Consider the following 115,343-nt stretch of genomic DNA (forward strand, 5'->3'; position numbering starts at 1 on the left):
CTCGCGGCACAATATGGACGTTCGGCCATAGCTCTCTCGTCTTCATGATGCGGTCCGTCGTCAGAATAAAAAAAGTGGAGCTGCCGTACATCATCATCAGATCGCCTTGATGAATCGCGCCGATGCTGATCGCCTCCGACATCGCATCCGCTGTGCCGGCAATGACCCGCGTCCCCTGCGCTAGTCCCGTTTCTTCCGCTGCACCTGCTGTAACGCAACCCACGATATCTGTGCTCCATTTCAACGCAGGCAGCTTCTCCGCCTCCGTCGTATAGGAAACCGCCTGTTCATTCCATTCCAGCGTTTGAATATCGAACAGCGGAGCAAAGTTCACCGCAGTATACCGGTCGATTACGCATTGACCTGTCAATCGGTAGACCAGATAACCGGAGCCGCACAGAAACTTATGCGTCCGGCTATACACCTCCGGCTCATGATCCCTGATCCATTTGATCTTCGGTCCCGCAGCCTGGGACGACAGCGACTGGCCGCCGATCTGGAACACGCGCTCCTCGCCGATCTCTTCATTCATCGCATCGATCTCTCGTTCTGCGCGGGTATCGACGCCGTACAATATGGCTTTGCGGAGCGCCTTCCCATCCCGGTCAATCGGCAGCACCGCAGGGGCAATGGAGCTGACGCCGACCGCCTCAATCTCATCAGGCGCGATGCCGTAATTCATGTGCGCCATATAGGTGAGCGTTTGCGACAATTGCTTGAAGTCATGCCACCAGGTCGCCTCCGCGTCATGCTCCGCCCAGCCCCGATGCGGGATTTCCAGCTTATGCGGGACGGAGCTTTGCGCAAGAATCTTGCCCTCCCGGTTAACGAGCACCCCTTTGGATTCGTATGTCCCAATGTCAATGCCGAGTACGTATGACATAAGATGTTCCCCCTCCGTCGGCTTCGCGAATCCTTCCTGATTTGGAGCTACACTAGTGTAATCTTCCCTTGGAAACCGAGGTCGAGTGCCGGATGCCCGCTCCCCTCGTCGCTTCGGTTCGTAATGATTTCGCTTAATTGATCAAATTCGCATACTTTGAGCAGCGAGGACTCGCCTACCTTCGTCCGGTCTACCAGCGCGATCACTTCCTTGGACTGCGCGATGAAAGCTTGCTTCACTGCCGCTTCCTCTACGCTGTAGTCCGTCAAGCCGCGCTCTTTGTTCACGGCTGCAAGGCCCAGGTAATACCGATCGAAGTTGAACTTTTTGATCGTGTCGATCGCGACGCTTCCTACCATAGACATTTCATTGAATCGTATAAGTCCGCCAATCATGTACACATGGAGATTGCTTTTCGACAAGATGGATGCCACCTGGAAGGAGGAAGTAAATACAGTGATGCCCCTCCTCTTGACGAGCGCTTTCGCAAGCTCGGCCGTCGTCGTGCCTACATCCAGAGCGATGACCTCTCCCTCGCGAATTTGGTCGGCTGCATATTGGCCAATCCTCCGCTTAAGGTCGTGGTTCTTCTTCTCCCGCTGGACGAACAACGGCTCTGCCCCCTGATCAGGTAGCGCAGCCCCGCCTCTCCGCCTTGAGATGACGCCTTTCTTCTCCATCGCGACCAGGTCGCGCCGTACCGTCACTTCCGATACGTCAAGAGACACGGCCAGCTCTTCAACGGTAAGCGGCGAATTCTCATGCAATAAGCTGATGATTTGCTTCTCTCTTTCAGTTGACATTGCAATCAATCTCCTCGTCTGTATAATATCACATCAATCAAAATAGAATCAATAATTATCATAAATTGATCATAATAAATCTTAAAACGATCATAAACAATTCTCAGACAAATGTAAACCCTTTCATCGCTAAATCGACACATCATTTCGCTAAAAAGGGCAGGAAAGAGACATTTCCTGTGTATTCCTTGTAAGACCCCCATTCTTTTGTTTACATTTAAAAGAAATTTCAGAGCTTTTGTCGCTTAATATGAGTTTGTATCCTTCCTGCGCAATAAAAAGAATGATCATATTGAAGTTCAATTTGATCATTCTTTGTTGAGTTTTGATCATTCAATTTGATCACAGCTTATTGGTTTAACCAGACACTTTTTCGAGCCATATATCCTTGAAATCGATCCAGCCTAGCGGATTGACGCCAATTCCTTTAATATGCGGATTGTAGAACATCTGATATTTCTTATGAAGCAGGAAAAGAACATGCGTCTCGTCCCGCAGCTTATGCTCGATATCCATCAGCTCGCTCCACCGCTCATCCGTTCCCCGGCAGGCTAGCGCATTATCGATCTTCGCCTCGACCCACTCCAGCAGCTCCGGGTCCAGATGCTCGCGCAGGAAATTGCCCGTCTGCTCGAACAGCTCGATCATGCACACTTCATCCTCAGCAAATACAACGCAATACAGCAGACAATCCGCGTCAGACAGCACCTTTCGCTCGCGAATGCTCATCCAGTTCTCCAAATAAACCTCTACGGCAATGCCGTGCGCGGTCAGCTCCCGCTGCAGCCAGCGCGCGTCCTTATCGTGGATGCCGTAAGTCGCAATCTTAATGATTTCTCCCTGATAGCCGGATTGCTTCAGCAGCTCCATTGCCCGCTCTACATTTTGGCAAGTAGCGCCTTTGTAAGACGCCTCGCCAGGATAGAAGCCGCTGGCCGGGTGCATCCGGTCTTCCCCGAGCTCGGCAACCATCCGATAGCGGTCTATTAAGAGATCGACCGCCTTGCGGAAGTGAGGGGATTGCTGAGGCCCGCTCTTGCAGCGGTTCCAGGTAAGCAGGCTGCAGCCGTTGGAGACGCTCTCGACCTTCTTCCAGCCCTGCGCCGGCTTGAAATCCTTGGAATCATGATCAATCAGCAGCTGATTCCAATTCTTCGCGAAGGCCGCCGTATCCTCCGGCATTGTGACAATAATGACCCCGTCAAGATGCGCCCTCCCCTGGAAGTAATGCGGATTGGCTTCCATGATAAAGCGGTCCGCTGTCCACTCGACGAAGCGGAACGGACCAGTGCCGACCGGACGCTGCCAGAACTGTTCATTCTGCTCCACAAGATCATGCGGAACAATCGACATGCCCGGCGAGCACAAGTAACGGAGCAGCAGCCAATTCGGCTTCTCCAGCTTGATCGTTACGGTGCGCGGCCCTCGCTTCCTGATTTCGGTAATCGAGCGTACGAACCAGCCAGACGCGGAGCTGCCTCTCAGCCGCTCCAGGGAATAGATCACATCCTCTGCCTCCAGGTCGCGCCCATGGTGGAATGCAATGCCTTTCCGCAGATGGAACGTCCACTCCTTGCCCTCCTCGTCATGCTCCCACGCATGCGCAAGCGAAGGAATAATCTTCTCCGTCTCGCGATCATACTTGACCAGACAATCGAACAGCTGCCTAACCATATGCGCACTAAATGCAAAATACAAATCCTTCGGATCAAGGGTCAAGATCGGGCGATAGACCGGAAGCCGGAGCAAATCCGCCTCCAGATCGTCGATCAGCTCCGTCCGGTATCCGAAGTGGCTGTTCATCCATTCCACGAATTGATGCCGCACCCCTGTACCGTCCCCGTAGCTGTCAATCAGCTCGAACGCATGCTTGTATTCGCCCTTCGACGCATAATGCTGGGCCAATTCCAGCAGCTTCTTCTCTTTCGGGTACAGGAAGGTCACCTTGGAGCGGTTGCCGCGGCCGCGGCCGGCTTGCCAATGGATGAACCCTTCCTCCTCCAGCTTGCGGACGATAAACTTCACATTCCGTTCCGTGCAGTACAGCGCTTCAGCGAGGCCCTCCAGCGATACTTCAATCGGCTTGCCTGAGCCGACCGACTCCGCAACCTTGCTGTACATCATCAAATACCGTTCTTCGCTAATCATGACGATGCCCTCCTCTAGAGGCAATGTATGTAAAAGGGGAAATAATCTTCTTCGATTATACACTTTTTCTACCCCTTTTGCGAGCGCATAATGGGATTCATATACAGGAGAACAGGAGTGGTGACGATGTTATGGCATGATTATGTACCCAGCCAATTGTGGAAGGATAGAATAGCGGAGCAGGAGAGGAAAGCGGAGCTGGAAGCGGTCCAAGCAGAACGAGGAGCGCCCGGGGAGCTGCCAAGCAAAAAAGAACGTTCCAAAACGGAGGGCTCTTTGCTGAAACGAATCGGCTTCATATAATAGAGTTAACCGAATACTAAAAATCCCATAGGCAAAGGAGCGCCATACATGCATACATCGCCATCTATTCAATTGCTGCCTCAGTTAACCTCAGATCAAATCGCCGAGCTGTCAGACATGCTTCAGGACGTCGTCGCGGACGGCGCCTCCATCGGCTTCCTCTCTCCCTTGTCGCGAGAAGAAGCGGAACATTATTGGAGAAATGCGGTCGACTCCGGTGTCTTCTTATGGGCTGCCTATGTGAACGGCAGAATAGCCGGCACGATTCAACTGCAGCTTGCCATGAAGAAAAACGCCACGCACCGTGCTGAGATCGCCAAGCTGATGGTTCATCCGTCCGCGCGCAGACTTGGCATCGCAAGGGCGCTCATGCATGCGGCTCACGAACAAGCCAAGCGGGAAAAGCGAAGCTTGCTTATTCTGGATACGCGGGCAGGCGATCCCTCTAACGATCTCTACAAGTCACTCGGCTATGCGGAAGCTGGACGCATCCCCGGATTCGCCCGTTCATCCGATGGCGGATTCGATGCAACGGTTATCTACTATTTGAATATTTAAGACACACTTGTCTTAGAAGGCTAACTTCTATACCGATTATGCATAACCAGCCTCTTCCCGTTCATCCTAATTGGATGGAGGTGAAGAGCATGTCCGGAAGAAACAATAAGCCTGACAATGATGGTCCTGCAGCAAGCCCGTCCAGACTGGATCAATTCGGCGACAAGCTGGCTGACGACACGAAGGCGTCGCCCAAGCAGGTTCGCAATAGCGAGAAGCCAGCCAATTAACCCGTAACGAAGAAAAGGAGCGCCGCATTGGGTATGAACCCCCGGCGCTCCTTTTCTGTTCCGGCGTCAGCCGAAGAAGTAGCTAATGTAGATCATAACGAGCAAGCCGCCAATGAAAGAGTAGGTAGCCGGTCTTTCATACCCATGGCTATGCGATTCCGGTATAAGCTCCTTGTAGACAATGAACAGCATCGCCCCGGAAGCGAAAGCGAGTCCGTAGCCGATCAGCGCTTCAACATAGCTGGCGGCAAAATAACCGACTATCGCAGAAACGACTTCCACAAGACCCGTCAGCGTCACGATCAGCATCAGCTTTAGCTTGCTGACTCTCGACTGTGTGAGGAAAATGGCAAGGACCAGTCCCTCAGGCATGTTCTGCGCGCCGATAGCGATCGCAACCATCGGTCCCAAGCCTTCATTGGAGCTGGCATAGCTGAAGCCGGTGCTAAGTCCTTCAGGAATGTTATGTATAAATAGCGCGATAATAACAAGCAGAGACTTGGAATCGAAGGCGCTGATTCCCCTCTTCTGCTCAATATCGATATGCGGAATGTTCTTTTCCAGCAGATCGAGTACGACCACTCCGATTATCAAGCCGACCGTTAGCGGAATTAAGCCCGATTCATTCAGCGCCTGCGGCAGCAGGCCGAAGGTGGAGGCAGATACCATAATTCCTGCTGTAAAGGCGATCAATATATCCTTCCACTTCTCCGACAACGAGCGGACGAACAAGAGCGGCACGGCGCCGAGCACCGTTGCCATCGCGGAGATAAAGCTTCCCAGAAGCGCAGCTGTCATGGTGTATGGCTCCTTATCGATGTAATTGCTTCAGAAAACACAGATCCCGTTCATGAATGAAATGTCCTTCGTAGGTGGAAGGCACATGCTTCTCCAGAAGCTGAATGGCTTCCTTCAAGGAGCGCCAGCTCAGCGCCTCACCTTCGGCAGGTTCAGCAGGGCAGCTTGCATCTTTAACGCTTGCCTGAACTTGACCAACATAGCCGTAAGAGAATTGAAGCAGCTCCCGCTCATCCCGGTACTCAATGACAAGGCCGATGTCATCCGTCAGCTCGACTTCCGCTCCCAATTCAGCCCGGGCTTCCCGCTGCATCGCCATCTTCATCGTCTCAGACGCTTCGATGCCGCCCCCTGGCAGCTTATAATAATTCCCTTCCTTCCGGTGCAGGAGCGCCACTTCATATCGGGCGTTGAAAATAATGCCTCTTACCGCCCGGCGCATCCAAAAGTTGCCGCCGTGGCGGCGCGAGGTAGCATCGCGTCCGCTTAGACCCAGATCACGCTCATAGATTTCCCTCAGCAGCTCCATCACATACAGATCCTTCCTGTCGATTCTTGATCCTATACGGAGATTAATGCTTCATGCCTTCTGCCAGCATGTTCAGAAAGTACGGCAAGCGGTCCGGATGACAAGCAATCAGGCATGGCTGGTCAGCCGCTCCCGAGAACGGATTGCCCTCGAAGTCCGTTACGGCCGCCCCCGCTTCCAACGCAAGCAGAATGCCGGAATACAAGTCTTCCCCCTCCGAATGATAGACGATAATGGCATCAAGATCGCCCCTGGCCAGCATGCTCCACTGCAGTGTTGGCGCCCATAGCCGCATCATTCTTTTCGTGCTCACATCAATATAATGCCGCAGCTGCACGGCTTCTTCGCGCTGCTGAACGGCATGACCCTGAATCCAGCCCACTTTGGCTTTGGTGAAAGCCCGCGACGGATTCATGGAGACGGGGAGTTGATTGCATCTTGCTCCTTCACCGGCGGCTGCCGTATACAACCGGTCAGTAATCGGCTCATAGATGACCGACAATACCGGTTCGTTTTGCCGCATAAGCGTTATGGAGACGCCGAACAAGGGCAGTCCCGCCGCAAAATTGTTCGTGCCGTCGAGCGGATCGACAAGCCATTGCCACTCGCTCTGCTTGCCGTCGTCTCCCGCTTCCTCCGACCGGATCGCATGATCTGGGAAGACGCTGCGCAGCTTCGATAGAATGATAGCCTCCGCTTCATGATCCACTTCAGTCACCACATCTCCGTGCTCATCCTTCTCCTCTATGCGAAGCAACGAGCCGAATCGTTCCTTAATATATCTGCCTGCCTCGTAAGCGGCTGCAATCGCCACTTCCTTGGCCATATGCATCATCATTCTTCTTGCTCCTTCTTGTCTGAATAAAAGTGCAGCCGGTTGCCGAATGGATCCGTCACCTGGACGGCTTTCCATTCTTCCGAAAACCCCGGTCGCGCATAACTGTATTGCTTGGCAAGCAGATACTCTTGCCAAGCCTTGGCATCCTCTACTTCTATGCGGATTGCTGCTCCCGGCGTACAATCGCCATGATGCTCAGACAGGTGCAGCACACAGCCGCCCTTCGACACTTGAGCGTACAACGGGAAATCAGGCTCATACCGGTGCTCCCAATCCAATTGAAATTCCAGAAAGGTAAGATAAAACTCCTTCGCCTTGCTCTCGTCGAAGATACGAAGAATCGGCACAGCTCCTTTGAATTCCATATCTCGGCTCCCTCCCCTTCTGGCCCCTCTATATGGGCATATCCCATACGCTTCCACGATTATACATCTTCTTGCTCAATCAAGAAAGAGCTTGTTCTATACGCAGCAGCCCCTCCGGTGCCTGGAGGCTCCGAAGGGGCTGCTTGTTATTGATGCAGTCAGTTAGATCGACACAATTGCTGCCGGCCGTATCGTTTCTTTTCAAATCGTCAAGCTTGAAGCGCTCTGCTGAATGCGACAACTTCCTCATAAGGAAGATTGCCCCCGAAGATATCAAGAGCGCTGCCGATCGTCAGATCCAGCTTCCCGCCGGACAGCTCCAGGAACCGCTCCATATCGGCAATCGATCGTGCTCCGCCCGCATAAGTCGTCGGAATTTGCACCCATTCCGCCAAATCGCGGACCAGCGACTCCTGAATGCCGCTCTGCTTGCCCTCGACATCCACCGCATGAATCAAATATTCGGCGCAATAGCCCTCAAGCTCACGAATATTGGCTTCATTCACTTCAAAATCACTGAATTGCTTCCATTGATTCGTCACAACGAACCACTTTCCGTCCTTCTCCTTGCAGCTTAAATCGATGACCAGACGCTCCTTGCCGACTTCAGATACGATACGGCGGAGATGATCTTCGTTCAGCTTCCCGTCGCGGAAAATATAGGACGTCACAATCACATGCGATCCGCCCTTCTCCAAATAAACAGACGCATTGTCGGCTGTAATGCCGCCGCCGATCTGCAAGCCCCCCGGATAGCGGGACAGCGCCTGCTCCGCGGCAGCTTCATTGCCTGGCCCCAGCATGATTACATGCCCACCCGTCAGTGAGTCCTTCTTGAATAAGTCGGCATAATAGCCGGAGTCGTGGGTGGATACGAAATTTTCAATGATGGCGTCGTTAAGCGTCTCGCCTACGATCTGCTTCACTTTCCCCGCGTGAAGGTCGATGCATGGTCTGAATTTCAACGTCGTTCCTCTATTCTTCAATATGATAGATACAGCTGCTAGTCGCAGCCTCTTCTATTCTGACATAGAGTACCGCATCATCGCAATAAATAGTTCCGTTAACCGTTATTCATATTGGATGAGTCCGTCATATATTCTTTGATTTGATGGGTAATATCAACCAGCATTTCACGCTGCCGCTTGAGCTGTATCCGATCCTGATGCGCGCCTAGAACAAAAACCAATTCCTGAACTAGCGGCTGCGGACAGAAAGCGAGCTCCGACAGCTGTCTCCCAATCTTCTTGTCGCCTTTGAAATATACCCCGTTGACCGCCAGCAGCACCTGCAGCAGCGAATGGAAGGACTGCTGGGCGATGCCCGAGGCATAGACATAATCCCCGCGCTCAATAGCGCTCAAATAATGGAAGTTGTCCAGCCAAAACGTCGACTTCCACCAAAACTGCCGGATAATAGCTTCCCTCAGCTTCTCTGGATATTCGCGCACTTGCTCCTTCCAAGCCGCCAATACTCCCTCATCGTCTGAGAGCGGCTGCACAAAGCTCACTTCCGACAGGCAAATATAGTTAAAATAGCCGCTGAGCGTCCAGAAGGTTGGCTCGACGAATATATGGCCGCTTAAGCAATCCTGAATCGCCTTTTGGTATCCTTCGATCGATTTTACGCTTGTCTCAATCTTCATGCCCCTATAGTAAAAATCCGCGCAACCGCCCCATAAAGTTCCGTCGATATTTTCATCGATATAACAGGGCTGATCCGCATCGGCAATAGCTGATAGGATTGACCGGCGTTCCTCAAGCGGCTTGACCCCATCCGTATAGACGTAGAAATCCAGATCGGAGAATTCATCCATATATCCTTTTGCATAGGACCCGCCAAGCGCGATCACATACCGTCCTGTGAGCATTTCCTTCAAGACAGGCACTATCGCTTCGATCCGATCAATTGCCTCTCCATGCATGTCGCTAACCCCCGCCAATCATAGATAAGATATAAGAGAATTTCTTTTGTATTTTATTGCCGTTCCCAAGCTCCTTCATCGTTCATACGGTAATCCCAATAGACCGAATCTTCTTTCGCGAGATCATAGACGCGTACAATATACGACCCGTCTTCCAGTTGATTCAGCTCCGCCAGATGGCCTTGGCCAAGAGACATCCCTTCCAAAAATGACTGGCTTATCTCCATTGTCCCTTCGTTCCATCGCAGGAGAAAAAGATCAGGAGCATTGTTGCCCAGTCCTTCAAAGATGAGCAGCATCTCGTCTATGCCGTCTCCATCCATATCAGCCATTTGCAGCCGTCCCCAAGCATCAAAGAAATACATCCCTGTAGCATCATCTCCATGAATAAACAGATACTTATATAGCCCTGACCCTGTCGCTAATAGCGGAATTCCGCCTATCAGCTTGACATCTTCTGAACCCGGAACAGCTTGATCTATCTTGCACAGCCCTATACACGAGTCTTGCGTCTCTTTCTCCAAGTGGGGAAGCAGCTCAAGCATAGGATATCGCTTGTCTCCCCACTGCAGCAGCCCATTTATAGCGTCCACAGCTTTATCTTCCGACGCTGGAGTGTGATAAAGATGAAAGACTGCTTCTTGCTCCGCTATCTGACCGAAATCCATGGATTGCATGCTCTGCCAGTCCGCTCCTGCCTCTCCTTCCGTCAACTCCGCAACATCGAGCTTTCGGTAAGACAGCTCAAGCTTCGCCCGAAATTTCCCGTCAGGCTGCTCTGGAGCTGTCTCAGGCGATGGAGGAACAGGCGGCGCGGATGGGGCTTGCCCGATCTTCTTCACCTTGCGTGCTCCCCCTTGACTAGGGAAAGAATGATTGACCCCGCCTTGAATCCAATATTGGACGCGGTCGCCGACCTTGTAGCGGGCGGAAGAAGCATTCAGCATAATCGCCGAACCTTCATACTGATCCATGATATCGTTCCAGGACATGCCGAGATACGGCTCTGCCGAATAATCCAGCACGAGAATCTTCTTGCCGTCAGTATGAAAGACTACGCCTTCCCCATCAGGAGACGAGGATGCGCATCCCGCGAGAACGGTCAACAAAACCAAACATAACCAAAACTTCATTTTCATCGGACATGATCCGCCTTTCGGTTTTAGGGTTTGGCAAGCAACTTTATACATGAGCAATCGGGTATAGAGAAAACAAAGGAGTACAGGTAAGTCATGAGGGAATAAAGTGCGGGAAGAGGCGGAAGCTGTCCGGTTTGATCCGAAGCAGCCACCGCATCGCATAAGGTGCAGCAGCGCGCCGCAGTTAAAGGGTGGGTGTGTGAGGCTGGAACAAATTGCGATTCAAATCAATCATCAGGCGCTGCAATAACAAGATGATGTCACTTCAATGCCATAGGGACAAGATGCTGGAAGATCAGCTCTCTCGCCCATTTGGCGTCGTTGCGTTTCGTTATTTTTTTCCGTATGACAATGGTAAGACCTAGTGAAGGGATGTTCATCAGATGCTGGCCGCCATGTCCGAAGGCAAAATAACAATCGGCGCATCCATTGAAGGGTTCAGGTGAAATCCACCAGTGGTAGCCGTATCCGCCATAGATCGGCGGTTCGTAATGAAGCAGTCCGCGATGATGAAGGGCGGTGGATTGCTCAATCCAGGAAGGCGATACAATCTCCGCCCCGTTCCATCTTCCGCCTTGCACATACATCATGCCGATCTTGGCGAGATCATGACCGTATAAGGACAGTCCCGTGCCTCCTTCGCTGATGCCGTTTTTTTCGGACCAGCGGGCAGCCTCGAAGCCAAGCGGCTGGAACAGCCGTTCCTTGGCATAATGAACGGCTGATTTCCCCGTTGCCGCAGTCAGAATGGCGGAGAGCAGATGCGAGCCTCCTGAGTTGTAGGTGTAAGCATGGCCTGGCTCATGGATAACCGGCTTAGCCAATGTATATGCCACAGGGTCGGCGGAAGCCCGCATCTCCTTATAGGGCTTGTCAAAGTCAGGCCATTCGAAGCCCGGAGTCATGGTGAGCAGGTGCTTAATCGTGATGGACCGGCGTAACTGCTCGTCCAGCTCTGACACATCCAAATAATCGCCGATCGGCTGATCGATGCTGCCGATCTCGCCCCGATCCAGCGCTATGCCGATTAAAGCGGACAGTACGCTTTTGGTAATGGAATACAACGGGCCAAGCGAATCGGACCCTCCATCATGCCAATCCTCCAGCAGCTCCCCGTCGCGGTAGACGATAGCGGACTTGATCCGCCATTCCTTTGCAAGCTGAATCGTTTCATCACTCATCAACATAGCCATGCCGTTACGCCTTTCTCTGTTACTCATCATGATGCGTGATTGCCAGCCTGGAGCGGTTCTTCCTGGGCCTGTCTCGGCGTCACGAAGGACAGCAGCAGGACAGCGACTGAAAGCCATGCAACCCAGACAAAGATATGATGAAGACTAGACTCCAGCATAGCGGGATCAATATCGTTCGCTGTACCCGTATGCAGCATCAGGCCAAATACAGTAATGCCGATGGTCTGGCCCAGCGTACGAATGAAGTTATTGCTCGCAACAGCTGCGCCGCGCAGCTCTCTTCCAACTGCCGATGTAACGGCAACCGTCAATGCTGTCAGCGTCAGGCCGAAGCTGATTCCTGACAGGAATGTATAGAACACCAGCAGCCAGATCGACGAGGAGCCGTCCACCAGAGCAAAGCCTGCATTGCTGACCAGCAGGAAGCATGCCGAGATGATGCAGATGGCTCGCAAGCCTGTCTTGGCAATCATATTGCCCGCCACGATGGAGCCAAGCGGCCAGGCAATCGATAACGGAATCATCAGGATGCCGGAAAAAGTAGCCGTCTTGCCGTATACCCCCTGGAACCAGAGCGGCAAATAAAAGATAACGGCGACATTAATGACGCATAGGATAAAGCTGATCAAATTCGCCATGGAGATCAGTCGGCTTCGGAATAGCTGAAGCGGAATGATCGGCTCCGGCGACCGCTTCTCAATCCACAGAAACCAAGACAGCAGCGCAGCGGACAGTATGAACAGCACTGTCGTCACCCAGCCCCCTTGAGCCTCTCCTCCCTCGCCGCGAACAAGCGACATGGCATAGAGGAAAAAGAACATGCCTACGCTAAACACAATAATCCCTGGAAAATCGATATGGCGTTTTTTCTTCTCCAGCTTTTCTTTCATAAAGCGAGACAACAGGATGAGCGCTGCTATGCCAAAAGGCAGATTCATGTAGAAGATCGCTCTCCAGGATACATAATCGACAAGCAGACCGCCAAGCAGCGGCCCGGAAATACCGGCAATCCCCCAGATGCTGGACATCCAGCCCTGGACCTTGGCGCGTTTCTCGAAAGGATACAGATCGCCTATAATCGTATATGGAATCGTAGTGAGCGCACCAGCTCCAAGCCCTTGCAGCGCCCGGAACCAGATCAGGCCGGTCATGGACTGAGCTATGCCAGAGAGCATCGAGCCTGCCAGGAAGATGAGCGCGCCGATGATGAACATTCTTTTGCGGCCGTACAAATCTGATAATTTGCCATAGATCGGGGTTGTAATTACGGTTGCGAGCAGATAGATGGAGATAATCCAGCTGTACTGCTGGACGCCTTGCAGCTCGCCAGTAATACTGGGCATAGCTGTGCCGACGATTGTGCCTTCAATAGCAGCAAGAAAAGTCGCTACGAACAGAGCGACTGTAATTTTCGTACGGGATGATTCAGTTGCTTCTTCCTTCATCGGGTATAAGTCCTTTCGTTACGACACGCAGCTCGATGCCGCTTCCTGGCGCATGCCTCCTTTCGGAATCATGCAGAAGCCGAAGCATTGGCGCATAATGTAGCTCTGGCGCTGCGGCTCCTCCCGCTTCCAAAATTCAGGATCCTGGAACAGCTCGGCAAGAACGCGCTTGGCAGCCTCGCATGCGGCAGCCTCATCGCCAAGCATCGACAAGCATATCGTATATGTAATGGATTCACAGCTGCGGAGAACAGCCACTTTCTGTCCAAATTTCAACATTTTCCCCTTCGCTCCTTCATCTTGCACTAAGCTAGACTAATTATAGCGAAGCTTCGACAGGAAAAAGTTACGAAATGGTTAAATTCGGAACGTCGAGCTGTCTCACGCGTAAGAGTTATATAAAATCAGTGTGATTTATGTTACGCTTATACACTAGATTCCCTTACTCACGAAACTACTGGAGAATAGGAAGAGTGCCTTTACAATGGCTTATGACTTATTGCTGTCCATCATTGAACAGGTTGGATATGTTGCTCTGTTTCTTGTGCTTTGCCTCGGGCTGATCGGCTTGCCGATCCCGAATGAGGCTGTCGTCATGACGGGCGGCGCATTGTCCGCTGCCGACGCGCTTGATCCTGTACCCGCTTACATCATGACCTTCCTCGGCATATGCTCCGCTATGACATTCGGATACAGCATCGGCCGATTCTCGGGCGCCAAGCTGTCCAATTGGTTTCGCCGGAAGAAGAACATCTCCAAGTTTCTAGACAAATCGGAGGAGCTTAGCGACAAATACGGCGGTTATGCGCTTAGCATCAGTCTATGCTTTCCGTTCCTGCGCCATGTAACACCGTATGTCATGGGACTGAACCGCATGAAATTTATGCGATTTATGCTGTTCGCGTATCCTTCGGCTTTGGTATGGACACTGTTCTATTTCATCCTCGGCTCCTTCGTCGGGGACAAGGTTCAAGATCTGTCCAACGAAATTTCCTCCTACGGCACATGGATTCTGATCGTATTGTGTGCCGCCGCCGCAGGGTTTGTCGTATACCGCTATAACAAGAACAAATCGGTCAAACATGATATCGATCATTCCGCTTAATTCCGGTCATGCGCCGGGACGAAGAAGCCCATGTCTCGAGGATGAACCTCTCGGACATGGGCTTTCTTTTTTATGGAGCCAGCTTATCCTTCGCTGCCTGCACCAGCTGATCGAATAGCTCGTCATTCTCCTCCAGCTCGTCCTCCACTTGCTCCAGCTGCTCTTCTTTCCCCGATTCGTTCAAGAAAAATAGCCCGTAGCCCCAATCCGTACCGCGCTTGCTATGTAAGGTTATCTCATACTCATGCGCATGCCCTTCGACGCTGAATTGCACTTTTCCGACATAGCCGTCTTCCTTCGTATAAGTCATCGCTGCATCCATGATGCTCACCGTGATCATCCTTAAGGTCATCCTTTCCGTGCTTGCTGTACAAGAAGCATCTCGTCCATATCGTTAGTAGGATAGCATAGCAGGCCCCAAGGCGCAACCGAATTCATGGCAAGCCGCACTCCGGCGAACGCCTATGTCCATCCCTGCATACATTACAGTACGATAGCCGGCGTTCCGGCTACGTTGCCTGCTGGGAGGATGATCGCGTATGGCTATCCAATTAGCTGCGGTTCACTGGGTTTATCTCGGATTTGTAGTGGCGATTATAGGATTCATGATCATGCGCCGCGATACCACGCTTGTCTGTATAGCAGGCATTCTGGGAATCGGCCTGTTAGCCACCGCTTCGATCGAAGGTTCCGTCAGCGGAATTTTCAACAGCTTTATCTATGCCATCAAGGAATTACTCGGTACGATTCTCATCATTTCCATTATTGTCGCCATGAGCCGAATTCTGATTCGAACAGGCATTAATGAAGTGATGATTGCGCCGTTCACCAAATTCATGAGAACGCCTTCACTCGCCTTCTGGGGTATCGGAATCATTATGATGGTGACTTCTCTGTTCTTCTGGCCCTCTCCTGCCGTTGCCTTGATCGGCGCCGTCCTGCTGCCCGTTGCCATTCGTGTAGGGCTGCCCGCTCTTGGAGCTGCCGTAGCCATGAACCTGTTCGGACACGGGATTGCATTATCCGGCGATTACATCATTCAAGGCGCGCCTAATCTGACCTCTGCTGCCGCAGGCATTCCTGTGAGCGAAGTGATGCGCGCCAGCATTCCGCTTGTGATCGTAATGGGGACAGTCACAACTATAGCGGCGTTCTGGCTGATGAAGCGCGATATACGCACAGGTCGATGGAATGACGGCTTGATTGTTCCGGTGAATGACACCGGCAGCGGAGCTGCCGAGAAGATTGATGAAGGGAAAGATGTGCTGTCGCTGACATCCAAGCGAATTCTGGCTGTCGCCATTCCGATTCTCTATGCGCTGAACGTCGCGGCGATGTTCGCTTTCAATCTGCAAGGCGGCGACGCTACTGCGCTAATCGGCGGCACTTCCATCCTTATTATGCTTGTCATCACGATGATGGCGCATCGGGGCAAAGGACTGGAGAAAGCGACGAGTTATCTCATTGACGGATTTCTCTTCGGCTTCCGGGTATTCGGCCCTGTCATTCCCATCGCCGCATTCTTCTACCTTGGCGATTCCGGCTTCTTCGCGATGTTCGGCGAGAAGCTGCCGGAGGCTTCGAACGGCATCGTGAACGATCTGGGTGTTGCGCTTGCCCATGAAGTGCCGGTCAACGGCATTGTCGGATCCGTCACATTAGCGATTGTAGGCGCCGTGACCGGACTCGACGGCTCAGGCTTCTCCGGCATCTCGCTTGCCGGCACCATCGCCCAGCTCTTCGGGCACGCAATCGGATCGGGCATCGCCACGCTTACCGCACTTGGGCAGGTCGCGGCGATCTGGGTTGGCGGCGGCACGCTTGTGCCTTGGGCGCTCATTCCCGCTGCTGCGATCTGCGGCGTAAGCCCGTTCGAGCTGGCCAGACGCAATCTGAAGCCGGTCGTCATCGGCTTGGTTGTAACCACGATTGTGGCCATGTTTCTTATTTAATCTCCAGCCCTATATGGCAAGGTTCGGACTATCCCTCACATGCTTGTTGGCCTTCTCTTCTTTCTCTGAACGGTGATGATGATGGCTGCTGCAGCCAGTATAGCGGCAAGCCCAACCCATACTACCCACCAGAGCGAAGCCGCAGCTGGATGGCCTGGCCCAGGCGCCGGCGGCACACTGCCAATGCCGAGCTCGGCCAAATCCTGTCCTGCCGCGCTATAAAGCGCTGTTCGGCTGCATAAGCTGACCTCCAGCGAATCGCCCGAATTTCGAGCGTAGACCATATATCTCATGCCCTCTTGAAATTCAAATCCGCAGCTTGCGCTCGACTGTGCCGAGGTGACTTCAATGCTCGGAGACACTTTTCCTTTCCAGATCTCATGCACCTCGAACGCCCAAGTGACCGGATCCGCCGATGATTTGGTGAATAAGCGAACCGGCGCCTTCTTCCCCTTAACCGTGCCATCGAACACAACATCATGGTTCTGCTTCGCCTCGTTCACGCTTCCCGGAAACGCGCAGCTGCATGCGCTCGCCTGCTGGGGGCCGATCGCAAAGCTGCCGAGCAGCACTGCAAAAATGATGCTCATCCATACCAGCTTTCCTGCTTTCATCCGTGTACCCTCCTCTTTCTCTATTCCTCACGGTTTATTAGAGAGACGTTAGATAAAGAAGAAAAGTTTCAAAAAAAAATGTACAGCAGCCTATTTGCACCAAGACAAAAAACGGCCCGATACGACAAAATTGCCGCGTCGAGCCGTTTTTTTAGCGCGAATATTCGCAACCTATTTAAACTGAACTTGCTTCGATTCTTCGACAGGCGCAGCTTTACTTGGCCAGAAAGCGCGTTTGCCCAAAATAGCCGTAATGGCCGGCACAAGAAACGGTCTGACGATAAACGTATCCATTAATACGCCGATCGCGGTGATCAAACCGAACTGGACCAGCACCTGAATCGGCAGGGTCGCCAGTACAGCGAAGGTTGCCGCCAATATCAAGCCGGCCGATGTAATGACTCCGCCCGTCTCGCTTACGCCCTCACGGATTGCTTGGAGCAGCGGCATCGTTTTTCGTTTCTGCCAGATGCTTGAGATCATAAAGATGTTGTAGTCCTCGCCAAGCGCAATGAGGAAGACGAAAGCGTACAGCGGTATGGCGCCCTGAATGGCATCGAAGCCCATCAAATGATGAAGAATGAGCCAGCCAAGTCCTAGCGCGGCTACATAAGACAGCAATACCGTTCCAATGAGATAGACCGTCGCCGTAATGGATCTGAGATAGAGCAGCAGCAATACGGCAATGAGGCCGATAACCACCGGCATAATGACACGGTTGTCACGGTCGGTCAGCACTTTGGTATCATATTGCTCGGCCGTTTGTCCGCCAATCCATACTTGCTCTTGCGCATTGGCAGAACCTGCCTCGCCAAGCGCCTGTTCCGCAGCGGATCTGATATGCGGAATCGCATCCATCGCAGCTTGCGAATACGGATTGATGCTGAGCACGACACTGAAGGAGGCATAAGCGGGATCCACCTCGCTCACTGTCGGCTCAGAGACATGATCGACCTCTTGCACAGCGGCCAGCTTGCCCGCAAGATCGGCTGCTTCGCCATTCTTCACCACGACAGTGACCGGTGCAAGCTCGCCTGGCGCATAGTTATTCTGAATGACTGTGAAACCTTCGCGGGACGGCATATCTTCCGGGAAGGAAGACAGCAAATCATACGTATATTTGATGCCGGTCGAGCTTGCAGCCAGTATGCCAAGCACCGCAATGCAGGCAATTGTGACGGTCCATGGCTTGCTTACGACTAGCTTGCCGACACGGTCGCCGAACGTTTTGCGCTTTTCTTTGGCCTCGTAAGCTTTGCCTTTCTTCGCCGCCCGCTCCTTCTCCATCTCCTCTGTACGCGGGATGAACGGATAGAACGACTTCCTGCCGATGACCGACATGAGCGCAGGGATCAGCGTCAGGCTGGCAATCATCATAATCAGAATGGCAAGGCTGAACGGCACCGCAAAGCGATCATATGCTCCGTATTTGGCAAGCATCAGCGCGAATAAGGAAAGCACAACGGTAAAGCCGCTCATCGCAATCGCCCCGGAGGCTCCCTTGAACGCGCGCACCAGCGCGGCCGATCGGCTGCTCTCCTTGGTCAGCTCCTGCCTAAAGCGTGTGATGAAGAACAGGCAATAATCCGTACCTGCTCCGAACAATAGCACGGTCATAATCGCAATCGCCTGCGAATCAACCGTGATCCACCCCTCTCCCGCCATCCAGCCAAGCAGCGGGCTTGTTACAGCATAGGCGAATCCGACACCGATTAGCGGAATAAAGGCCAGCACCGGCGAACGGTAGATCAGCAGCAAGAGCACCAGAACAAGCAGTACAGTTGCGGCCATCAAGACAAAGTCGGCATTTTGGAACAGGTCAGTCGCATCGATCGAGATGCCGACCGGACCGCTAATGCGGGCGCTTAGATCCGAGGCCCCTTCAATGGGAACGGAGAAAGGATCGGAGCCGACGATCGCCGCCGCCATTTCTTTAATCTTCTCCATGTTTTCCTTCAGCAGCTCCGTCTCGGTCGCTTCAGCGAAGGCAACAGGCTGAGTCAGCGTCGAACCATCCTCCGAAGCGAATTGCTGCACAGCCGGCAGCGGCATCAAGTGCAGAGGAATCAGATCTCCCTGTGCTTCAAGCGGGTTCTCTGCCAGCTCCTTGGTCAACGCCTGAATCGATGCGTAATCCCCTTCGGTAAGCCCGCCATCGCGGTGCCACACGATGAGCGCAGGCACGCCCGCGCCGCTAGGGAAATACTGCTTGATCATTTCATCTGCCAGAACGGACGGGCTATCCGGCTGCAGATTAGGCGCGTTGTTCTTCTCCTTATCTCCGACAGGCGGCAACGAGACCGTCAAGATAGCGGCTAAGGCCACCCAGATCAGAATGGTTACCCACCTTGCATACTTTCCCGCAAAAAAAGCGGCCAGCTTGTTGAACATTCTCTACTCCTCCGTTTCGTTCCATCCAACTTAACGTTATAATAAAATCATATGATGAATTAATTATATATACCCGAAGGTTAATTAATCAACCTATAGTTTTGAATTTTTTTTGAATGGAGGATACGCATTTGCAACCCACACCGCCAAAGCGCAGACCTGGCCGTCCGAAAGCGACCGGCACCCCGCCAACGATGGGACAAATATTGCGTACAGCTTCACAGCTGTTTATGGAGCAGGGATTTGAGAAAGTATCGCTCGAGAGCGTAGCGCAAGCTTGCGGCGTTACGAAGGCCAGCGTCTATTATTACTTCAGCAACAAGTCTGTGCTCTTCACGGAATGCCTGCTTTTTGTGCTAAAGATTGCCCATGACCAGACCGCCTTGATTGTGAATGGACCCGGCACTCTGAGGGAACGTTTGCTTGAGGTCGCAAGAAAGCACATGCGCAATGCGCATATCGACTTCGAATCCATGATGCGGGAAGCATCGCTTGGACTTGACGAAGAACAAATCGACCGTATTCGCGACGGAGAACAAGCGCTTCACCGGCTGCTGGCCAGCGTATTCCAACGCGCAATGGATGAGGGCGAGATCAGGCATAGGGATCCGATGCTGCTCTCACATGTCTTTACAGCTATGATGACGGTGCGCAACCGCAAAGAGATTGTGAACGATTTGCAAACTTTGGAACAAACCTCCTCCGAGATCGTACAATTGCTATGGGACGGGCTCACTCCGCACAAGTGAGCCGCGCCGATGAGATGATGAACCGGAGGTACAACATGTTAAAAACCGCAATCGGCAGACTACGGGTAATCGGTCTATTAGAGGGGTTATCCTTCCTGGTTTTGCTATTCATTGCCATGCCGCTCAAGTATTGGGCTGATTCTCCTGGAATGGTCGCAATTGTCGGAAGCTTGCACGGTCTTTTGTTTGTGCTTTATATTTTGGCTGTTATTCACGTTACGCTCAAGCATCGCTGGTCATTCTGGAAGTTTGCCGCTGCCTGTATCGCCGCTATCCTGCCGTTCGGCCCGTTTGTAGTTGACCGCAAGCTGCTTCGCGACTAAGCCGCAGCATCATTGAGGCATCCGCACTCCCCTCTGGAGCAGTGCGGATGCCTTTTTTCTGCCCTGTCACGGACCATAAGAGCAAGAATGCGGACGAACCTCTCCCTATCGGCCTGATAAGATGGTATCGTAATAAGACAAGACAGGAGATGCAGGAGGCTTAGGTATGAACCCGTTATCCTTTGACGAAATGTGGGCCCGCATTATGGCATGCGACAGCAGCTATGACGGCTTGTTCTATACGGCGGTGAAAACAACCGGCATCTATTGCCGTCCTTCGTGCCGGTCTCGCAAGCCGAAGAAAGTCAATGTCGAGTTCTATCTTCATATGGATGATGCGGAGACGGCCGGTTACCGCGCCTGCAAGAGATGCCGCCCGGAGAACGAGCATTCGCCGAATGTCGGCGTTGTTCGCGAGGTAAAGGAGTTTCTGATACGTCATCATAAGCAGAAGCTGGAACTAAAGGACATTGCTCAGCATGTCGGGCTCAGCGCCTACCACCTGGATCGGCTGTTCAAGCAGGAAACCTCCGTGACCCCTCGTGTATTTCTGGAGAAAATCCGGATGGACCGCGCAGCGCATCTGCTCATGCATACCGGACAGTCGAATCTGGAGATTTGCTATGAAGTCGGCTTCCTCAGCCCTTCCAGCTTCTACAAGGCGTTCCGCCAAGCGATGGGCTGCTCGCCTTCGGAATACCGCAAAACAATTCACATGGCACAGGAGGAGTCATCATCATGACCATATATAAGCTGGATATCAACACCCCGATCGGAGTGCTGGAGATCGTCGGCTCCAGCTCTGAAGTACTGTCGATTCTCTTTCCGGACCGGGAAGAGCCCCTCTATCGCTGCCAGTCCGATACGCCGGATGCGCTGCAGCTTTGCGCCAAGCAAATGGAAGAGTATTTCAACGGCAAACGGTCGGAGTTCGCTTTTCCCTACCGCTATGAAGGCACGGCTTTCCAGTCGCAAGTATGGAATGCGCTGAAGGAAGTTCCGTTCGCCAGGACCGGCACTTATCAGGGACTCGCTCAAGCAATCGGCAGGGAGAAAGCCGTAAGAGCCGTCGGCAGCGCGAATGGCAGGAACAAGCTGAGCATCGTCATACCGTGCCACCGCATTATCGGCTCGAACGGCGCCCTGACGGGTTATGCCGGCGGCTTGTGGCGCAAGGAATGGCTGCTTCGCCATGAGCAGGCCGTTGCGCAGCGCCAGGCAGAGCAGTAAACGGCTGCTCCAGACGGCATCGCCCCCTATGTATGGCAATAAGCCCGAATTCACGCGATAGCAGCGGAATCCGGGCTTATTGTTGTTCATGGACGATTATAGAATGATGAAGAAAAATAATGCCGCGAGTGCAAACCGGTAATATGCAAAGTAGCTGAGACGAAGCTTTTTCATCATATTGATGAAGGTGACTACAGCGATCATACCCACGACAAATGCAGAGATTAGTCCGATCAGGAACAGAGGCATGTCCCCCATTGTCAGAAACTCCCGGCTTCCAACCAGATCGACCGCGCTTGCGCCGGCCATAATCGGCACCGATACGATGAACGTAAATTCGGCCGCCGCTTTCTGGCTAGTACCTGCCAGCATGCCGCCGGAGATTGTCGATCCGGAACGGGAGAAGCCCGGCCATAGCGATAATATCTGGAAGCAGCCGATGATGAACGCCTGCTTGTACGTAATGTCGTCAAGCTCCTCCGCAACAATCTTCCGCTTCGACCTGTCGGCGACAATCATCAATATGCCGCCTAATACGAGGCCGACCAACACGGTGGTCGGGCCAAACAAATAATCTTTGATTACGCTATGAAGCAGAACTGCCAGTACGGATGCCGGCAGCATCGCCAGCGCGACGTGCATCGCGTTCAATCCGCTGCCCTTCTTCAAATTGAAATTAAGCAGCTTGACGAACCTCTGTCTGTACAGGACAAGTACGGCCAGCACAGCGCCGAGCTGAATGACCACCTCGAACGTCTTGGCACGGTCTCCAGTGAAATTCAGCAGCTCCCCGGTCAGAATCAAATGTCCCGTCGACGATACGGGCAGAAATTCCGTCAAGCCTTCTACAACGCCCATAATAATCGCCTTGATAATATCTTCCATCTTGCTCACTCTCCCCAATAATTAACCACGGCAGTCCGGCCTCTCTTACAGCTTATGCATGTCCATACTGGCTCATTTCACTTTCGGCCGAATCGGTATAAATTTCAATCTTCCGGATGCGATGCTCGTCCCTTTCCCTGATGACAAAGATCGCGTTGCCGTAGCTCCAGCTCTCGCCTTTTGGCAGATCGGGCCGCTGCATGAAAAGCCAGCCTCCGATCGTATCCGCCTCGTCGCTCTGAAGCTGCAGCCCCGCCGCTTCATTCACTTCGCTGAGGAGCGCTTTTCCGTTAACCAAATAATGCTCTTGCTCCAGCCTCTCGATCTCCAGTTCTTCGTCCTCGTCGAATTCGTCTCGGATATCTCCGACAATCTCTTCGATCATGTCTTCAATCGTAATCAGTCCGGACGTTCCGCCATATTCGTCGAGAAGGATAGCCAGGTGGACCCGCTCCAGCTGCATCATGCGCAGCAGCTGATTGACCGGCATCGCATCCGGCACGGTCAGCGGCGGCTGGATAATCTTCTTGAGCTCCGTGGCTCCGCCGTCACCGTCTTTAAAGTCATGCAGAAATAGATTTTTGGTGTTGAGAATGCCGATAATATTGTCCTTGTCCCCTTTGGCGACGGGGAATCTTGTATACTGCTCCTTCTTGATAATGTTGATGTTCTCTTCCTTGCTGTTCTCGATATACAGACATACCATGTCGGTCCTGGGCACCATAATTTCGCGCGCAAGCCTCTCGTCAAAGTCGAATATCCGGTTCACATAGCCGTATTCGTTTTTGTTGATCTTCCCGCTCTCATAGCTGTCCGACAGAATCATGCGTATCTCTTCCTCAGAATGGGCATCGTGCTCGCTTGCCGGCTGGAAGCCAAGCAGCCGCACCAGCTTGTTCGCAGAGCCGTTCAACAGCCAGATGAACGGGTACATCGCTTTATAGAACAGAATGATATAGGGAGTCGTGAATTGGCTCACCTTCTCTGATCTTATAATAGCGACAGTCTTCGGCGCAAGTTCACCCAGCACCACATGCAAGTAGGTCACCAACATAAAGGCGATGACAAAGGAGAGGGCGGTTGCCAACTGCCCTTGGATGCCCGCCCAATCGAACAAAGGATGAATCAACTTCTCGATCGTTGGCTCGCCCAGCCAGCCGAGACCAAGCGCTGTAATCGTAATGCCCAGCTGGCAGGCGGACAAATATCCGTCCAGGTGAGTGGTAACTTGCTGAATCGCCTTGGCGTTTTTGAGGCCCTCGTCTACCATTTGCTGCACGCGGCTCGCTCTCAATCGTATAATCGCAAATTCCGTCGCGACAAAAAAAGCAGTAAGCACAAGGAGCAGCGCAAAAAGAATAAGATTAACAGCCATGGAGTGGCTCCCTTCAGGTGGCGTAGATGCGCGAAGAAGCCTTCTCGGCTTCTCCACTTATACAGCCTTGCCCGTATTGGAAACCATCATACTCCATGGCTTTCAAGTCGTTCTATGATTCTGCATCGCCAATCATTACCAGGGCGGAGAATCGTCCTCCCCGCCGCTGCTCTGGTATCCGCCACCATGATGATCTTGAGCATCCTCATCAGATGGCTTGCCCGTTCCAATAATCGGCAGCACCTCCGTCAGCTCGCGCGGCTGCAGGAGCTCCACCGGAGACATGCCCTTCTCGAATTGGAATCCATCGCCTTCGACGACGACGACATACTTGCCGTTATGCTTGGCGAAGTGGATGCTGTCGCCGAAATCCGACAATAATCCCTTGACTGTAACGCCGCCAAGCTTGAAGACGAACGGCAGATCCGGCTTCTGCTCCACAAGCGCCGCTGAAGCATGCTCCACCTGCTCCTGCGACCACCATTCCTGCAGGTCGCGTTTCTCGCTGGCAGCCCATACCTCTACCGCATTTACTTCTTCGCTTCGCTCCGTGCTCGTCTCATCCTGCCATTTGTCGGCGATGAATTGATGCACCATCTCCACAACCTGCTCTCCGATCACCTCCGGAAGCGGCTTCTCATAGGAGACATACTTCAAGAAATCCTCGAAGTATCTGGCATGGGACGCCTGATGAATTTTCAGCTCCCAATGATCAAGCGCTCCCTCCTCATGCATATGAGGATATTGAATCGACTTGATGCTGCGCGCGCTGATGGCCATATCCACCTGTGTAATGAGGCTTCGCTCATCTGAGATGCGGGCGATTTTCGGCTCGAAATCGCACTTCAGCAGAAAGAGGAACGGCTCGTTGAAATACGTATTAAGCGTGGACAATGCGATAATGAATGCGCCGCCCCGCACAGCGCTTGTATCCATATAGATGCGGACCAGCTCGTCGGCGATGCCGAGGAAACGGTCCTTCGTATCTGCATCCCTAAGTCGCTGAAATAAATTATAGTTCTGGTTGCTGCCCAGCTCATAGCCCGGCTCCACCATGAAACGGCCGATTTTTGTCGGAGCGTTCGCTGTATTCGGATTGCGCTCCACTTTCCGTTTTACGATCCGCACAAATTCATCGTCCAAGAAGTTTTTAAGCTCGCTCTGCTCGTAATCATCGCCATCCAGCGTCTGATAATGCTTAAAGCGCCTGCCTGACGATGCCGCCGATTGGTCGCCATCGGTATGAATGACGAAAAAAGATAAATAATGCATGCGAAAATCCAAATCTATCATTCCTCCACGGTTGCTGGTGTCATTGTTATAGATTAGCACATCCCGGCGCGTGGAGGATAGACGATTATGAGCAAGATCCGGCTGCACCTCTTCATGACAGCCTTTATATTTGCATTACCTCGTGTCAAGTCCGCATTCTTCTTCCATTGGAACCTTCAGTCCGCGATCCGCAATCGTATCGGCCAATATGCGGATAAAGAAAGGGTCGCAGCCGTATCTCACCGCTTCGCAGTAACATTGAATCAGCTCGTCGTTGGGCAGCTTTGATTGATGAATGGTGTATCGCACATGCATAACCGCGTCTCTCTTCCTATTGATTTTGAAATCTTCGCCATAATTCGACATTTCTACCTTCATTATAGAGATTAGGACTGAAAGATCGCTGAAACCCCCAGCAATCCCAACTTCATGTAGATGGAGCGGATTGCTGGTGAACCGATACTTATTATCTCAATGCGGCTATAGTATAGAGTCTGTCGAATCCAAGCAAAAAAGACCCGGCCAGACGGCCGGATCTTTACGTTATGTATGCATATATTTTTCCGGGTTAACGGCTACTTGCCGCAGTGTAAAGGAAGGCGGATCGCCTAAATCTTCCTGGAATAAGCGGGATATTTTATCATAATGCGCCTCAGCCGCCAGAGGATCATGCTCCAGCAGATGCGCTGCAATAATTCGGGCCTGATATTCTTCGTGATAGGGATTAGAAGCTACCATTTGATACATATACGGCAGCGCATCGGCATAATGCCTGCCGCTCAGCTCATGGCGGATAACCGCTTCCAGCATAGCGTGAAAATCGGACTCGGCCTTCAGCTTGGCTGCGGCCGCCCATTCCCAGTCATGCTCCTTCAGAAATCCTTCATGATAAAGCTGTACGGCTTCGCGCGCATAATGAATATGCCGCTCTGTCCGGTAAGCGCCGCATAGGTCGGCAAACTGGGTCCATTCATCACGAAGAGGCGGAGCTTTAAGCCGGTAGCTGCCGCCTTCACCTTTATCTTGCTCTACGATGTCGAATAATCCATGCTGTTCCAAATCCTTGCGCAGCTGATAGACAGTGGAATGCAAATTGACTTGTGCTCGCTCAACGTCTTTGCCAGACCATAGTGCTTCTATAATTTTGCTCTTGCTGACCGGCGAACCCCGGTTAATAAATAGCAGCGCAAGCAATTCCCTCGATTTTGAATTGCGAAATTTGACAAGAACGCCATGCTCCGTCTCGACTCTGAACCAGCCGAAACATTTAATAATCGCCTTCATCGTTCTGCTGGGCATGGCAAGCACCTGACGTGCGACAAAGCGGTTCAGGGCTCTTCCCATGCTTTCTTTGGTGACCGGCTTCATAATGTAATCCAGCGCTTCGACATCGAAGGCTTGATGGGCGTATTGCTGATAGGCGGTGATGTATACGATTTGCACTTTCGGCCGGATGGCATAGATCCGCCGGCCGAGCTCCAGCCCGTGCATGACGGCCATCTCCATATCAAGCAGCACGAGATCGAACTTCCCGGCCTCTGCTTCCATAAGCAGCAGCGCCGGATCCGTATATATGCCTTCAACGGATACGTTGTCATAACCGGAGAGCACTTTGCTGATGCGCTTCAAAGCCGGAGCCTCGTCATCTACAATTCCTACCCTGATCTTCATTTCCTCACCTCAACAACCCCCTGCCGCATCCAATCCGAATAAACGATCTAATAGGCATGCCGAGCATCCCGGAATGCTCCCACGATGCGTTTTTGATCTGCACCCCTCTCCAGCTCTTCTTAGAGGCATCGTTATTATCGCGTCAGGTCCGTCTCGAGACTGCTTGCATCACCCGAATGGACATAAGTCTTTACAAATATGGAATACATAAGCGGCTTCATAGATGACGTATCGCTGATGTCTACCCAGTAGTATCCCGGCTCAAAGGCGTCTCTGACGGAGATTGGCGGACGTTTGCCGGATTTCAGCATGGTGACGACCAGCGGCAGCTCCACACCTTGCACGCTGGCCTCGCGAATTAAATGGAGAATACACTCCCCAAGCTCATCCGTCAATGTTTTGCCGAATGGCGGCATTACGACTTGGCCCCCGCTTCCGATCGAGCGATTGAATCTAAGTTGGTCTACGACAAGGCCGGCCAGCAAAAGCATGAATCTTGCAATTTTATAGCTATCCTCATCTTCTGTACCAACCGCTATTTTCGGGACGTGATCCGATAATCTTGCTCCATAATGCTGCATCTGATTACCCCTTTAAACGTAATGCATGCGCTCTACTGCCCATTTTGACGATATTCGCCATAGTTCGACAGCACTATTTTCATTATAAAGTGTCAGACTGAAAGCAAACTGAAAACAGCACCTGCACAGCCTCCGCTCAAGGCTATTCCATCCCCTGCTCCGGAATCCGGATTTCAACCTTGGTCCCTTTCCCAGGCTCGCTCCAAATAGTCAGACCATGCCCGTAAATAAGCTGCAGCCGCTGGTGAATATTCATCAGCGCCATGCCGCTTGGCCGCGCTTCCTGCCGCAGCAGCGACTCCGCTCGTTCGCTCGTCATGCCTGCGCCGTTATCCTCCACAATAATTTGCAGATAGCCGTGATCGGCCCTAGCTGTCAGCCTCACTTTTCCCCCTTCCTGCTTTTGAGTCACCCCATGCTTCACCGCATTCTCCATAATGGGCTGAATAATTAAAGGCGGAACTGTAATATCCAGTGAATCGTCGATATCGTATTCGATATGCAGACGATGGCCGAATCGGGCCTTTTCGATATACAGATAAGACTTCACAAGCTCGATCTCTTCGCTGAGCCCGATAAACCGGCTCGTATCCTTCATTTGAAAGCTGTTTCTGAGGTATGAGCTGAGCTTCAGCAGCAGGTCATGCGCCTTCTGCGGCTCCTCTAGCGTAAGAGTCAGCGCCGTATTCAGCGTATTGTACAAAAAATGCGGCTTGATCTCCGCCTGCAGCATAGCGATTTCGGAGGTGGCTGCCGACTCCGCAAGCTGCTTCATCTCCAGAAACATATCGATCCGGGCATGGAGCTCATGGGCATGTAACGGCTTCAGCAAAAAGTCATTGACGCCGGCCTGGAAGCTCTCCGCTATATCCGTCACGTCATCCTTGAAGCTCATCATCACAATTGGCAGCTCCGCATAGCTGTAATTCGAGCGAATCCGCCGCACCAGCTCGAGGCCGGACATGTCGGGAATGGAACCATTCAGCAGCATTACGTCGAGCTTGCGGGACTGATCCATGTAATCTAGCGCTTTCTCCCCGTCCATAACCGATGAGACCTTATAGCGGTCATTCGTCAATGTTTCATGAATCAATCGCAGGGAGCAGCAATCCTCACCCACAACGAGAATGTGAAGCGTCGTGCCGTTGACCTGGTCGGTTCTTGCTGCGGCATCAGCCGTCAAGCCGTTCAATCCGTCCTCCGTCTCTCCGGCAGCCCCCTGAACGGGCAAAGCAGGAGAGCGGATGCGCGCTTGCAGGCGCGGCTCCAGAAAGCGCTTGGAGAAGTCGGTCGTCTCCAGAAATATTAATAAAAAAATAACATAATAAAGAATTGGCTTATTAAACAGCATGGCCACGTCCCGGGTTAGCAGATAATCATGGAGGAGCGCAAGCACGCTTAGGACCAAGCCCGCCGCACGGGCGACTGAGCCTTCCCTGCCGTTACGAATGGCATGTGTCAGCATGTACACCAAATATCCGCCTATCACCAGTACATAGAGGTAGAACGCCAGCCGAATAACAGGATAGAGATGCAGCGGCAATGCGATCAAGGACAGATTAAATACGATGCCGGCCGAGGCAAGCACTTTCATGACAGAACGGTTGAATTCATTCGGGAATAGCTGATGGACGAATAGGATCGTAATGGCGATCCCGCCATACAGTGAAAGCGAATCCAGAAAGGTCAGCCAGTCAACCGACATGCCGGGTACAAGCTGCAGAATAAACATATGGTCGATGACCAGCATTCGGATAGCTGCCAGCATACATAAAATACTGTAGTATAATGCGGCCGGGACAAAGCCGTAAACGATCCATGTATAGAAATAGTACAAGGAAATAATAATGGCCGAGCCGAGAAAAAACATGGTGCCGGCCAGTTCCTGATCTCGAAGCATCCGCATATTGTCTGCACTGCCAAGCTCTAGCGCTTCCGTCATCCCCCCGTCCCGTTCCGTATAATTGGAGATTTGAACGATCAGGTCGAGCGAGGTCGATTGCGGCTTGAAGTAGACGGTCTGGGGATGATAGGCTGGAGCGGAGCTCGCTTCGCTTGGGGACACCTTCCCGCCCTCCGCTATGACCTTTCCGTCTGCTATCACTTTATAGGCTGTGGGCAACACCGGAATTTTGAGCGCCAGCACATCGGCGGAGGTCTGCAGCTCCACGAGCAGCCGAAAAGTTGCATAGCCCTTATGGTGAGGCCGGAGGCTGTTCAAATTATAATGACTCCATGGCTGAGGGACGCGGACGACAGCGCCGGTGCCGAGTTCCGGTCCGCTCGCGTGTAATCTGCTGCTTGTCAGCAGCTCGTCCCAGTAAAACAACCATTCCCCCGCCAGCGTTACTCTGCCGTCTCTCTGCAAATTCCAATTCTCCAGCTGCAATAGGCCTTCAACCGGGACCGGCGAAGGCTCCTTCAATCTGCCCTTCATCGCAGAAGCCGCAACTAATAACACAACGGCGAACAAGATCACCATAAAATAAGTGCTGCTAGCAATCGATCGTTTCTGTTGAACTACCATTCTCTAGGAATCTCTCACTCTCGGCTGACAATCTCAACATATTTCCTATATTATACTGAAACGGAAAGGGACGCGCGAATGAGCTGGCAGCGGGCGGCTTCTGGCAATGATTCATGGCAAAAACGCCGAAATGATCATATTTCGGCTAGTACAATGCTTATAGTGGGATGGCATTAAACCGGCAAATTGCGTGTATGGACCGCATCCATTCCTTCGCCCGCCACAGCAAAGCAAGCGGCGGGCGGCGTTCCTTATGGTTAGAATGCGGCTCACAGGCTTTAACAGACGTCATTCTTGAGGCTGTTCACGATCAATGAGCGTGGACTTGCTGCCGCGATAAAGCAGCTTCAGCTTATGCAAAGCTCTTGTGCACCCTACATAGAGCAGCTTCGCATCCAGCTTGTCATAATTGTCGCTGCCCGCATCCGCAATCAGCACGGCATCGAATTCCAGCCCTTTCGACAGATAGACCGGCACGACAGTGAGACCTCCGCCATAAGTAGGCTGCTTGCTCTGAACTAGCGAAGCCGCTAGGCCTTGCGCCGTCAGATACTGATGAATCTCCTCGCATTCCCGCGCTGTCCGGCCAATAACCGAAATGGTGTCGTAGCCTCCGTCTTGCAGCCACTCGGAGACAGTCGCATGCAGCTTCGGCAGCCAATGCTCATCCGTTACCGGTTCAGTCACGACGGGATCTCCGCTCCGGAAGACAGGAACGGCCGGCTTCACGCCGCCAGTCATCCCGCTCAGAATAATGTTGGCGAAATCGATAATTTCCATAGTGGAGCGGTAGCTTCGGTTCAGCTCAAAAAATCCGGTATCCTTTTCCGCGAACAATCCCATCAGCTCGTTCCAATTCTGAATGCCCGCATAGCTGTGAATCCCTTGCTGAAGATCGCCCAGCACCGTCATGGAAGTCGTGCGCTGGCATAGACGCAGCGTCTCCAGCTGGAACGGCGAATAATCCTGCGCTTCGTCAATGACAATATGGTCGAAGGCCGGAACCTTCAGTCCATACAGCCTGAGATGAATATAAGCCAGCGGCGCCAAATCCTCCGCTGCGGCAATGCCGGCAGCCATACGCTCCGCAGTCGCCTTCGCGATCGGCTTCGGCACTTGCGTCAGCGCCTGCTTGCCTTTGAACAATGTAATGTACAGCCCTACAGCCGTGAAGGACGGAATACGCTTCACAAAGGAATTCAGCTTGGCAAGCGCCGCAGACCGCTTCTTCTTGTCGGCTACGCCGCGGTGCTTCAGCTCCGACTCCAGCCAGCGCTTGATCCGGCTGGCAAGCCGGTCCCGCTTGACCATAATGGCCTCTTCGCCATAATCCGTATCATACCACTCCCGCATCGTCTCCGGCGATAGCCGGAAGCCGTCCAGCGGGATAAATTCGGCGGTCGGCACAATGCTGGCTTGCAGCTCATTCAGCCGCTCATCGATCGTTTCCTTGAACGCTATGCTGCCTTTCCAGCGGCCTGACGCCTGCTCCAGCTCTTCGCTTGTCCGATGCTCCTCGAACCAGTATGCCATCGTATCCGAAGGATCTGCCAGCTTAATGTCATGCTCAAGCAGTTCGACAGCCCAATCGCTGAACGTCGTCTGGCCGATATCGCCGACCCCGAGCTCAGGCAGGACGCCGGAAATATAATCGAGGAACATGCGGTTCGGAGCAAAAATCATCATTCGTTCCGCCCGTATTCTGCCTTCGTATTGATAAAGGAGAAACGCAAGCCGGTGAAGCGCTACGGTCGTCTTGCCGCTGCCCGCAACCCCCTGAATGAACAGCGCCTTGCTGCGTTCCGCGCGAATAATGCGGTCCTGCTCGCCTTGAATCGTCGAGACAATATCCCGCAGCTTATTGTCCTTGTTCTCGCCCAGCCGGTAGAGCAGGAACTCATCCGACACTGCGCCTTCCTCTTGCCCTCTTACATAACTGTCCACCAGACGGACAATTTCGGCACCCCGAATCATGAAGTTGCGCTTCAGGTGAACATAACCCGTCACTTCGCCATCAGGCGAATCGTATACGGCGGGGTCGTCGCCGCCTGTGAAGGAGTAGAACATGCTTGCGGCAGGCGCGCGCCAGTCGATAACGAGCAGCTCGTTGCTGCCGTTTTTGGCGACGCCCGCTTTGCCGATGTAGAGCGCCTGGACATGCTCCGGCGCATCAGGCTTCCTGCCGTCCTGGGACAGCTCCTGAAAGTCCATCCGGCCGAAGTACGGCTCCTTTCTCGCAATCTCCAGACGCCGCTTCCGTTCCTCGCGCTGCAGGTCGAGCATTTGCTCCGTGAAGTCATCCCCCGTGTACCGGGGGCCAATAGTGCGAATTTGTTCTTCTATATCCCTAAGAGTGCTGTCCAGCCTCTCTTGTTCCCATTGCTGCAAGGATTTATCCGACATCTCTTTCCCTCCTAAGCGTAAATAGCTGAGCCCCCAAGGAGCCCAGCTTCAATGAATGTCATGCCAACGCTATATCATGCAGCGGCTCCCCTTACCCATAATCCGGTAACTACCAGCAGCAGCAGAATATGCACCGCAACAAGAAAAGGTATTCCTACTGTAAAAGATTGATGCTTCGTCTTATGGCGCCACAGCTTCATGCCGTACCAAGTACCCGCTGCGCCTCCAATAGCGGCTACCAAAAACAGCCGGCGTTCCGGAATGCGCCTCGCCCTTCTTTGCGCCCGGCGTTTATCCAATCCCATCAGCGTAAATCCGTATAGGCTAAGTATAATCCAATAGCCGAATACGATCGTTAGCCATGTCACTTGCGGCTGCACTCCTTCCTGCCCTATGATGTGGACGGCCTGGGCTTCGCCCGGTTCGTCGCTATGGCCTCGTATGGATTATCCGGCCAATAATGTTTGGGGTATCGTCCCTTTAGATCCTTCTTCACTTCGAAATACGCCTGCTCCCAGAAGCTGGCCAGGTCCTTGGTCACTTGCACAGGACGCTGGGACGGCGACAGCAGATGCAGCGTAACAGGCAGCCTGCCGTTCACTAGTCTCGGCGTCTCCCTCCATCCGAACAGCTCCTGCAGCCTTACAGCAAGCACAGGAGAGCTCGGGTCGCTATAATCCAGTGGAATTCGTGAGCCGCTGGGCACTGTAATATGGGTCGGAACCTGCTCATCCAGCTCCCTGGCCTGATTCCAGGTCAACAGGTCTCCTATTAGCTGAGCCATCGGCAGCTTATTCAGCTCAGAGAGGCTTCTCATGCCGTAGACATGCGGCTTCAGCCAATGCTCCAGCGTATCGAGCAAGGCCCCCTCCGACACATCGGGCCACAGCGGATCGCCGCTCAGGCTCATCAGCCGCATGCGTCCGAGCAGACTGAGCGCATTCTTGCTCATCGGCAGCGCGGAGAAGCCCTTCAGCCGGATGCCTGCAAGTAGCGTGTCTGCGACAGCTTCCGGGTCCGCTCCTTCGAGGGGATTATCGCTAAGGACAATCGCTCCCAGCCTGACTCTCCGTCTCGCTCGTACGGACCCTGTTCCGGGATCCCACTCCACCGCTTCTTCCCTGACCAGATGCGCGGTCAAGCACGCTTCGATCTCTGCTTGGCTGATGTCCGCAGCAAGGCGGATTCGCCCCTCTGCACCGGCGTCATCCAGCTCGCAGACGACAAGATAGGGCGACCGAGACAGCGGCTGAAGCTCCGGCAGGACCGCCCCTCTGCCGCTTGCCATCACATACCGTCCGTCCGCCCTGCGTTGGGCGATGCGATCCGGATAGGCATATGCCAGCAGAGAGCCGTCCGACCAAGCAGCTAACCCCTTGTGCCGTTGAGCTGGAGCCCCGGCTTCTCTCTGCCGCTCCCTCACTCTGCGTTGCCACTGCCCGGCCTGCGCCCTGATCCGATGAGCCGCCGGCACGCTGCCGCCAGCACTGTGCAGCGCATCCGCACGCAGCGCGATATCCACATTGCGTTCCGCTCCGAGAATATCGCGCTCGCTCAGCAGCGCAGCCAGCACGCAAGCCCGATCCAGCGCCTCCGGCTGTGCTTCAGCGGCAAGCAGCATCGCGCCAAGGCGGGGATGCATGCCAAGCTTGGCAATTCGCAGGCCCTCCGCTGTCGGCTTGCCCAACCGATCCAGCGAATTCAAGCTATGAAGCAGCGCAGCAGCGCCTTCATACGCAGCTTCAGGCGGCGGAGTCAGCCACTGCAGCTCCGAGGGATCAGGCGTCCCCCATACCGCCAGCTCCAGCACCAGCGCCGACAGGTCCGCATCCAGCATCTCCGGCCTGGTATGCTGCGGCAGATGCGGGTGCTCTTGCTCCGTCCACAAGCGGTAACAATGACCGGGCGCCACGCGGCCAGCGCGCCCTCTGCGCTGGTCCGCGGAATCCCGTGATACCGGTACAGTCTCCAGGCGGCTTAGCCCTGTGCGGGGCGAGAAGCGCGGCACTCTCGACAAGCCGCTATCCACGACAATTTTGATGCCCTCTACGGTAAGGCTGGATTCTGCGATTGACGTCGCAAGCACAATTTTACGTTCATTCGGTGCGCAAGGCGCAATCGCCGCTGCCTGTTCCTCCAGCGACAGGCTGCCATGCAGCTCGGCAAGACGGACGCCGGACGGCAGCCCTTGCCCCCGAAGCCAGCTCGCGGCTTTGCGAATTTCAGCCGCGCCGGGCAGGAATACCAGCGCATCCCCCTCCGTTTCCCTCAGCGCCTGAAGGACCGTCTGGCCCGCAGCCTGCTCCAGCGGCGCAGTTGATCGCGCAGACGCATAGCGCGTCGTGACGGGGTAGCTCCTGCCCTTGCTGTGGATCACAGCGGCATCTCCCAGAAGCACGGCTACAGGCTCGGCCTCCAGTGTCGCCGACATGACGAGCAGCCTGAGCTCTTCGCGAAGCAGCGATTGCGCTTGCAGGCATAAGGCCAGCCCCAGATCGCCGTGCAGATGGCGCTCATGGAATTCGTCGAACAGCACCGCGCCGACTTCATCGAGCGACGGATCATCCTGCAGCATTCGTGTCAGAACGCCTTCCGTAACCACTTCAATTCTCGTACGCGGACCGACCTTGGAATCCAGACGAACACGGTAGCCGACCGTCTCGCCAACCTTCTCTCCCAGCAGCTGTGCCATATACTGAGCAGCCGAACGGGCGGCAAGCCGCCGCGGCTCCAGCATTACAATCTTTTTGCCGCCCAGCCAGGGCTGATCCAGCAATGCAAGCGGCACTCTTGTCGTTTTGCCGGCACCGGGCTCGGCCACAAGCACAGCCCCGCTCCGCTCTTGCAGCGCCAGCAGCAATTCAGGCAGCACCTCATCGATGGGCAAACGTGTCATTGTCCAGACTCCTCCAACCTTCCAGTTCCCTGATGAACTTACTTTGTAATGCGCAGCATCTGCAGCACAGGGCGGTTATCCCCGGTAAGCTTCATCTCCTTGCTCAGCAATTGAGATGAGCCGTCCCCGTCCAGGAAGATGCCGTCCACCAGTCTTCCGTCGCCGAACGTGCCAAGAATCGCCGTCCTGAAGGCTTCAAGCGTGCTAAGCGACTCGCTCACAATCAAATACAGCATGCCGTTCTCATCGTATACGGCAGCAGAGCGCAGACGCTGCTCATCAGGGAACGGCGCATTCTCCGCGACTGTCCTGCTGATCCAGCCCGCTTCATCGCCCAGGCTCATGCTGATGCCGCCTTGGGCCCAGAACCTTGTATGATCCTTGACCTTCACTTCGGAAGCCGTCGATACGACCTGAACGGAGAGCGAATCCGAGGCGCCGTCCCAGACGAGCGTCCCTCTCGCGTATTTCATATTTTCCCCACCGCTTCCGTATGCGCCGGCTGCTCCATTCACTGGGCGGCCATTCACAATGCCCATGCTGATCAGCGTTTCCCCATAAAAAAATCCGCCATTGATGCCGACCTTGTCCGTCAGCGCCACGTTCTGGCGTACCACATCTAGCGTGACGAAAGCTGGCTTCGTCACGAGCGCATGGAGCTTCATACCGTTCGCGGCTTCGGCGTATTCATAACGGTATTGGGTAATCGCTTCCAGCGGCGCATCGACTCCCGGCGATCTATTGCTCAAGGAGTTGTACAAGACTACGAATAAAATACCGGCAACCAGCAGAATGCCCCCGATGATTCCGATTACCAATGTAATTTGCCTTCTGCTCAGCCGTTCAGCCTGTCCCTGACCCGTGCCGGAATTTGTACTCATGCCCTGACATCCTCTCCTCATTGTCCGAATCTATTAAGCATTATATTTTACCGTTTTCAGGGGCGGTTTGTCTACTTTACAGCGCTTTTTCTCCCGATAAAACAAGCATCGCCGCCCATCAAGGGAGCAGCGATGCTTGCATGCGCTTATTGTGCCCGATCGTCAAGCGGATAGAAGATCAGGTTGATCGGGAATGCCGATCCGGCAGGAGGACTGAATTCGATGTCCAGACTCTCTTCCTTGCCCGTTGTTTTATACAGAATGATCATGCCGTCGAATGCCGTAAGCACGCCGGATGCCGGCACTTTGACCATCTCGCCGTTGATTTTGAACGGCCCTTTGAACGGTCCGCCCTTCGCGAGAATCATGATCGCCATCTTGCGCGGCTTGTCGGAATGAATCTTGTAGACCGTGCCGTAGTTGCCGTCCAGAAGCGCCTCCGTTCCGCGCTGCGGATCAAAGCCCCTCTGGAATGCATCCGTCTTGCCGTCGCCAATGACCAGCTTCATCGGCTTCTTGAAGCTGTTCGCCGAGAGATCGAGGCCCCAGTCGAAGCCGGCAATCTGGAACGTGCCGCGAATATGGCCGGTGAACGGCAGCTTCGGCATATTCATAATCGCATTCGACACTTTATCCGCTGCGGCGAACGTGAATTGCACCTCGCCGTCCGTCTCCACATCATACATCAGATTAACGCCCGAGCCAGGGTAGAAGTCGGGGAACTGCTTGTAGACGAAAGTGGCTCCCGCAGGAATGGTCATCGTCTCCTCCACCGTATCGTTCATCAAATAATCGACCATCGCCTCGCTGCCGATCAGATGGGCGTAGATGGAAGGATACACCTCGCCTTTGTTCGTCGTGCGAACCGTCACAGGCTTGTCGGACTTATTGGTAGCCATGATGGCAAAGCTCACTGTCTTATCCGTGCCGTTCAGATGGTCGGCGTACAATCTGCCCTTGCCATTAATGCTGTCCTGATACAGAATGCCAAGCTCACGGAACGTCTCCGGGCTGTCGCTCATAAGCAGCGTACGAGATTTGTCCTCGGTCACTTTTTTCGGTACATCCGGCAGATTAAAGTAATGGTTGTAGAGCGTGCTCCAGCTGGTAGTAATGTAGCTGCCTGCCGGCTTGGTGTAGATCGGATATTCGGTTTCGCTCAGATACACCTCGTTCGTGACGACAATGTTCCGCGTGAACGGCTTGCTCTTATGCCCCACCTTGTCCGTGGCGACAAGCGTAACAGGATAGGTGCCGGCCTTGAAGAACACTTCCTCTTTGCCGGTCCAATCGAACTTCAGCCCCTCCGCATCGGGATCGTAGCTGAGATTAATATACTTGATAGGCTCTCCAATCCGGTATGTCTCCTTGCCCAGCGTAAACTTCGCGACTGGAGCGGAATTGTTCAGATCGGGGTTATAATTGCCTTGCGGCTTGTTCACATGAATAACATCTACACGGCGAAGCTCCTGATTGTATGTATAGGTAGCGCCCATATAATCCGACAGCCAGGTCAGCTTGATCATCAGCCTGCCGTTAATCAGCATCGCCACATCGTCGAACGGGTAAGCCAGTCCGTTGACCCAAGCCTGCTTGTTCACGGTATCCAGCAAAATCTCGTGCGTCGGCGTAACCATCAGCACCGTACGGGTTTTCTCCTGCCATTCCACCTTCATGCCGAAGGCGTCGCCGAGAAACTTGGCCGGCACGTAGGTTCTGCCCTTGCGCGCGACCGCCGGAGAATCCAGCGTCACCTGCTGTCCATTTAAGAATGCTTCCTTGTTGTCCAGGTAAAACACAACGTAAGTCGTGCCTGAAGTAATCGGCGTCTCTCCGGCAGACGCATGGCTGATCGGTGCGGTCATTAGCATGGCGGAGAGAATTAATGCAGCCGCTTTTGTTCGTTTGCTCCATCTTGGTAGCATTCAGTCACAACTCCTCAATCTATTAAAATAGGATAGCTTGGGGAGTCCCTAACAGGCCCAAGCCCATACCTATAGACGCTCAACAATTGGAAAAGTTGCAACATCCTTGCCTGTGCATTGCCGATAAAGGTGACAGTTGACGCATAAGGGCCGCTTCGTTCAAAACGAAGTCCAGCTTCCGCCGGCATTGCTTCTCTTTCAATCTTCCAATTGCTTAAATTCATTTATCCAATCAGCCTTGCCTGATTTACGCCGACTTAGACCTCATGCTGAGTCGCCCCGGCCTCCAGCACCGTCTCATAGACCGCCTCGCCGATGGCGCAGCCGATTGTCGTAGCCGCTCCGGCGTAGGCATGAAGCGCCGCTCCCCACTGCGCGGATTGGCTTACGCCGATCGCAACGGCATCCGTTGTCGTCCCGGTGGCAAGCTGTCCGTTAGCGATTTCCCGAATATCCAGCTGCTGCAGCGCAGCCGACTTCGCCTCCGTAGCTGTAATGACCGCATTCACCATAGCGGATTCCGTCATTCTGGCGTCAAGCAGCAGAATCGTATTAATCGTCCCCGGCGCATAGGCGGAATAGGCCTCCCGCTTCACCCCTGCCCTTGCTGCATTGCGTGTCCCTGCGGTCGTGATGCACAGCAGGCGAAAGCGGTCCCCTTCCAGCTCCATCACCGAAGCATGCGTCAGCTTAGCCGCCGTCAGGAAGCCAACTGTAGATTCCGGGGTGAAGCCCCACTCCCCGAATCTGCGACGAAGGTCAGAGACGGGATCGTCACAGCGGTAATCCAGCGGGACCTTCCAATTGACAAAGCCGTCCGCCCGGGAAAAGCCGCCTGGCCAGATCGCGCTGCTAAGCGTATGGCAGACATGCGGAAGGCGGACTTCAATCCTGTCTTCCTTCAGCTCAGCATATACGCCCTTCCAGTGTCGGGCGACATACCTGCTGCCATTACGAAAGGGCTGCGCCATCAGGCTTTTCCTCCTTAACTCCAGCAATCGCATAAATGCGGGGCATGTCCAAGTAAGCCCTGGCCGCATCCGCCAGCCGGTCGAAAGCCGCCTCGCGCCTCTCCCGGAACCGGACGCCTTCAGCGAGCGGCTCCCAGCCTCTGTCCGCCCTTGCTTCATTCAGCCACGCTCTGCGGAAGCTGTCATTGTGCAGAATGCCGTGCAGGAATGTGCCCCACACTTTGCCGTCCTGTGTGCATACCCCTTCTTGCCGATACGGCAATTCATTACGGACGGCTTTATCTAGCTGCATGTCCCTAATGAGGAACGGCTGCCGCAGCTCCGGGCTGTTCGGAATCATTTGGCCCATATGAATCTCGTAACCGTCAATCAAGAAGCTGTCGCCACTGTCGCCAAGACGGGCCGTCCCCTCTGCCCGGACCGTTGTTTTAAAGGACTGAAATGCAATATCGAACGAGAACAGGCCAAGCCCCGGGCACTCCGGCTGATTCGCCTCCACGCCATGAGGGTCCAGCAGGCGCTCGCCCAGCATTTCGTAGCCCCCGCATATGGCGGCAACCCTGCCGCCGCTTCGGATATGATCCAACACTAGCTCAGCAAGCCCTTGCTCCCGCAGCCAGATCAGATCGGCTATCGTGTTTTTGCTTCCGGGCAGCAGTACAAGATCCGGCGTTCCCCACTCCATCGCCTGCTCCACGAACCGCACATGGACATCCGGCTCCGACAATAGCGGATCGGCATCGGTGAAATTGGAGATGCGGGGAAGCTTGATCACCGCGATATCCAGCCTGTCAACATCGTCTGCGAATGGAGTTGCGGCTGAGCGGCGCGATGCCGCAGCCATGGACGCGCTCAAGGATAGAGAATCCTCGTCCTCAAGCTCCAATCCGGGCAGATACGGCAGCACGCCCAGCACCGGCTTGCCCGTCCGCTCCTCCAGCCAATCAAGACCCGGCTGCAGCAGCGCGACGTCTCCGCGGAATTTGTTAATGACAAATCCGCATACGCGATCGCGCTCATGTGGCTCCAGCAGTTCAAGCGTGCCGACTATCGAAGCGAAGACGCCGCCCCGGTCGATATCCGCAACCAGTACGACAGGCGCATCAGCCCACGCCGCCATATTCATATTGACGATATCCCGGTCCTTCAGATTAATTTCCGCGGGACTGCCCGCACCCTCCAGCACTACGATATCGTAAGACTCCTGCAGCGTGCGGAGCGATTCCCGTACAATTCCCCCTGCAATAGGCAAATAGCGCTCGCGATATTCACGGGCCTCATAATCTCCCAGCGGCTTGCCGTGTACGACAACCTGCGACGACATCTCGCCCGACGGCTTCAGCAGAATGGGGTTCATATCCGTCGTTGCTATAATGCCGCAAGCATCGGCCTGCATGCCTTGCGCCCTGCCGATCTCTTTGCCGTCCCATGTCACATAAGAGTTCAGAGACATATTTTGCGATTTGAACGGGGCTGTCCGATAGCCGTCTTGGGTGAAAATCCGGCATAAGGCGGCTGTTATCAAGCTTTTGCCGACATCGGATGCCGTTCCTTGTATCATTATCGTTCTGCCTGGCCGTTTTTTGGGGGCTGCAGCATTTTCATGCTTTTTCTCATGTTCTGGCATCACATCATTTCGCGTCATAAGCTGTCGCCCTCCCGCTCCGACATGCAGAATCTCAATGCTCTAACCAAGCGCTCGTTATGCTCGCGCAGCTTCACTGCAACACGAATAAACCTTTCGTTCAGTCCTGGAAAATGCGAGCCGTCACGAATGAGCACGCCATAAAGCCCCATCGCGTGTTGAAGCTCCGAGGAACTCATACAACAGGTTTCCGGCAACTGCAGCAGCAAGTAGTTCGTAGAGCCCGGATAGACGCGGAACCCCAGCGTCTCAAGCTTTTCTGACAGCCAAGCTCTCTCCTCTTGCAGCCATTGCCGCGAATGCTGGACGAAAGCCTCATCGCCGAGCACCGCCTCGCCGATCGTCTGAGCCAGCGAATTGACGCTCCAAGGCACTTGCAGCCTTCGCAGCTCGGCAATCGATTCGGGATGTCCGATCATATAACCCAGCCGGATGCCAGGAATGGAATAAAACTTGGTCATCGAGCGAACGACATACATACGGCGATTCCTCGCCGCTTCTTGAACGAGGCTATATCGTTCTTCCTCCGGCACAAAGTCCATAAATGCTTCATCCGCCACAACCGCAGCGCCGCTCTCCAGCAGCTCGTGCAATCTGGCAGGCTCAATGAGCGCGCCCGTAGGGTTATTAGGCGAACCCACCATATAGAGCCTCGCATCCGAGTGCGTCAGCGCTTCCTCTACCCAGCGCCTGTTCAATTGAAATTGTTCCGATTCAAGAAGCGGCACCTCGCACAATTCTGCACCGGCCTTACGTATCGCGTCGCCATACTCCGAGAAGCACGGAACGGCGACCGCAGCCCGGTCGGGACGAAGCGCTCTTACGACAAGGTCAATGACCTCTGCCGCTCCATTGCCGATTAAGATAGCCCCTTCTTCAATGCCATGCTTCTGAGATAGCATCGCACTAAGCCTTCTGGAGACGGGGTCCGGGTATCTGTCTATGGAGGCTGCATACTGCGCGAGCACCTCGCGAACCGCGTTCGGAGGGCCGAGCGGGTTCATATTGGAGCTGAAATCCAGGAACGAAGAAGAAGGCAGCCCGTAGCATTCCTCCGCCGTTCTCAGATCCCCTCCATGTCCATATCGTTCAAGCATAGCTTCCTCTCCTTCCGGTTGAATGGATGATCCGTCCATTCCACCCTATGTCGATGTCAATTGTCTAGTCTGAAGCTATCATGTTCATGTGCTGACGGTTGAGCGGTAAGCTGTATTAGCTCATATAGGCCCAGATGACGACAGCCATAAGCATAGCAAGCTCAACCGCCTCATTCATCGCGCCGTATGTGTCACCCGTCAAGCCGCCAAGCTTCCGGTTAAGCCAGAGAGCCATTAATCCTCCTGTCACGAAAGCAACACAGCCTGCTGAAACCGCCAGCAGAGCGGCTTCCAATAAATTAACCTCGTTAATTATTAATGTAGCAAAGGAAATGAATAACGCCAGTCCGGCAGATACCAGCGCATACCCCAGCTTCACGCCGTGGAACAGCTGCCCAATGCCTTCATTAGGCCGAGCCGGCTTCCAGCCTGCGATGGCGATGCCCATCCATGCGCGGCTCCATACCGCGCTTACGAGCAGTACAGCAGGAATCGCGATATATGATTTGCTTAACCCTTCGCCTATCAGCCAAGCGATTAACGAGGCCTTTAATAACAGCAAAAGAACAGCCGCAATGACGCCCATGGCACCAACCCTGCTGTCCTTCATAATTTCCAGCATCCTATCCCTCGACCGATGGCTCAGCACGCCGTCCGCCGTATCCATCCAGCCGTCTAGATGCAGCCCGCCGCTTAATCCAATCCAAATGGCAAGAAGTACGACAGCAGACGGCCATGGAGGCAGCACATGCGGCAGCGCCCAAGATGCCGCAGATAGACATAAGCCGATGGCCGCGCCTGCTAACGGGAAATAGACGATGCTCCTCGTCAATACAGGACGTTCGAACGGCACCTCGACCGGAACCGGAATTCGGGTCAGAAATTGAAAGGCGGCAACCGCCGCTTGCACATGCAATTTTACAAAAGACATAGCCAAGCCACTCCCATTCCCGCCAGCGCCAATGCACTGACGGCATACAAGATATGTATTGAAGTACGGATATCCCTCGGCTCCAGCTCGCGGGTTTTCCAGCCCATGCGTGCCCTCTCACTCGCTATACCGAAGTAGCGGTTAATTCCCCCAAGCTGAATGCCGATTGCGCCCGCAACCGCAGATTCCGGAATTCCGCTGTTGGGGCTAGGGTGCAGAGAAGCGAATGCCCTAATCGACTTCCAGCTCTTGCGGGGCTTCATGCCAGGCAGCAAAGCAGCCGCCGCAACCATGAGCAGACCGGTCAGCCGGGCCGGGATATAATTCAGCACATCATCAAGCCGGGCCGAGCACCAGCCGAAGGAGATATACTTGTCGTTGCGATACCCTACCATCGAATCGAGTGTGTTGGCGGAGCGGTACAGCATCGCAAGCGGCGCGCCTCCAATCAGCGCGAACAGCAGCGGCGACAAGAAGGCGTCAACCGTATTCTCAGCTACGGTCTCGACAGTCGCCCTGGCAGCCTCCGGCCCGCTCAAGCGATCGGTGTCCCTGCCTACGATGTAGCCGACGTATCGGCGGGCATCGTCCAGATTGCCCTGTGTTAAGGGCGCATATACGAGCATGGCCGCATCCTTGAGCCCTTTCACCGCAAGCGTCGTCGAGATGAACCAAGCGGACACAGCATAGCCGGCCCATACATGGATGGCGTCCGCTGCCCATATGATCAAAGTCATGACGCCACAGCTCACTGCAATGGTAATTAACGTCAGCAGACATCCGCGCAGCTTAGCCTCAAGTGTCGAATCTGAAGGATCCTTTGGATAAAGCATTCTCTCCAGTGCTTTAATGAGCCGGCCGATCCATATGACGGGATGAGTGGGCCACTTGGGATCGCCAATGACCCAATCTATCACCACAGCGGCCATCGCGAGCAGCAGCAGCTCTTGCATATTGTAAAAGATCACAGCTCATCCCACCGGAATGCGATTGACTTCAGCTCGACGGGAATGCCTGCCGTAACCAGAAAAACTTTTTCGCAAATACCGGCCAGCTGCTGATTCAGCCTCCCTGCTTCATCTCGAAAACGGCGTCCTAGCGGATACTCCGGCACAATACCGTCTCCTACCTCATTAGTAACCAGCAGCAGCGGATACGGATAGCTGCGGACCGCTTCGATGAATGCCCCTGTCTGCTCGCCAAGGGGATCGGATCCGGCTTGCTTACCCTCCTCCAATTGCAGCAGCCAATTGGTCAACCATAAGGTCAAGCAGTCAAGCAGCACTGGCGGCGCCGTCCAAGGTCTGCCTCCAGCCTGCGCTTCCCGTCTTTCTTCTGTGAATTGCATAGCCAGCTTGCGGAGCAAGGCTGCAGTCTCCAGCGGCTCCTCCTTCGTCTCCCACCGGAAGCCGGAAGCGTCGCGATCCCGCATATGCTGCCGGATCCGCTCCTTCATCTCCTCGTCGTATGGCTGGCATGTGGCGATATAGATGCCCCGGCTCCCAAGCCTTGCTGCGTATTGCTCCGCGAAGCGGCTTTTGCCGCTGCGTGCGCCGCCCGTAATCAGTATAGCCATGTGCCTTCCTCCCGGTTATGACTTCGATATGCCCGCACTGTCGAAGGTCGCCATCTCCTTCATAAGAAGAAGCGATGCGTCCAGCAGATGGAAGGCAAGCACCGCTCCCGTCCCTTCTCCCAGCCTCATCTCCAGATGAATCAGCGGCGACAATCCTACCGCCTCCATAAGCCTGGAATGGCCCAGCTCATGCGACAAATGGGAAGCCAGCATATAGGGCACCGAAGCCGGCGCCAGCTTGGATGCGACAAGAGCAGCTGTTGTGGATATGTAGCCGTCAATAACGACCGGACAGCGATGGGCGGACGCTCCGATAATCACTCCGACAAGCCCCGCAATTTCCGCACCGCCTACCTTGGCGAGCACATCGAGCGGATCGCCGGAATCAGGCTGATTAAGACCAATAGCACGCTTGACCACTTCAACCTTGTGGGCAAGCACGCCGTCATTAATGCCTGTTCCGCGGCCGACGGTCAGCTCGGGAGACAAGTCAGCAAGGACTGACGTGATAGCAGCGCTAGCCGTTGTATTCCCGATCCCCATCTCGCCGGTGGCAAACAGACGAGCTCCTTTCGCCACTTCCGCTTCAACAACGGCAATGCCGGTCATAATCGCTTCAACAGCTTCCAGGCGGGTCATGGCCGCTTCCTTCGCCATATTTCGAGTTCCCCATACGACCTTGCGGCTAACGAGGTTTTCATGCTCAAGCTCGGCGGCAACGCCGATATCTACACACACGACTTCTGCCCTTGCCTGTCTGGCCAGAACATTGACAGCTGCTCCGCCGTTCAAGAAATTATGCACCATTTGCGGCGTAACTGCTTGAGGGAATGCGCTGATGCCTTCCTCACATACGCCATGATCCGCAGCCATAACAATAACGGCGCGTTTGGACAGGTCTGGCCATAACTCTCCGGTTGCGCCAGCCAGCTGAGCGGCAATCGCCTCCAGCTTGCCAAGACTTCCGGGAGGTTTCGTCAATTGATCGGAATGAAGCTCTGCCCGGCGGGCCGCTTCTTGATCAAATGGCGGAATCGAGCCCGCAATATGCTGCAGGCGCGTCTCAAGTTCGGTAATGTTGCTGCTCATGAATATGACTCCTCCTAAAATGTCTGACTGATACGATTGTTCCAGCTGCTGTTCATTTGCGGATATAGGAGACGATTGCGGAACCGTCCATTAAACCTCCGTGCCGGGCTGCAAAATTAATTGCGGCACTCCCGTCGCGGGATGCTTGACGAGGGTTGTTTTCGCTCCGTAGAGCGTTTCAATTATTGCAGGCTGCAGCACCTCTTCGGGCGCACCCTCCGCGGCAATTCGCCCCTTATGCAGCGCAATAAGCTTATCGCAATATAGAGACGCCAAATTCAAATCATGAAGCACGGCAATAACAAGCAGCTCCTTGCGCTTCTGCCACGCCTTCACCGTATCGAGCAGCTCGATCTGATAGCCGATATCCAGGTAAGTTGTCGGCTCATCCAGAAGCAGGATCTCCGGCTGCTGCGCCATCAGCTTTGCAAGCGCAACGCGTTGGCGTTCGCCGCCGCTTAGCTGATGCAGCTTGCGGCTCTGCAGCCCGGTTAATCCCATGGCATCAATAGCCCCGGCGATAATGGACTCGGGGTCTTCTGCTTCACCTCCAAGCCAGTTCTGATGTGGGAATCTTCCCATCGCTACCACTTCACGAACCGTAAAGCCGACCGGCGGCAAGCCGCCTTGCTGCAATACAGCTAATTTGCGAGCCAACGGCTTCCCCGTCATATCGGTCAGCGGCATGCCGTCCAGCGCAACGCTTCCCGAGCTTGGAGCATCCGATCCGGATAAGATATGAAGCAGCGTCGATTTGCCGACCCCATTGGGTCCAATGATGCCATAGATGCGATTGCGCTCGAACGTCGCCGATATTCCATCCAGCACGGCAACGCCTTGGATCAGAGCGCCAACTTGATTGGCAACGAGACTCATGACTTCACGCCCCCTTCCACCTTCATCCTGCGGTGCAGCAGATAGGCGAAGAATGGAGCCCCGATCAGCGCGGTAACAACACCCAGCGGTAGCTCCTTCGGACTCAGCACAGTGCGCGCCAGAGTGTCCGCCCATAACATAAAGATCCCGCCTCCAATGCCGGCAAGCGGAATAATGAGCCGATAATCCGGCCCGACGATCAAGCGGATGAGATGAGGCACTACAAGGCCTACGAATCCGATGACGCCCGACACCGACACAGCCGCAGCCGTCAACAGTGTAGATACCATCATCACAATCAGCTTGGTCCGCTCTACTTTCACGCCCATATGGGATGCATGCCGCTCGCCTAGCGTGAACAGATTGAGGGATTGGCTGTAATACAGCAGCACCGGAAACGCAAGCACAAGGAACGGAATCATCATATAGACATGCTCCCAGCTCCGATGCGCCAGCGAACCCATGATCCAGAACAATATCTGGTTAACGACGCCCTGCGACATCGACACCATAAGCGATACGAACGCTCCGAGAAATGATTGGATAATGACGCCGGACAATATAATGGTCTCGATCTGCATGACCCCTCTGGTGCGGGATAGCCAGATAACTGCAAGTAATGTGAGAATGCCCGTGGCGAACGCAACAACGGGAATCGTCCACAGACCAAGCGCAAGCTGCATGCCGGTCAATATAATAAATGCAGCTCCTACAGAGCTGCCCGAAGCAACGCCAAGCGTATAAGGGTCGGCGAGCGGATTACGAAGGACGCCCTGGAATCCGGCTCCGGCGAGCGCAAGACATGCGCCGACCATCACGTCCAGCCATATCCGCGAAAGCCTCACCTGCGTCACAATTGCAATTTCACCGCTCGTCCACTTATCCGCGGGGTCGGGCATGCCCGGAAGCTGATGAATCAAAATGCCCCATACGTCCCCAAAGGATAGTCCAGCGGAGCCGATAGACAAGCTGGCTATCATAGAAACAGCAAGAAGGAGCAAAGCTGCTCCTCCATACGTCAATCCTTTTATTCGCAACATCTATTTGACAAGCTCAGGATGGATCGCTTTCGCAAGCTCAAGCAGTCCGTCCGCCAGTCGAGGACCAACGCGCACAAGCGGATCGTTGGTGACAGAGAACATCTGATTGTTCTTCACCGCATCGATTGCATCCCAGCCTGGACGCGCTTCGATTCCTGCGACGATCGAGCTTTTCTCCTCTCCGAAATCAGGGTAAATAATGATCTGCGGGTTCTGTGTGATCACTTCCTCCGCGTTCACTTCAAACCAGCCGGATTGCGCCGCAGAAATATTAATGCCGCCTGCAAGCGTCAGCAGCTCGTCCAGGAATTCACCGGAACCGACCGTCCAGCCTGGGGAGAACTCCAGGTAAACCTTCTTCTTCTCGGCATCTTTGACCGCAGTCGTCACTTGCTCTTTCACTTGGCGCATATGGTTCGCAACTTCTGCAGCGCCTGCTTGCATATTCATAATTTTACCGATTTCTTCTACTTTGGCAACAACTTCGTCATAAGTCTTCGGATTTGATGCGTAAACATTGAGGCCAAGCTCGCGCAGCTTCGTGATTGCATCCACGTTCATCGACGATGAAGCGAGGATCAGATCAGGATTCAGCGCCGTAACAGCCTCGATATTCGTAGCCATATCGCCGATTTTACTGATAGCGGCAGCTTCTTCCGGGTAATTGCTCCATTGGTCCACACCGACAACCGCAGTGCCTGCTCCGATGGCGAAAATCGTTTCTGTCTCGCTCGGTACCAGCGTAACGATAGCGCTAGGCGCTTTTTCGAATGTGAGGACAGTGCCGGTTGCGTCCGTTACTTCATACGGATAAGCCGTCTCGCCGGCTTCTTTGGAAGAATCCGGCGTTGCTTCCGGGCTTGGGGATACGGTTGCGCCTTGCTCGGTTTGGCTGTTGGTATTCCCAGCGCTTTTATTTGTATCTGTGTTCGCGCCGCATGCCGCCAGCACTACCATCATCATGATTAGCAGTAAGCTTACGGCTGTTTTCATTTTGGACCAAGACATTGCTTTCATCTTCTCATTCACTCCTGTAATTGATCTTGTAATGGTCGCAGAGCGGCTCCCGCCCCCTGCGTTCGGACACAAAAAAAAGCATCCCCGGCCCTGTGCCGGAAACGCCCTTGTCCATCGCCGCGATGCCCGCAGCGAAACATGCCTCTCCAACACCTCCCTAAGTCCACGTAGGTTTAGCGTTCTGACAAAAAGGCAGGTCTCCTGGCTCGGATTATCGCGCCGCGTCTTCCCGAGCTGGTCGCTCAGTGACGTCTTGCGGCTGCGATGGCAGACACGAATCTTAGGTTCGTGTTCATGCCCTCCTTACAGTGGCGGGTCCGCGCCGGAATTGCACCGGCTTCCCTATTAAGCTTTTGCAAATGGCATAGGCTCTGGCATCAAGCTTGTCCGCTTTGGCCATGCTGCTGCTCCTCGCAAAGCACCTTATTGCTTTCAACTATTAAAATATCAGTAGTTAATATACACTTCTTGCCCCAAAATGTCCATTCATTTTGTGCCCCTGTGCTTTCGTCCAATCCGTTCATGCAAGGTATAAACCGCTCACCTTTCGACATAGGTAATGTATAACGAGCCGTTATAGAGATCAATGCATCAATATCCTATTGCGATGCCTAGATTGCTGGTTAAGCTCCGAATGGCAAGAATACCAACTGATATTTCTTAACATAAAAGGAGGCATCACGATGACGGAAGAAGGCAGCTTGGAAAAGGACGCTCCTGCGGGACGCAGGGGCTGGGTGTCTTGGACATTATTTTTAGGGATTGGAATAGCCATTGTGTCACTCGTCTTGCTGATGCTCAGACCGTCCTCCATCTCCGCAGATGCTGCAATAACTATACATAGCTATAACAATGGGCAGTTGGAATGGCATATCGTCGACTATCCGGCAACCGTACTTGCGGGCAACACGTTTCAATTGAAGCTAACCGACGCAGCGGGAGCCCCGGTAGAGGGCGCTCAGCTCGATATCAAGCTGGAGATGATCGGCATGGTCTGCGGCGACTTCGACTTCTCTTTGGGCGAGACTGCGCCAGGCATCTACTCCGGTGAAGGCGTGCCGTTGATGCCCGGCCTCTGGAAAGCTTCACTCACCATCATCGGCGACGGAGACAGCGTCATCACCCGAACGCTAAAGGCGGTGTATTAAGCGGCTGGCTTCATCTGCTGACGCTTTGATCGGCACAAAAGGCTATTCTTGATATGAAGTGTGTACACCACGCTATTTTGCCAGATTCGCCATTCGAACACTATTAATTATGTCACATGAGATAAATTCATTAGCGGCGTAGTAAAGCGTCATTCGGCATATTTAACTGTTTCCCACACCGCTTTATTGCTCAATCCGCTGAATGGGCTCCTGCAACGGGGCCACACGTCACTAAATCGCACATTCCGCCGAATTAGCTCCTGCAACGTCGCCACACACCGTTATATCGCTCAATCTGCCAAATCAGCTCCTGCAACGGGGCCACACGTCACTAAATCGCTCAATCCGCCAAATCAGCTCCTGCAACGGGGCCACACACCGTTAAATCGCCCAATCTGCCAAATTAGCTCCTGCAAAGGGGTCTCACGTCACTAAATCGCACATTCCGCAGAATTGGCTCCTGTAACAACGCCACACACCGTTATATCGCTCATTACGCCAAACGAGCTTCTGCAACGGGGCCACACGTCGCTAAATCGCCCAATCTGCCAAATTAGCTCCTGCAACATCGCCACACGTCGTTAAATTGCTCAATCTACCAAATTAGCTCCTGCAACATCGCCACACACACCGTTAAAACGTTCAATCCAACGAATTAGCTCCTGCAACAGCACCACACACCGTTATATCGCTCAATTCACCGAATGAGCTCCTACAACGGGGCCACACACCGCTAAATCGCTCAATCTACCACATTAGCTCCTCCAACTATGCCACACACCGCTACCTACTCATCACCATTACCCAACGCAAGCTACCACAGCCACGGCGATATGGATGGAATAATTCCGTTCGCGGCGAGGCCTCTTAGGATCGAGATTACCCCAACGGCGACGGCCGTGACGACTCCGGCCCGGCGCATGAAACGCCGCCACCGCTTGTTGGCGAAGGCGGCAATCGATGCGGCGAACACCAGTGCAGGCATCGTCGCGAGGCCGAACAGCGCCATCACTACCGCTCCTTCCGCCAGTGAGCCGGTCGCCGCCGCATTCATGCTCATCGCATAAGTTAAGCCGCAGGGCAGGAAACCGAAGGCAAATCCCGTTGCCAGCAAATGCGCTGTCTCCTTGCGCTCAGAAGTACGTGCGCCCGCGGCCAGCTCCTGATGGAGCCTCCCAGACAAGCGGTTCAAGAACGGAATTTGCACCCTCCGCCAGAGCCATAACAAGACGAAGCATCCGCCAATGATAGAAGCCAGTCCTCTGATTCCTGCGAATCTGCCTGCCACATCGACGAAGGAGCCGACTGCCCCCATAGCAGCCCCCAGCAGCGAATAGGAAACTATTCTTCCAGCGTTATAGAGCAGCATTGAACGTCTGGCAGATGCAGCGGACTGCAAGGAGACTGCTGACACAATGCCGCCGCACATGCCGATGCAATGAGGCGCACTGAACAACCCTGTCAACAAGATAAGACCAATTCCATTCAGGCTGAGCGACATTAACGGCTCCTCTCCGCAGCCCGCTCCATGCGGGCGCCAAGCCGCAGCGCATTGGCAACAACTGACACGGAGCTGAGCGCCATTGCAGTGCCCGCCATCCATGGCTGAAGATAGCCGATAGCCGCAAATGGAATGATGACAGCGTTATAGCATAACGCAAACATGAGATTTTGCCGGATATTCCGAATCGTAAGGCGGCTTAGGCGAATCGCCTCTGTAATGGCCTGCAGCCTGGAGAAGATTAGCGTGATATGCCCGGCGCTCAGCGCGCCATAGGTGCCGTTCCCCATCGCGATGCCTACATCGGCAGCCGCAAGCGCAGGCGCATCATTCCAGCCGTCGCCGGCCATCGCGACCCGCTTGCCGCTTCGCTTCAGCTTCTCTACAAGCTCCAGCTTATTCTCCGGCAGCATAGAGGCATGTACCTCCTTGATGCCAAGCGCTTTGGCCACCGTATTCGCAGGCGCAGCATGATCGCCTGTTGCGACAATGGGCTGAACGCCGAGGCGGCGCAGCTCGCGCGCCATCTGAACAGCGTCGCCCTTCATGCGGTCTCTGAATCCGATAACACCTGCGCACGCTTCACGCTCCATGACGTATACGACCGTCTCCCCTTGCGCCTCCCGCTCCGCAGCCTGCCGTCTGGCATCCCGCGGAATCTCAAGTCCAAGACTTCTGACATACCTGGCATTGCCGATCACCGCATGATCGCCGCGTACCCATCCCTGCGCCCCGCCCCCAGCCGCATAAACAATTCGCTCCGCATCTGGCGTAACCAAGCCGATCCGCTCCGCTTCCTCCCGAATGGCATCCGCCAATGGATGCGCAGATTCCGATTCAAGAGCGACAGCCAGCCGGAGAAGCGATGAGCGGCCCAGCCCAAGCGGACCGATAAAGCTCACTTTAGGCTTGCCCTCCGTAAGCGTGCCTGTTTTGTCCAGCACCAGCGTACGAATGGAGGCAAGACGCTCCACCGCGCCCGCTTCCTTGGCGACAATGCCCCGCTTGGCCAGCCGCCCGGAAGCGATGACAAGCGAGATCGGCGCGGCAAGCCCCAATGCGCACGGACACGCCGCCAGCAAGACGGCAATCGCGCATAATGCCGCCTTGCTCCAGTTGCCCGGATCAACGACGAATCCCCATACCCCCAAAGTCAAAAGCGCAGTGATCAGCATGGCTGGAACAAACCAGCCCGCGACGGCGTCCACCTGCGACTGAAGCGATGACTTCGCTCTCTGGCCCTGATGAACCAGCTCCTGAATCCGGCTGAGCAGCGTATCGTGACCGGCAGCTCCCGTTATAACCGTCAGCTTGCCTGCACCGTTGCGGGTCCCGGCCCATACGCCGTCTCCCTGCCCCTTCGCGACGGCTGCGCTCTCGCCAGTCAGCAACGACTCGTCCAGCGTCGACTCACCCTGCTGAATCGTTCCGTCTACGGGCACAAATTCGCCTTCGCCCACATGGACGACATCCCCTTTGCGCACATATTCAGTTCGCACGGAGGTTATGGCCCCGCCTCGCTCCACTAGCGCTGATTGCACCCGCAGCTCATGAATGCCGAGCGACTCTTTTTGCGCCTTGAGAGAAGCGGATGTTTCAATATATTTGCCAAGCAATATTGCCGTCATGACTACAGCGGATGTCTCAAAATAAAGGGGCGAGCCATGCGCCCCTCCCTCGAACAAGCCGTCCCGGAATACGACATAGTGGCTGTACAAATAAGCCGCAGTCGTTCCGATGACCACCAGCACATCCATGTTGGCGCTCCGCTGCCGAACGGCATAATAGGCGCCAAAATAAAACGGCATCCCGATTACAAACTGAATCATGGTCGCCAGCGCCAGCTGCAGCCATGGCAAAAACAATACTTCCGGCAGAAGCTCGGTAGCCGGCTGCAGTCCCGGCATATGCGTCGCCATTCCGGCCATAAGCGGCAGCGTCAGCAGGATCGCCGCAACAAGCCGGATAAGAAGCCATCCCCGTTCCCGGTGCAAGCCTTCACTTGCGCTTTCATTCAACTTGGCGCTGAAGCCAAGCTGCTCCACCTTCTCCGCGAGCAGCTCCTTCGTCACGCCGCCGCTCACTTGCACCCACGCTGTCCGCAGCGGAAAGCTGACCGCCACTTCGCTTACGCCATCCATGCGGCCTAGCGTCTTCTCAATTCGGGCTGCGCATGCCGCGCAGCTCATCCCCTGTATCGTGAAATCCAGCTCCCGGCTATGAACGCTTCTTTCTTCCGGATTGACCATGATCATCCAACCTCCAATCAGCGAAAAACCCCGTACGTCTGCGACGCCGGGGCCTGTACCGCCGCCTTACACTATATGAGCGCAAAGCGGTTTGCATGATTGGAATATATAGTTAACTACTCTTAATCCCGTTCGTAAATGGAACCGGATCGGCTGGCGAACAGCTCGGTATATACTTTCTCGGCGTACGCATCCGTCATGCCGGCAATATAATCCGCGACAACCCGCTCCCACGGCCACTCGCCTTTTTGGCGGTCATAGCTTTCCACCCAATCCGGCGGCAGGAGCAGCCTTCCTGTATCGTATTGCTCCAGGCTGTCCCATAGCCGGACGAGCATATTCTCGCTGCGCTTCTGAAGCCGCTGGACCCGGAAATCCTTGATCAGCGTCACCCAGGCAAGCTTTTTCAATATTTCCATCGTGCGCAAAAGCTCTAAATCCTCGGCACCGTCCTTTACGAACGTAACGCGCTTCCAGCCGGACTTCGGATCGTCGATAATGCCGACGCCGCTGGCGAACTTGCTGACCCATCTCGCTTTCATCTCCCGGCGCGTGCGGGAAGTCTCCCGTCCGTACTGGACGAAGATGGATTTCCATTCACGATAGTAATTCTCCAGCACCCGGCGCACCATCGCCTTCAAATTCGTGCTTTCCCACTGCACCGCCGCAATGCTGGCAGGGTCATCCAAAATTTCACGAACCACGCCTTCCACCAGATGATCGTCTTCGATAAAATCCTCCGTCAAGACGATTTTGCCGGCACGGATGCCGTCTTCAATGTCGTGCGTAGAATAGGCGATATCGTCGCAGAGGTCCATTAACTGCGCCTCCAATGTACTGCATCCGGCCGGCATCCCCCACAGGTTGCGCAAATATTCGATGCCCTTCCATTCCATTGGATAGACGCCCTTCATCCGCCCTGGCTCATCCATATTGTACGGATATTTGTTGATCGCAAGCAGGACGGCGGCTGTCAGATCCAATCCGCGCTCGCTGCCTGCGCGCTTCTCCAGAAACATCAGAATGCGGAAGTTTTGCGCATTGCCTTCATACGGCACGCCATAGCGTTCCCGCAAAATACGGTCCAGCACCTCCTCGCCCTTGTGCCCGAAAGGAGGATGCCCCAGATCATGCGCAAGCGCTGCGCATTCCACCACCTCTGGGACGAGCTTCAATCCGGGATGCTCATTATGAGCCAGGAACGGATAAGTTTTGCCCAGCCTGCGGGCAACCTCTCTGGCAATCTGGGATACCTCTAGGGAATGGGTCAGCCTTGTCCGGTAGTAGTCGCCTGAGCCCGCTCCGAATACTTGCGACTTGCCTTGCAGCCGCCGGAAAGCCGGCGATTGTATAAGCCTTGCGTAGTCCTTTTCGTATTCGTCCCGATCCTCGCTTGAAGGAGTATGATCCGGCTCATGGAATCTGATTTTGCGTATATTCATTGTTATCACCTGTCCTGAAGTCGATTTGCATGTGTATGCACTGCGGCAGTCCTGGGTACCAAGAAGCCAAATCCTTTCATTTGAAAAGAAAGCGGCGCGTACCGGAACAAGTCCAGGCAACGCGACGCTTTGGGAATACATGATGAAGTTCTGAATAGGGGATCTTGCCGTGAAAAGGTATCCAAATGCTTAAGGCCGCCTGGTATGCCCAAGTGAACTTGCTCCTGGTGAGTTTCCTCTAATACGGTTTCGGCAATGCATAACCATATCATACCATAAACCTCCCGGCATGCATAAGGCCGTGCCCGCGCTGTTGTCGCGGTTGTCAGCCCTCTTCGCCATGTATATCATTCCGCTCTGACTCCGGCCCGCACAGCCCCATATCTCAGCATGACTCAGCCTGCCTTCTAGTGAGCTCTTACTATCGCTTCATCAGCTTCCATAGCTGCGCTGAGATCAGATTCCGGGTGGTCTCCTTCCGATAATTCGTATCGGCGAACAGGTCTTCCGCAGCCCTGTAATGTCCTCTAATCGCTTCATGGATCAAGCCGAGCATCTTATCGCTAAGCGTGGATCCATTCGTCCTCCGCTCTGCCGATGTCAGCCGGTCTGAAGAATCCGATGCGCCTTCCGCCGGTATTCGTTGCTCAGCAATCCGTTCATCCTCAGCAGTCTTGTCTTGCGCCGCAACAGTCACAAGTGTCGGCACGAATGCTGCCCGCAGCTCTGACTTCTCGTAAAAGGCAAACAGCTCTTCCTGCGCGCGATCCGCATCGCCTTCGCTATCGACGGGAATCTCCACTCTTACGAGCAAGTCATCCGGCTCGCGGGCGCCTCCCTTTCCTTGTATCCAATCCAGAATCGGACAGCGGCCCCAGCCCCTCCCGCGAAAAATGACCAATTGGGCATTCAGCGCCACAAGCGCCGGCACCGCATCTCCAAGGCCGGATATATTGACGCCTATTGTGTCGAGATGACGGACGGATGGCGCCGCGAACTGACCGATTGCCGTGACCAGCAGCTCACCGTGCTGCTTGAGCAGCGGATGCTGACGGCATTCGTTCAGCGCAGTGCCCGCACCTATGCTAACGGCCCCATCCGACAGACGAAGGCCATGCAGCTCTGGAATGCCAAGCAGGCTGATCAAATGCTTCGGCTCCGGCCTTATGCCGTTCTGCCGCTGTCGGCGAAGCAGCGTACCGCCGGCCGTATAGCTGGACCTCTCCCCGAAGCTGCGCTTCAACCGCCAAGCTTCTTCGACGTTATCAGGCTGCCATACACCGGAAAACCCGCTTTCATTGCAATCCGCCAATTCCATCGCCACATCGCATCCCTCTTTCCTGTCTTTATAGGTCAGTCGGCCGATAGCCGACCCAGAACATGCGTCATAATCCCCCCTCGCGTCTTCGCTCCCTCCATGCTAGCCAATCGCTTGATCCCCCTCTACGAGCGCAAGACGGAAAGCCGCTATCTTGCATACTTCCATTAAAGCAAGACGCCTCTCTTGCTCTCCGGTATTCATCATCCGCTTCTGCATCGAATCCGCAATCATATCGGCGGTCAGCCCTTTGACAGCCATAATAAAGGGAAATCCAAACTTCTCCCGGTAAATGGCGTTCATTCGTTGGAAAATATACGCCTCATCACGCACCAAACGATCCAGCCCGGCACCTCGTTGTTCTTCTGCGGAAGCTATCGTCATTCGCAGCTTCACGCCCGGCTCAGGATGCGCCCGCAGCAAGTCAATCTGCAATTCGCCGTCCGCCTCCATCACAATCTCGGCCATCGACGACAACAGCTCATGCCGTGACCGGAATGGCCGTTGATGCCACGCCTTCTCCGCAACCCATGGCGAGCTCTCGAATATATGACCATACCGCTCTACAAATGCCGCTTTTTCACTGTGACCTCCATTTGCATACCTAATCCCCATTCCTCATCCCTCCTATTTCCATCTTTCTTCGTTTTGGCTCTCTGTCATATCTCATCGTCGCCGCTTGCACAGCTCTCCCGCGTGTCAAGCGAACTCCTTCCTTCAGCAGCTCAGCTTCCAGTGCGTCCAGCAGCCCCAGCACACGTCCTCTGTCTGCTTGCCAGCCTGTTGCCGCAACCGACCAATAATCGCCGTTGCAGTCATGGTGTACCAGATTTATTTTCATTCCGCTCCGCTCTCGAATCCTGTCTGATATCCTTTTGCCATCTGCACCGGCCGGCACTGCTGCGCACGCTGCATACGGAAGCTTGCTTTCAGAAACTACTGCTGTTAGAAGCCCCATTGCCAGCATGCCGCATTCCAGCGCCTCAGCATGAAGTCTCTCTTCCGCTACCTGCCTCATACGGTGGCGGTCATCCATCCACCGATGAATAGTCCTGTCATTCAAAGCATGCTTCCCTCCAAACAAAGCAGGAGAATGCTTAAAGCTTCGCCATTCATCGCAAAGCTGAAGAAAGGGACAACTCCCCCATTGACGATGCAGCAGCTTTGCGAGAATACGGTCGTTGTAAGAAACAATAGCAGTACCTTTCGTATCAGCAGCATCCGTGCCTATCCGTCCGAATGCCGCATCCAAATGCCATTCATCCGACCGGACCGTCATTCGCCCCAGCGTCGCCGTACAATCAGCGACAAACCGGATATCCAGCTCCTCGCACACCTTGCCGATTTGCGCAAGCGGCTGGCATTGTCCCGTCACCCACTCACCATGAGCGGCAGTGAGAAGGGCGGGCTTCCGCCTCCTTATTTCCCGCTCGATATCACCGCTGTCCATGGAATCCCCCCAGCATTGCTCCATCAGGATGACATCTGCTCCTAGCCGCTCGCACACTTCTGCAATGCGCCTGCCAAGAGGTCCATTCACTAACGCCAACACGGTCTCGCTTGGACGGAGCAAGCCCCTCAGCAATGCCTCCATCCCTTCTTCCACAGTGCACGCTATGGGATGTGACCAGCCGACCCGCCTCTGGAACAAGGCTGAGGCCGCACTTTCCTCAGGATGTACCTTGCTTAGGGCCGAGCAGCTTGCCATATACCCGCTTGCAGCTCTCTGCCAACCGAACACAGTCATCGAATTTTGCACCTCCCATCCGGGCAGCTCGGACTCATGGGCACTATCCATCCTCTCTCCCCCTCGCTGATTGGCTCTTCAGTGTCCAAATTAAAACTCCCATTTTGATGTCACTATATATAACGCAACCTTCATCTGAAACTATCATATGACGCGGGGAACCTTTTGTCATTGTTCATATTTCATAGAAAATCAGAGGCTATTCGTGCAGAACGACCAACGAATTGAAAAGAAGTTATTCACTTCTGCAATAGAATCCATTATATTATGTTATATAACCTAACACAAAGAGGGCGATGAAACATGCTGCTGAAAGATCTCCTCCAGATTCCGGCTCTGCAAAATGCCCGGCTCGCCGCAGGCGCCGAGGGGCTGTACCGAAGCGTGAGCTCGGTGAATATGATGGATACGCCGGAAATCATTAAATCCTTGAAACCAGATGAGCTGCTTCTAACTACAGCCTATGCCGTGAAAGAACATCCCGAACCGCTCGATGCGCTTATCTCACATATGTCCCGTACAGGCTGCGCTGGACTTGCAATCAAGACGAAGCGCTTCCTTACAGAAATTCCGTCTTCCGTCATCGAAGAAGCGGACCGGCTCCGCTTCCCGCTGCTGGAGCTTCCGCTGGAATATTCGCTCGGAGAGGTGCTGAACGGCGCGCTAAGCAGCATTCTTCAGAACAAGACGGAAGAGCTCAGCTATGCGCTCGACACCCACCATACGTTTTTCAACCTCATTTTGAACGGCGAAGGACTATCCGAAATTGTCGACAAGCTAGCCCAGTTGATTGCCAGTCCTATCGTTATTCTCGGGTCTAAGCTGGAGCTGGTCAGCCTGTCTTCCACCGTGAAGCCCAATATTCATCTTCTGAACAGATGGATTGCCCAAGCTGCGAAGCAGCAGCTTACGCAAGGTGTCTATCGGATTCATCAGACGCAGCCATCCGACGGCGCGAGATATGTCTTCCTCCAGCCCATACCGACGCCGCAGCGGCCGGGCTATATTATCGCTTTTTCCAATGAAGGGGAAATGCGCAAGCTGCATGCTCTGGCGCTGGAGCAAGCTGCGAACGTGCTCGGCTTCGAGCTGCTTAAGGCACAAGCGGTCAAAGACAGGGCGAGAAGATTCAAAATCGAGTTTTTTACAGAGCTGGTGCAGGGGGAAATGGACTCGGAGCAGGAAATTATTCATCGTGGCAAGCAATACGGGCTTTTTCCTGCGGATTCCATGCTGTGCATCGTATGCGGCAGGGATGGCGATGAAGGGGCAGGGATAGGCCAAGAGCATGGGGAGGCTGAACGGAGAGCGAGAGAAAATGATCACCTCTATCATTCCTTGGCGAAGGAATTCGGAAGGCTGGGGATGCCGTATGTGCTGTTCACCTTGAAGGACAAATGTATCGCTCTTCTGTCCGCCAAGGAACTGCTTGGCTCATCAGAGGATGGAAAGCTGAAATTGTCACAGCAGCTGACGGGGATTTCGGAACGATTAACCGGCCGGGAAGAGATCAGCTTGTCATACGGCATTAGCGCACCTATTAACAAGCTGACTGATATTCCGAATGGCTACAAGCAGTCGCTGGACGCTTACCGGCTGGGTAGAAGCCACAACAAGCAGCGGTTTGTCCAATATTATCATACAAAAGAATTGGCCGACCTGCTGAGGCTTATTCCAGTCGATGATTTGCAAGAGTTTATGCAGGAGACATTCGAGACATGGAGTGGCATCGATGAGATCGAGCAGCGCGAATGGCGCAAGACACTGCGCGTATTCTACGACAATCATGGCCATATCGGGGAAACGGCCAAAGGGCTGTACATCCACCGCAACACGGTGCTCTATCGATTGAATCGGATCGAACAGCTGACCGGCTTGCAGGTTCGCAGCTCAGCGGACAGTCTGCGCATCCGCATTGCGCTTATGATTAAGGACGAGCTGGCTATCTGATCTCCGACAGCCAGAGTGCGAGCTGTCCTCCGAACCGGTCAAGCAGCCCTTGCTTCTCCTCGCCTTGAAGGAATGCGGCCTCCGCCCCATTCATCGCAATGCGTGCAATCTCTTCTTCAGAGAAGCCCAGCGAGCTTTGAAGCAACTCGAATTCTTTTGTAATCGTCGTATCGGATACCGTTAAGTTGTCGGTGTTCACGGTTACTGGAATGCCCAAATCAAAGTATTCCCGTATCGGGTATGACGCGAGACTATCGACTGCTTTGGTCTGCAGGTTGCTGACCGGACACAATTCCAGCGGGATGCGCTTCTGCATGATCAACTCCACGACCGCGTCATCTTCTCTCATCCGCACGCCATGGCCGATCCGGCCGGCTCCAAGCAACTCCACAGCTGCACGAACGCTTGATGCGCCTGCAGCCTCGCCTGCATGGATGGTGACCGGAAGACTCCGCTCGCGTGCCATTGCGAATATATCCCGGTAAAGCTCAGGAGGGAATGCCGCCTCTGCGCCTGCCAGATCAACCGCAACAATGCCTTTGCCCAGGAATAGCGACGCTGCCCGGATCACCTCGCGGTTCAGCTCTTCTGAATGCCCTCGAAGGCAAATGGCGATGCAGCGCGACATGACGCCAAAATCCCGTTCTCCCTGCATCAATCCCCGCACGACGTAATGTATCGCATCTTCTACGGTCAGTCCCAGCTTCCGATGAAGCTGAGGAGCGAAGCGAACCTCGATATACATGCAGCGCTGGGCAGACGCTTGCTCCACGACCTCATAGGCTGCGCGTTCCAGCGCAGCCGGCGTATGAAGAAACTGTCCGACAAAGTTAAATTTATTCAAATAATCAATCAGGCTTTTGCACTCGCCCTCCACCTGCATATAAGGAAGCAACCCCTCAATTTCTTCGGTTGGAAGGCGCTCGCCAATCTCTCGCGCAAAGTCGATGAGGGAAGCCGGCTTTACGCTTCCGTCCAGATGCAGGTGCAGATCTACTTTGGGCAGGGCAAGCATCCGATTCGTCATCCTTGCGACCTCCTTCAAGCTGCAATCGCAGCAGACTATAGTACCCCGCTAAATGCTCTTGCATATTCGCTTAGGGCTGAGTCTTACTATAAACCGCTAGCAAGGCTTATGTAAACAAAATTAACATTTAACCATTACATCCTTATTTTGGACTTGCGGCGCCTTTCATAAACTCAAAAAAACGGGAGTAAGGCATGCTCGCCTTCTCCCGGTTATCAGTATTCTTATTTTCCCGTCACAACATCGCCGTTCCAAGCCAGCATGCCGCCCGCCACGTTTGTCACCTCAAAGCCCTGGAGGCTCAAATGCTCGCATACCCGGCCGCTTCTGCCGCCGCTGCGGCAAATAAACACGACGTCGCCTTCCACATCATGAACCTCATGCGCGCGGGCTTGAAATTCGGACAGCGGAATCAGCCTTGCTTGCGCGATATGGCCTTCTTCCCATTCTTCCGGCTCACGCACGTCGATCAAATTTAGCTTCCCTCCGGCTTGTAGCTGCTCCAGCAGCTCGGAGGTCGAAATTTCGCGATACATCTATTCATCACCCTTCAAATCGTAATCATCCGTTCGAAAGCATTGTATCGTGTACGAGTACGAATGTCCATGACAACCATTGGCTAACGCTTGTTTTTCTGCTTGGCTGCCAGCAATCTGTTAATCCTCTCTTGAGACGAGCCTTGTCCGGACGCAGGTTCCGCGCTTGCGGGCTCCACTTCCCTAGCCGTCTGGTCATCTGCTTCACTGCGTTCAGCCGATAATCGGCGGGCAGTCTGCGGCGGCTTGGCCCCTTCGCTGGCGCTAAGCGGCATGGGTGCCGTCCCGCTGCGGTTCATATGGGCCGCCTCCTCTTTGTTCGGCGGCGCTTCGTCCGGTCTCCTCTGATCGTAGAAACGGCTTCGTTCACTCGCCCGCTGCTTCAACCGGCGGATCGGCCCGTCCGGGACATCTGACACGTCTGTTTTGGGGCCGGAAGAATAGATTCTTTTCATTGGAGCGAACAGCCCATACCGGATGCGCGCCCAAGGAACGGATAATCTCCGAATGGCTATGTCGGCCAGCCAAAGCAGGAGAACGAGCAGCAGCAGCTCCCGAGACCAGTCATATGGCTTCTTATACGGCGTCGGCTCAAAACGGTAGCTTTCAGCCGCGTCCTCCATTGCAAGTGTCCGCCCCCCGGTAAGAGCGGATATATTCGCAAGCAGTTCTTCCCCTTCCTGATTGCTAATCCGGTATTCCGCAGCATACGGTACAACAAGACCCGTTGTAACGCCGCCTGATACGGATGCTCCTCCTCCTTCCTCGGCTTCGTAACCTCCGATATAGGACAAATAAGCGCCCGGAGCAAGCTGCGGCAATGCCGCCTCATAACGCCCCGGCGAGACCGGAATCAGCCGCTTGACCTCCTGCTCGCCGTTCTCCCCTTCCAGGCTGACGGCGAGACCGCCTTCCGGCATCGCATCCGCTCCCCCAGTCGATTCCACAATGAGCTTTGCGGCTCCCCCGCCCATCTCTGTCCGCGCACGATAAGGAGAGCTGTCGAATTGCGGGAATGTCCATTTGACCCATTCGGACAGCACCTGGGGCAGCCTCTCCCAAGTTACCCAATCCGGCGCCCATTTGCCGGTCATATCGCTCGTCCAAGCTACCGTACGCCCGGCGCCGTATGTCCATCGGGACAGTATGGGATCGCCCTCATGCGACCATAGCGCCACTTCCGCCAGCTCCTTGGGTGTCGTAGCGATATAGGCGCGAAGCTGGGGCAAGCCGCTTTGCCATAGACGCCCCCAATCCCCGGCTTGGCCGGCGGTCGGGGTCATCTCGCCCTCGACAACATAAGTCCTTGACATAAGGACAGTCTCTCGGCTGAAGATAGCCGGAATCGTGCTTTGATCATTGGTAAAGTAATATCGCCCCTTGCCTTTGTCCGCCAGCCATTCCAGAAGCGCTTGGTCCGCGCCGTCGCCGATGGCGACAGTTGACAAGGTCATTCCATGCTCGTTCATGCCGCCAGTCAGCGCTTCATAAGCTCCTGAGTCTGCGGATTGTCCATCTGTAAGCAGAATCATATGCTTCCGCTGCGCATCTGTATTCAGAAGTCCCTCGTAGCCTGCCGCAAGCGCCGAATAGATCTCCGTGCCGCCATCGGCTTGAATGCTCAGGATCTTGGAGATCACCTCATCCCGGTCAGACAGGGCAGTCGGCTCGACGATCCATTCCGGCCCCGAATCAAAAGCGATAACCCCGACCTGATCCTGATCGCGCAGCAGCTCTACTGTCCGGATAGCAGCTTCCTTTGCAAGCTCCAGCTTGCCGTCCATCATACTGCCAGAACGATCGATCACCAGTACAAGTCCAAGCGAGGGAATCTCTTTCCTGCCTTGCAAATCCATGTAGACGGGCAGCGCCCGCTCGATTGGCGTATGAAAGTAACCGCCGAGGCCGAAGCTCTCCTCACCGCCCAGCATCATTAGCCCGACGCCATAATCGCCTGCTGCGCGGCTAATCCATTCCATCGGCTTTTCGGCAATTCGCGTGGCCGGCACATTATGCAGGATGATGCTGTCATAGCTCGCATATTGCGCCAGCTCCAATGAAAGCTGCTCTGGTGCAATCGTCTCATATCCAATCATCGAGGCGGCTAGCGCTTCTTCAATGTTGCCGGAGGAGCCCGGCTTCCCTTCCACGACCAGAACCGCAGGCGGACCGCTAACACGGCTGAATGCATAAGCCGCATTGTTGGCGGACTGCTCATCGCCAGAGGCGTGAATTTCCGCCCGGTAACGGTGAAAGCCCGGCTTCAGCGCCGTCCCTTGCATGGAGAACCGATTCTCACCCCGCTCAAGTTGAACGGAGGAGACGGACATCTCCCTATCGTCCTCGTATAGCCGTATCTCGGCTTCACCTTCAAAGGTGCTTTGTACCGCAAGCTGCAAGCTGAAGGTTTCGCCCTGCTTGACGGATACCGGCACCACCAGCTCATTTATTGCCGCATCACGCTGATGTCCGGACGCCATAAAGACCGTATCCACCTGGATGCCGGCTTCTTTCAGCAGCCTGGCTTGCCTCAGCGCATCTCCCGCATTTTGCTCGCCGTCCGATAGGAGAATGATTCGCCCTCCTTCCCTGCCAAGCAGCGACGCGCCCATCTGCAGGCCTCTCGCCAAATCGGTATGCCGGTCATTCAGCGCTGTGCGGAAGGTGTAGGCCGTACCGCCGGGCAGCCGTTCGGATGAACGGGCACGGTCTGCAACAGCTTGCAAGCCGGCAGAGACAATGGCGCCTGTATCCCGCTCCGCCTTGCCGCTCCACCCCTCCGCAATCCAGGAGCCGATAAGGGCATCATGATTCATGCTGGCAGAACGATCCGCCACAAAAACGACATGCCTCTGATCGACAGTCCGATATGGATGAATGCCGGCCAGCAGCGCAATGAGCAGCAGCAGGACGAGGGATCGAACCCCCATCGCAGCATGCTTGCGGCCTCCCCGAAGCCGCGGCGTATGCCGGTACATCCAGAAGATATAAGCCAGCCAAGGGATAATCAGAGTATACATCCACGGGAAATCAGCTTGCATGCCCACGTCGATACACCTCCCATTCCGCCAGCAAGACAACCAAAATAAGTACAACAGCCCAAGACAACAACGGACTCGGAGCGGCAGGCAGCTCGCCAGCCTCCCCTGAGCCGGTCTGATCCTCTTGATCGATGCCCATCAAGCGAAGCTCGGCAGCAGGCTGAAGCTCATCCGGATGCGCTGTAACGGCCAGATACCGGCTTGCAAGCAGTTCGCCGGACTTCCCGTGCTCCTGCAAGCGATACAGTCCCGGTATCTCAGGCGCTTCGATCGCGCCGCTTGCGCCGGCAGCGGGCATCCGCTCCTTCATCCGCTGCTCCTGCCCGATTCCCGCCCCAGCCAATTCTACCGTCTCCCATTCTGCATACTCGGCTTCCGCATGGAAAGAGAGGTCAAGCTTGTCGCCCGCGACAGCTGTTCCAAGCTCTCCCTGCGTCCCGCCGCTCATCCACTCCGCTGATTGGAAGACAAGAACGGGAAACTCGGGGCGAAGCGGCAAATCTGTATCTTGGAGCTTAAATGTATACCGAAGCCGCGGCTTGCCGTCAACATTTCCCGCAAGGATAGCTGGAACGCCGCCATAGGTGAGCACAGCCTCGCCCCAATCTCCATCCGTCTGACCAAGCTTATGCATGCGCCCGATATGCGTATCCGAGAATGTCATATAAGAGGTTACAGGATGCTCTTGTGTTTGAACGGTTGTGCCGGCAGGGACACTCGAGCTCCCGTCATTCTCCGGATGGTCAATAAGCCAGAGCGGCTTGTTCTTCAGCAACGCAGACCACGCTTCATCCTTCTGGAGCTGCTCGTAAGTTCCGTCCGCCACAATCCAGTCAATCCCTTCCGCTTGCTCGCCGCTTGGCGGAACGGAATCGGGACTCGATTTGACGGGGACTACTCCCGAGAGGAGGAGCGCTTTCTCCAAAAACAGGTTCCCCTCTTTTGAGACGACGAGCGCTTGGCTGCTGCGCTGGATAACCGGAAATCCATAAGCGGTGTTATCCGTGCGAACGCTGTCGTTCAGCGGGAGCAGCCGTGCCTTGTAATACGCAGCAGGGGCAAGACCGGACAACTCGGCGCTCCCCCATTCTCCCGGTGCAATAACGATATTGCGCGAGGCCGATTGCTCAAGCGGACGGTCCCCCAGTACAGAGTAGATTTCTACGGTATATTCTCTTGCCTTGTCGCTGTCATTGCGCACCGTCACAGCGGCTTGATGATAGCCGGGCCGGGCCGCATCGGGGCGAAGGCTGAAGTGCAGAATGGAACCGTTATGGGTATCGGAATCGAGGCCGACACGCTTGATTTGCAGGGGGTGATAAAGCTGTAATCCGTTCGCTTCTTCTGCATCCCTCCACTTGCCGTCTGTGAATACAATGGTAACGCCGCCGCTTCGGCCATGATGCAGGGAATCGGCAAGCGAGAGGGCTGCGGTATGGTCCGTCCGCCCGTAATACGGCATCAGTTCATCCAGCGCCCGGTAAAGCTCTTGCCGATTGCCCGCCGAGGCTGCTATCTCAACCGGAACATCGCCGGTTGCAATGACACGAATCGGCCGGCCGCCAGGCTGGCTGTCCATCCAGTCCTTTGCCGCTTCGACTGCCAGCTCGAATCGGGTCTTCCCGTTGGACGCTGTCTCATCCCTGCTTAATGCCGTCATGCTGACCGAACGGTCCAAGACAAGCACAGCCAGCTCATCAGAGCTGTGCGGCTTCATAACGACAGGCTCCATTAAGGCAAGCACAAGCAATGATGCCGCCAAGAGCTGGAGAAGGAGGAGCCAGCGGCTGCGCAGCCGCTGCCATGGGCGGTTCGCTTCCTGCTCCTGCAGCATCCGGCGCCATAACAGATGGCTCGCCACTTCGGTATCCCGATATTTTTTTTTCAATATGTACATAGCGGCAATGGCTAACAGAGACACGAATAGCCATGCCGATGCTGCAGATAGAAATTGCATCTTGGCCCCCCTTTCTATCGTTTATGATCCCTTGCTGCAACCTGCACATGGCTTGATTGCGTGCCGCTGAATCGAGGACGCTGCCTAACGGGTTAATATGCCTGGCGCAGCTGCCAACTCCCGGATAGCATCCTGCACGGGCCTGCCGGTATCGACGAATGCATATTCCGCTCCGCGTTCGGAGCAGATCATGCGCAGCCTTTCCCGATAATGGGCGACTTCTTCCCGGTACTGCTTCAGCAGCCTCTCCGACACCGCCACCTCCTTGCCCGTCGCAAGCTCGCTGTCAATCAGATTCAGCTCGCCGGTCCATGCAGGACGAAGCTCTTCCGGCGATAGAAGCTGGACCAGCACCACCCCTTGGCCGGCAGCCGCAAGCGTCAGCAATGTCTCTTCTATTCCTCTCTCGAACATGGCGTCCGTGAACAGCCATGAGAAGCCGGAGCATCTCGGAAGCGCTCCAGGCAACCTGAAAGGAAGCGATAAATCCGATACCGGTGCCGAAGCGCCCATCTCCAAGAATTGATCCACTCTCTCTGCCGCTTGCACCTCGTCTGGCGGGCGCCCGCTCTCGTGATAGCGCTCAGCCATGAACCGGTACAGCTTCATGAACGAGGCTCTTCCATGCATCGCAGGCAAACTGCCGATAATCCGGCTTTGATTGAACAAACGAACCTCTACCTTGTCCTCGCCGGAGAGAGCCGCATAAGAAATAAGCGAAGCCAGCCTCAAAGCATATTGAAGCTTCGTGTACGGCGCTCCGCCCGAGAACGACATCGAAGGCGAGACATCTACATACATAGCGGCATGGAGCTCCTGCTCATCCCAATATTGACGAATATAGGCGCGTCCTGTACGCCCATAGACGTTCCAATCCAGCCGCCTGATATCGTCACCCGGAACATAGGGACGGTAATCCGCGAATTCTTGCGATCCGCCCAGCACCGACGACCGCCGCTTGCCAGCCATTGTTCCCCTTCGCCGGTTGCCTCCAGCAAGGCGGAGCCGCTCGACTTCAGCCAGCAAGCCGGGGTCAGGAAATAATAGCTTAAACGCCTCTTCGGACGACATGGAGCCATTCCCTGCGCCTGACATCTGGCCTTGCAATGCTTCCCGGCTCACCGCTTGGCCTCAATCGATTGCAGTATGGACTCCGCCAGCCTGTCCGAAGTTACTCCAAGCGCCTGCGCTTCATACGTCAGTACAATGCGGTGCCGCAGCACCGGCAGAGCGGCCGCCCGCAAATCCTGCCATGATACATGCATTCTGCCGCTGCATAACGCGCGTACTTTGCCGATTGAGATTAAGGCTTGCAGAGCCCTCGGCCCCGCCCCGAATCGCGCATAACGCTTCACATCATCCGGAGCGTCATCTTCGGACGGATGCGTCATCATGACAGCCTGAACGGCCAAGTCAAGCACATCCTCCGCAACCAGCAACCCCTTGGCCGCTTGCTGCAAAGCGGACAAATCCTCTCCCGTCATTACGGAATGAGCCGACGGGGAGGATATGGAGGTTGTGCGCAGCACAATCTGCTTCAGCTCTTCTCTGGTCGGGTAAGTGACCCCGATCTTGAGCAAGAAACGGTCAAGCTGAGCCTCTGGCAGCGGATAAGTTCCCTCCTGCTCGATCGGATTTTGCGTTGCCAGCACAAAAAACGGCTTAGGCAGCGCATGACTCGTCCCGCCAGCGGTAACTGTCCCCTCCTGCATAGCCTCCAGCAAAGCGCTTTGCGTCTTCGGTGTAGCCCGGTTTATCTCGTCGGCAAGCACCAGATTGCCGAAAATCGGCCCCGGCTGGAAACGCTGGGAAGCCGACCCTTGAGCGCCGAAGTCAATGAGCGTCGTCCCTGTAATGTCTGACGGCATCAAATCCGGCGTGAACTGAATGCGGGAAAACGACAGCGATACCGTATCCGCCACAGTCCGCACCAGCATCGTCTTGCCCAGCCCCGGAATGCCCTCCAGCAGAGCGTGCCCGCCCGCCAGCAAGCTCCACACCAATTGCTCGACCACTGCCTCCTGGCCGACAATGACCTTGGCTATCTCTTGCCTTAACGCCGTAATCTTCTCTACCGCCGCCTGCAGCTGCTCCTTCGACTCAATCATGCGAAGTTCCTCCGATTCTCAATCTGTCTTCCAATCAGATCGATAGTTGACTGCACGCCTATAGCTTGCCTTCTCTATCGATTAGGCTGAATCTCGTCAAAATATTGCTTTACTTTGTCCTGCATGCTTGCCGGCAGCGACGACCTGCCAAGCGATTGCTTGGCTTCTGCCGCATATTCGCTATATACCTCTTCATACGGGCGGGTCATTCCATCGATCATCGGAGATTGGCCGCCTTGCTCAATCTGCCCGCCTGTAGACGGCCCTCCGTCCACATGGACGTCACCGGAGCCTGCCATCGAGCGGGGAGTGGTAACGAGCGTCCGGCTGCCGGCCCCCGTTCCAGCTCCGTTTCCTGAACCTGCTCCGCCTCCAGTCCCTTGGCCGCTTCCCGATCCCGCTCCGCTGCCTGCACCTTGGCTGCTTCCAGATCCTGCTCCGCTGCCTGCACCTTGGCCGCTGCCCGTCCCTGCTCCGCTGCCTGCACCTTGGCTGCTTCCTGCACCTTGGCTGCCGGAGGAGCCTGATCCATTGGCGCTGCCCGGATTGCTGCCGCTTCCCTGACCGCTGCCTGCCCCGTCATTGCCCGGACTGCTTCCGGAGCCCTGCTGGCCTCCTGACGAACCCTGACTCCCGCGGCCTGCACCGCTCGAAGAGGCGCCGTCCCATGACGACGGAATCGAACTGCCCGCCCCTTGACTCCGCATGCTGCCGGCAATCGCATCGCCGCTGCGGTTAAGCTGCCCGCTCATCGCCCTGGCCAACCCCTCAAGCTCCCCTTGTGTCAGCTCTCGGCCTAGTTCTTCTTCGAGCCCGCTGAACGCATCTCCGCTTTCCAATCCGCTGTTATCGCGAATCCCCTTTGCCGCCTCTTGGAATGCAGACGTCAATGAATCCGCGTTGCCATTCTGCTCTTGTGCCAGTTGAGCGGCAAGCTGCTCCAGCGCTTGGGCCAATTGCTCCCGCTCGGCAGGAGAAAGCTGCTTCAGGCCGGAGCGAATATCATCCAGCGCCGCTTTCACCGCTGCCGATTCATGGTCCTGCAGCGCCGCGCCAAGCGGTCTCAGCTGCGGCTGTCCGCTCATTGCTTCCGCAACAGCGTCCAGCCGCTGAAGGGCTTCCTTAGCCGCTTCCGCCGCCCGCTCCAGCTCTTCTATCGCTTGAGCCAGCTTCTCCAGCGCCTCGGCAGGCTTCATGCCGCCGGAAGCCAGCTCCTTGCGAAGCTCATCTAGCGGCTGCAGCAATTCTTCCTTCGCGCCTTGCGGCAGCTCCGCCTTCTCCAGCTCTTCCTTCATCCCCTGTACTTCCTGTTCCAGCTCGGCAACCGAGGATTGTATCTCTGCTTGTGCTTTGGCTAATTGATGCAGCGGATTCGGAATGAGCAACAGCAAGACAATCCCCGCCCACACCGCCGCAAGCCCGATTAATACAGGCCGGACCGTACGCCATGACGGCCACGGCAATCGATGTTTGAGTTCTGAGACATACCGTTCGGCAGCCGCTGACGCTTCCTCGCGCTGAAGCCTGACAATGGGGGGCTCCACCTGCTTCTCATAACGCTTCAGTCCGTCCAGCGCTGTCACGATGGCATCCTCCGTAGCGGATTTGTCCATCTCCCTTGCCGCTTCCTTATCCGAAGCTCTCCTCCATACTCCGAACCAGACGCCTCCGATAATGCCGGCTATCACAAAGGAGAGGCTAAGGATAACAGCATGAAGAAGCGGCCACAATCTCGCAGCGGCCAGCACGAGCACGCCCGCCATGCTGCCCGCAAGCATGCCATACAGGACCATGCGCCGCAGCTTGAACCATGTCAATCGTCTGCGAACGGGCTTTATCTGTTCCATCAAGGACTTCTCCTCCATCTCCATTCCTCTCCTTTCCGCACTGGATTAGCGTCTTCTCGACGTTGGCCGCAGCTTCCTGATTGCAGTCCATAATGCTGCAGCTGAGAGCACCGAATAGATCAGCATAAATTCCAGCCACAGCGGCATTGGCGCACCTTTGCCGGTTTGATTGCCATAACGGTTAGCCATAAATACTTCATCCGAAATCGAAGGATCCAGAATGCTGTACAGCGCCGCAACCGGATTCCATGCCATAATATGACCGACCCAGCTGTAATTGGGCGCAGCACCCGCAGCCTGAGAATAATAATAATTGGAAGTTACATTCATCATGATAAAAAAGAGAATAGCCGTTCCGACGAACAGGAACAACGTGACCCCATACGTAGAAATCACTGAAAGCATCGTTCTCTTCAGCACGGTCGAAAAAAAGATGCCGAAGGAGCCGAGCACCAGCATAATGAACAAATAAAACAGAAACACAAGCACCAGCTGCTTCGGCGATATGCCGCCATACAGAAATACCATGCTGTAGATCGGAATCGTACTGAACACGATCAGCACCATAAAGCTAAGAGAGGACAACAGCTTGCTAATAATAATGGTAGCCGAGCTTTGCTGCGTCGTCAGCAGCAAGTTCAGCGTCTGTTTCTCGCGTTCCCCGCTAATAACCCCTGCGGTAAGACCCGGCGCCATAAATGCCACCAAGCCTAGCTGGGCCATAGAAAGGAAATAGAAAAGCACCTTGCTCTGCTCAGGATTAAAGGATACGCCGCCGCGTCCCGACAGCTCCTGGGTCAAATAGATGGCCGCGAAAGCCAATAACCCGATTGCGATCAGATAAAAAAACAAAGTCCACATCGCCCTAGGCGATCTCATGCGCAGCCGAAATTCTTTGTCCAGCACCGGATTAATCAGATTGAATCGGCCTAGCCAGCCTTTTGTTTCGCCGTTTCTCATTCGAATCCGCCTCCTCCCCGGGTAATCTCCAGGAACACATCCTCCAGATTGGTCTGCGCCTCGCTGAAGGAGACGACGCGGAAGCCTGCTTCCATAATCGCAGCAAGCAAAGCCGCCTGCTCTTCGTCATGCCCGCCGAAGTGAATCTGCCAGCCGCTTTCGTCCCGGAGCAGCTGATTAACATATGGCTGCTCGCGCAGGAACTGCTCTGCCTCTTCAACTCGGCCTATCAGGCGGACATGCAGGAAACGCTTGACCCGCAGCCTGTTCTGAATATCCGAAACGTTGCCTACCGCAACCATAGAGCCGTGCTCGATAACGCCGATCTCGTCGACCATCTCCGCCAGCTCCGGCAAGATGTGCGACGAAATAATAATCGTCTTCCCCATCGCCTTCAGTTCCTTCAATATCTCGCGCATCTCGATTCTGGCGCGCGGGTCTAGGCCGGAAGCCGGCTCATCCAGTATGAGCAGCTCGGGATCATGCACCAGGCAGCGGGCGAGGCAAAGCCTCTGCTTCATGCCGCGCGACAGCGTATCCACATAAGCTTCCCTCTTATCGCTCAGATTCACCAGCTCAAGCAGCTGCGGGATCAGCGCTTCGCGCTCCGCCTTCGGAATGCCGTAGCTGGCGCCATAGAAATGCAAATATTCATCCGTCTTGAACTGGTCATAGACACCGAAGAAATCCGGCATGTAGCCAATGCGTTTCCGCACTTCATGAGGATGCTCCATGACATCGAAGCCGTCCACCTTGGCATAGCCGGAGCTGGGAGCCATCAGCGTAGCCAAGATCGACATCGTCGTCGACTTGCCCGCTCCGTTAGGCCCGACAAATCCGAATACCGTTCCTTTGGCAATCGTCAGATCAATGCCTTTAAGCGCCTGGAAGCCCCCAAAATGCTTTGCCAAACCGCGAATTTCAATCATGGGCTGCCCTATCCGGGGGAGCACTTCCTTGCCCGAATCGTCGTTCATTCCCGCTGCATGTTCTATCATGGACTCAGCTCCTCTCCTTCCAGGACAATGTAAGGGAATACGACATCCGTCTGGTTCTGCACATCAAGCTTGATGCGAATCGAGCCTTGCTCCGTCAAATATTCGCTTGGAACGCCAAGATCGCCTTGAATCGGCATCCACTCGCCAGCGGCAGCATGCCAGATGCTCCAGTCCACAGCCGTATTCGCAAACCCTTGCGCAAATTGAATATCCATCTTGTCATAGGCGATCCGGTCGCCATTCGGAATCAGATACTCCAGCTCCGCTGTGCCCGTTCCTACTTGCATAACGCCGTTGCCATAGCTTTGCAGCACTTGCAGACTGCTTGAAGCAATGAGCGGCTTGATGACGCCGGCAGGGACAAATACACGGTCTCCAATCCGGTTGATCGGCAGCAGCTCCTGCACCCACATTTTCAGATTATCCGTTTTCACTTTGCTGCCGCTAACCGTATAACTGCTGTCCCGATCCTTGCTAAAGCCGATAATGACAGGCGCCGACAACATCGGAAGGCTATTCATATGATCGAAGTAGCCGCGGACCACCTCTCGCTCCCGCTGCCAATCATCACTTCCTCCGCTTGTGCCGTATGGGAAGATCATCCCAGCATAATCATAGTAGTTGCCAATAATCGGAGGCTGACTATTGCTTATATTGCTTATGGCAGAGCTTTCCCCGGCTTTCAGATCTCCGATCGACTTTACCTGTCCGTTCATAATAAGCGATACGCGGGTCAGATCTGCTCCCGTCTCGTTGCTCACTGCGATCCGGATAGAGCCATTCTCCTCTAAGTACTCCGTCTTGATTGCTCCGCTCGCATCGGGGCTTGCGACAACCCGCTCCATCCATAGCTTGCGAGTCGACCAATAAGGCACAGAACGCCATACAGCCTGAACGCTTTCTGTGCGGTCGATCATTTGATAATTGCCGTTCAACTGCAGCGTGCTGACCCAATTATTGTCGGAATACATCCCAAGCGATCGCCTCTCTCCGAACTCGGCAGTCACAGTCCCGCCCGTCGGGTTGAAAATAGCTGTCGCACCCGATATGACCGAGCGCCCGTCCACCGACATTTCAATCACTTCAATGGTATGCGACTGAGTGCTGCGCTTGTCTCCCGCTCCAATGAAAAAAACGAGCATTCCCGTAATAACAGAGACGGATGGAATAAGCCACCATGCCCATTCCCTGCGGTCCGTCTTGACCAGCACCCCGTACAATAGCGGCGCCACAATCAGCACATATATACCAAACATCAGAAGCAGCAGCGGAAAAGACGGCGGCTTTATCGAAGGGAATTGGTCAACTGCCGATTTCAAGGTGCCTTGTAAGTCGCTATAGAAAGAAGGTACGCCAACTCTAACGCCGACTGTTCCTAACGGATTGGATAAGGAATCCTTCAATAACTTGGACCACAGAATGGCGCTTCCCGGCCAAGAAGCAAGCGGCGACAAGGAAGGATCAAACGCTACATAGAGGACGGAGCCAAAGCCGACTTCCCGGTTGACGGCTAATGGCAAGTTTCCTTCCGCCAACTCAATCGTGCCCGCCACAATGCGCCCGTTCGATACGGTAATCGGCTGGTCAAACTTCAGCTCAGCTCCGCCGGAAGCGGCAAGCACATCCGCACTCTCCAATGTTGTCAGACCGCTTGCCTCAACAGCAGCAATATCAAGAAAGGCTTCCGAAGTTTTGGCATAGCCGGCTCCGCCAGACAGTACAAGCGTCCCGCCTTTCACAACCCAATCCTTAATCGCTTGCACGGATGACTGATTCCATTCCGAAGTCGGCATGTCATTAATCACCAGCACGTCGATCATATCAAGCATAACCGAATCTCTCGGCAGCTCTTCAGGTGTCAGAGGTATAACCTTGATATCATATCCCCTGAGATTCAAGGTCGGCATAAAATTAAGCGTATCCGGGTCGCGCGAGACAACACCGATGGCTGTCCCGTTAATTACGCGTCCATCCAGCGTGTCCACACCGATTATCGGCACAGACTTGCCGCTCTTATAGGAACCTTCGAAAAAACGGATCAGGCTTGAATCTTTATTCAATACGGTTCCCTGCAGCGCAAAGGAAACCTCTACAGCCGAGCCGACAGGAAGATCGACTGGCACTACCAGATCGGTAGTAATGCCCTGAGAATTTATCGTAGACAATACGGCTTCCCCTGATTTGTCTTCGCCCGTACGATTGGTCATCGTCACACTGACGGGATACCATTTGTTCTGCTTGTACGACCCTTGAAAGCCAACCTTCTTCTGGATGGCGATTCCTCCATCTGCTTCTGCTGCTGAAGCCTTCGGTATGTATACAGCAGCAAGCAGCAAGCATGCCATCATGATTGCCGTATGCAATGCAATGATCCGCTTCCATCTTCCCTTCACACGGGCACCCTCATTTCTATTCTATGTCCTATATTCATTGTAACGAAAAAAGAAGGGGAATGGTTGCTTGTTTTCCAAAGATTAGATGATCCCCGCAAGCGGCGGAGAATAAAGACTTCGAGCCTATTGCAACTATTGACGAAAAGATTAGACTGGGTTATTTTAGAAATATACATATATTAGAATAAAAGGAGATGATATTAATTTTTATATAAATTAATGAAATTTTATACTTTTTCATGTTTGCATTGATTGAAAATCCATAATTCATTTATAAAAAGGGGGAAATGGATATGAGATCGCCAAAAACACTGCTTGCTGCAATTCTGCTGCTGGCCATCCTGGCGCAAGGCTGCTCTTCCATCGGCATCGGCAAAGAGGAAAAAAAGGAAATCACGATGAAGGTATTGGCTTCATCCTCTGATTTTGCTAAGTATATACCGCTATTGAACGAGAAGTTTCCGCATATCACCTTTGAGGTCATAGATGTATACAGGCAGATGATACGGGAAGGCATCGAGACAGCGAAATGGGACGAACGGCTAGTTGAAATTATCAAGGAACAGAAAGCGGATTTTCATATGGATATGTCTCCGGAGTATTACATCGAGGACTATCCGCTGCTTGATATGGCGCCTCTGTTGACACGCGACCGCGTCGAGCTAAACGACATTCTGGAACAACTTACCGAAGATCAAATCCGTTCAACAGGCACTCTCAAGGTCGTAAGTCCGACATTCGACCGCAATCTGTTATTCGTGAATCGCAAGCTTTACCGTGAGCTGGGTGTTGCAGAACCAGTCTCGCCGATGAATTGGGATGAATTCCGACAGTCGGCATTGGCCATCCAGGCTAAGGACCCTTCTGTCTCCGGCTACAAACTCAACCAGCCTTGGTTCTATGCCTATAACTGGATCGGAGAGGATTTGCTTGGGCTCGAGAGCATTGAGAATAACCAGCTGATGCTTAACAGCGCAGAATGGCGCGAGCTGTTCGAACAGCTCTTCGAGGATACATTCAAGGATACAATCAAACTCCAGCAGACAAATCTGGACAATCCCGTACTTATAAATACAGGAATGTTTATTGGCAGAGCTTCCTATCTGAAAAACATCATAAATAAAAACGAGACGCCAGACGATTGGGCTATGATGGAACAGCCGCGAAATCCGTCCGTCACATGGAGCAGCTCCGTCTACCTCTCTACTCCGCTTTCGATTTACAAAGAAAGTCCGTATAGCGATGAAGCATGGGAAATTGTGAAATTTCTGATCAGCGAAGAAGCGGCAGAGCGCTTGACTGCCGATAATCTGGCGAACGGATTCGTCACTTATCCGAAGTATATTGGCGCAGGAGAGTTCCCGCTGGAACCGCTTCTTGTAAAGGGATCATCGAAGCCGCTTTCTTCCGTTCAGCTCATCCAACCGGCATATCAAGCCGTCTTCGATGCGTTCAGAACCCAGTTCGAAGCGGTGGCAAGCGGCATACTCCCATTCGACCAGGCTTGGAATGCAGTCGACCAAAAAATCAATGAAATCAATGCCAATCCCGACAACTTCATCGAGAAATAGAAATGAAAAGGCATGCTCCCGGAATAATTAAGGAGCATGCCTTGTTTATCTATTTTCGTATATCCTTATATCTCCGTAAGCTTAACATCCAGCAAATGGTCCGTCCCTTGCTGTACCCTGCATGCCACACGAACTCCGAATTCGCGCCCTTCCTGTCGCAGCCACAGGAGAAAACGTTCCTCTGCTACTCCCTCAGCGCCGCTGAACCTGCCTTCATACCTATAATCCACTATGGAAGCGCCATGGTAAGCCTTCGCTGTCTCTTCCATAGCGAGCTTGCCCCATTTCGCATAGGCTGGAGCGGCAGCTTGAATGGCAGCAGCAGGATCGGCGAACGCGCCCGCATCCGGATTCGCAATGCTCAGAAGCAGGAATATCGCTTTCACAACAACCTGGCCTATAATCGAAAACCACCTCCCTATCTTGCGCCAAATTGGCAGAGTTGTGGTTAGTTTAACCAGGCAAGCCGTTGTTTAATCATAAAGCCGAATCTATGGCCCGATTAGTCCCAAGCTTTGTACAGCGCATGGGTCCCCTTGTCCTCCAGCCCCGCATCCGCGATGCGCTGGTACAGCTCCCTTGCCAAGGCAAGGCCAGGCAGCTCGATGTTCATCTCCGCAGCGGAATCAAGCGCAATTCCCATATCCTTTATAAAATGCTTCACATAAAAGCCCGGTTCAAAGTTGCCTGCCACAATGCGCGGCGCCAGATTGCTGAGCGACCAGCTTCCTGCGCTTCCCGCGCTAATGCTTTGCAGCACGCTGTCCAAATCAAGCCCGGCATTTTTCGCATAGACTAGCGCCTCGCAGACGCCGATCATCGTCGAGGCGATCGCAATCTGATTCGCCATTTTCGTGTGCTGGCCTGCTCCCGCTGCGCCTTGCAGCAGCATCTGCTTGCCCATTCGCGACAGGATAGGCAGCACCGCTTCATAAGCTTCGCGGTCTCCGCCTGCCATAATCGTCAGCGCTGCGTTGCGCGCGCCAATATCTCCTCCGGATACCGGAGCATCCAGCGCATGCATGCCGCGCGCCTTGGCCGCATCGTAGATGCGCCGTGCCAAAGCCGGGCTTGAAGTTGTCATATCAATGAAATAGGTCCCGCTTCGGGCCGATTCGATCAAGCCGGACGTTCCGAGGTACAGCTCTTCCACATCGGAAGGATATCCCACCATTGTAATCATAACATCGCATACACGCGCCAATTCGCCAGGCGTCTCCTGCCAGATCAAGCCCTGCTCCATAAGCGGCAGCGCCTTCTCCTTCGTACGCGTATAAATATGCACTTCATAGCCGCCTTGCTGCACATGGCTTGCCATGCTGGCGCCCATGACTCCCGTACCAATAAAGCCTACCTTCGTCGTATTCGGATTCATCCGTCGCCACTCTCCCTGTCTGTCCGTATTTAAACTGGATATAAGCCTCACATCTCTCTGCTGCTATTATATCAAAAATGCCGCCTCATGGACGAACATCCACGAAGCGGCACTCTTTAGATTAGGACTCTGCTACAGCTGCAGCGCCTTTTTTGGCTCTTTTCCGATTAAGGAATTCATACACGATAGGTACGATAATGAGCGTCAGCAGCGTCGAACTCGTCAAGCCGCCGATAACGGTCACGGCCATGCCCTTCGAGATCAGGCCGCCTGACTCAAAGCCGAATGCAAGCGGCAGCAATGCGCCGACCGTCGCAATCGCCGTCATCAGAATCGGACGCAGACGAGTTACGCCCGCTTCCAGAAGCGCTTCACGAACCGAAAGCCCTTCTTTCTCCTTGTGAATAACGCGGTCGATCAGTACAATCGCATTCGTCACGACGATACCAATCAGCATTAGCGCCCCGATAAGAGCAGTCGCGCTGATCGTCTCGCCGGATACGAGCAAGCCCAGCATTGCGCCGATAACAGTGAACGGCAGGGAGAACAGAATCGTCAGCGGCGTCAGGCCTCCGCCGAACGTCAGCACCAGCACGAGGTATACGACCGCTACAGCCGCCAGAATAGCCATGCCGAGCTGCGAGAACGTTTCGTTCATTTGTTCCGTAACGCCGCCCATATCGATGTTGACGTTGCCCGGAAGCTTCATGCTATCAATCGTCTTCTGAATGTCGCTGGACACAGCGCTGACATTGGATGCTGTCACATCGGCAGAAACAGATGCATAGATGCGGTCATTCAGACGAGTAATTGTGTTCGGAGATTCGCCTTCCTCAATCTTCACTACATCCTTCAAGGCAACTTCCATGCCGAGCGGTGACATGATCATGACATTCTCCAGATCGGACAGGTTGCGGTAAGTCTTCTCCTCTACCTTCAGGTAGACCTTGATGTCCTCTCCGTCCTTCTCGATCGTCGTCAGAAGCGGACGCTCACGCACAGGGCTTAATGCCATCGCTACCTGCCCAGCCGTGAGGCCGTACTGGCTCAGCTTGTCGCGGTCAGCGACAATGCGGTATTGATCATAAGTCTCGGACAAGCTGGAGGTGATTTTTTTCAGATCCGCATTCTCGCCGAGCTTCGCCATCAGATCGTCGACGATCGGCTGCAGCGTCTTCATGTCCGGCCCATAGACGTTCATCGTAATGGTCGAGCCGCCAAGGCCGCCGGTAAAGTCTTGTTCCTTCCACTCGCCTTGTCCGCCAAGCTCGCGCAGCAATGGCAGCACTTTTTCCTTTTCGTCGGTGAAGCCTTTAAAATCCTTGGCATACGTAAGGTTGAACAGGCCCGATTTGGATGCGCCAGGGCTCATCGGATTTTGACCGCCTACCGCATACTGCACGACAGTAATGCCTTCGCGTTCAAGCAATACTTTCTCGGCCGCAAGCGCAACTTCCTCGACTTGCTCGCGAGTTTCGCCCGGAGCCGGGCTGTACGTAATGATCATGGACTTCTGCTCGTCCGCAGGCAGGAAGCTGAAGCCGACTACCGGTGCCAGGAACAAGCTGCCTACGAGCAGAAGCACAGCCGCTGCAAACGTAACAAACTTATGATCCAGCGTCCAGCGAAGCACTTTCTTGTACCAAAGCGCCAGACGGCCCGGTTTGTCTTCATGGATTTGGTTCGCCTTAAGGCCGTTGCGGAACATCATATGCGCCATCATCGGCACGACGGTAATGGCAACGACAAGCGACGCCGCCAGCGCGAATACGACCGTAAGCGCGAACGGCATGAATACTTCGCCGACCATGCCGGATACGAAGCCGAGCGGCAGGAATACCGCTACCGTTACGACAGTAGAAGCCATAATCGGCACGAACATTTCACGGGTCGCTTCCAGAATCAGCTCTTTGCCCTTCAGCTTCTCGCTTGAGAGCGACATTCTGCGGTATATATTCTCGATTACGACAATGGAATCGTCAATAACACGGCCGATTGCGACCGTAATCGCGCCCAGCGTCATAATATTGAGCGTAATATCCATCTGTTTAAGAGCAAGCATCGCCATCAGAATGGACAGCGGAATCGATACGATGGAAATAATGGTCGAGCGGATATTGCGCAGGAAGAACAGAATGATTATGACAGCCGCCAGCGCGCCAATCAGCGCCTTGCTCAGCATCGTATGAACGGATGCTTCGATCGGCTCGCCTTGGTCGAACGCTACCGTAATCGTCAGCCCTTCATTCGCGTTTTCCAATTCCTTAATATTATCTTTCACACGATTGACAACATCGACTGTGTTGGCGTCAGCCGCCTTAACGATGCTGATGCCGATTGCGTCTTTGCCGTTGGTGCGGGATACGGATTCCGCCTTGCCGGTAATCTTTAGCTCCGCTACATCGCTAAGCTTCACGCCCGGAAGCAGCACAAGATTGTTCAGGTCGGTATCGGTGACGATATTGCCGTCCACAAGAATCGACTTCTCGGTGTCGCCGAACTCGAAGATGCCAAGCGGCACGGACAATGCGGAGGCTTGAACAATGCCCTTAACGGCATCTTCTGTCAAGCCGGTTGCCGCAAGCGCCTCAGCGTTAAAGGCCAGCTCGCCCTCCATGATGTTTTGGCCGGAAATCTGAACGTCGGCTACGCCTTCCAGCCCTTCGAGCTTCGGCAATACGTTCTCTGTCACTTGTTTGGTCAGCTGATCCAGCTCCAAGCTGTCGTTCGACAGGCTGAGCGACAGTACCGGGAATGCGTTCATGCTGATACGGGATACGCTCGGGGTCTGCACGCCTTCCGGCAAGCTCATCTCCGTGAGAATGCTCTTCACTTCATCTGCAGCCTTCTCCATATCCGTCTCATACGTATATTCGATTACGACGGAAGAAGCGTTCTCGAAGGAAGTTGAAGATACATTATTAACGCCGCTTAGATTGCGCGTTCTCTGCTCAATCGGCTTCGTCACTTTCTCCATCACTTCTTCCGGTGCCGCGCCCGGATATACGGTCGTTACGCTTACGATTGGAATTGTAATATCCGGGATCGTCTCCATCTTCATGTTCATCCCGGCGTACAAGCCGGAGAACAGAATGATGAGAGTCATAATCCATAGTGCGAACTTGTTGTTCAATGAAAATTTAATTACACTTTTCAACGCTCTCCACTCCTCGTCTACTGTCTCTCTTTCTGCTATACCTTAAACCGGTAGCCCACTCCCCAGATCGTCTCGATATACTGGGGATTGGACGGGTCGTGCTCAATCTTCTCGCGAAGACGCCGAATGTGGACGGTAACCGTCGCCGCATCGCCGTTGGAATCCAGCCCCCATATCCGCTCGAACAGCAGCTCCTTCTCGAATACGCGGTTGGGATGGGAAGCAAGCAGCAAGAGCAGCTCGTATTCCTTCGTCGTCAGCATCGCTTCTTCATCATGAATTGTGACGCGCCTTGCTTGCTTGTCAATGGAGAGGCCGCGTATTTGGACGAGTTGGCCCAGGCTAGCCTTGTCTGCCGTCAGCCTCTCATAGCGTGCCAGATGGGCTTTGACACGCGCTACCAGCTCGCTGGGACTGAATGGCTTCGTCATATAATCATCCGCGCCAAGTCCGAGTCCCCTGATTTTGTCTATATCCTCCTTCTTGGAGGTCACCATAATAATCGGGGTGTTCTGCTTAGCCCGAATCTCGCGGCATATCTCAAAACCGTCCAGCTTCGGAAGCATCACATCGACGATAATCAGGTCATAGCTGCCGTCAAGCGCCAGCTGCAAGCCGATATCGCCTCTGCCCTCGATCTGCACTTGATAGCCGTGGCTTTCCAAATAATCGCGTTCAAGCTCGGCGATTGACTTCTCGTCTTCAATGATCAATATGTTCTTCATGCTCGTTCACCGCCTTGATTGCCATTGTGAGAGGAAGCTTGATGCAGAAGCGCGCTCCGCCCTCCGGCAAGTTCTCCGCCCAGACCGATCCGCCATGCCCCTCGGTCATCTGCTTGACGATGGCTAGTCCAAGCCCGCTGCCGCCTGTCTCGGAGTTGCGGGATTGCTCCGCCCGGTAGAAGCCGTCAAAGATATACGGCAGGTCTGCCAGGTCGATTCCGGGACCGGTGTCATCGATTTCAATGATGGCGTATTCGTCGTTGTCCCCTCTTATTCTTACCGTAATCACGTTGCCCCTGTCATCTTGATCCTGCAGCATATATTTCACGCAATTGTTCAAGATATTCGTAAATACGCGATTCAGCTTGTCGGGATCGGCCGCAACGCGCAGACCGCCTCCAGAGAGATCCTCGAATCTTAGCGCAACTCCGGCCTTCTCCAGATCGAAGCGCTGCTCGCCCATGAAATCCTCCACATAGCGGCCGATATCCACGATCTTGAAGTCATACGCCACCTTCTGCAGATCCAGCTTCGAGAATAGAAAGAGCTCATCAATGAGCTGGTCCATGTCCGTCGCCTTCCGATAGATCGTATGCATATAGCGCACGCGCTTCTCATCGGTATTGGCGATGCCGTCCAGAATTCCCTCGACATATCCTTTGATAGCCGAGATCGGAGTTTTCAGATCATGCGAGATATGGGACAGCAGCAGCTTGCGGTTATCCTCATATTGCAGGCTCTGCTCAATGGAGTGCTTGAGCCGGATGCGCATCTCCTCAAAGGCGGAACCAAGCTGAGCGATTTCATTCTGTTTGCCGAGCTTCGTCTTTGTGTGAAGCTCATGCGTAAGATCCCCCTCCTTAATTCTAAGCGCTGCCGTACGAAGCGATTGAATCGGCCGGATAATGCTGCGGGAGACAAAATAGGTCAGCAGCAGGCTCGTCAGACATACGAAGAGCAGTCCGGCAAGTAGCGTAAGCGGATGCCAGAAGATCGGGACGGGATCGGAACGGTGGAATAAGACCATTGTACCGGCGCTGCCGTCCGGATAAGAGAATTCCAGCTCATGGGAAGTGAAACGGTAAAGCTTGAAGGACAACTGCTCCGGCGGCTGGTCGGCTAATGCCTTCCAGTCTTCTTCAGGCGACAGTTTCTGCAGAAAGGACGATACCTCGGTTACCTCGCCGCTACGGGTCAGCACAAAACCTGCCCATTGCTCCTGCAGCCTTTCTTGCAGCATTTTCACAAAGTCTTTATCCTCAAGCTTGACCGTATCCTCCCGGATCACATAAGACAATTCCCCGTAAATGATTGCCTGGTTAAAGCTTTCGTTCTGCTTGGCTTCGGTAAATTCCCGCAAATCTTGCTTTTCGCCCGCAAAAAAGATAAACAGCATAAACAGCATCAGCAAAATAACCGGAACAAAAGCCATGGCCAGGTACGACATATAAAGCTTTACCTTAATTGACACTGCTTCACACTCCGTCTAAACGATGAAATCTGAGCTTTCACCTATCGTCTATCATAAAGACCATTTCTAAACGAAAATGAACGCATTTATTACAAAATTATTACGTTTCCGCGGAAACGCCTATTGGAGTCCGCCAAACTTGCCTAGCGGCCAAATCCGGTATACCGCCTTGCCCTCCAGACTTTCAAACGATACTGCGCCGAATTCACGGCTGTCCATACTTTTCTCGCGGTTGTCGCCCATGACGAATACATGCCCTTCCGGTACTGTGAAAGGAACTTGGACGATATTAGGATAAGTCAGACCCTTCGCATACGGCTCATCCAATTGCACTCCGTCGACATATACGTAGCCGTCCCTCATGTCAATGGTTTGTCCCGGCAAGGCAATGATCCGCTTCACCAGCCGGCCATCCTTATGTTCCGGTCCATTGATGATGACGATATCGCCTTGCTTCGGACCGCTAAAGCGGTACGACCACTTGTCCTCAATGAGGCGCTGTCCTTCTACCAGCGTGTTCTGCATCGAAATGTTATGTACTTCGGTCTGGGCATATACGTAGTTTTGGAACAGCAGCGCCACGACAATCGCTATGCCCAGCGAAAGCGTCCAGTCCTTAATTTCCTTTAACCATCTGTTGCCCTTTGGCTTCGTTTGTTCTTGCTCCATATGGAGGCCACCTCTTTCTACGGAATGATATAAGCAGAATTGCTAAACTACCTATAGTCTACAACCTATCCCTTATACGAAACAACTTGTGCTGAAGTTCCCGCCTGAATGAAGTTTCATACCTTCCCGAGAGCTATATAAGAAGAGGACTTATCACTTAAGGTATCGTGACAACATGAGAAAAAATAGGGTAAAGTGAAGCATGAGAGGGGTTGAAAGCTTAAATGATAGACCTGAATGATAGAAGCTGTGAGAAGAGGCGTCCTCAATTGATGCTGGATATCGGGGGTGTGCTTGCGGCCAATCTGTCGCCCCGCTTCTGGAACGAGATTGCGCGGCTGGCGGATACTCCTGTTGAGCTGCTCTATGCCAAATATAAAGAGGAATTGAGCCGCGGCTTATGGGTAGGGCACTTCTCTGAGCTCGAATTCTGGAATTGGATTCATGCACAATCGCCTTCGGTCAGCGCAGCAAAAGGCCAGGCGATCCTGATGGAGAGCCTGGCACCGCTGCCCGGCATGCTTCAATTGCCCGAGTGGAGCAAGCATGCCGATATTCATATCTTAAGCAATCATCTCGCAGCTTGGATTGATCCTGTGCTGGAGCCGGTCCGTCCCTTTCTGACTTCCGTCACCATCTCCAGCCAAATCGGCATGAGCAAGCCTCAGCTGGAGTTGTATGAATACGCCTGCGCCTTGCTGCCCCCTACAGCGCCTGTCCTGTTCATCGATGATCAGGAAAGGAATCTGCGCCAAGGAGCTGCTGTCGGCTGGCATACCCTGCAAGCGGATCCGGACGGCCGCTGGATCGACGAGGCCAACCGCTGGCTTCGCCGAATGAATGCGTTACAGCCACATTCGGGCGGTTAGCATAATGGCGCAAGCGGCAATGGCTGCGAGCAGCAGCCATCCGTCCGCGGGGGCGAAGATGAGCTTGAAGCCTTGTGTCGTGCGCTCAGCAGGCTGGCCGAAGCCTCTCGCCTCCAAGGCGTCCGCCATGCTCTCCGCCATACGCAGGATGGCGCGGATATAAGGAATGAACAGATAAGGCAGGAGCCGAAGCGGTATTGCGTTGCCCCTGGCGGTTGATTTTCCGCGCGCCTTCACAATCTGGGCGAACCGGCCCCATTCCCTCATAAGCAGCGGAATAAAACGAAAAATCAGCATAACCAGCAGGCTAAGCGAATGAATCGGCACCTTAAGCCTGGTTAGCCATCCAAGCGTCTGCTCCAGTCCCCGCTGCAGCCGGATGGGCGACATAAGCGCAAGCAAAGGCATGCCGATAACCATAATAAGTCCCAATTGAATCATTCTAATGGCAAGCGGCTCGGACTTGCTCCATTGCAGCTCGAGCGGCTGCAGCGATACGGCACCAATCAGGATGAAAACAAGAGAAAAATAGAAGAATGCCCGAATAATCGGCAATAACGGAATAAGAAATCTGCGAAAGGGCATTGCGCATGCGCCGGCAATTAGCGCGCCTATTGCAAGCTTAGGCATGCTGTTCAGTGATAATAAACCTGCCGATAATATCAAATAGGCGGCAATTAGTGCCCGGGGATCGAATTTGTCCTCGGGCTTCTTGCTGTCGGAAGCCATTACTGTGCCCGACGCTTGGCAGCTGCCATCCGCATCAAGGCGGTATAGGCTCTCCAAGGGCTCCTGAGGCTCTTGTTCAACTTCCTCGATTGCCGCTGCTATAGGAAGCTTTGGAGCAGCGATTCTCTCATTGCCCAGCAGTCCGGCAGCAAGACGCTTAGCCAGCTCTTCCGGCGGCTGCCACAACCCGGCTGCCTCGGCTGCGCAAGCCGTCTCGGCCGCATCAAGCATGCCTTTGCCGATCAGCAATTTCTCCGCGAGCAGAGCTTGCGGAGAAGCCGAGCCCAGCGCATGAACCGCTTCTGCAGGCGCCTCTTCGAACGCCAAGCCATCCCGAACAATAATCAAGCCGTCGGCGAGCGGCAGCAGCGCTTCCAGATCATGCGTCGCCACAATCGCTCCGCGTCCTGACGCTCTGCAAGCCGACAGCATGCCGGTCAGACGCTGGATGCCTTCGGTGTCGAGACCTGCTGTCGGTTCGTCCAGCAGCAGCCAATCCGGCTCGCATGCCAGCAGACACGCTATGGCAAGCCTGCGCTGCTGTCCGCCGCTAAGCGTCCATGGGTCCCGGGCAAGCTCCGCATGGTCCAAACCCACGCTCATCATGGCCGCTTGCATGCGCGATTCCGCTTCTTCTCCCTCAACCTGGTAAGGCCGCAGAGAAAAGGCAAGCTCCTCCCTGACCGTCGAAGCGAACCACTGCGATTCCGATTGCTGCAAGGCAATGCCGATCCGCTTAAGAACGGTGCCATTTAGCCGTTTCTTGCCTTTCCCGGTCCACAAGTGTTCTTCCCCGAGCCGGATCGACCCCGACTCCGGCTCTCGCAAGCCCGCCAGAGTCTCCAGCAAGGTTGATTTCCCTGCGCCGTTATGCCCCAGCAGCAATATGATTTGTCCCGAATTGATGCGCAAGCTAATATCCTTAAGCAGATGCTTCTCCCTATCGCCGGGTGCCAGCACGCTCACATTGCTCAATATCCAATCAGCGGACATAGCTCGCCACCACCTCTGCCAGCTGTTCTGCCGTTAACGGGATGAATGGCAGCTGAACTCCCTGAGCTTCCAGCTCCCATGCCACTTTGACCGCATAGGGCGGCACAAAGCCCTCCCTCTCGCCTGGACTGTCCGGCATATTCGGCGCGGAACGGCGAAACAGCGAGCCTGCCGAGTCTTCGAATACGATTCGGCCGTCCTTCATGACAACAGTCCGATCCCCCGGCAGCAGCTCCTCCAGGCTTTGGGTCACCCACAGCACGGTCGTTCCTTGCTTATGCATGCGGCGGACATGACCGCATACGATCGCAGTCATGCCCGGGTCGAGCATGGCGGTGATCTCGTCCAGCAGCAGCATTGGCGCTTCCGCAGCGAGGCATCCGGCAATAGCTACAAGCTGCTTCTGGCCGCCTGATAACGTCTCAAGCGGCTGATGCATGCGCCTGCCGAGTCCAACTTCCCTCAGCGCTTGCTCTGCACGCTGCACGAGCCCTTCGGCTGGAGAGCCTTGACGCTCCAGCAGCGTCACAACATCTTCCCAAGGCGTCGTGCCTACCAAGCCGGCATCAGGCTGCTGCATGACGATCGGGATCGGCTTGCCGCTCCCGCTCTCCGATCTATGTATGCTTCCGCGAACGCCTTGGCGAATGAGACCGGCAGCCGCTTTCAGCAGCGTGCTTTTCCCGCTTCCGTTCAACCCTAATAGGGAAATCCACTCGCCGCGTTTCACGGCAAGATGAATGCCGGATAATATATAATTGCTTTCCTCGCTCGCCAATGCCACCGGGGCATAAGATACATCTATTAGTTCAAGCTGAGTATGCTGCGTCAAAAAAATTTCCCCTTACCTCTTCCCATGATCAAAAGGCTGTGCTAGAATTCGATTTGTTAACCTGAATACATAATAATTGGTTAACAATAATTAAGCAAGCATGTAAAGGAGATTAAATCGATCATGAAAGCCATATCTATTCGATCACTAGTGTACGTCGCATTATTCGCCGCATTGTTCATTGTGCTCAGCATGCAGCAGATGAAGCTGAACTTCTCCGTCATTCCTATTACGCTGCAAACATTCGCCGTTATTCTAGCCGGTCTGTTCCTCCGGCCGCGGCTTGCGTTCGCCAGCATCTTTGTGGTCATCGTGCTCTCTGCCTTCGGGCTGCCGCTATTCGGCGGCAAAGGCGGAATCCCGCATCTGATCGGGCCGACTGGCGGATTCATCTTCGCCTTCCCGTTCTGCGCCATGTTCGCCAGCATTGCAGTACATAAGCTGCTGACGTCCAAGCGAATCATCACTAACAAGGTTTATTCGCTTATCGGATTTTTCCTGGTATTCTTCATCCTGAGCTCCGTGCTGTCTTATGTACCCGGACTGCTGTGGTTGAAATATACGGCTGACTACTCCTGGGCGAAGACATTCGTCGTCGGCGCATCCTTCCTGCCGGGCGACGCCATCAAAGCGTTTGTCGGCGCCTTGGTCGCGGTAGCGCTTGCGTCCTTTGTCTATCGCTTCCGCAGCGCGGGTGCAGCCGAGCCGGCTCCTGCCGTTCCTCGTGAAGCCTAAGACTGAATACATCCAGCAAAAAAGCCGCTCGCCCCTACGGCAATCAGCCGTAGCCGGCAAGCGGCTTTTGTTCGTATAGGGATTAGTCGCTGCAGTTTTCTGGATCAGGTTCGCTTGCATCTTCCACATTAATGCGGTCAGACACCGTATCGCGGATTACCGTAACAACTAGCTGGAGCAAATAGTTGATATCCGATTGGCTTTGCTGGAACTGCGTCACAAGCGGAATGTTGTCCAGCTCGTCCTGCAGCGTCTCCATCTCTCCTTCAATCTTCTTCACCATATCGGGGTTTTTGAACGTTTTCTCAAACGCCACAACTTCCTTCTGCTTCTTCTTGATTTGATTAATCAAAGCCTGTACGCGCTCATTGCTGTTAATTTGCTGCTCTGCGCGGCGGTATTGCTGAACTTCGTCGGAGTGGAAGATCACTTCCGCCAGTTCCTTTGCTTTCGCCATAATGTCTTCCTTCACAATCAGATCACGCGTATGGAACGACGGGATATCCGTCGTGCCGCCATGATGGCTGCAAGCTACGCCATGCTCATGTTGATGTTCTGCCATTCGTCATCTCTCCTATAATGTCCGTTAGCTAACGGCTTCGTCTAAAGCCGAAGGAATCGGCTCTGCTTTGATATACCAGGTCTGAGTCTCGGTCACTCGCGCATGCACGAACTTGCCGATCCACTCCTTGGGGCCTTCCATATGGACAAGCTTGTTCGTCCGGGTGCGTCCGGACAGAACATTGGCATTGTTTTTGCTTTCGCCTTCGATTAATACTTCGATGACTTCGCCCAGCATCTCATCGTTCTTCTCGCGGCTGACCGCGGCCAGCAGCTCGTTCAGACGCTGCAGCCTGCGCTTCTTCGTCTCCATCGGCACATTGTCTTCCATGCCTGCTGCAGGCGTGCCTTCTCGCGGAGAATAAATAAACGAGTAAGCAAAGTGGAAGCCCACTTCCTTCACAAGCGACAATGTCTCCTCGAATTGCTCGTCCGTCTCTCCTGGGAAGCCTACGATAATATCCGTCGTCAGTACCACATCCGGTATTGCGGACTTGATGCGCTTCGCTAAATCCAGGAACAGCTCGCGCGAATATTTGCGGCTCATCCGCTTCAGCACTTCCGTGCTGCCCGACTGGACCGGCAGATGGATATGCTCCACCAAGTTGCCGCGAGAGGCCAGCACTTCGATCAAGTGATCGTCAAAATCACGCGGATGGCTGGTCGTAAAGCGAATGCGCGGAATGTCGATTTTGGACATATCGTGCATCAGGTCGCCGAACCGGTATTCGATATCCTCGAAGTCCTTGCCATACGCATTGACGTTCTGGCCTAGCAGTGTCACTTCCTTGTACCCTTGGCGGGCCAGGTCGCGTACTTCGGCAATAACATCCTCCGGACGGCGGCTGCGCTCCTTGCCGCGTGTATAAGGCACGATGCAATAGGTGCAGAACTTATCGCAGCCGTACATAATGTTTACCCATGCCCGCATGCCTTCGCGCTTCTTAGGCATATTCTCGATGATGTCGCCTTCCTTGGACCACACCTCGACAACCAGTTCCTTGCTGTAATACGCATTCTGCAGCAAATGAGGCAAACGGTGAATATTATGCGTGCCAAATATCATATCGACAAAAGAGTGCTTTTGCAAGATTCGGCCTACGACCGATTCCTCCTGGGACATGCAGCCGCACACGCCAAGCAGCAAGTCAGGCTTCTCGGTCTTCAACACCTTCAGATGGCCAAGCTCGCCGAATACCTTGTCCTCCGCATTCTCGCGTATGGCACAGGTATTAAGCAGAATGACATCCGCCAATTTCCGGTCCTCGGTAGCCGTATAGCCCATCTCCTCGAACATGCCCTTCATCACTTCGGTATCATGCTCGTTCATCTGGCAGCCGTAGGTTTGGATCAAATAATGCTTGCCTTTCCCCATCGTCCGCAGCTCTTCCGGAATGGAGAAATCATAATGAACCTGAATGTCTTCTTTGCCCCGTTTTTTCTCGTCTTTATAGGAAGGAGCAGAAGAAAGCTGGATGTTGCGCCCTTTAATGCGCAGGGTCGTGACGCCATCCTCCTCGCTCAGGATTTTGGCATCGCTGAAGTCGAAATATTTGGAATAGTCCTTTTCGCCTTTGCCTTGTGCTGCGGCTGGCGCTTTCGGAGTCTCTTTCGTCATGTCCCTTGTTCACTTCCTTTATGCTAGATCCGTTATGCAATTTGCGAAATTATCCCAGGCACAACAATACAAAATTATACCACATCGAACTTGCCTAATCCATTGGTACATTAGGATTTGCAAACGATTTCGGAAAAGCTTGCCGCCAAAGCCTCAGGACTTGAACAAAGGATCGATATACAGGCTGCAAAATTGCTCGTAAATCCGCTCATGGCTATAACCTTTTACACAGACAAGATGCCTGTACGTATGGGGAGAAAGCACCGCTATATACGTATGCGCGATAAAAGGCGCGTCGATCTCTCTCCCGTCTCCCTGCGGCACCTCGGACAGCAAGCCGGTCAGCATCCCGTGCATGTACTGGTATGGAGGTGATTGATAAAAATCATCCTTGTTGCTTTCGGTCATCTGCTGCGCATGTATGACGCCAAGCATCTTCGATTTCTCACCCAAAAAATCGAGCAGAATGCCAATGACGCCCCGCAGCCGCTCCTGAGCCGTCTGCTCGGACGTGCCGCTGATATAATTCGCAATCGTACCTTTCATCTGATCGAAGGTGTCTTGCATAAGTCCTATGCACAAATCCGCTTTGTTGGCATACCTCCGGTACAGAGTGCCTTGCCCGACACCTGCTGACTTGGCGATCTGATGCATACTGACCGCCTCAACGCCGTATTCGCTGAACAACTGCGTAGCGGTGTCCATGATGCATTTGCTCAAATCTTCCTTCGAACGGTTATGTTCAGTAGCCGACATCTCATTGCTCCTTATTCCGTAATCACGACATTTTCCCTCTATAGGATAGCGTTCTTACCCTCCTTGGAAAGAACGTTTATAACCAAAAAATTCGTTTGACTTTTAATGGATTCCTCTATATCATTCAGAGGTGCGGACAATTGTCCGCTATCTGCTGCCCACCTATATTTTAGCCTTGGTGCTGCGGCAGGTCAATGAAAGATAGAGAACCCCTGCAATGGGATAGGAGGAATTCAGGAATGGCATCATCATCAATACCGGCGCCGCGCCCAGGAGAACCGTCTATACGCAGCATAATGCTGCCGCTGCTTGCCATCATCGTCGGCATGTTTATGGTTATTTTGGACGGAACGGCAATGAACGTCGCCCTTAATCAATTCATGGTCGAGTTCGAAAGCACGTTTACCCTTGTCCAATGGACGGTAACCGGCTATGCGCTCGCACAGGCGGCTGTCATTCCGCTTGCCGGATGGCTGTCGGACAAATTCGGCGCCAAAAAAATCTTTTTGTTGTCCGTCGTTATGTTCACGATCGGCTCGGTGCTCTGCGGCCTGGCCGGAACTGTAGAGCAATTGATTATCTTCCGCATCATTCAAGGTTTGGGCGGCGGCATGGTTGCCCCTATCGCAATGGCCTTTACTTACCGTCTGAGCCCTCCGGGCAAACAAGGCGCCGTCATGGGCATGATCGGCATCCCAATGCTGCTTGCTCCCGCTTCCGGCCCTGTCGTTGCCGGCTGGCTGGTGGAATACGCTACTTGGCATTGGATCTTCCTGATCAATGTGCCAATCGGCATTATCGCCGTCATTATCGGCCTGCGCACTCTGCCGAATCTGGAGCGCCAGACTGTGCCAGCGCTTGACCTGCTCGGCATGATCTTCGCTCCGTTGGCATTCGCGGCGCTTGCATACGGCATCAGCTCCGCAGGCAGCGAGCATGGCGGCGGCAGCGGCTGGACAGCTCCGGAGACGCTGATCGGTCTAATTGTCGGCGGCGTAGCACTTATCATCTTCATTATTGCCGAGCTAAACCGCAAGAACCCGCTGCTTGAGCTGCGCGTCTTCAAGTCAGGCGACTTTACACGCGGTATCGTATTGCAATGGATTGTGCAAATCGCCTTGTTCGGAACGCTCTTCCTGATTCCGTTGTTCCTCATTCAGGCGAAAGGCTACTCCGCATTCGAAACAGGCTTGATTCTGCTTCCTCAGGCACTCTCGGCGGGAGTATTCATGCCGATCGGCGGCAAGCTATTCGATAAGCTGGGCGCGCGGCCTGTTGTTATCTTCGGTCTGCTGCTCGTATCGACCGGCGCTTACCTGCTGTCCAACATTACGGTGAATACGACAATTCCGCAAATTATGGTGCCGCTGGTGCTGCTCGGCTCCGGCATGGGCTTCTCGATGATGCCGCTCAACACGCATATCATTCAGTCAGCGCCAAGACATCTCGTCGGCCGTGTAACGTCTCTGACAGGCGCAGCCCAGCAGGTGATGAGCTCCTTCGCCATCGCTGGCCTGTCTACGCTGCTGGCGGATCGTATCAAGCATTATTCCGCACAAAATCCTGGTCCGGACATCCCTTATCTGTCGTTCGGCGATGCATTCTTCGTCTTGTCCTGCATCGGGGTATTCGGCATTCTGGTAGCCCTGCTGCTTCGCAAGCCGAAGCAGCAAGATGACGGCGCTGCCGCAACCGACAAACCGGATGTCTCCATGATGATGGGCCACTAGCCGCAATATAAGAAAAGCAGCTTGCATCGGTGCAAGCTGCTTTTTTGCATCTGAATGGTTATCCCTGAATATCCTTGCGTCTGGAAATATGAAGCGACCATCGGTAAGAACTATACATAATCAACAGTCCCGCCGGGGGTATTCCTGCAGCAAGCGGCACATTGAACCAGAAGGCATCAGAGAGCTTCTCCACTGCATCGCCAGCCATACCAAGGAATAGGTTCATTAAAAGTATGGCGGCAAACACCATAACCTGACTGCTTCTGATCCCCAGCCAAAACTGTATGAACAAGTAAATCGCTGCAAACAGCATTGACACTCCAAATGCAAGCAACATGCTATACCCCGATACGGGAGTGGAATGGCCTGTGATGTATACATTCGCTGCATGAACCGCAAGCATCAGAACAAGCCCCAACATGCAATAGAAAAAGACCGATACATATTTGGCTAAGACGATTTGTTTGCGGCTTACCGGCAATGCGGATACAAACATCATGCTTTTGCTGCGAAATTCAATACTGGCTGTCAGCATGACCATCATAACAGTCGGCAATGCTTGGATCAAAAGCGGAGAGATTGAAGTTCGGAAATTCCATCCAAATATAAGAGCAAAGACCGCTACAAAGAGAAAATACCATCTTAGGACAATGAAATCTTTCCGTATGAGATGAAGCAAGGTCATGATGAAACTCCCCTTTCACGGTCTAACCCGCCATATCCAGCCGCGTAAATATAGCCAGCGATAGCCGGTACGAACCATAAAAGAGCAATAAGCTAAGTGCAGGAATGCCGATAACAATAAATTCATTCGTTATTAGATAATCAGAGAACTTGTCAATAATGTTCGCAACGGTACTGAGCACAATGACCATAAAAAAGATAGAAACGAATGAAATGATATTCGAATATTTGACCCCCATCCAATATTGAATCGGATAATAAAACGCTGCATATAGCATCGTAAAGCTGAAGGACAGCAATATCATCAGAAGCGTAATCTCGGCAGTCATCGCATTTTTACCTGTGTATGCAAATTCATTAGCGGCATCGATCGCAGCCATTAAAATGAGTCCGATAAGATAATAGAAAAATACCGTTACATATTTAGCAGATACAATTTGCTTGCGGCTGATCGGCAGAGTCCCGACAAACATCATCGCCTTGTTGCGAAGCTCCATACTGGCGGCGAACATCATCATCATAATGGGCGGAAGCATGCTGACCATAAGCGGGCTGAAGGCTGACTGCAAAAATACGCCAAACACTAACGCATAGGCTGCATTAAAAAGAAAATACCACCTCAGCACAATAAATTCTTTTCGAATGAGGTTATACATTCGCCGCCGCTCCTTTCGCGGTGAAGAACATAATGTCCTCCAGAGTCGGCCGCTCTACCTGCGCATGGCCATCCAGAATCGACTCCACCGATTGGCGGTTATCCGTCAGCGCCTCAAATCCGGTGCCAGTCTCGCGAATACCGACAAACAGCTTGCGAACATCCGCATCCAGCAGCTCATTGCTCCCTTTCACAAGGCCGTACCGGTCAAAGAGCCCTTCCTTCGACTCGTTGAAGACCAGGCTTCCTCTATGAAGAAAAGCAATATAATCGGCAACACGATCAAGGTCGGTCGTAATATGGGTCGAGAACAGAATGGATTTGCGCTCGTCCAGCATAAGCTCGGCTAGCAGCTCCAGCAGCTCTCTGCGGAATACGGGGTCAAGGCCAGCAGTCGGCTCATCCATGATGAGCAAATCGGCTTGATGAGACAATGCAAGCGCCAGCGACAGCTTCATCTTCATCCCTTTGGACAAGCTTTGCACCTTGGACTTGGGCGAGAGCTCGAATCGGTCCAGATACCGCTTGAACAATCTGTCGTCCCACTTCTTATAGAACGGCGCGTAAATGGTCTTCAGCATGCCAATCGTCAATTGCTCATAGAAGTGGCTGTCATCCGCTACAAAGCCGATCCTCTCCTTAATCTCCGCCTCCTGCTTCTGAACGCTGCGTCCGAAGACGCGAATCTCTCCTGCCGCCGGAACCGCCATTCCCATGATCAGCCGGATAAGCGTGCTCTTGCCCGCTCCATTGGCACCGATCAATCCGGTAATAAACCCTTGCCGTATATTGAGCTGAATATCCTCCAGCGCAAACCTCTTGAAGCGTTTGGTCAAGTTGCGTACTTCAATGACGTTCTGTTCCATTCTCTACTCCTCCATTCCTTGATCGATAAGACGAATATGGTCGAAGAGCTCCTCCAAGGTCAGCTGAAGGGAACGGCTCTCCTCGACAATGTCGGCCAGCTTGCTCTCCAGCTGCTTAAGCCGCTGCTCTCTAATAAATTGCGGATTGGCCCCAGAGACGAATGAGCCTTTGCCCACAACGGAATCAATCAGACCTTCCTTCTCCAGCTCCTCATAGGCCCGCTTCGTCGTAATAACGCTAATGCCCAGGTCCTTCGCAAGCTGGCGGATGGATGGCAAGCTTTGGCCCGGGTCCAGCTCGCTATTCAAGATCAGACTGCGAATTTGACGGACGATCTGACCATAGATGGGCTCATCTGACGCATTCGATAAAATGATATTCATATCAACCACCGTCTATCATGTATTTAATGTATATATATAATATATACACTATGAACGGTTAAGTCAATATTCAATTGGTTGCAGAGCAAAAAAAAAGCTCCCCGGGTTTGTACCCGAAGAGCCTTCTTAACCGTGTTTATTCAACTACTCGATAATTTCTGCCATATCGCCGTTTTTCACGCCTGCCGCATTCGCTTCATCCGTGTCGATGTGCATATCCAGCGCAAAGTCATCTGCTACGCGAGCCACCACATGCTCGAATATAACGCCTCTCTCGCCGCCTACACGTACACGCAGCTTTTGCTTGTCCGCAATGCCGAAGCGCTCGGCATCGCTTGTATGGAAGTGGATATGGCGCGCTGCTACGATAACGCCTTCCTCAATTACAACTTCGCCAGCCGGCCCTTGAATCGTAATGCCCGCAGAGCCTGCAATATTGCCGGATTCGCGCACAGGCGGATTAACGCCCAGCGAGAATGCGTCCGTACGGGATACTTCAAGCTGCGTGCGCTTGCGCGCAGGGCCCAGAATACGCACTTTGCCGAAGGAGCCTTTCGGGCCTACTACAGCCACAGTCTCGTTCGCCGCATATTGTCCCGGCTGCGACAACGGCTTCATCTCCGTCAATTGATAGCCTTCGCCGAACAATATATGTACATGTTCCTCCGATAGATGGATATGTCGTGCCGATACGCCTACTGGTACTTGTTTGCTCATGTTGTTGCACTCCTGTTCTCTTGATTAATGCGTGGAATCTATAAAAAAAGCATACGGCTTAAGAGGCCGTATGCTTATCATAGCATTTATTTAAATTCGGCGACAAGCTGATTGAATTGCTCCTCCGAGATGGCAAGCTCTTGCTTCGCCAATCCCTCGGGCTTGAAGCCCGTAATCATATCCTCATACGACTTGCGAGTCGTATTCTGATAGATCAAGCCCGTCAGCATGCCGTTCGTCTCCATAATTTTATTCATGGCCGTGACGCGATCGCTCGGATCATAGTCCGGGAATTGCTCCAGGCTGACGATATTTTCTTTGAACCAGTCATACGTATTGATTTTGTTGAACGTTACGCACGGGCTGAACACGTTGATCAAGGAGAAGCCCTCGTGCTTGATGCCTTGCTCGATCAGACTGGTCAGTCCCTTCAGATCGCTGGAGAACGACTGAGCTACAAAAGTAGCGCCTGCCGACATCGCAATCTCAAGCGGCGAAAGCGTAGACTCAATCGAGCCCTCCGGCGTCGACTTCGTCTTGAAGCCCTCAGCGCTGCGCGGCGACGTCTGGCCTTTCGTCAAACCGTAGATTTGGTTATCCATTACGATATACGTAATATTGAGGTTACGGCGAATAGCGTGAACCGTATGGCCCATGCCGATTGCAAAGCCGTCCCCATCGCCGCCCGATGCGATTACGGTCAATTCGCGATTGGCGAGCTTGACGCCCTGCGCAATCGGAAGCGCACGTCCGTGAATGCCGTGAAGGCCGTACGCGTTAATGTAGCCGGAGATACGGCCCGAACAGCCAATGCCGGAGATAACCGCAAGCTGCTCCGGCTCGAGGCCCACATTCGCCGCGGCGCGCTGAATGGCGGCCTGGATTGAGAAGTCCCCGCAGCCCGGGCACCAGTTCGGCTTCACATTGTTACGAAATTCTTTGAACGTAGCCATCTTAGCTCAGCTCCTTACATGCTTTATAGACTTCAAGCGGAAGGAATGGATTGCCGTCATACTTGAGCAAGCTTTCGATTTTCTCGGAGAAGCCTGCGTACATTTTAATTTGGCCGGCCAACTGAGCCGTTGCATTGTTCTCAATCACAACTACTTTTTTGGCCTTCTCCAAATATGGCGCAAGCGCATCCGCAGGGAACGGATGGATCTGGCGGACCGTTACATGGTTGCTGGATACGCCGTCTTGCGCAAGCATCTCTCTTGCCGCATCAATTGTACCACCGGTCGATCCCATCCCGATAATGAGCAGATCCGGTGTCTCGCCCTGCGCATCCACACGAATGGCCTCGCGGATCGATAGATTGTTCAGCTTGTTGAGGCGCTTATCCATCATGAGCTGGCGATTGACCGCATTCTCAGACGGACGGCCGACTTCGTCATGCTCAACGCCTGTTACGTGATGCAGACCGCCCTTCTCGCCCGGCAGCACGCGCGGGGAGATGCCGTCTTCCGTGAATTCGTAACGCTTGAATAGCTCCGGGCCTTCCAGCGCCGGAGGTTCTGTCACCAGCTTGCCGCGGGAGATTTGCACCTTGCTGTAATCTAGCGGCTCGCAGGACTGCTTGCCCAGTGATAGCTGCAGATCCGTCATGACAATGACCGGCACCTGGTATTGCTCCGATACGTTGAACGCTTCAATCATATCGTAGAAACAATCCTCGATAGATGCAGGCGCAATCACGACCTTCGGAATTTCACCATGCGTGCCGTATACCATCGCATTCAAGTCGGATTGCTCCTGCTTGGTAGGCAGGCCGGTCGAAGGGCCGCCGCGCTGTGTATTGACAATGACAAGCGGCGTCTCTGTCATGCCCGCCAGGCCAATCGCTTCCATCATAAGCGACAACCCTGGACCAGCGGATGCCGTCATCGTCCGAACGCCTGCATAGTTGGCGCCGATCGCCATCGTCACAGCCGCAATCTCGTCCTCTGTCTGAACGACAGTGCCGCCGAATTTGGGCAGCTTCTTAATCAGATATTCCATAATTTCGGATGCCGGTGTAATCGGATACGCAGACATCAGCCGGCAGCCGGCTGCGATACTCCCCAGCCCGATTGCTTCATTGCCGATCATGAACAGCTTCTGCTTGCCGTCCGCTTCATCCAGCTTGAATTCGTCTAGCGGCCCTCCCGCTTGCTCCAACACAAATTCGGCGCCGCTCTTTACCGCTTCGATATTTTTCTCCACGATCGCCGGACCTTTCCGACCGAACTCCTCTTCAACCGCTTTGTTGAATACTTCGAGCGGCAGGCCAAGGAGAGCCCATGACGCGCCCGATGCGACCATGTTCTTCATTAGAGATGTGCCGAGCTCCTCGGCCATCTTCGTAATCGGCACAGCAAATAAGCGGGCGTCGATTCCTTCCGGCACGGTCGGACCGAATTTGGCATCCGCTACGATAACTCCGCCTTTGCGCAATTCGTGAGCATTCAGATCAATACTCTCCTGATCGAATGCTACCAGAATATCGAGATCATCCGAGATCGCCCGAATTGGCTTCGTGCTGATGCGGATTTTATTATTCGTATGACCGCCCTTTATACGAGACGAAAAATGACGGTACCCATATAAGTAATAACCCAGCCGGTTAAGCGCTGTGGAAAAAATACGGTCGGTACTCTCTACGCCTTCACCTTGCTGACCGCCAATCTTCCAAGATAATTGACTTATCAAAATGCCCATCTCCTCTGCTTCATGAAGGTGCATGAAATTTCGACAACATTAAGCATTATATAATAGAAACGATTATAGTCACAACAATTTTATGTTTGAGATAGCGCTTTTGCAAGATGTAAACGCTTAGATAAAAGATAGTTTGTTGCGATCATTCCCATATCGGTACGAGATCAGATTCCGATTAATCCGCGGGGAGTTGTCCCCTTAGGAACGAGATAGCATTGCCCGACATAATCCCTCCAGCTTGCTCAGCGCTGTATCTCTTCAAAAGCGCTTCATGCAGAGCGGCAACTTGTCCGGGATGGGCAAGTCCCTGCACATGGCGGTCGATTCCGTCAAAATCGGATCCCAGCGCCAGATGCTTCTCGCCCCCAAGCGCGCATATGTGCTCCACATGGCGCAGCACATCGTCTATCTTAGCGTCGCCAGAGGCGCGCAGAAATTGCGGCACATAGGTGATGCCAATCAAACCGCCGCTTTCCATAATCGCTCTGAGCTGCAGCTCAGTCAAATTGCGGGGATGGTCGCATAGCTCGCGCACATTGGAATGTGAGGCGACAATAGGCCTCGCCGACAACGCCGCAACATCCCAAAAAGCCCGCTCCGACAAATGCGAGACATCGACGATAATGCCGAGCCTGTTGCACTCCTGCACTAATGCTGCGCCCTGTTCCGTCAATCCGCCGCCCCTTGATTCCATTACACCATCCGCGGCCCAATTCGCATCGTTCCATGTAAGCCCCGCAGCCCGCACGCCAAGCCGTTTCAGCAGCCGAAGCATAGACAGCCTGCCTCTTAGCCCTCCCACGCCTTCTAGCGACAGTAAAGCGCCAATCTTGCCTTCCTGGAGGCATGTGTCCAGATCTGACGCAGTCCGAATCAGCTTCAGCTCCGGATGGCACAGCACTTTCTCATACAAGAGATCTATACTTTCCAATATGGGGTCTATCCCATGATAGTCGTGCCGGTTCGGCGATATAAATACAGCAAAAGTCTGGAGAACAACGCCGCCCTCTTTCAGCCGGTCCAGCGTGACATCCAGTATGCCAGGCTTATTGCCTTGAAAATTCAATTCCCGGTCCTTCAGCAGCTTGGACAATACGTCACAGTGAAAATCCGCAATCTCCATAACCATTCATCCTCCTAGCTTGTCTCAAAGCAAAAAACCTGTCTACGGGGTAAACAGGCTGATGTCGTGGTGTATGCATGCGGACCCGTTAGCGCGGCTCCACAATGAGTTTTATCGCGGTGCGATCCTCTCCGTCGATGACGATATCCGTAAACGCAGGGATGCAAATGAGATCCACCCCGCTAGGGGCGACAAACCCGCGCGCAATGGCTACCGCCTTAATCGCTTGATTCAGTGCGCCCGCGCCGATGGCCTGGAGCTCAGCGCCGCCGCGTTCGCGCAATACGCCTGCCAGCGCACCTGCGACGGAATTCGGATTGGACTTCGCTGATACTTTTAATACGTCCATGAAAAGTACCTCCCCTGGAATGTTGGATAGATTCCACTTCTAAAATACTATTCGAGAGAAGGCGAAAAATTCCTGCTTTTATCGCTCTAACTTTACTAACAGTTCTGAATTGTCTGATTTTGGTTCGCAAAAAAAGACTGCTCTTCAGAGCAGCCTGATCTTACATGAGCAGCCAATCCTCTTCCGTCAGACGGATTTTGGTCAGCTTGGTCGCTTTGCCGGTCGCTTCATCAATCTGTACGGACAATCCGTGCAGATGCCACTTGCCTTCGTCCACCACGAACCGCGATGGAAGCTGGGTCAGGAAACGATGCAGCACGGCGCCTTTCTCCATGCCCAGCACGCCTTCCTTGGAGCCCACCATGCCGACATCGGTAATATAAGCCGTGCCTTCCGGCAATATCGTGTCGTCATTGGTCTGCACATGCGTGTGCGTGCCAAGCACGATCGACGCTCTGCCGTCCAGATGCCAGCCCATGGCGATTTTCTCTGAAGTCGCTTCCGCATGGAAGTCGACCAGAATCGCTTTGGTCGTCTCCTGGGCTTCCTCAATCAGGCTATCGGCCGTCTGGAACGGACAATCGATCGGCGGCAGGAACGCGCGGCCTTGCAAATTAATGATGGCCAGCTGCTTGCCGTTCGCCTTAATGATCGCCATGCCCTTGCCCGGCGCCTGAGGAGAGAAGTTCGCGGGGCGCACGATTCTCGGCTCATCGTCGATCCATTCGAAGATGTCCTTATTGTCCCAAGTGTGGTTGCCCATCGTAATGCCGTGAACGCCCCACTCAAAAAACTCGCGTGCGATGTTTTTCGTAATGCCCCGCCCTGCGGCGGCATTTTCCCCATTCACGATTATGATATGCGGATTATATTTGTCGCGCAGCGCAGGCAATACCTGCTTCAGCGCGCCCCTTCCCACATTTCCTACAATGTCTCCGATAAATAATACGTTCATCCTGCTATCCTTCCTTTTATAAGCCTGAATGCAGAAAAGTGGCTGACAAGCAGCCACTTCTCCGAATGCATATGCCTATTACTTCGCGTATTCCACTGCTCTAGTCTCACGAATTACCGTAACTTTAATATGTCCCGGATAATCGAGTTCGCTCTCGATCTTCTTCGTAATATCGCGAGCAAGACGGAACGCTTCCGTATCGTCGATCTTCTCTGGCTGTACCATTACGCGCACCTCGCGGCCCGCTTGAATCGCGTACGACTTCTCAACGCCGTCGAACGATTCCGTAATAGCTTCCAGCTTCTCCAGACGCTTGATATACGTCTCCAGCGTCTCGCGGCGTGCTCCAGGGCGCGCTGCGGACAAGGCGTCCGCCGCTCCGACCAGCATTGCAATAACGGAAGTCGCTTCCGTATCGCCGTGGTGAGAAGCAATACTGTTAATAACAACTGGATGCTCCTTGTATTTCTTGGCCAGTTCCACGCCAATCTCAACGTGGGAGCCTTCCACTTCGTGGTCAAGCGCTTTGCCGATATCATGCAGCAAGCCTGCGCGCTTCGCCAGCGTAATGTCCTCGCCGAGCTCCGCTGCCATCAGTCCTGTCAGATAGGCAACCTCCATCGAGTGCTTAAGCACGTTCTGACCATAGCTAGTCCGATATTTAAGCCGTCCCAGTATTTTGATCAGATCCGGATGCAATCCATGAACGCCAACCTCAAATGTCGCTTGTTCGCCGTATTCACGGACACGCTCGTCAATTTCCTTGCGGGATTTCTCAACCATCTCTTCAATTCTCGCAGGGTGGATACGACCGTCCGCTACCAGCTTCTCAAGGGAAGTACGAGCTATCTCACGGCGAATCGGGTCAAAGCCGGACAGAATGACCGCTTCCGGTGTATCGTCGATAATGAGATCGATACCGGTCAATGTTTCCAAAGCGCGGATATTACGGCCTTCACGACCAATGATACGGCCCTTCATCTCTTCATTAGGCAGGGTAACTACGGATACCGTTGTCTCTGCCACATGATCGGCCGCACAACGCTGAATCGCCAGCGATATAATGTCACGCGCTTTTTTGTCTGCTTCTTCCTTCGCTTGTTGTTCGATTTCCTTGATCATTTGCGCGGTCTCGTGACGTACTTCCTGTTCGACATTGGTCAAAATAATTGACTTCGCGTCCTCCATTGTCAAGCTGGAAATACGTTCAAGTTCGCTAAGCTGCTGCTTATAAATGGAGTCAATCTGCTCTTGTGTTTCTTCGATTCTTTTCTCCTTGTTGGCTACAGTTTCTTCTTTGCGTTCTAGCGCTTCTAATTTCTTATCCAGCGACTCTTCTTTCTGGAGCAGGCGTCTTTCCTGACGTTGCGCCTCATTGCGCCGCTCGCGGATGTCTTTCTCAGCTTCTGCACGTAGCTTGTGGACTTCGTCTTTCGCCTCGAGTACCGTTTCTTTCTTCTGTGCCTCTGCTTCCTTCTTCGCATTTTCTACGATTTGGACCGCAGCTTGCTCAGCGCTTGAAATTTTCGCCTCGGCAATCGACTTTCGAGTAAAATAACCAATCCCAAAGAAAATTGCGCCAACAAGGATTAGAATCGGGATCAAGATCCAGATGTTTACATCCATCTTGTTCACCTCCTTGTTGCATACACCAAGGCATTGCTTGGGATGTTATTAGGTTTTCAACCGGTTCCATACCGTTTCATCATGTTCCATTTTGACGAAATAAATCGTTTTGAATCAACTTTTGGAAGAAAAATCGATTCAAAATTGTGAAGGAATACATCATCATTTTATCTTTACATAAAATCAGTTGTCAAGCAAAACGCCATCATCTTCCTGCTCTCCGTTATCGTTGTCCTTCCACTCTATGCCGCGAATTGCCTCACGCACGACATCGCCTGGAAATCCTCTGCGCATGAGAAAGCCCATCAGCTTGGCCTTGCGCCCCTTCATATCGCCTTTTATCGTCCGGCTTTTCTTCTCTGCCAGCTTTTTTGCCGCGTCCAGCTCGCTCTCCCGGTCCAGCTCCGTTACCGCTTCCGCTGCGACTTGCTTCGGAACTCCGCGCTGCTGCAGCTCCTGCCGGATCATCAGCCTGCCCTTTAGCCCGCTGCGCATTCGGCTTGTCGCAAATTGACGCGCATATTGTTCATCATCCACAAGTTGCTCCGATTCTAAACGGTTCAGCGCATATTCAATATTGTCCTCCTGCAGCTCCTTGCGGCCCAAATATTGCCCGATCGCTTTTCTCGTGCGGGGTTTGGCTCCCAAATAAGCAATAGCAAGCGCGTAAGCCTTATACCGCTCATCTTCATTGCGAATTTCCTCCACCTGCGCCTTCGGCAGAAACTGCCCATTGAGCAGCCTAAAGCGGATCATGATGTCCTCGTGCACCGACAGCAGCGGCTCCTCCGTCTCGGGATCGGGAAAGATCAAATACCGCTTCTTCTCCGACCGGTCGCGCTTGACCGCCCCGATGATCCAGCCCTCTTCATGATCGCGGTCCAAGTCCATGGCTAGCACCCTCCTATACAAAAACGTCGCCGCTCCCCATGGAGAGCGACGACCTTTATACAATTTATTCTAGTTCGAAATCCAATTCATCTTCATCTTCTTCATCAGCAGAGAAGTTAGCCGGTGAAGCCGTTGCGGACAAATTGCTCGCATCGCGAATTTGCTTCTCAATTTCAGCCGCAAGTTCCTTATTGTCTTTCAAAAACTGCTTGGCATTCTCGCGACCTTGGCCAAGCCGCTCGCCGTTATACGAGAACCAGGCGCCGCTCTTCTGAACAATATCCTGCTCCACGCCGATATCGATCAAGCTGCCTTCCTTCGAGATGCCTTCGCCGTACATAATGTCGATCTCCGCTTGCTTGAATGGAGGGGCCACTTTATTCTTGACAACCTTGATGCGTGTACGGTTGCCGACCATGTCATTGCCCTGCTTCAGCGTCTCGATACGGCGCACATCCAGCCGCACGCTGGAGTAGAACTTAAGCGCGCGTCCGCCCGGAGTCGTCTCCGGATTGCCGAACATTACGCCGACCTTCTCGCGCAACTGGTTAATAAAGATGGCGATCGTCTTCGACTTCGCAATGGCGCCGGACAGCTTCCGGAGCGCCTGCGACATCAGACGAGCCTGCAGACCAACGTGGGAGTCGCCCATGTCGCCCTCGATCTCAGCCTTCGGCACGAGTGCCGCAACGGAGTCAACGACGATAATATCAACAGCCCCGCTTCGTACAAGCGCTTCTGCGATCTCAAGCGCCTGCTCGCCTGTATCCGGCTGCGAAAGCAGCAATTCGTCAATGTTGACGCCCAGCTTGCTGGCATATAGCGGGTCCAGCGCATGCTCTGCGTCGATGAAAGCGGCTTGTCCGCCGATGCGTTGTACTTCTGCAATGGCATGAAGCGCAACGGTCGTCTTACCAGACGATTCCGGTCCGTATACTTCAACTACCCTGCCTCTTGGCAATCCGCCGATGCCAAGCGCGATATCTAGAGCAAGCGAGCCGCTAGGCACGGTCTCAACCTGCATGTGTGTCGATTCACCCAATTTCATAATGGAGCCTTTGCCAAATTGCTTCTCAATCTGGCGTAGAGCGTTATCTAATGCTGCGCGACGATCCGCCAACCCACTCACATCCTTCACTATTTATACTTGTATGATACCTTATTTCGGACCCGTTGCCAATAGTTTTTTCGAACACACATTCGTAATTTTTATGCCCACGCCCTCTCTCCCGCATCCATCCGCCGGCGAAGAAGGCATAAAAAAACCGCAGCAAAGTGCTCTTCGCCACGGTTCTTCCGGTAATTAAAGCCTATTATAACGCCTTGTTCGACATTTGACAACGTTTTATTGACAGCTCTTACGCTTTAAGCGCCAGCCAGAGCCGGTACAGCGCCGCTTTGACGGCGCGCAGCCGGATAATCGACCGGCCTCCGCTAAGCCGTGACGTGTAGACAACTGTATCTTTGCCCCGCTCAGCCACTGCGAAATAGACCAGACCGACAGGCTTGCCCTCTGATTCCGCGGGTCCTGCAACCCCCGTGAGCGATACGCCGAAGTCCGTATCGCACATTAGCCGAACGTTCTCCGCCATCATCGCGGCGGTAGACTCGCTGATCGCTCCGGGCGCGTCCGGTCCTTCAAGCTGGGACATCGGAATGCCAAGCAGCTTGTTCTTCATCACGTTCGTATACGTGACAACCCCTCCTGTGAACTCTCCGCTGCTTCCTGGCACGTTCGTGACCAGTTCGGCGAACAAACCTCCGCTGCAGCTCTCCGCGCTTGCCAGGCGGCGTCTGGAGCTTCTGAGAAGCCGTACAACCTCCTCCTCGATCGGGATATCCGATTGGGCGTACAGATGCTCCCCCACCCGCTCCTTTATCCCTTCAACGGTCGCATCGATCTTCTGGTTCGCTTCCTCCAAGGTCCGCGCCTTCGTCGACACGCGAACCGACACCTCGCCTTCCTTGGCGTACGGAGCAATCGTCGGGTCTTCCTGCCCTTCAATCAGATCCAGCAGCTTCGCTTCCAGATTCGACTCCCCGATGCCGGCGAACTTCAGCAGGCGCGAGAACAGCGGCACTTCTTCGCCCAGCATGGAACGAATCCAGTCCTGCGCAGGGCCTTCCAGCATTGGCTTCATCTCTCTTGGCGGGCCCGGCAGCAGCACGTACAAGGTGCCGTCCGCTTCCAGCGCGTTGCCTACCGCAAGACCGGTCGAATTATGAAGCGGCTCGCTGCCTTCAATCATATTCGCTTGCCTGCGGTTGCTCTCGACCATCGCCATCCCCCTGGAAGAGAACATTTCTTCAATGACGGCCATGGAAGGCTCATGAAGGACAAGCTTGCGGCCCAAATATTGCGCCAGTACATCTTTCGTCAGATCATCCTGAGTCGGCCCCAATCCTCCCGTGAACAGCAGCAGATCGGCGCGTCCGCGTCCAATCTCGATCGCTTGCCTGAGCCGGCCCGCATTATCGCCTACTACCGTCTGGAAATACACATCAATGCCAAGCTCCGCAAGCTTCTGGGATATCGCCTGCGCATTCGTATTCACGATTTGGCCAAGGAGCAGCTCCGTGCCCACCGCAATAATCTCTGCTTTCATATGTGCCCCTCTCTCCTGCAGCCTGTACGGCCTATATGGATCATGATAGGAAGAGCACTCTCCCGTCCATGGGAAAGTGCTCTTCTCGCATTCGATTGAATGCCCTAACGCCGCGCACGGCGAAGACATGCCTTGTTATTCAACCGGTATTAAATGTTTATTCTTCACAAAATAATCAATACCGGAGTAGACCGTAATAATGGCGGCCGCCCAGCTGGCGATCACATCAAACGGGAAGTCGATCAGCGCAAACGGGAAGTTATTGATCAGCAATGCGATAATCATGGTGATCTGGATAGCAGTCTTCCATTTGCCCCAGGCGCTTGCCGCCATGACGGAGCCTTCCAGCAGCGCGATTTGGCGCAGGCCGGTTACTGCAAACTCTCGGCTAATAATAACAATGGCAATCAGCGCGTTCAGCTTGTCCATTTCCACAAGCGAGATCAGCACAGCAGCGACAAGAAGCTTGTCGGCCAGCGGATCAAGCAGCTTGCCCAGATTGGTGACAATCTTGTTCTTGCGCGCTATGTAGCCGTCCAGCCCGTCTGTGCTGGCTGCAATGATAAAGATGAGCGCTGCTACGATCTGATTATATGTAATTTCAAAATCCGAGAAGCTGAGCGTGCCCAAGTCCAACTTCATAAGCAAGAAAAACATGATGACTGGGACAAGGAAAATTCTTGCCAGCGTAATCTTATTCGCTAAATTCACGCGATACCCTCCCCGGATAGGTCAAACTCATACGCGTGCGTAACACGTACTTTTTGTATCGTTCCAATTTCTGCGCGGCAGTTCGAGATGAACACCTCGCCGTCAATCTCCGGCGCATCGTACATCGATCTGCCGATATAGACGTCGCTGCGGCCGTCGTAACGCTCCACCAGCACGTCGATTTCCTTGCCGATATACTTGCCGCTGTTGTCGCGGGAGACGATGCGCTGAATCTCCATCAGCGTATTCACGCGCCACTCCTTCACGTCATCAGGCACATGGTTCGGCAATCTGACCGCAGGCGTATCTTCTTCGCTGGAATAAGCAAAGACGCCAAGGCGATCGAACTTGATTTCTTTCACAAATTCGCACAGCCTCTCGAAATCCTCTTCCGTCTCGCCGGGAAATCCGACGATCAGGCTGGTGCGAAGCGCGACATCCGGAATTGCGCCCCGAATCTTCGCGATCAGCTCGCGCGTATCGCGTTGTCTTCCGGGCCTGCGCATTCTCTTCAGAATCGTATCCTCGCTATGCTGCAGAGGCATATCGATATATTTGCAAATCTTCGGATTGGATGCCATCGTCTCAATCAGCTCGTCGGAGAAGAAGCCCGGATAAGCATAATGCAGACGCACCCATTCAATCCCCTCCACCTCGCTGACAAGGTTCAGCAGCTCAGGCAGCATAAAGCGGTCATAGAGGTCAGTTCCGTAGTTCGTTGAATCCTGCGCGATCAGGCTAACTTCCTTTACGCCCTGCGATGCTAGCCCCTTCACTTCAGCAAGAACAGATTCGATGGAGCGGCTGCGGAAAGCCCCTCTCATCATCGGAATGCTGCAGAACGTACACGCATTGTCGCAGCCTTCGGCTATCTTCACATACGCGGTATAGCGTGGCGTAGTGACCATCCGCGGCAGCTGCTGCTCATAATTAAACACAGGATTGCCGATTCGAATCGGCTTCTTCCCTCTTAGCGCTTCATCCACAATATCATTGATGTTATGGAAGTCGCCTGTTCCGACTATGCCGTCGATCTCCGGCATCTCTTCCATCAGCTGCTGCTTGTAGCGCTGAGTGAGGCAGCCGGAGACGATGAGCGCCTTAAGACGGCCCGTATCCTTCAGGTCGGCCATCTCCAATATCGTATTTACCGATTCTTCCTTAGCCGCGTCGATAAAACCGCAAGTATTGACAATAATAACGGTGGCTTCATCCGGCTCCTCGACTAGTCGGAAGCCTCGTTCGTGGATTAAGCCTGACATGATTTCGGAGTCGACTAAGTTTTTCTCGCAACCAAGCGTGACAACTTTCACTCTTTCAGTCATTTGTCTATCGTCAAATCCTTTCTAAGAGCATTAGCGGTAATTCGTAAATTGAAGATCGACAGGCAGATCAGCGCCTCTAAGCAGCGCCATTACAGCTTGCAGGTCGTCGCGGCTTTTGCCTGTTACCCGGATTTGGTCACCTTGAATCTGGCTCTTGACCTTCAGCTTGGAATCGCGAATCAGAATATTGATTTTTTTGGAAATATCCTGTTCAATTCCTTGTCTCAGCTTGATCCGCTGCTTGACGGTTCCGCCGGACGCGCCTTCGATTTTACCGTAATCCATATTTTTGATAGGTACGCCGCGCTTGATCATTTTGGATTGCAAAATGTCGATGACGCTTTTCAGCTTGTATTCATCATCCGAGGCTACTACAAGCTCTTCTTTCTCCAGCGCAATGCTGCTCTTGCTTCCCTTGAAGTCGAAGCGTGTCTCAATCTCCCGCTCCGCTTGCGTAATAGCGTTGGAAAGCTCCTGCATATCCACCTTTGATACAATATCGAATGAGCTTTCTGAACTCATCATACTCTCCCCTTTGCTATGTAATACGGTTCGCGCCTATTCGCTCGTCAGCGAATCCGGCGCTTCTCCTCCCTCTTGCGTCCCGCCGCCAGCTGGATCGCCTTGCGTATCTTCCGTCAGCGGATTGATCAGAAGCTGCTTGGAGCTGGAACGGTCGCCATCCGGCACAAGCACGCCGTCAACCCAAACTTCGGTAAAGTCGGCACGGCCTACGTTAATATAAAGCGGTGTCGTCAGGTCAAAAGTCAATACCTCTCCGTCTTCTGCATTCGTATAGTACAGCTTTTTCCCGGATACGCTGCCTTCCTGCACACCTACCCAGTTGCGGCCGCCCTTTACTTTCAATTCAACCTTATGGATTACGCCTGCCGGGCCGATATCATATTTATCCGCTTTTCCGACCTTGCTGTTGAATGTAACCGTTGTCGGCGCTTTTGTCGGCGGCGGCGGCGTAGGCGACACCGGCGGCGTGCTTGTACCGGGGTTGGATGTCTGCTCCGGCGGGCTGGAATTTTCCGTAATCGGGGTATTATCCACTTTACTCGGCGATTCATTATCTTTGTTAATCACAAAGTACCAGATCACGACCACAATCAAAATGAGGAAGCACCACATCACTATATTGAATCCGATTTTCCCCAGCCGTTCAGATGCGCCTGACTTTACCTTCCTTGGCTTGCGGACCGGAATCGGCTCCGATGAGGGCTCAACAGCTGGCGCCGGCACTTCATGCTGATAAAGCCTAAGCACCTCATCTGGATCGAGGCCAACGGCCTCTGAATAGTTTTTCACGAAAGCGCGCACGTAAAAAGTGCCGGGCAGCACACTGTGATCACCGGATTCAATTGCTTCCAAATAACGCTTTCTAATTTTCGTCAATTCTTGAATATCATCAAGCGACATTCCTTTTTCATTACGAGCCTTGCGCAGCAATGCGCCTAGTTCAGACATGGATATGCCTCCTTCCGATTAGATTAGAAATCGTCCGAATAGTTGGCAGTGAATGATTCATACGTAATTTCCTCATCCGGATTATTGCGCAGCTCGATAATAATATCGAAATGGCTGTAGTCGTAATGGGATTCCTTTACGAATATATCCGGATGCTCGATTACTTTGGTCGACGGCATAGCCATAATCTCCTGCAGAAGAGCATGATGCCTCTCGTTGGAGCGTATTGTACTCACGATCCCGTCAATAATAAAAATGTTGTTCGGCTGCATCTCATCCTCGGACAGCTGGCTGCGCACCGTCTGACGAAGCAAAGTAGACGATACGAAGGCCCATCGTTTGTTGGAGCAGACACTGCCTGCGATAATGGATTCCGTCTTGCCGACACGCGGCATGCCGCGAAGGCCGATTACCTGATTGCCGTCACGCTTGAACACTTCTCCCAGGAAATCAACAAGCAGGCCAAGCTCGTCCCTTACGAAACGAAACGTCTTCCGGTCGTCGGAATCTCTCTCAATATAGCGCCCATGCCGAACTGCCAATATATCTACGATTGTAGGCGTTCTCAGCTTGTTCACCGTAATATTATCAACCTTCTGCAGCATTTTGCCCAGAAGCTCGACTTTCTCATCGTCATTGGTTTGAAGAAGCATGCCGCGGGTACGGTCCTCTACCCCATTAATCGTCATAATGTTCACTTCCAGCATGCCGAGCAAAGAAGCGATATCTCCAAGAAGGCCAGGGCGGTTCTTATGTATCTTGTATTCCATGTACCATTGTTTCGTCTCCAACGTGTGTCACCGTCCTAAACCTGAATAATAAAGAGTATAAGGCCAAAAATCAAGCTGCTTCCGAATAATTATACCTTTAAATCATCAATTCTACAATTTTCGTCATTATCCTGCAACGAAACAAAACATTGCAGAAAAGCCTCCGCTAACTGGAGGCTTTTCTGCTGACCGGTATAAGTGCTTACGATTTCTCGACGAGCTTAACCATCAGTCTTGCGACTGTCTTGCGCTCTGTCTCGTCGCCAACATCCCAAAGCTGCTTCAGGATGCGTTCCTCGTCATTTTTGGGATCCACTTTTTCGTCTAGAAAGGAACCGATCTCGAACGCCAGGTTAGCGATCGTATCCTCTGTCAGCCCCATCTTTTTCGCTTGCGATACGCGATCCGCCAAAAAGTGCTTCCAAGTGTCGAAGTTCGTCAGGACAGTTGACATGCCTCTTCGCCTCCTAAGGTTGTTGTGGAATAGAAAAGAATCATCAACAGTCCTTATTGTGCGCACTTCAGCAGCGACTTATACAATAACAGCTCCAATTTGGCGCATGATCAAGTATGCCAGCCGCCGTTCGGGCTTATAATCTGTCCGGTAATATAGGATGATTCCGGCAATGACAAGAAGTAAACAAGCGACGCGATCTCTTCAGCGGAGCCGAAGCGGCCGGCAGGGATCTCCTGCTGCAAAGCCGCTTTCTCCTCCTGATTGAAGCCGCTCATCATCAGCGTGTCTACGACGCCAGGAGCAACGGCGTTCACGGTGACACCGGATGGCGCAAGCTCCTTGGCCAGCGCTTTCGTGAAGGCATTCATACCGCCTTTGGTTGTGGAATAAAGCACCTCGCATGACGCGCCCGACATTCCCCATACGGAAGATACATTAATAATGCGGCCATAACGCTGAGCAATCATGTACGGCATAAAGAGCTGTGTGGACAGGAACATGCCCTTAAGATTAACGGACATGACATCGTCCCATTCCTGCTCCGTTACGTCTGCCAGCATCCCGTAATGAGATATGCCCCCGTTATTCACCAGAATATCCGGCCGGATATCATGGGTCTCCAGCTTATCGCGCATGCGTGCCAGCTGGTCGCGCGAGCGCAGATCGGCGGAGATGGTCATGACATTAGCTCCCAGCGCCATGCACATCCTCGCCGTCTCATTCGCGCTTTCATGAGATTCCAAATAATGAATGACGATATTGACCCCTTCCGAGGCAAAGCGCTTTGCAATCGCAGCGCCGATGCCACGGCTCCCCCCGGTGATCAATACCGTTGTTTCCTGCAGCGTCTTCATGCTTTGGCTTGCGGTTTCTCCACAATGGATACAGCAAGCTGCCCGAAATCAAAATGCTCGCGAAGACGCTGATTCACTTCTTCAAGCGTGCATGCTTCATAGAAGCCAAGCACATCGAACATGTCGGCGTCGCGGAACCGATAGCGGGTAAATTCACCCGCAATGGATTCGGGGGAGTTCAGCATGCGAAGATAGCTGCCGATTTTTTTGCGTTTCGAACGCTCGAAAGCGGACTGCTCGATACCTTGATTCACAGCTGCGGTGATGCCCGTGCGCAGAGCTTCGATTAGTGCGTCAGGATCAGGCGTGTCCCCGCCAACAACCGAAAACGCATAATCGGTGCTGGAATTGTATTCATGGCCGAAGGAATCGGAAATCAAATTTTGCTCATATAACGATTGATACAGCTTTGAGCTCGGTCCGATCAGCGTCTCCAGCATCAGCTTTGTCGTCACCTCTTGGCGAAGCAGGGCCTCGCCGGTCAATCCGACCTTCTTTTCCTTGAATCCCAGCATGCACTTAGGAAGCGATACGGATAGCTGAGCTACTTTGCGCGGAATTTTCACATGGGCAGGCTCCTCGTCAAAGTAACGCTCAATCTTGCCTTGCGGTTCAAAGCTCTTGGCTTGCTGGTTCGCCTTCACCAGATCGAAGATGTCCTTAGCGTCCACTCCGCCAACGACAAAAAGCAGCATGTTGGACGGATGATAAAAGGTTTCGTAGCAGCGGTACAACGTTTCCTTGTCGATCTTGTAGATGGACTCTACCGTGCCGGCAATATCGATGTGCACAGGATGGTTGTGGTATAACGCGTCAATAAGCCCGAAGTAAACGCGCCAATCCGCATTGTCCTTATACATGTTGATTTCTTGCTCGATAATGCCTTTCTCCTTATCCACATTGGTATCGGTGAAATAAGGCTTTTGCACGAAGTTGATCAGTGTCTCCAGATTGGCATGGACCTGTTCTGTTGCAGAGAACAGATAAACGGTCCGGTCAAACGTCGTATATGCGTTGGCGGAAGCTCCCTGAGAAGCGAATACTGCAAAAATATCGCCCTCCGGCTCTTCAAACATCTTATGTTCCAGAAAATGCGCAATGCCGTCCGGCACTCTTGTCGGCTCCTGGCCGCCTACCGAAAAGCGGTTGTCTACAGAGCCGTATTTGGTCGAGAAGGTGGCGTACGTTTTCTGGAAACCTTCCTTCGGCAGGACAATAACTTCCAGGCCGTTATCCAGCACTTCGCGGTACAGCTTCTCCTGTACGTTCGGATAATTAAGCGTCTCCATCGTTAAGCCTCCTTTCGATCGCGCAGGAAGTAGACCGTGTCGAGCTGAACCCGCTTCGCCACTTCTACAATATCATCTGCGGTAACGCCTTGAACCTGTTCCAGCAGCTCGGCTGATGTCCGTTCATTGCCGGTCAGCACGCTGTTGAAATCGTACGAGAGCATCTCATAGGCCGAATCCTGCAGCTCACGCAGGTGGCCGGAGATCATGGCTTTGGTCTGATTAATCTCAAGCTCGGACAGCTCCCCTCTTGCCATGCTCTCCAGCTGCTGCTTGATAATCGCAACCGCCTTCTCGTAGTTGTTGAATTCAATGCCGGATTGAATCGTGCATATCCCTTTATGGCCGTCCAGCCGGGATGCTGCATAATAGGCCAGGCTTTCTTTCTCGCGCACATTAATGAACAGCTTCGAATGCGGATATCCGCCTAAAATGCCGTTGTACATCAGCGCGGCAGGATATAACGTGTCGTCGTATCCGATGCCTGTTCTCAGGCCCATATTGAGCTTGCCTTGGCTGACGTCCAGCTCATCCAATACATACTTAACGTCCTGGACATCTTGCTTCACATTCGGAACGGAATAACGCGCAGGCGTGCCCGTCTTCAGCTTGAACGCATCGCCAACCAGCTTCGTAACTTCCTCAAGCGAGGTGTCGCCGACAACGTACAAATCCAGAGCGGCGCGCTCCAGCCAATCTTCATAATGTCGAAGCAACGCATCTGGCGTGATGCCGTCGATTCCGTCCAGCTTGCCGAGCGGATGAAGGCGGTAAGGCTCGCCGGCGCACATCTCCTCCAGGCAGCGCTCTGCCGCATAACGGATCTTGTCATTCACGATCGCTTCCAGCCGCTTGCGCAGCGTCGCCTTCTCCGCCTCCACGTACTTGGCGCGGAATCCGCCGCCTTCAATAAGCGGATCGGTCAGGGCATCGCCAAGAAATTGCAGCGAAGCGGCAAGCAAGGACTGCTCTGAGCTAACAAACTGATCATTGATGACATCCATCCGAAATTGGACGATCTGAGAATCTCCTCTTTTATATACATCGAATCCAAAGCCTGCTCCGTACATGTCATCCAGCTTCTCGCGGAACGCGATCGTCTCCGGCGTTCTGGCCGTGCCTCGGCGCAGAACGAAGGGAATAAGGGCAATCGGCGTCACCGTATCTTCGTTTAGCGGTACTCCTGCGAACAAAGAGATCGCAAACGTCTTGAATCGTTTTGTCGGCAGCACATGCAGTCTGACTCGCTGCAGCTGCCCCCTTTGGAATAAGGTCACGCGGTCTGCTCCCTTCATAGATGCCGTTTTTTCCATTTTAACCTAATGGAAATGGAAGAAGCAACCGCGACTGCGCTCACGCAGAAGCGGCTGCTTCCCTTATCCCAGGCCGGATTGACGGCATGCTTACATACAGAATATATGTTTTCCAATCGTCTTGACCTGAGTCCTTGTCCATATCCAAGCCGATGTCGCCGTTACGGGGTTGAAGTAGTAGAGGCAACCGCCCGACGGATCCCAGCCGTTGATGGCATCCATGACCGCCTCTTTCGCCTTCGCGTTCGGCGTAAGGTAGATCTGGCCATCGGCAACCGCCGTGAAGGCTCTGGGCTGAAAAATGACACCGTAGACCGTATCTGGAAAGCTAGGCGATTTCACACGGTTCAGGATAACGGCTGCCACCGCCACCTGACCTTCATATGGCTCGCCCCGGGCTTCGCCGTAGACAGCGTTGGCCATAATTTGAATGTCATTCTCAGACAAGCCAAGCTTGTTGGACGGCGCCAGATTGCTTCCCGAGCCTCCGCCTCCGCCAGTATTGCCGCCGCCGGATGGCGCCCCAGAGGTGCCGCCGCCAGTCTGGCCAGGCTTCCAGGCCTTCGTCGCGTTAAGGAGCTTCTTCTTCGTATCCGCACCGACAAGTCCGTCGGACTTCAGACCGAATTTCCATTGAAACCACGTCACCGCGCCTTTGGTTTTGGAGCCGAATATGCCATCTATTTTCCCGTTGTAGTAGCCGAGAAACGTAAGGCGTCCTTGCAGCTCATATACATCCTGGCCCGTTGATCCAACCTTAAGTGTCGCATTGCTGAACGTTTCTGCCGATTCACGGCCGAGCCCTTTCAAGACGGAAAAGGTGCCGCATACGAGCAGAACGATGATCAAGGTCACCGCTAACAAACGATTTCTCATGTGGGATCTGCCTTTCTCTTGCAAGTTAGTTCGCTTTAGGTAGCGTTACCTAACTCTAGTATGAGAAAGTTCCCCAGCTTCTATGCAGAATTGCCGCAATTGAACTATGAGCTGATCTTGCTTGCTTGCAGCTGCTCCAGCGTCATCAGCACCTCGCGCGGCTTGCTGCCCTCGTAAGGCCCGACTACTCCCCTGGCCTCCATCTGATCAATCATTCTGGCCGCCCGCGTATAGCCGACCCTCATTCTTCGCTGAAGGAGAGATACAGAGGCTTGCTTCGCTTCGACAACGATCTGAACCGCCTGATCGAACAGCTCATCCAGCATCATATCCTGGTCTTCCGTTTCTTCTTCGATTTCCGGCACCAGATCTTCCTTATACACCGCTTCTCCCTGATCGCGGGCGAAGGTGACAAGCGCCTCGACTTCCTGATCGGACAGGAATGCGCCCTGCACGCGAATCGGCTTCGACATCCCAACCGGCAGGAACAGCATATCGCCTCTTCCCAACAGCTTCTCGGCCCCGGCCATA

The 115,343-nt window shown here is 53.7% G+C and carries 105 protein-coding genes and 1 riboswitch (2 of these 106 only partly in view); of the genes, 15 read left to right on the forward strand and 90 right to left on the reverse strand.

Going from position 1 to position 115,343, the window contains the following annotated elements:
• From D3P09_RS01085 to D3P09_RS01095, 3 genes are all read right to left on the reverse strand, one after another.
• Positions 1-883 carry the 5' portion of an FGGY-family carbohydrate kinase gene (locus D3P09_RS01085; RefSeq protein ID WP_120106414.1) on the reverse strand. It extends 650 nt beyond the left edge of the window, so only the first 883 of its 1,533 coding nucleotides appear in the window; its start codon is at positions 881-883; its stop codon lies beyond the left edge, outside the window.
• Positions 884-930: 47 nt separating this feature from the next.
• On the reverse strand, positions 931-1,686 hold the full coding sequence (locus D3P09_RS01090; protein ID WP_120106416.1) for a DeoR/GlpR family DNA-binding transcription regulator: 756 nt from the start codon (positions 1,684-1,686) through the stop codon (positions 931-933).
• 357 nt (positions 1,687-2,043) lie between these two features.
• Complete coding sequence (locus tag D3P09_RS01095; RefSeq protein WP_120106418.1) at positions 2,044-3,834, reverse strand: SgrR family transcriptional regulator; 1,791 nt, start codon at positions 3,832-3,834, stop codon at positions 2,044-2,046.
• Between the two features lie 120 nt (positions 3,835-3,954).
• Here D3P09_RS01095 and D3P09_RS27330 point away from each other — a divergent pair, with 120 nt between their 5' ends.
• The 3 genes from D3P09_RS27330 to D3P09_RS27480 all read left to right on the forward strand — a co-directional run bounded on the left by D3P09_RS27330 (position 3,955) and on the right by D3P09_RS27480 (position 4,925).
• On the forward strand, positions 3,955-4,137 hold the full coding sequence (locus D3P09_RS27330) for a hypothetical protein (protein WP_133304957.1): 183 nt from the start codon (positions 3,955-3,957) through the stop codon (positions 4,135-4,137).
• A gap of 48 nt (positions 4,138-4,185) precedes the next feature.
• Positions 4,186-4,695: a GNAT family N-acetyltransferase gene (locus tag D3P09_RS01100; RefSeq protein ID WP_120106420.1), complete on the forward strand. Its 510-nt coding sequence runs from the start codon at positions 4,186-4,188 to the stop codon at positions 4,693-4,695.
• 89 nt (positions 4,696-4,784) lie between these two features.
• On the forward strand, positions 4,785-4,925 hold the full coding sequence (locus D3P09_RS27480; RefSeq protein ID WP_165867270.1) for a hypothetical protein: 141 nt from the start codon (positions 4,785-4,787) through the stop codon (positions 4,923-4,925).
• A 66-nt stretch (positions 4,926-4,991) separates the two neighbouring features.
• Here D3P09_RS27480 and D3P09_RS01105 read toward each other — a convergent pair whose 3' ends face one another.
• From D3P09_RS01105 to D3P09_RS01150, 10 genes are all read right to left on the reverse strand, one after another.
• Complete coding sequence (locus tag D3P09_RS01105; RefSeq protein ID WP_120106422.1) at positions 4,992-5,723, reverse strand: ZIP family metal transporter; 732 nt, start codon at positions 5,721-5,723, stop codon at positions 4,992-4,994.
• Positions 5,724-5,736: 13 nt separating this feature from the next.
• On the reverse strand, positions 5,737-6,252 hold the full coding sequence (locus D3P09_RS01110) for an NUDIX hydrolase (protein ID WP_120106424.1): 516 nt from the start codon (positions 6,250-6,252) through the stop codon (positions 5,737-5,739).
• Positions 6,253-6,295: 43 nt separating this feature from the next.
• A complete protein-coding gene (locus D3P09_RS01115) occupies positions 6,296-7,090 on the reverse strand; it encodes an inositol monophosphatase family protein (RefSeq protein WP_120106425.1) in 795 nt (264 codons plus the stop codon).
• Positions 7,087-7,455 (reverse strand): glyoxalase superfamily protein, encoded by a 369-nt coding sequence (locus tag D3P09_RS01120; protein ID WP_120106427.1) that lies wholly within the window; start codon positions 7,453-7,455, stop codon positions 7,087-7,089. The genes D3P09_RS01115 and D3P09_RS01120 overlap by 4 nt, the downstream gene beginning before the upstream one ends.
• A gap of 209 nt (positions 7,456-7,664) precedes the next feature.
• Positions 7,665-8,420: a phosphoribosylformimino-5-aminoimidazole carboxamide ribotide isomerase gene (hisA, locus tag D3P09_RS01125; protein WP_120106429.1), complete on the reverse strand. Its 756-nt coding sequence runs from the start codon at positions 8,418-8,420 to the stop codon at positions 7,665-7,667.
• 98 nt (positions 8,421-8,518) lie between these two features.
• A complete protein-coding gene (locus D3P09_RS01130) occupies positions 8,519-9,379 on the reverse strand; it encodes a nucleotidyltransferase domain-containing protein (RefSeq protein WP_120106431.1) in 861 nt (286 codons plus the stop codon).
• A 53-nt stretch (positions 9,380-9,432) separates the two neighbouring features.
• Positions 9,433-10,518 (reverse strand): DUF3221 domain-containing protein, encoded by a 1,086-nt coding sequence (locus tag D3P09_RS01135; protein ID WP_165867271.1) that lies wholly within the window; start codon positions 10,516-10,518, stop codon positions 9,433-9,435.
• Positions 10,519-10,778: 260 nt separating this feature from the next.
• A complete protein-coding gene (locus D3P09_RS01140) occupies positions 10,779-11,711 on the reverse strand; it encodes a serine hydrolase domain-containing protein (RefSeq protein WP_165867272.1) in 933 nt (310 codons plus the stop codon).
• Positions 11,712-11,737: 26 nt separating this feature from the next.
• Positions 11,738-13,156, reverse strand: coding sequence for an MDR family MFS transporter (locus D3P09_RS01145; protein WP_120106437.1), 1,419 nt, complete (start codon positions 13,154-13,156; stop codon positions 11,738-11,740).
• A gap of 18 nt (positions 13,157-13,174) precedes the next feature.
• Positions 13,175-13,435, reverse strand: coding sequence for a hypothetical protein (locus tag D3P09_RS01150; RefSeq protein ID WP_120106439.1), 261 nt, complete (start codon positions 13,433-13,435; stop codon positions 13,175-13,177).
• Between the two features lie 205 nt (positions 13,436-13,640).
• On the opposite strand from D3P09_RS01150, the gene D3P09_RS01155 reads away from it, so the two are divergent.
• Positions 13,641-14,261 carry a DedA family protein gene (locus D3P09_RS01155; RefSeq protein WP_120106441.1) on the forward strand — a complete coding sequence of 207 codons (621 nt, stop codon included), beginning with the start codon at positions 13,641-13,643 and terminating at the stop codon, positions 14,259-14,261.
• Between the two features lie 70 nt (positions 14,262-14,331).
• Here D3P09_RS01155 and D3P09_RS01160 read toward each other — a convergent pair whose 3' ends face one another.
• Positions 14,332-14,601, reverse strand: a complete 270-nt coding sequence (locus tag D3P09_RS01160) for a hypothetical protein (protein WP_207892431.1) — start codon at positions 14,599-14,601, stop codon at positions 14,332-14,334.
• Between the two features lie 199 nt (positions 14,602-14,800).
• Between D3P09_RS01160 and D3P09_RS01165 the strand changes: the two genes are divergently transcribed.
• Positions 14,801-16,213 (forward strand): hypothetical protein, encoded by a 1,413-nt coding sequence (locus D3P09_RS01165; RefSeq protein WP_120106444.1) that lies wholly within the window; start codon positions 14,801-14,803, stop codon positions 16,211-16,213.
• Between the two features lie 35 nt (positions 16,214-16,248).
• Here D3P09_RS01165 and D3P09_RS01170 read toward each other — a convergent pair whose 3' ends face one another.
• Entirely contained in the window at positions 16,249-16,827 is a 579-nt protein-coding gene (locus D3P09_RS01170; protein WP_120106446.1) for a hypothetical protein, read from the reverse strand.
• A 171-nt stretch (positions 16,828-16,998) separates the two neighbouring features.
• A complete protein-coding gene (locus D3P09_RS01175) occupies positions 16,999-19,218 on the reverse strand; it encodes an MMPL family transporter (protein WP_120106448.1) in 2,220 nt (739 codons plus the stop codon).
• Between the two features lie 131 nt (positions 19,219-19,349).
• Between D3P09_RS01175 and D3P09_RS01180 the strand changes: the two genes are divergently transcribed.
• The 4 genes from D3P09_RS01180 to D3P09_RS01195 all read left to right on the forward strand — a co-directional run bounded on the left by D3P09_RS01180 (position 19,350) and on the right by D3P09_RS01195 (position 21,520).
• Positions 19,350-19,967: a TetR/AcrR family transcriptional regulator gene (locus D3P09_RS01180; RefSeq protein WP_165867273.1), complete on the forward strand. Its 618-nt coding sequence runs from the start codon at positions 19,350-19,352 to the stop codon at positions 19,965-19,967.
• A 35-nt stretch (positions 19,968-20,002) separates the two neighbouring features.
• On the forward strand, positions 20,003-20,290 hold the full coding sequence (locus tag D3P09_RS01185) for a DUF3817 domain-containing protein (protein WP_120106452.1): 288 nt from the start codon (positions 20,003-20,005) through the stop codon (positions 20,288-20,290).
• 166 nt (positions 20,291-20,456) lie between these two features.
• The gene (locus D3P09_RS01190; RefSeq protein WP_120106454.1) at positions 20,457-21,032 is read left to right on the forward strand and encodes a bifunctional transcriptional activator/DNA repair enzyme AdaA; all 576 of its coding nucleotides are present in this window, start codon (positions 20,457-20,459) and stop codon (positions 21,030-21,032) included.
• Positions 21,029-21,520, forward strand: coding sequence for a methylated-DNA--[protein]-cysteine S-methyltransferase (locus D3P09_RS01195; RefSeq protein WP_120106456.1), 492 nt, complete (start codon positions 21,029-21,031; stop codon positions 21,518-21,520). Before D3P09_RS01190 ends, D3P09_RS01195 begins: the two co-directional genes overlap by 4 nt.
• A gap of 96 nt (positions 21,521-21,616) precedes the next feature.
• On the opposite strand, the gene D3P09_RS01200 is transcribed toward D3P09_RS01195, so the two are convergent.
• From D3P09_RS01200 to D3P09_RS01305, 22 genes are all read right to left on the reverse strand, one after another.
• Positions 21,617-22,405, reverse strand: a complete 789-nt coding sequence (locus D3P09_RS01200; protein WP_120106461.1) for an undecaprenyl-diphosphate phosphatase — start codon at positions 22,403-22,405, stop codon at positions 21,617-21,619.
• Between the two features lie 52 nt (positions 22,406-22,457).
• Positions 22,458-23,780, reverse strand: coding sequence for a hemolysin family protein (locus D3P09_RS01205; RefSeq protein WP_120106463.1), 1,323 nt, complete (start codon positions 23,778-23,780; stop codon positions 22,458-22,460).
• A gap of 135 nt (positions 23,781-23,915) precedes the next feature.
• Complete coding sequence (locus D3P09_RS01210) at positions 23,916-25,064, reverse strand: DUF3900 domain-containing protein (RefSeq protein ID WP_120106465.1); 1,149 nt, start codon at positions 25,062-25,064, stop codon at positions 23,916-23,918.
• Between the two features lie 123 nt (positions 25,065-25,187).
• Positions 25,188-25,418 carry a sporulation histidine kinase inhibitor Sda gene (gene sda, locus D3P09_RS01215; RefSeq protein WP_165867274.1) on the reverse strand — a complete coding sequence of 77 codons (231 nt, stop codon included), beginning with the start codon at positions 25,416-25,418 and terminating at the stop codon, positions 25,188-25,190.
• A gap of 177 nt (positions 25,419-25,595) precedes the next feature.
• On the reverse strand, positions 25,596-26,723 hold the full coding sequence (locus D3P09_RS01220; RefSeq protein WP_120106469.1) for a response regulator: 1,128 nt from the start codon (positions 26,721-26,723) through the stop codon (positions 25,596-25,598).
• Positions 26,724-26,857: 134 nt separating this feature from the next.
• Positions 26,858-27,304 carry a hypothetical protein gene (locus D3P09_RS01225; RefSeq protein WP_120106470.1) on the reverse strand — a complete coding sequence of 149 codons (447 nt, stop codon included), beginning with the start codon at positions 27,302-27,304 and terminating at the stop codon, positions 26,858-26,860.
• Positions 27,305-27,446: 142 nt separating this feature from the next.
• A complete protein-coding gene (locus D3P09_RS01230; protein WP_120106472.1) occupies positions 27,447-29,831 on the reverse strand; it encodes a histidine kinase in 2,385 nt (794 codons plus the stop codon).
• Positions 29,832-30,119: 288 nt separating this feature from the next.
• A complete protein-coding gene (locus tag D3P09_RS01235; RefSeq protein WP_120106474.1) occupies positions 30,120-32,234 on the reverse strand; it encodes a HelD family protein in 2,115 nt (704 codons plus the stop codon).
• Positions 32,235-32,308: 74 nt separating this feature from the next.
• The gene (locus D3P09_RS01240) at positions 32,309-32,602 is read right to left on the reverse strand and encodes a DUF1294 domain-containing protein (protein WP_279387114.1); all 294 of its coding nucleotides are present in this window, start codon (positions 32,600-32,602) and stop codon (positions 32,309-32,311) included.
• 23 nt (positions 32,603-32,625) lie between these two features.
• A complete protein-coding gene (hrpB, locus tag D3P09_RS01245; RefSeq protein WP_120106476.1) occupies positions 32,626-35,130 on the reverse strand; it encodes an ATP-dependent helicase HrpB in 2,505 nt (834 codons plus the stop codon).
• Between the two features lie 38 nt (positions 35,131-35,168).
• Entirely contained in the window at positions 35,169-36,011 is an 843-nt protein-coding gene (locus D3P09_RS01250) for a hypothetical protein (RefSeq protein WP_120106478.1), read from the reverse strand.
• A gap of 146 nt (positions 36,012-36,157) precedes the next feature.
• On the reverse strand, positions 36,158-37,936 hold the full coding sequence (locus D3P09_RS01255; protein WP_120106480.1) for a stalk domain-containing protein: 1,779 nt from the start codon (positions 37,934-37,936) through the stop codon (positions 36,158-36,160).
• A gap of 257 nt (positions 37,937-38,193) precedes the next feature.
• Complete coding sequence (locus tag D3P09_RS01260) at positions 38,194-38,907, reverse strand: adenosylcobinamide amidohydrolase (RefSeq protein ID WP_120106482.1); 714 nt, start codon at positions 38,905-38,907, stop codon at positions 38,194-38,196.
• On the reverse strand, positions 38,888-40,552 hold the full coding sequence (locus tag D3P09_RS01265; protein WP_243643868.1) for a cobyric acid synthase: 1,665 nt from the start codon (positions 40,550-40,552) through the stop codon (positions 38,888-38,890). The genes D3P09_RS01260 and D3P09_RS01265 overlap by 20 nt, the downstream gene beginning before the upstream one ends.
• Positions 40,549-41,649, reverse strand: coding sequence for a threonine-phosphate decarboxylase CobD (cobD, locus tag D3P09_RS01270; protein WP_120106484.1), 1,101 nt, complete (start codon positions 41,647-41,649; stop codon positions 40,549-40,551). Before cobD ends, D3P09_RS01265 begins: the two co-directional genes overlap by 4 nt.
• A gap of 115 nt (positions 41,650-41,764) precedes the next feature.
• A complete protein-coding gene (gene cobS / locus D3P09_RS01275) occupies positions 41,765-42,580 on the reverse strand; it encodes an adenosylcobinamide-GDP ribazoletransferase (protein ID WP_120106486.1) in 816 nt (271 codons plus the stop codon).
• On the reverse strand, positions 42,568-43,548 hold the full coding sequence (gene cbiB, locus D3P09_RS01280) for an adenosylcobinamide-phosphate synthase CbiB (RefSeq protein ID WP_120106488.1): 981 nt from the start codon (positions 43,546-43,548) through the stop codon (positions 42,568-42,570). Before cbiB ends, cobS begins: the two co-directional genes overlap by 13 nt.
• On the reverse strand, positions 43,545-44,156 hold the full coding sequence (locus tag D3P09_RS01285; protein WP_120106490.1) for a bifunctional adenosylcobinamide kinase/adenosylcobinamide-phosphate guanylyltransferase: 612 nt from the start codon (positions 44,154-44,156) through the stop codon (positions 43,545-43,547). The genes cbiB and D3P09_RS01285 overlap by 4 nt, the downstream gene beginning before the upstream one ends.
• A 15-nt stretch (positions 44,157-44,171) precedes the next feature.
• Positions 44,172-45,245 carry a nicotinate-nucleotide--dimethylbenzimidazole phosphoribosyltransferase gene (gene cobT / locus D3P09_RS01290; protein WP_120106492.1) on the reverse strand — a complete coding sequence of 358 codons (1,074 nt, stop codon included), beginning with the start codon at positions 45,243-45,245 and terminating at the stop codon, positions 44,172-44,174.
• Positions 45,246-45,335: 90 nt separating this feature from the next.
• On the reverse strand, positions 45,336-46,121 hold the full coding sequence (locus D3P09_RS01295) for an ABC transporter ATP-binding protein (RefSeq protein ID WP_120106494.1): 786 nt from the start codon (positions 46,119-46,121) through the stop codon (positions 45,336-45,338).
• Positions 46,118-47,161, reverse strand: coding sequence for a FecCD family ABC transporter permease (locus D3P09_RS01300; RefSeq protein ID WP_120106496.1), 1,044 nt, complete (start codon positions 47,159-47,161; stop codon positions 46,118-46,120). Before D3P09_RS01300 ends, D3P09_RS01295 begins: the two co-directional genes overlap by 4 nt.
• Positions 47,162-48,178: an ABC transporter substrate-binding protein gene (locus D3P09_RS01305; protein ID WP_120106498.1), complete on the reverse strand. Its 1,017-nt coding sequence runs from the start codon at positions 48,176-48,178 to the stop codon at positions 47,162-47,164.
• Positions 48,179-48,352: 174 nt separating this feature from the next.
• Positions 48,353-48,567: riboswitch (cobalamin riboswitch) on the reverse strand.
• Positions 48,568-48,861: 294 nt separating this feature from the next.
• Here D3P09_RS01305 and D3P09_RS01310 point away from each other — a divergent pair.
• Positions 48,862-49,326, forward strand: coding sequence for a FixH family protein (locus D3P09_RS01310; protein WP_120106500.1), 465 nt, complete (start codon positions 48,862-48,864; stop codon positions 49,324-49,326).
• Positions 49,327-50,140: 814 nt separating this feature from the next.
• Here the strand turns inward: D3P09_RS01310 and D3P09_RS01315 are convergent.
• The 6 genes from D3P09_RS01315 to D3P09_RS01345 all read right to left on the reverse strand — a co-directional run bounded on the left by D3P09_RS01315 (position 50,141) and on the right by D3P09_RS01345 (position 57,634).
• A complete protein-coding gene (locus tag D3P09_RS01315) occupies positions 50,141-50,827 on the reverse strand; it encodes a sulfite exporter TauE/SafE family protein (RefSeq protein ID WP_120106502.1) in 687 nt (228 codons plus the stop codon).
• Positions 50,827-53,076, reverse strand: a complete 2,250-nt coding sequence (locus D3P09_RS01320) for a heavy metal translocating P-type ATPase (protein ID WP_165867275.1) — start codon at positions 53,074-53,076, stop codon at positions 50,827-50,829. Before D3P09_RS01320 ends, D3P09_RS01315 begins: the two co-directional genes overlap by 1 nt.
• 122 nt (positions 53,077-53,198) lie before the next feature.
• A complete protein-coding gene (locus D3P09_RS01325) occupies positions 53,199-54,518 on the reverse strand; it encodes a deoxyguanosinetriphosphate triphosphohydrolase family protein (RefSeq protein WP_120106506.1) in 1,320 nt (439 codons plus the stop codon).
• 421 nt (positions 54,519-54,939) lie between these two features.
• The gene (locus tag D3P09_RS01335) at positions 54,940-55,836 is read right to left on the reverse strand and encodes an FAD binding domain-containing protein (RefSeq protein ID WP_243643939.1); all 897 of its coding nucleotides are present in this window, start codon (positions 55,834-55,836) and stop codon (positions 54,940-54,942) included.
• Between the two features lie 102 nt (positions 55,837-55,938).
• Positions 55,939-56,451, reverse strand: coding sequence for a 2-oxo-4-hydroxy-4-carboxy-5-ureidoimidazoline decarboxylase (gene uraD, locus D3P09_RS01340; protein WP_120106512.1), 513 nt, complete (start codon positions 56,449-56,451; stop codon positions 55,939-55,941).
• Entirely contained in the window at positions 56,441-57,634 is a 1,194-nt protein-coding gene (locus D3P09_RS01345; protein ID WP_120106514.1) for an aminotransferase class V-fold PLP-dependent enzyme, read from the reverse strand. The genes uraD and D3P09_RS01345 overlap by 11 nt, the downstream gene beginning before the upstream one ends.
• Before the next feature lie 252 nt (positions 57,635-57,886).
• Between D3P09_RS01345 and D3P09_RS01350 the strand changes: the two genes are divergently transcribed.
• Positions 57,887-59,533, forward strand: coding sequence for a PucR family transcriptional regulator (locus D3P09_RS01350; protein WP_120106516.1), 1,647 nt, complete (start codon positions 57,887-57,889; stop codon positions 59,531-59,533).
• On the opposite strand, the gene add is transcribed toward D3P09_RS01350, so the two are convergent.
• The 10 genes from add to D3P09_RS01400 form a co-directional block, all read right to left on the reverse strand.
• A complete protein-coding gene (gene add / locus D3P09_RS01355) occupies positions 59,526-60,560 on the reverse strand; it encodes an adenosine deaminase (protein WP_120106518.1) in 1,035 nt (344 codons plus the stop codon). The two genes, D3P09_RS01350 and add, sit on opposite strands and share 8 nt — an antisense overlap.
• Before the next feature lie 224 nt (positions 60,561-60,784).
• The gene (locus D3P09_RS01360) at positions 60,785-61,096 is read right to left on the reverse strand and encodes a rhodanese-like domain-containing protein (protein ID WP_120106524.1); all 312 of its coding nucleotides are present in this window, start codon (positions 61,094-61,096) and stop codon (positions 60,785-60,787) included.
• 83 nt (positions 61,097-61,179) lie between these two features.
• The gene (locus tag D3P09_RS01365; protein WP_243643940.1) at positions 61,180-64,137 is read right to left on the reverse strand and encodes a VWA domain-containing protein; all 2,958 of its coding nucleotides are present in this window, start codon (positions 64,135-64,137) and stop codon (positions 61,180-61,182) included.
• The gene (locus D3P09_RS01370; RefSeq protein ID WP_120106528.1) at positions 64,127-66,094 is read right to left on the reverse strand and encodes a vWA domain-containing protein; all 1,968 of its coding nucleotides are present in this window, start codon (positions 66,092-66,094) and stop codon (positions 64,127-64,129) included. The genes D3P09_RS01365 and D3P09_RS01370 overlap by 11 nt, the downstream gene beginning before the upstream one ends.
• Positions 66,095-66,178: 84 nt before the next feature.
• Entirely contained in the window at positions 66,179-67,216 is a 1,038-nt protein-coding gene (locus D3P09_RS01375) for a DUF58 domain-containing protein (RefSeq protein WP_120106529.1), read from the reverse strand.
• Positions 67,213-68,202 carry an AAA family ATPase gene (locus D3P09_RS01380; protein WP_120106531.1) on the reverse strand — a complete coding sequence of 330 codons (990 nt, stop codon included), beginning with the start codon at positions 68,200-68,202 and terminating at the stop codon, positions 67,213-67,215. The genes D3P09_RS01375 and D3P09_RS01380 overlap by 4 nt, the downstream gene beginning before the upstream one ends.
• Before the next feature lie 74 nt (positions 68,203-68,276).
• Positions 68,277-70,049, reverse strand: a complete 1,773-nt coding sequence (locus D3P09_RS01385) for a hypothetical protein (protein ID WP_133304959.1) — start codon at positions 70,047-70,049, stop codon at positions 68,277-68,279.
• Positions 70,050-70,094: 45 nt separating this feature from the next.
• Positions 70,095-71,009, reverse strand: a complete 915-nt coding sequence (locus tag D3P09_RS01390) for an ABC transporter permease (RefSeq protein ID WP_120106535.1) — start codon at positions 71,007-71,009, stop codon at positions 70,095-70,097.
• Positions 71,006-71,938: an ABC transporter ATP-binding protein gene (locus tag D3P09_RS01395; protein ID WP_120108442.1), complete on the reverse strand. Its 933-nt coding sequence runs from the start codon at positions 71,936-71,938 to the stop codon at positions 71,006-71,008. Before D3P09_RS01395 ends, D3P09_RS01390 begins: the two co-directional genes overlap by 4 nt.
• Before the next feature lie 65 nt (positions 71,939-72,003).
• Positions 72,004-74,400, reverse strand: a complete 2,397-nt coding sequence (locus D3P09_RS01400; protein WP_120106536.1) for a DUF7408 domain-containing protein — start codon at positions 74,398-74,400, stop codon at positions 72,004-72,006.
• Positions 74,401-74,693: 293 nt separating this feature from the next.
• Between D3P09_RS01400 and D3P09_RS01405 the strand changes: the two genes are divergently transcribed.
• Positions 74,694-75,971 carry an ABC transporter substrate-binding protein gene (locus D3P09_RS01405; RefSeq protein ID WP_165867276.1) on the forward strand — a complete coding sequence of 426 codons (1,278 nt, stop codon included), beginning with the start codon at positions 74,694-74,696 and terminating at the stop codon, positions 75,969-75,971.
• A 65-nt stretch (positions 75,972-76,036) separates the two neighbouring features.
• Here the strand turns inward: D3P09_RS01405 and D3P09_RS01410 are convergent, their stop codons facing one another.
• From D3P09_RS01410 to lepB, 6 genes are all read right to left on the reverse strand, one after another.
• A complete protein-coding gene (locus tag D3P09_RS01410; protein ID WP_243643869.1) occupies positions 76,037-76,357 on the reverse strand; it encodes a DUF3889 domain-containing protein in 321 nt (106 codons plus the stop codon).
• 116 nt (positions 76,358-76,473) lie between these two features.
• Entirely contained in the window at positions 76,474-77,346 is an 873-nt protein-coding gene (locus D3P09_RS01415; RefSeq protein ID WP_120106539.1) for an NAD(P)-dependent oxidoreductase, read from the reverse strand.
• A 121-nt stretch (positions 77,347-77,467) separates the two neighbouring features.
• Complete coding sequence (locus D3P09_RS01420) at positions 77,468-80,503, reverse strand: efflux RND transporter permease subunit (protein WP_120106540.1); 3,036 nt, start codon at positions 80,501-80,503, stop codon at positions 77,468-77,470.
• Positions 80,504-80,538: 35 nt separating this feature from the next.
• Positions 80,539-81,228 (reverse strand): response regulator transcription factor, encoded by a 690-nt coding sequence (locus D3P09_RS01425; protein WP_120106542.1) that lies wholly within the window; start codon positions 81,226-81,228, stop codon positions 80,539-80,541.
• Complete coding sequence (locus D3P09_RS01430) at positions 81,206-82,699, reverse strand: sensor histidine kinase (RefSeq protein WP_120106544.1); 1,494 nt, start codon at positions 82,697-82,699, stop codon at positions 81,206-81,208. The genes D3P09_RS01425 and D3P09_RS01430 overlap by 23 nt, the downstream gene beginning before the upstream one ends.
• 120 nt (positions 82,700-82,819) lie before the next feature.
• Positions 82,820-83,368, reverse strand: coding sequence for a signal peptidase I (gene lepB / locus D3P09_RS01435; RefSeq protein ID WP_120106546.1), 549 nt, complete (start codon positions 83,366-83,368; stop codon positions 82,820-82,822).
• 272 nt (positions 83,369-83,640) lie between these two features.
• Here lepB and D3P09_RS01440 point away from each other — a divergent pair, with 272 nt between their 5' ends.
• The gene (locus D3P09_RS01440) at positions 83,641-84,237 is read left to right on the forward strand and encodes an HAD-IA family hydrolase (protein ID WP_243643941.1); all 597 of its coding nucleotides are present in this window, start codon (positions 83,641-83,643) and stop codon (positions 84,235-84,237) included.
• On the opposite strand, the gene D3P09_RS01445 is transcribed toward D3P09_RS01440, so the two are convergent.
• Both D3P09_RS01445 and D3P09_RS01450 read right to left on the reverse strand, forming a co-directional pair.
• Positions 84,214-85,959, reverse strand: a complete 1,746-nt coding sequence (locus D3P09_RS01445) for an ATP-binding cassette domain-containing protein (RefSeq protein ID WP_120106550.1) — start codon at positions 85,957-85,959, stop codon at positions 84,214-84,216. The two genes, D3P09_RS01440 and D3P09_RS01445, sit on opposite strands and share 24 nt — an antisense overlap.
• Complete coding sequence (locus tag D3P09_RS01450) at positions 85,949-86,791, reverse strand: energy-coupling factor ABC transporter ATP-binding protein (RefSeq protein ID WP_165867278.1); 843 nt, start codon at positions 86,789-86,791, stop codon at positions 85,949-85,951. Before D3P09_RS01450 ends, D3P09_RS01445 begins: the two co-directional genes overlap by 11 nt.
• A gap of 123 nt (positions 86,792-86,914) precedes the next feature.
• On the opposite strand from D3P09_RS01450, the gene D3P09_RS01455 reads away from it, so the two are divergent.
• On the forward strand, positions 86,915-87,526 hold the full coding sequence (locus tag D3P09_RS01455; protein WP_120106553.1) for a biotin transporter BioY: 612 nt from the start codon (positions 86,915-86,917) through the stop codon (positions 87,524-87,526).
• Between the two features lie 82 nt (positions 87,527-87,608).
• Here D3P09_RS01455 and D3P09_RS01460 read toward each other — a convergent pair whose 3' ends face one another.
• The 3 genes from D3P09_RS01460 to D3P09_RS01470 all read right to left on the reverse strand — a co-directional run bounded on the left by D3P09_RS01460 (position 87,609) and on the right by D3P09_RS01470 (position 90,461).
• On the reverse strand, positions 87,609-88,088 hold the full coding sequence (locus tag D3P09_RS01460) for a YlbF/YmcA family competence regulator (RefSeq protein ID WP_120106554.1): 480 nt from the start codon (positions 88,086-88,088) through the stop codon (positions 87,609-87,611).
• A gap of 24 nt (positions 88,089-88,112) precedes the next feature.
• Positions 88,113-89,705 (reverse strand): tRNA (N6-isopentenyl adenosine(37)-C2)-methylthiotransferase MiaB, encoded by a 1,593-nt coding sequence (gene miaB / locus D3P09_RS01465; RefSeq protein ID WP_120106556.1) that lies wholly within the window; start codon positions 89,703-89,705, stop codon positions 88,113-88,115.
• A 153-nt stretch (positions 89,706-89,858) separates the two neighbouring features.
• Positions 89,859-90,461: a TetR/AcrR family transcriptional regulator gene (locus D3P09_RS01470; RefSeq protein ID WP_120106558.1), complete on the reverse strand. Its 603-nt coding sequence runs from the start codon at positions 90,459-90,461 to the stop codon at positions 89,859-89,861.
• Between the two features lie 239 nt (positions 90,462-90,700).
• Between D3P09_RS01470 and D3P09_RS01475 the strand changes: the two genes are divergently transcribed.
• Positions 90,701-92,191 carry a DHA2 family efflux MFS transporter permease subunit gene (locus D3P09_RS01475; RefSeq protein ID WP_120106560.1) on the forward strand — a complete coding sequence of 497 codons (1,491 nt, stop codon included), beginning with the start codon at positions 90,701-90,703 and terminating at the stop codon, positions 92,189-92,191.
• Positions 92,192-92,249: 58 nt separating this feature from the next.
• Here D3P09_RS01475 and D3P09_RS01480 read toward each other — a convergent pair whose 3' ends face one another.
• From D3P09_RS01480 to D3P09_RS01600, 25 genes are all read right to left on the reverse strand, one after another.
• Positions 92,250-92,876, reverse strand: coding sequence for an ABC-2 transporter permease (locus tag D3P09_RS01480; protein WP_120106562.1), 627 nt, complete (start codon positions 92,874-92,876; stop codon positions 92,250-92,252).
• Between the two features lie 22 nt (positions 92,877-92,898).
• Complete coding sequence (locus D3P09_RS01485) at positions 92,899-93,531, reverse strand: ABC-2 transporter permease (protein WP_120106564.1); 633 nt, start codon at positions 93,529-93,531, stop codon at positions 92,899-92,901.
• Positions 93,524-94,396 carry an ABC transporter ATP-binding protein gene (locus tag D3P09_RS01490; RefSeq protein WP_120106565.1) on the reverse strand — a complete coding sequence of 291 codons (873 nt, stop codon included), beginning with the start codon at positions 94,394-94,396 and terminating at the stop codon, positions 93,524-93,526. The genes D3P09_RS01485 and D3P09_RS01490 overlap by 8 nt, the downstream gene beginning before the upstream one ends.
• 3 nt (positions 94,397-94,399) lie before the next feature.
• Positions 94,400-94,780, reverse strand: a complete 381-nt coding sequence (locus tag D3P09_RS01495; protein WP_120106567.1) for a GntR family transcriptional regulator — start codon at positions 94,778-94,780, stop codon at positions 94,400-94,402.
• Between the two features lie 144 nt (positions 94,781-94,924).
• On the reverse strand, positions 94,925-95,497 hold the full coding sequence (pduL, locus tag D3P09_RS01500; RefSeq protein ID WP_120106568.1) for a phosphate propanoyltransferase: 573 nt from the start codon (positions 95,495-95,497) through the stop codon (positions 94,925-94,927).
• Positions 95,498-95,583: 86 nt separating this feature from the next.
• The gene (locus D3P09_RS01505) at positions 95,584-96,450 is read right to left on the reverse strand and encodes a 2-oxoacid:ferredoxin oxidoreductase subunit beta (RefSeq protein ID WP_120106570.1); all 867 of its coding nucleotides are present in this window, start codon (positions 96,448-96,450) and stop codon (positions 95,584-95,586) included.
• 1 nt (position 96,451) lies between these two features.
• Positions 96,452-98,185, reverse strand: a complete 1,734-nt coding sequence (locus tag D3P09_RS01510) for a 2-oxoacid:acceptor oxidoreductase subunit alpha (RefSeq protein ID WP_120106572.1) — start codon at positions 98,183-98,185, stop codon at positions 96,452-96,454.
• A 184-nt stretch (positions 98,186-98,369) separates the two neighbouring features.
• On the reverse strand, positions 98,370-99,317 hold the full coding sequence (locus D3P09_RS01515; protein ID WP_341538274.1) for a dipeptidase: 948 nt from the start codon (positions 99,315-99,317) through the stop codon (positions 98,370-98,372).
• Between the two features lie 88 nt (positions 99,318-99,405).
• Positions 99,406-99,666, reverse strand: a complete 261-nt coding sequence (locus D3P09_RS01520; RefSeq protein WP_006036664.1) for a stage V sporulation protein S — start codon at positions 99,664-99,666, stop codon at positions 99,406-99,408.
• Positions 99,667-99,826: 160 nt separating this feature from the next.
• A complete protein-coding gene (locus tag D3P09_RS01525; RefSeq protein WP_120106575.1) occupies positions 99,827-100,621 on the reverse strand; it encodes a TIGR00282 family metallophosphoesterase in 795 nt (264 codons plus the stop codon).
• A gap of 78 nt (positions 100,622-100,699) precedes the next feature.
• Positions 100,700-102,247, reverse strand: coding sequence for a ribonuclease Y (gene rny, locus D3P09_RS01530; protein ID WP_120106577.1), 1,548 nt, complete (start codon positions 102,245-102,247; stop codon positions 100,700-100,702).
• 183 nt (positions 102,248-102,430) lie between these two features.
• Positions 102,431-103,138: a regulatory protein RecX gene (locus D3P09_RS01535; RefSeq protein WP_120106579.1), complete on the reverse strand. Its 708-nt coding sequence runs from the start codon at positions 103,136-103,138 to the stop codon at positions 102,431-102,433.
• A gap of 64 nt (positions 103,139-103,202) precedes the next feature.
• The gene (gene recA / locus D3P09_RS01540; protein WP_120106581.1) at positions 103,203-104,258 is read right to left on the reverse strand and encodes a recombinase RecA; all 1,056 of its coding nucleotides are present in this window, start codon (positions 104,256-104,258) and stop codon (positions 103,203-103,205) included.
• A 238-nt stretch (positions 104,259-104,496) separates the two neighbouring features.
• Positions 104,497-105,744, reverse strand: coding sequence for a competence/damage-inducible protein A (locus tag D3P09_RS01545; RefSeq protein ID WP_120106583.1), 1,248 nt, complete (start codon positions 105,742-105,744; stop codon positions 104,497-104,499).
• A gap of 135 nt (positions 105,745-105,879) precedes the next feature.
• Entirely contained in the window at positions 105,880-106,455 is a 576-nt protein-coding gene (pgsA, locus tag D3P09_RS01550; RefSeq protein ID WP_120106584.1) for a CDP-diacylglycerol--glycerol-3-phosphate 3-phosphatidyltransferase, read from the reverse strand.
• Positions 106,452-107,780, reverse strand: coding sequence for a 30S ribosomal protein S12 methylthiotransferase RimO (gene rimO, locus D3P09_RS01555; protein ID WP_120106586.1), 1,329 nt, complete (start codon positions 107,778-107,780; stop codon positions 106,452-106,454). The genes pgsA and rimO overlap by 4 nt, the downstream gene beginning before the upstream one ends.
• Positions 107,781-107,810: 30 nt before the next feature.
• Entirely contained in the window at positions 107,811-108,302 is a 492-nt protein-coding gene (locus tag D3P09_RS01560) for a YajQ family cyclic di-GMP-binding protein (RefSeq protein ID WP_120106587.1), read from the reverse strand.
• Positions 108,303-108,338: 36 nt separating this feature from the next.
• Complete coding sequence (locus D3P09_RS01565; protein WP_120106589.1) at positions 108,339-109,253, reverse strand: helix-turn-helix domain-containing protein; 915 nt, start codon at positions 109,251-109,253, stop codon at positions 108,339-108,341.
• A 23-nt stretch (positions 109,254-109,276) separates the two neighbouring features.
• Complete coding sequence (locus D3P09_RS01570) at positions 109,277-110,044, reverse strand: DUF3388 domain-containing protein (RefSeq protein ID WP_120106591.1); 768 nt, start codon at positions 110,042-110,044, stop codon at positions 109,277-109,279.
• 181 nt (positions 110,045-110,225) lie between these two features.
• Positions 110,226-110,477, reverse strand: coding sequence for a DUF3243 domain-containing protein (locus D3P09_RS01575; RefSeq protein WP_120106593.1), 252 nt, complete (start codon positions 110,475-110,477; stop codon positions 110,226-110,228).
• A gap of 110 nt (positions 110,478-110,587) precedes the next feature.
• On the reverse strand, positions 110,588-111,334 hold the full coding sequence (ymfI, locus tag D3P09_RS01580) for an elongation factor P 5-aminopentanone reductase (protein WP_120106595.1): 747 nt from the start codon (positions 111,332-111,334) through the stop codon (positions 110,588-110,590).
• On the reverse strand, positions 111,331-112,623 hold the full coding sequence (yfmH, locus tag D3P09_RS01585) for an EF-P 5-aminopentanol modification-associated protein YfmH (protein ID WP_120106597.1): 1,293 nt from the start codon (positions 112,621-112,623) through the stop codon (positions 111,331-111,333). The genes ymfI and yfmH overlap by 4 nt, the downstream gene beginning before the upstream one ends.
• Positions 112,624-112,625: 2 nt before the next feature.
• A complete protein-coding gene (yfmF, locus tag D3P09_RS01590) occupies positions 112,626-113,918 on the reverse strand; it encodes an EF-P 5-aminopentanol modification-associated protein YfmF (RefSeq protein WP_120106599.1) in 1,293 nt (430 codons plus the stop codon).
• Between the two features lie 108 nt (positions 113,919-114,026).
• The gene (sleB, locus tag D3P09_RS01595) at positions 114,027-114,812 is read right to left on the reverse strand and encodes a spore cortex-lytic enzyme (RefSeq protein WP_120106601.1); all 786 of its coding nucleotides are present in this window, start codon (positions 114,810-114,812) and stop codon (positions 114,027-114,029) included.
• Positions 114,813-114,916: 104 nt separating this feature from the next.
• On the reverse strand, positions 114,917-115,343 hold the 3' end of the coding sequence (locus tag D3P09_RS01600; protein ID WP_120106603.1) for a DNA translocase FtsK. 2,267 nt of this gene lie beyond the right edge of the window; only the last 427 of its 2,694 coding nucleotides appear in the window; its start codon lies off the right edge, out of view; its stop codon occupies positions 114,917-114,919.

The organism is Paenibacillus pinisoli, from assembly GCF_003605435.1.
Classification (GTDB): Bacteria; Bacillota; Bacilli; order Paenibacillales; family Paenibacillaceae; genus Pristimantibacillus; species Pristimantibacillus pinisoli.

Excerpts from the sequence above, each read along its gene's own strand:
- D3P09_RS01090 (WP_120106416.1), bottom strand. The coding sequence starts at position 1,686 with ATGTCAACTGAAAGAGAGAAGCAAATCATCAGCTTATTGCATGAGAAT.
- D3P09_RS01095 (WP_120106418.1), bottom strand. The coding sequence starts at position 3,834 with ATGATTAGCGAAGAACGGTATTTGATGATGTACAGCAAGGTTGCGGAG.
- D3P09_RS01100 (WP_120106420.1), top strand. The coding sequence starts at position 4,186 with ATGCATACATCGCCATCTATTCAATTGCTGCCTCAGTTAACCTCAGAT.
- D3P09_RS27480 (WP_165867270.1), top strand. The coding sequence starts at position 4,785 with ATGTCCGGAAGAAACAATAAGCCTGACAATGATGGTCCTGCAGCAAGC.
- D3P09_RS01105 (WP_120106422.1), bottom strand. The coding sequence starts at position 5,723 with ATGACAGCTGCGCTTCTGGGAAGCTTTATCTCCGCGATGGCAACGGTG.
- D3P09_RS01110 (WP_120106424.1), bottom strand. The coding sequence starts at position 6,252 with ATGGAGCTGCTGAGGGAAATCTATGAGCGTGATCTGGGTCTAAGCGGA.
- D3P09_RS01115 (WP_120106425.1), bottom strand. The coding sequence starts at position 7,090 with ATGATGATGCATATGGCCAAGGAAGTGGCGATTGCAGCCGCTTACGAG.
- D3P09_RS01120 (WP_120106427.1), bottom strand. The coding sequence starts at position 7,455 with ATGGAATTCAAAGGAGCTGTGCCGATTCTTCGTATCTTCGACGAGAGC.
- D3P09_RS01130 (WP_120106431.1), bottom strand. The coding sequence starts at position 9,379 with ATGCATGGAGAGGCAATTGATCGGATCGAAGCGATAGTGCCTGTCTTG.
- D3P09_RS01135 (WP_165867271.1), bottom strand. The coding sequence starts at position 10,518 with ATGAAAATGAAGTTTTGGTTATGTTTGGTTTTGTTGACCGTTCTCGCG.
- D3P09_RS01140 (WP_165867272.1), bottom strand. The coding sequence starts at position 11,711 with ATGGCTATGTTGATGAGTGATGAAACGATTCAGCTTGCAAAGGAATGG.
- D3P09_RS01145 (WP_120106437.1), bottom strand. The coding sequence starts at position 13,156 with ATGAAGGAAGAAGCAACTGAATCATCCCGTACGAAAATTACAGTCGCT.
- D3P09_RS01150 (WP_120106439.1), bottom strand. The coding sequence starts at position 13,435 with ATGTTGAAATTTGGACAGAAAGTGGCTGTTCTCCGCAGCTGTGAATCC.
- D3P09_RS01155 (WP_120106441.1), top strand. The coding sequence starts at position 13,641 with ATGGCTTATGACTTATTGCTGTCCATCATTGAACAGGTTGGATATGTT.
- D3P09_RS01160 (WP_207892431.1), bottom strand. The coding sequence starts at position 14,601 with ATGATCACGGTGAGCATCATGGATGCAGCGATGACTTATACGAAGGAA.
- D3P09_RS01165 (WP_120106444.1), top strand. The coding sequence starts at position 14,801 with ATGGCTATCCAATTAGCTGCGGTTCACTGGGTTTATCTCGGATTTGTA.
- D3P09_RS01170 (WP_120106446.1), bottom strand. The coding sequence starts at position 16,827 with ATGAAAGCAGGAAAGCTGGTATGGATGAGCATCATTTTTGCAGTGCTG.
- D3P09_RS01175 (WP_120106448.1), bottom strand. The coding sequence starts at position 19,218 with ATGTTCAACAAGCTGGCCGCTTTTTTTGCGGGAAAGTATGCAAGGTGG.
- D3P09_RS01185 (WP_120106452.1), top strand. The coding sequence starts at position 20,003 with ATGTTAAAAACCGCAATCGGCAGACTACGGGTAATCGGTCTATTAGAG.
- D3P09_RS01190 (WP_120106454.1), top strand. The coding sequence starts at position 20,457 with ATGAACCCGTTATCCTTTGACGAAATGTGGGCCCGCATTATGGCATGC.
- D3P09_RS01195 (WP_120106456.1), top strand. The coding sequence starts at position 21,029 with ATGACCATATATAAGCTGGATATCAACACCCCGATCGGAGTGCTGGAG.
- D3P09_RS01200 (WP_120106461.1), bottom strand. The coding sequence starts at position 22,405 with ATGGAAGATATTATCAAGGCGATTATTATGGGCGTTGTAGAAGGCTTG.
- D3P09_RS01205 (WP_120106463.1), bottom strand. The coding sequence starts at position 23,780 with ATGGCTGTTAATCTTATTCTTTTTGCGCTGCTCCTTGTGCTTACTGCT.
- sda (WP_165867274.1), bottom strand. The coding sequence starts at position 25,418 with ATGTCGAATTATGGCGAAGATTTCAAAATCAATAGGAAGAGAGACGCG.
- D3P09_RS01220 (WP_120106469.1), bottom strand. The coding sequence starts at position 26,723 with ATGAAGATCAGGGTAGGAATTGTAGATGACGAGGCTCCGGCTTTGAAG.
- D3P09_RS01225 (WP_120106470.1), bottom strand. The coding sequence starts at position 27,304 with ATGCAGCATTATGGAGCAAGATTATCGGATCACGTCCCGAAAATAGCG.
- D3P09_RS01230 (WP_120106472.1), bottom strand. The coding sequence starts at position 29,831 with ATGGTAGTTCAACAGAAACGATCGATTGCTAGCAGCACTTATTTTATG.
- D3P09_RS01235 (WP_120106474.1), bottom strand. The coding sequence starts at position 32,234 with ATGTCGGATAAATCCTTGCAGCAATGGGAACAAGAGAGGCTGGACAGC.
- hrpB (WP_120106476.1), bottom strand. The coding sequence starts at position 35,130 with ATGACACGTTTGCCCATCGATGAGGTGCTGCCTGAATTGCTGCTGGCG.
- D3P09_RS01250 (WP_120106478.1), bottom strand. The coding sequence starts at position 36,011 with ATGAGTACAAATTCCGGCACGGGTCAGGGACAGGCTGAACGGCTGAGC.
- D3P09_RS01255 (WP_120106480.1), bottom strand. The coding sequence starts at position 37,936 with ATGCTACCAAGATGGAGCAAACGAACAAAAGCGGCTGCATTAATTCTC.
- D3P09_RS01260 (WP_120106482.1), bottom strand. The coding sequence starts at position 38,907 with ATGGCGCAGCCCTTTCGTAATGGCAGCAGGTATGTCGCCCGACACTGG.
- D3P09_RS01265 (WP_243643868.1), bottom strand. The coding sequence starts at position 40,552 with ATGACGCGAAATGATGTGATGCCAGAACATGAGAAAAAGCATGAAAAT.
- cobD (WP_120106484.1), bottom strand. The coding sequence starts at position 41,649 with ATGCTTGAACGATATGGACATGGAGGGGATCTGAGAACGGCGGAGGAA.
- cobS (WP_120106486.1), bottom strand. The coding sequence starts at position 42,580 with ATGTCTTTTGTAAAATTGCATGTGCAAGCGGCGGTTGCCGCCTTTCAA.
- D3P09_RS01285 (WP_120106490.1), bottom strand. The coding sequence starts at position 44,156 with ATGGCTATACTGATTACGGGCGGCGCACGCAGCGGCAAAAGCCGCTTC.
- cobT (WP_120106492.1), bottom strand. The coding sequence starts at position 45,245 with ATGAGCAGCAACATTACCGAACTTGAGACGCGCCTGCAGCATATTGCG.
- D3P09_RS01295 (WP_120106494.1), bottom strand. The coding sequence starts at position 46,121 with ATGAGTCTCGTTGCCAATCAAGTTGGCGCTCTGATCCAAGGCGTTGCC.
- D3P09_RS01300 (WP_120106496.1), bottom strand. The coding sequence starts at position 47,161 with ATGTTGCGAATAAAAGGATTGACGTATGGAGGAGCAGCTTTGCTCCTT.
- D3P09_RS01305 (WP_120106498.1), bottom strand. The coding sequence starts at position 48,178 with ATGAAAGCAATGTCTTGGTCCAAAATGAAAACAGCCGTAAGCTTACTG.
- D3P09_RS01310 (WP_120106500.1), top strand. The coding sequence starts at position 48,862 with ATGACGGAAGAAGGCAGCTTGGAAAAGGACGCTCCTGCGGGACGCAGG.
- D3P09_RS01315 (WP_120106502.1), bottom strand. The coding sequence starts at position 50,827 with ATGTCGCTCAGCCTGAATGGAATTGGTCTTATCTTGTTGACAGGGTTG.
- D3P09_RS01320 (WP_165867275.1), bottom strand. The coding sequence starts at position 53,076 with ATGGTCAATCCGGAAGAAAGAAGCGTTCATAGCCGGGAGCTGGATTTC.
- D3P09_RS01325 (WP_120106506.1), bottom strand. The coding sequence starts at position 54,518 with ATGAATATACGCAAAATCAGATTCCATGAGCCGGATCATACTCCTTCA.
- D3P09_RS01335 (WP_243643939.1), bottom strand. The coding sequence starts at position 55,836 with ATGGAATTGGCGGATTGCAATGAAAGCGGGTTTTCCGGTGTATGGCAG.
- uraD (WP_120106512.1), bottom strand. The coding sequence starts at position 56,451 with ATGGGGATTAGGTATGCAAATGGAGGTCACAGTGAAAAAGCGGCATTT.
- D3P09_RS01345 (WP_120106514.1), bottom strand. The coding sequence starts at position 57,634 with ATGGATAGTGCCCATGAGTCCGAGCTGCCCGGATGGGAGGTGCAAAAT.
- D3P09_RS01350 (WP_120106516.1), top strand. The coding sequence starts at position 57,887 with ATGCTGCTGAAAGATCTCCTCCAGATTCCGGCTCTGCAAAATGCCCGG.
- add (WP_120106518.1), bottom strand. The coding sequence starts at position 60,560 with ATGACGAATCGGATGCTTGCCCTGCCCAAAGTAGATCTGCACCTGCAT.
- D3P09_RS01360 (WP_120106524.1), bottom strand. The coding sequence starts at position 61,096 with ATGTATCGCGAAATTTCGACCTCCGAGCTGCTGGAGCAGCTACAAGCC.
- D3P09_RS01365 (WP_243643940.1), bottom strand. The coding sequence starts at position 64,137 with ATGCAAGCTGATTTCCCGTGGATGTATACTCTGATTATCCCTTGGCTG.
- D3P09_RS01370 (WP_120106528.1), bottom strand. The coding sequence starts at position 66,094 with ATGCAATTTCTATCTGCAGCATCGGCATGGCTATTCGTGTCTCTGTTA.
- D3P09_RS01380 (WP_120106531.1), bottom strand. The coding sequence starts at position 68,202 with ATGATTGAGTCGAAGGAGCAGCTGCAGGCGGCGGTAGAGAAGATTACG.
- D3P09_RS01385 (WP_133304959.1), bottom strand. The coding sequence starts at position 70,049 with ATGGAACAGATAAAGCCCGTTCGCAGACGATTGACATGGTTCAAGCTG.
- D3P09_RS01390 (WP_120106535.1), bottom strand. The coding sequence starts at position 71,009 with ATGAGAAACGGCGAAACAAAAGGCTGGCTAGGCCGATTCAATCTGATT.
- D3P09_RS01395 (WP_120108442.1), bottom strand. The coding sequence starts at position 71,938 with ATGATTGAAATTCGCGGTTTGGCAAAGCATTTTGGGGGCTTCCAGGCG.
- D3P09_RS01405 (WP_165867276.1), top strand. The coding sequence starts at position 74,694 with ATGAGATCGCCAAAAACACTGCTTGCTGCAATTCTGCTGCTGGCCATC.
- D3P09_RS01415 (WP_120106539.1), bottom strand. The coding sequence starts at position 77,346 with ATGAATCCGAATACGACGAAGGTAGGCTTTATTGGTACGGGAGTCATG.
- D3P09_RS01425 (WP_120106542.1), bottom strand. The coding sequence starts at position 81,228 with ATGAAGAACATATTGATCATTGAAGACGAGAAGTCAATCGCCGAGCTT.
- lepB (WP_120106546.1), bottom strand. The coding sequence starts at position 83,368 with ATGGAGCAAGAACAAACGAAGCCAAAGGGCAACAGATGGTTAAAGGAA.
- D3P09_RS01440 (WP_243643941.1), top strand. The coding sequence starts at position 83,641 with ATGCTGGATATCGGGGGTGTGCTTGCGGCCAATCTGTCGCCCCGCTTC.
- D3P09_RS01445 (WP_120106550.1), bottom strand. The coding sequence starts at position 85,959 with ATGTCCGCTGATTGGATATTGAGCAATGTGAGCGTGCTGGCACCCGGC.
- D3P09_RS01455 (WP_120106553.1), top strand. The coding sequence starts at position 86,915 with ATGAAAGCCATATCTATTCGATCACTAGTGTACGTCGCATTATTCGCC.
- D3P09_RS01460 (WP_120106554.1), bottom strand. The coding sequence starts at position 88,088 with ATGGCAGAACATCAACATGAGCATGGCGTAGCTTGCAGCCATCATGGC.
- miaB (WP_120106556.1), bottom strand. The coding sequence starts at position 89,705 with ATGACGAAAGAGACTCCGAAAGCGCCAGCCGCAGCACAAGGCAAAGGC.
- D3P09_RS01470 (WP_120106558.1), bottom strand. The coding sequence starts at position 90,461 with ATGTCGGCTACTGAACATAACCGTTCGAAGGAAGATTTGAGCAAATGC.
- D3P09_RS01475 (WP_120106560.1), top strand. The coding sequence starts at position 90,701 with ATGGCATCATCATCAATACCGGCGCCGCGCCCAGGAGAACCGTCTATA.
- D3P09_RS01480 (WP_120106562.1), bottom strand. The coding sequence starts at position 92,876 with ATGACCTTGCTTCATCTCATACGGAAAGATTTCATTGTCCTAAGATGG.
- D3P09_RS01485 (WP_120106564.1), bottom strand. The coding sequence starts at position 93,531 with ATGTATAACCTCATTCGAAAAGAATTTATTGTGCTGAGGTGGTATTTT.
- D3P09_RS01490 (WP_120106565.1), bottom strand. The coding sequence starts at position 94,396 with ATGGAACAGAACGTCATTGAAGTACGCAACTTGACCAAACGCTTCAAG.
- D3P09_RS01495 (WP_120106567.1), bottom strand. The coding sequence starts at position 94,780 with ATGAATATCATTTTATCGAATGCGTCAGATGAGCCCATCTATGGTCAG.
- pduL (WP_120106568.1), bottom strand. The coding sequence starts at position 95,497 with ATGAGCAAACAAGTACCAGTAGGCGTATCGGCACGACATATCCATCTA.
- D3P09_RS01505 (WP_120106570.1), bottom strand. The coding sequence starts at position 96,450 with ATGGCTACGTTCAAAGAATTTCGTAACAATGTGAAGCCGAACTGGTGC.
- D3P09_RS01515 (WP_341538274.1), bottom strand. The coding sequence starts at position 99,317 with ATGGAGATTGCGGATTTTCACTGTGACGTATTGTCCAAGCTGCTGAAG.
- D3P09_RS01520 (WP_006036664.1), bottom strand. The coding sequence starts at position 99,666 with ATGGACGTATTAAAAGTATCAGCGAAGTCCAATCCGAATTCCGTCGCA.
- D3P09_RS01525 (WP_120106575.1), bottom strand. The coding sequence starts at position 100,621 with ATGAACGTATTATTTATCGGAGACATTGTAGGAAATGTGGGAAGGGGC.
- rny (WP_120106577.1), bottom strand. The coding sequence starts at position 102,247 with ATGGATGTAAACATCTGGATCTTGATCCCGATTCTAATCCTTGTTGGC.
- D3P09_RS01535 (WP_120106579.1), bottom strand. The coding sequence starts at position 103,138 with ATGGACTTGGACCGCGATCATGAAGAGGGCTGGATCATCGGGGCGGTC.
- D3P09_RS01545 (WP_120106583.1), bottom strand. The coding sequence starts at position 105,744 with ATGAAAGCAGAGATTATTGCGGTGGGCACGGAGCTGCTCCTTGGCCAA.
- rimO (WP_120106586.1), bottom strand. The coding sequence starts at position 107,780 with ATGACTGAAAGAGTGAAAGTTGTCACGCTTGGTTGCGAGAAAAACTTA.
- D3P09_RS01560 (WP_120106587.1), bottom strand. The coding sequence starts at position 108,302 with ATGAGTTCAGAAAGCTCATTCGATATTGTATCAAAGGTGGATATGCAG.
- D3P09_RS01565 (WP_120106589.1), bottom strand. The coding sequence starts at position 109,253 with ATGTCTGAACTAGGCGCATTGCTGCGCAAGGCTCGTAATGAAAAAGGA.
- D3P09_RS01575 (WP_120106593.1), bottom strand. The coding sequence starts at position 110,477 with ATGTCAACTGTCCTGACGAACTTCGACACTTGGAAGCACTTTTTGGCG.
- ymfI (WP_120106595.1), bottom strand. The coding sequence starts at position 111,334 with ATGAAGACGCTGCAGGAAACAACGGTATTGATCACCGGGGGGAGCCGT.
- yfmH (WP_120106597.1), bottom strand. The coding sequence starts at position 112,623 with ATGGAGACGCTTAATTATCCGAACGTACAGGAGAAGCTGTACCGCGAA.
- yfmF (WP_120106599.1), bottom strand. The coding sequence starts at position 113,918 with ATGAAGGGAGCAGACCGCGTGACCTTATTCCAAAGGGGGCAGCTGCAG.
- sleB (WP_120106601.1), bottom strand. The coding sequence starts at position 114,812 with ATGAGAAATCGTTTGTTAGCGGTGACCTTGATCATCGTTCTGCTCGTA.